We start from the raw sequence: 112,145 nt of genomic DNA, 5'->3' as shown, positions 1-112,145 counted from the left end.
TTCTGGGACATTGTCAACAACAAGCCCGTGCCGGAAGACTCGACCACCTGGGCGTTGGGACGCTATCGAGCCGGTCTGCTGGAGTTGTCTCTCAATGGATATCGCGCTACAGCATGGGAAACCCCACACTACCAGGGCTCGGCGCTGGCATCCAAGGCCAGTACGCAGGTCTTCCCCAAGACTTATCAACGCGTGGTGTACTACACCGCAGACAAGCCCAATTTCACTGCATCGGTGGAGAAGGATTTTGCCGTGGGCCAGATCTTCCCCTACCCCATCCAGACCGACTACTACGGGCAGAAAGTGCTGCCGGAAAGCCTGGGGAACATCGAATACGACATCCACCTGATCGATCCGACCTCCTCCTTCAACTACACATGGCAGGACATTCTCACCAATGCCCAGTATGTGAAGACGGTGCGTGACGGCTATGCCTCGTTCTTCTTCCACCCGTTCTGGCTGGAGCCGCAGGTTGGAACCCCTGGCCTGGCGGACTTCAAGAGCCTTGTCAGCGGCATCTCCAATCTGGGCTTCACCTGGACGGTTCCGAGTCAGCTGCCATGAAAGAAAAGCGCTTTCTCCGAAAGGAGAAAGCGGCTCGATCCATAGATATGACGATGGAACAATGCACCAGACGCGAGGCGCTGGGCCTGGCCTGGGCGCTGAGCTGCAGCCTGCCCGAGGCACAGGCCAAGCCCAGCCTGCGTCTGCCCGGCATGGTCTGGCAGCCCAGTGCCGACACTCTACGGCCCCATGGATCATGGCAGCGTCTGGGCATCCGCCGCCTGCTGGTGCAATGGACGGCTGTGGACAATCTGAGCCTGGTGCCCGGCACTTACCTGCCCTCCATGAGCCGCAACCTCCCGGACTGGGAGCGCATCGCGGCCGAGCCCTGGGCGCAGGAGCTGATTCTCGGCCTGGCCGGCATGCATGACGAGGCCAAGGCCCGCGCCGGTCTCGCGGATCTGGCCATGCAGTCCTATGCCTTGAAAGCGGCTATCACGGCACTGCCACTGCGGGTTGCCGGCTGGTACTTCCCGGTCGAAGTCGATCCGACCTGGGCTGCGCCCAGTCTTCTCACCGAGGTTCTCAACAAACTGCCACGTCCGCTGTGGATCAGCGCCTATGACAATGCCAATATGGGTCCCCAGGCGCTGGTTGACTGGATCATGCGCTGGATACCCGAAGATGTGGGCGTGTTTTTCCAGGATGGAGTCGGCGTACACGCGCGCACTCCCAGCGTGGCACGCGAATACCTGCAGATGCTGACCGCCCATCTGGGCCAGGCGCGTGTTCGCGTGATTGCCGAGGCCTTCCGGCCTGCGCCGGGCGGCGGATTTCGCAGCGCCATGGCAGAAGAATTCCTGCCACAGTTGGCGGCCTACCAAGGCTGGACGGTCTTTGCCTTCGACGGCCCGCATTATCTGAACCCGCCTCTGGTCGATGCATTGGCGGATGCCCTGGGCACCAAATCCCGATGAGTCGCCGTCCGCCCTGCCTCTACAGCTGCGGCCCATGGAGCCGTCAACAGGGCTGGGCAGGCTGAAGGCCAACAGGTCTGCGCACAAGGACAGGCCCAGGCTCGGGGTGACATCACCCCGCCCCGTTCAAAGCCTCAAAAGCATTCGAAGGTTTGCGCCGCCTTCCAGCGCTGGTCGGGTCCAAGAGCCACAGGTGCATCAATGGCCGCAGCCTCCACGCACAGCATCTGCTGCCAGCTGTCGGCCTCCATGTCCTTGAGTGTGGCGCACAGAGCAGGGCCTGGATTCCAGACCACGGTTTCGCTCCAGGACGCATCCTGGGCAAGCTGCAGCCAGGGCCGGCCCGAGCTTTGCAGTTGCAGGGCTGCAGCCGCACGTGGATAGACGCGATCGGTCTCCGCACCGAAGCTGACGCAGCCTTGCTGCGTGACATGGGTATCCGGTTGAGCCGCAGCAGCATCCCAATAGCTCAAACCTTCGAGACCGTGCAAGCTGGCCTGCTCGACCTGCGCAACGCGAAGATAGCCGTGCAAGGCCGCGGTAAAAGACAGGTCCTGCCGGCCGCGGTTATGCACGGCCAGTTCCACACGCAACACGCCGGGCCTGAGCTCAATCGTGAGCACTGCCTCAAAGACATGCGGCCAGACGGCGCGCGATGCTTCGCTGTCCGTCAGGCGCAAGGAGATCTGCGCACCATCCTCGCCCGGTGGCCTCGCAGCATCGGCCTGCCAGTGGCTGAGGCGCGCAAAGCCATGCTTGACCAAGGGTCCACGCTGATTGAACTGGGGAAAGCAGACCGGAATGCCGCCGCGAATGGCGCTCTGGCCGTCATGGGCTGCCCTGGGACTGAGGAACAGGCGTTCCTGCCCCAGGCCGACCCAGGACAGTACCTGGGCGCCCTGCAGGCAGATCAGCACCGAATCCCCCTGACCCAGCTTCACAGCAATGGCAGGAAGCCCTTTCCAGTCAACGGCCTGGGCCTGAAAGGTCAAATCACTCACCCGTGAGCTCGTCCGCACGCTCCTGGCCGGCGGCGAAGTCCAGATCGCCGGTATAGATGGCGCGGCCGCAGATAACGCCTTCCACGCCTTCATCCTGCACCTTGCACAGCGCTTCGATGTCGGCCATGCCGGCCAGACCGCCCGAGGCGATGACCGGAATCTTCAGCGACTGGGCCAGCTTGACGGTGGCGTCGATGTTGATGCCGCTGAGCATGCCGTCACGACCGATGTCGGTGTAGATGATGGATTCCACGCCCCAGTCCTCGAAGCGTTTGGCGGTTTCGATCACATCCTGGCCGGTGAGCTTGCTCCAGCCGTCGATCGCCACCTTGCCGTCCTTGGCGTCCAGGCCCACGATGATGTGTCCGGGAAAGGCGCTGCAGGCATCCTGCAGGAAACCGGGGTTCTTCACGGCAGCGGTGCCGATGATCAGGTACTCGATGCCCAGATCGATGTAGCGCTCGATGGTGTCCAGATCACGGATGCCGCCGCCCAGCTGCACGGGAATCTCGCCATCGACCTCCTTGAGGATGCTCTTGATGACCGACAGGTTCTTGGGCTGGCCCGCAAAGGCGCCGTTCAGGTCCACCAGGTGCAGGCGACGGGCGCCCGCATCCAGCCATTTGGCGGCCATGGCTGCGGGGTCTTCACCGAAAGTGGTGGACTGGTCCATATCACCCTGAATCAGGCGAACGCAGTGGCCGTCCTTGAGGTCGATAGCGGGGATGAGCAACATGATGGTGATCTGCTAGCAAGTTTGGCCGTCAGAAATGGCCGGTTGAAGAAACTCGGGTTGACAGTGAACAAGCCCTGCGATGCAGCGCGCACTGGATTGGGATGGGCTGCGAGGCGCAAACCACAGCCGGGCTGATCGCCCGGCGAGGATTTGCAACGCTGCAGACCGCCCAAGCCAGGGATGCGATGCGCGCAAAGACTTGTTCAATGTTGACCCTAGGGCTTCCAGCCCAGGAAGTTGCGGAACAGCGCCAGCCCCTGGTCCGAGCTTTTCTCGGGGTGGAACTGGGTAGCGAAAATATTATCGCGTGCGACGGCACATGCAAAGAGGCCGCCGTAGTCGGTCTCGGCCGCGCAATGCGCGCTTTGTTGCACCAGCGCATAAAAGCTGTGCACAAAGTAGTAGAAGCTGCCGTCGGGAATTCCGGCCCACAGCGCATGGGGCTTGCCGCCCTGCTGCGTCTGCTGCACCTGGTTCCAGCCCATCTGCGGCACCTTGAAACGGCTGCCGTCGGCTTGCGTCCTGCCTTCGAGATCGAACTTGCGCACATTGCCGGGGATCAGCCCCAGGCCCGGCACATCGCCTTCGTCGCTGTGGTCGAGCAGCATCTGCATGCCCACGCAGACACCGAACAGAGGCTTGTTGACAGCCGCATCGAGCACGGCCTGCTGCAGGCCCGATTCGCGCAGCTCGCGCATGCAGTCAGGCATGGCCCCCTGACCGGGCAGGACCACGCGGTTGGCGGCATGGACCACATCGGGATCGGCCGTGACGACCACGTCCCAGCCGGTATCGGCTGCGGCCGTGCGCACCGCCTGCGAGACCGAACGCAGATTGCCCATGCCGTAATCGACCACGGCCACGGTGTTGTTCTTCAAACTCATAGCAGCTACCGCTTATGGAGATTGGTTTTTAAAGACAAACAGCTTTTAAATGCAGTGTAAATAGGCGCAAGTCGCTCCTGATTACAGAGCACCCTTGGTCGAGGGAATCACGCCCGCCATGCGCTCATCATGCTCCAGTGCAAAGCGCATGGCGCGCGCAAAGGCCTTGAAGATGGTTTCGCACTGGTGGTGGGCGTTGAAGCCCTTCAGGTTGTCGATGTGCAGGGTCACGCCGGCGTGGTTGACAAAGCCCTGGAAGAATTCGAAGACCAGCTGCGTGTCGAGCTGGCCGATGCTGCCGGCCGTGAACTTCACATCCATGTGCAGACCGGGACGGCCCGAGAAGTCGATGACGACGCGGCTCAGGGCTTCGTCCAGCGGCACATAGGCATGACCGTAGCGGCGAATGCCTTTCTTGTCGCCGATGGCCTTGGCGAAGGCCTGGCCCAAGGTGATGCCGATGTCTTCGACCGTGTGGTGGCCGTCGATGTGCAGATCGCCCGCGCATTCGATGTCCATGTCGATCAGGCCGTGGCGCGCGATCTGGTCCAGCATGTGATCGAGAAAGCCGATACCGGAGTTCAGGCTGGCCTTGCCCGTGCCGTCGAGGTTGACGCGCACGGCGACGCGGGTCTCGGCCGTGTTGCGCTGCACTTCGGCAATGCGCGGCAGGTTCTGGGCGATGGAGGGGACGATATTGCTCATAGGCTTTCTTTCAGTGCCGCCAGCATCTGGGCGTTTTCTTCGCGGGTACCCACGGTCAGGCGCAGGCAGTTGTGCAGCAAGGGGTGCATGGCCGATACGTTCTTGACCAGCACGCCGCGCTGCTTCATCTCGATCTGGGCCTTGCCGGCGTCGCGCACGCGCAGCAGCACCATATTGGCTTCGGAGGGCCAGACTTTTTGCACGCCGTCCAGCTGGGCCAGGGCATCGATCAGCGGCTGGCGTTCGGCGCGGATGGCGGCGGCCTGTTCGGCATACAGGGACTCGTGCTGCAGCGCAAAAATCGCCGTCTCGCAGTTGAGCACGCTGATGTTGTAGGGAGGGCGCACCTTGTCGATCTCGTTGACGATGGCCGATGGGCCGATCAGATAGCCCAGGCGCGCACCGGCCAGACCGAACTTGGACAGCGTGCGCATCAGCAGCACATGAGCGTTGCGCGCGGGGTCTGCCTTCATGCGGGTGATCCAGCTGCGGCTGGCGAAGGGCTGGTAGGCCTCGTCCATCACGACCAGACCGCCAACCTCGGCCACGGCGTCGATCACGGCCTGAACCTTGTCCTCGGCCCACAGCGTGGCAGTGGGATTGTTGGGATAGGCGATATAGGTGATGGCAGGCTGGTGCTCGGCGATGGCGGCCTGCATGGCCGGCACATCGAGGTCGAAGTCGCTCGTCAGATTCACGCCCACGAAATCCAGGCCCTGCAGCTTGGCAGACAGCGGATACATCACAAAACCCGGCATGGGCGCCAGCATCTTGGCGCGGGCATTGTTGCAGGGCTGGGCCGTGGCCAGCGCCAGCAGGGTGATGATCTCGTCCGAGCCATTGCCCAGCAGCACCGATGTGCCGGCCGGAGCACCGGCGTAGTCGGCCAGCATCTGCTTGAGCACTTCCTGGCGCTCGCCGGGGTAGCGGTTGATTTCCAGACCGCCCAGATGCTCGCCCAACTTTTTCTGCAGCTCGGGCGGCAGACGGTAGGGGTTCTCCATCGTGTCCATCTTGAGCAGGCCTTGCGCGGGCTGCACATGGTAGCCCTGCATGGCGCGTACATCGGCGCGAATGCGTTGCAGGGCTTTGGTCTGGATGTCTTGAGCAGTCATGGGTTCACTCCTTCACACAAGGCTTGCGTTGGCCAATGCAGTCGATACCGATCGCTGCGATTCTGGCGCTCAAGCCTCAAGATTCTGCGTGGCGGCTTGCTCCAGCGGGTGCACCACGGTTACGCCGCCAAACTCTGCCCCATGGGGCAGATGCAGGCTCAGCATCTGGTTGCAGCCGCTGTGCTGGGCGCAGGCCACGGCCAGGCAGTCGCCAAAGTCCAGCGCATGGCGGGCCTGCACCGCCCAGGCCGTCTCCAGCGTGGCGGCGTCGGTCTTCCAGGGCGTCCAGGTCTGGTAGCGGCGGATGGCTGCGCGGGCATCGCCCTGAGGCAGGGGCAGGACTGCGGTGGTGGCCTGGTCATAGAACTCCACCAGCGCCTGATTGCTGGTGCGGCCGCTACGGCTGCGCCACAGCAGATCCAGCCATTCCAGCGTGGCCGCATACAGCGCACCGCCAGCCGCATCTTCCGCAGCAATCAGCACCGAGGTATCGACAAATACGGGGTTCACCTGGCCACCTCGGTTTCGGCATTGCTGTGCGCAGCAGCACGCTTGCTGCTGGCACTGCGCGCCAGGGATTTGGCAGACTGGCCGGCAGCTTGCCAGGTGCGCTCATCGGTGCGCCAGGCCAGATAGGCACGCTCGTAGGCATCCTCGCGCTGCATCAGCTCGGCCATGAAGTCACCCAGCATGCGCGAGACGCTGCTGCCGCGCCTGGCCGCTTCAATGCGCGCCCAGTCAAGCACGCTGTCTTCGACGGTGATGGTGACGTTCTTCATGGCCCGCATAGTACACGAATTTCGTGCAACACGAAATTCGTGTCAAATTTCAAATTGCCAGAATGGCCTGCAGGAATCCATACTGCGGAGCAAAAAACAGTTCGCCAGAACCTTGCCCCTCTGCAAGCGCAGACCCACCAACCGGGAGGAGAAATCATGAGCCAGCCATCCAAGACTGCATGGACCAGACGCCAGATACTCGATCGCACCGTCCGCGCCGGAGCCGGCCTGGGCATCGCGGCCGGCTCCGGGCTGGCTCTGGCGGGCTGCGGCGGAGACGATGCACCAGCAAAAGGCCTGAGCGCCGCGGAGGCGGCCCGGCGGCTGCCCGAGCTGGCCGCGACGCTGCGCCGCGTCAGCGGTGTTCCGGGCATGGCCTGGGCTGTGGTCCAGGGCGCGCAAACGCTTGCCGCCCAAGGCCTGGGGCTTTGCGAGACCGGCGGCAGTGCGGCCGTGAATGCCGACACCGTGTTCCAGCTGGCCTCGGTCTCCAAATCCCTGGCTGCCACCGTGGTGGCGCGCCAGGTCGGCCTGGGACGGGTCTCCTGGGACAGCCGCATGAAGGACTTGCTGCCCTGGTTTGCGCTGCGCAATCCGGGCAGCAGCGCGGTGCTGACCGTGGGCGATCTGTTTGCCCACCGCAGCGGCCTGCCCGACCATGCGGGCGACAAGCTCGAGGAGCTGGGCAACGGCCAGCAGGTGGTGCTGGAGCGGCTGCGCCTGCTGCCCGTCAAGCCGCTGCGCAGCGAATACGCCTACACCAATGCCGGGTTGACCGCCGCCGCCGTGGGCGTCGCAGGCGCTGCCAATACCGACTGGGCGAGTCTGTCACGCCAGACCCTGTATGCGCCTCTGGGCATGACGCGAACCACATCGGTCTATGCCGAATTCATGCAGCAGGCCAACCGTGCCAGCCCCCATGTACGCGCCGATGACGGCAGCTGGCAGCGCGGCACGCCGCGCAATGCCGACCCCCAGTCCCCGGCCGGCGGCGCCAGCTCCAGCGTCAACGACATGGCGCGCTGGCTGTCTCTGCTGCTGGCGCAGGGGCGCTGGCAGGGACAGCAGCTGGTCGCCCCTGCAGCCCTGCAAGCCGCCTGGCAGGCCCAGGCGCCGGGAGGACACTACGGCTTCGGCTTCAATGTCGCAGCAACCGATGGCGGGCTGAAGTTCCTCAGCCATTCGGGCGCCTTCATGCTGGGCGCGGCCACCTGCTTCATGCTCATTCCCTCGCTGGACGCTGCCGTCATCGTGCTCACCAACGGCATTCCCATCGGCGTTCCCGAAACCCTGTGCCGCCAGTTCGTGGACCTGATGGAAACCGGCCGCCTCACGCAGGACTGGTGGTCGCTGTACAGAGAAAAGATCGCTCCGCTGATGGCGCCCACGGGATCCCTGCTGGGCCAGCAGCCCCCGTCTGCGCCCCAGCCTCCGGGCGCGCTGCAGCGCTATGCGGGAAGCTATGACAACGCCTACCATGGCCCGGTGCAGGTCAGCCTCGTCGACAACCGACTGCAGCTGAGCATAGGCCCGCAAGCCCAGACCTATGTGCTGCAGCACTGGAGCGGCAGCCAGTTCTGCTTCATTCCTGGCAACGAAAGCGCGGCTCCGCACAGCATTTCGCTGGCGGTCTTCGAGGCAGGTGACGCAGCGCCGGCCCAAAGCCTCTGGCTGGAGTTCTATGACGACGACGGACTGGGCCAGTTCAGCAGGCGAATCTGACAGGCGCTGCGGCCGCAGGCGGCAGCGCCACAGCCCTCAGCGCCGGTACTGCGGCGGCGGGGCATATCTGCCGTCGGCGGGAAAAGCCGCAGGCTCGGCCGCGCCGCGGCGCTCTGGCGCAGGCTGGGCGGCATCGCGCCCCTGCAGCCGGACTTCGAACAGTGCCGCCCCGATCACGCCCACGTTGCGCGCGTCGCCAGCCGGGGTATTGCCGGCATAGGCGCGCTCCTTGCCAGCAAAACGAAAGGCCGCCACTTCACGCTGACTCTTGCGAAAACCCTCGATGCGCAGGGTCTCGCCGGGACGCAGCAGATAGCCGGCGCTGTGCACGCTGCCGGCCTGGCCGGTGAGCACATCCAGGCCGTCCACCGTGGCAACGACCTCATAGTGACGCTGGCTGCGGTTGCTGTAGACCAGCTCGTAACGCTCGCCCTGACGGCCGGCCAGCTGATAGTCCCGAGCTCCGCGCATGGTGTAGATGGGCAGCGGCCGGCCTTGCCCGTCCTGCACCACCCACTCCACATCGCCGTCGGCCAGCTGCACGCTGAGCTGCTGATCGATGCTGCGCCCCAGGGCGCGGCGGATGCTGGCCTCATCGGAGTAGCGCAGCTGTGCAACGGTGCGCGGGCGCTCGGGGTCCAGGCGCGCAGCTTCCACGGTCCGAGTGACCGACTCTCGCCCTTCCCCCCATTGCGTGCCCAGTGTGGACTCGACCCTGGGCGTGCGCGGCGCTGCCGATCCGCCCTCAGCGACCTGCAAGGCATCCTGCGCCGAAGGCGGTGCACCGCAGGCGGCCAGCCCCGCGACCAGCAGCAGTCCGCCCAGCAGCCGCCAGCCGCGTTGCGGCCAGGAACTCATGACCTGATTCATCTTCACGCTCCCTTGTTGTGATTGGCTATGGAATGCTGCGCTGCCACGCAGCCCGCCGAGTGTCACCGCAAACCCGCGCTTTCCTGCACCATGAAACATCTGGAGATCAATTGCCCCGAGACGGAGGGCATGTGGACCTGCCCGAAAATGAAAAAAGCCGTGGACGGGCCACGGCTGATGGGCAAGCACCGGCGGATTTACTTCAGGCGCATTTCGGCAGCCCTGGCATGGCCCTGCAGGCCTTCGCCATAGGCCAGCACGGCTGCGGTCTTGCCCAGGATCTGGGCACCGGCCTCGCTGACTTCGATGATGGAGCTGCGCTTCTGGAAGTCGTACACCCCCAGCGGCGAGGAAAAGCGCGCCGTGCCGCTGGTCGGCAGCACGTGATTCGGGCCGGCGCAGTAGTCGCCCAGGCTCTCGGAGGTATAGGCGCCCAGGAAGATGGCACCGGCGTGCCTGAGCAAAGGCTCCCAGCGGTGCGGGTCGCGGCTGGAGACTTCCAGGTGCTCGGGCGCGATGCGATTGCTGATCGCGCAAGCCTCTTCCATGTCCTTGGTCAGAATCAGTGCACCGCGGTCGCTCAGGCTCTTGGCGATGATGGCCTTGCGCGGCATCTCGGGCAGCAGGCGGTCGATCGCGGCCTGGACGGCATCGATATAGGCTGCATCGGGACACAGCAGGATGGACTGGGCCAGCTCGTCGTGTTCGGCCTGGCTGAACAGATCCATGGCCACCCAGTCGGGCGGGGTCGTTCCGTCGGCCAGCACCAAGATTTCAGAAGGACCGGCAATCATGTCGATGCCCACGATGCCGAACACACGCTTCTTGGCGCTGGCCACATAGGCATTGCCGGGGCCGGTGATCTTGTCCACCTTGGGCACGGTGGCCGTTCCGTAGGCCAGGGCAGCCACGGCCTGGGCGCCACCGATGGTGAAGGCGCGGTGCACGCCCGCCACATAAGCAGCGGCCAACACCAGCGGGTTCTTCTGACCCTGGGGCGTGGGCACGACCATGATGATGTCCTGCACACCGGCCACATGGGCGGGAATGGCGTTCATCAGCACGCTGGACGGATAGGCGGCCTTGCCGCCCGGCACGTAGATGCCCACGCGGTCCAGCGGCGTGACCTTCTGGCCCAGCAGCGTGCCGTCTTCGTCGCGGTAGCTCCAGCTCTCGCCATTGGCCTTTTTCTGCGCCTCGTGATAGCTGCGCACACGGCGTGCCGCCGACTCCAGCGCTTCGCGCTCGGCGGCTGGCAGGCTGTCGAAGGCGTCTTTCAGCTCCTGCTTGGTCAGCTCCAGCGCCGCCATGGAATCGGCCTGCAGGCCGTCAAAGCGTGCCGTGTACTCCAGCACGGCGGCGTCGCCGCGCTGCTGTACATCGGCCAGGATGTCGGCCACCCGCTGCTCGATGGCTGCATCCGTGTCCGCCGACCAATGCAGACGCTGCGCAAAATCATGCTCGAACTGGGCATCAGCGGTTGACAGACGGGCGGGGGCAGCTACGAATTCCATAGTATTTACCAGTAGGGAAAATCAGTTGTTCTTGGCGGCAACAGCCTGCGCAAACGCATCGATGATGTGGCGCAACGGAGCCTGCTTGAGCTTGAGCGAAGCCTGGTTGACGACCAGACGCGAGCTGATGTCCATGATGGGCTCGACCTCGACCAGATCGTTGGCCTTGAGCGTGTTGCCGGTGGACACCAGATCGACGATGGCATCGGCCATGCCGGTCAGCGGCGCCAGCTCCATGGAGCCGTAGAGCTTGACCATGTCCACGTGCACGCCCTTCTTGGCAAAGAAGTTGCGGGCAATCTCGGGGTACTTGGTGGCAATGCGCAGACGCGCGCCCTGCTTGACGGCCAGCTGATAGTCGAAGCCGTTGCGCACGGCCACGCTGACGCGGCACTTGGCAATCTGCAGGTCCAGCGGCTGGTACAGGCCCTGGCCGCCATGCTCGATCAGCGAGTCCAGGCCCGAGACGCCCAGGTCCGCGCCGCCATATTGCACGTACACGGGCACGTCCGAAGCACGCACCAGCACCACGCGCACATCGGGACGGTTGGTGTCGAAAATCAGCTTGCGCGACTTTTCCACATCCTCGGTCACCGCTATGCCCGCGGCGGCCAGCAGGGGCACGGTTTCTTCAAAAATGCGGCCCTTGGACAGGGCTATGGTCACAGGCGTTGCGGTGCTCATGCGGAAATTCTCTCGATATCGGCGCCCAGGGCGCGCAGCTTGTCTTCCATGCGGTCGTAGCCACGATCCAGGTGGTAGATGCGATCGACGATGGTCTCGCCCTCGGCCACCAGACCGGCAATCACCAGGCTGGCCGAAGCCCGCAGGTCGGTCGCCATCACGGTGGCACCGGACAGGCGCTTGCCGCCTTCGATGGTCGCCACGCGGCCGTCGGTGGTGATGCGCGCGCCCAGGCGAACCATCTCGTTGACATGCATGAAGCGGTTCTCGAAGATGGTCTCGGTCACCATGCTGGTGCCTTCGGCCACCAGGTTCAGCGCCATGAACTGGGCCTGCATATCGGTGGGAAAGCCCGGATATTCGGTGGTGCGAAAGCCCTGGGCCTTGAGCTTGCCCGAGGAGGCCACCTTCAGACCGCCATCCACGCAGTCCACGCTCACGCCCGCATCCTTGAGCTTGTCGATCACGGCGCCCAGATGGTCGGCACGCGCGTGGTGCAGCAAGGCTTCACCGCTGGTGGCCGCCACGGCGCAGAGGAAGGTGCCGGCCTCGATACGGTCGGCCACCACCTGATGCTCGCAGCCATGCAGCTTGTCCACGCCCTGAATCACGATGTGGCTGGTGCCGTGACCCGTGATCCTGGCCCCCATCTTGATCAGCATCTCGGCCAGATCGGTGATTTCGGGTTCCATGGCGGCGTTTTCCAGCACCGTCTCGCCTTCGGCCAGCGCCGCGGCCATCAGGAAGTTCTCGGTGCCAGTCACGGTCACCATGTCGGTGGTGATGCGTGCGCCCTTCAGACGCTTCCAGCCTTCGGGCAGGCTGGCATGCATATAGCCGTTTTCCACGGTGATGATGGCGCCCATGGCCTGCAGGCCCTTGATGTGCTGATCCACGGGGCGCGAGCCGATCGCGCAGCCGCCGGGCAGCGACACCTTGGCGTGGCCGAAGCGGGCCAGCAGCGGACCCAGGGCCAGCACCGAGGCACGCATGGTCTTGACCAGCTCGTAAGGCGCTTCGGGCACTAGGCTGTTGGGTGCCACAAAGCTCATGCCGCCACGTTCGCCATGGGTTTCGGTCTGCACACCCATATTGGCCAGCAGCTTGCGCATGGTGGCAACATCGTGCAGACGTGGCACATTGTGCAGATGCACGGGCTCGGCCGTGAGCAGTGCGGCACACATTTCAGGCAGAGCGGCGTTTTTGGCACCGGAAATGATTACTTCGCCCTTGAGGGGACGACCACCGTGGATCTTGAGTTTGTCCATGGCTTCAAGCCTTGAATGTTTATATATAAAAAATGCACTCAGCGCTTATTTAGCAAGTGCTGACAGCTATCAATCTTGCGTCTCGACTCGCATCAAGCCTGGGCAGCAGCCCATTCTGCCGGGGTGTAGGTCTTCATGGACAGGGCATGGACTTCATCGGTGGCCATGCGGTTGCCCAGCGTGGCATATACGAGGCGCTGGCGGCCCAGCAGACGCTGGCCTTCAAACTGTGCAGACACAATGGTGGCAAACCAATGTCGGCCATCGCCTTCCAGCGCAATATGCTCGCAGGGCAGGCCGGCGGCGATCAGGTCTTTGAGTTGGTCTGCAGTCATGGGGAACCTTTAAGCACAAAAGCTGGCGAAACCGGTCATTGTCTCGCAAGCAGCCCTGCGTCAATTCTAAAAATCAGTTACGAATCTTGTAGCCGATACGCAGCAGGTGCACGGCCAGCGCGCTCACGGCCAGCCAGGCAGCGCCCACGATGGCGAAGCTGAGCCATGGCGAGACATCGCTCTGGCCGAAGAAGCCGTACCGGAAGCCGTCGATCATGTAGAAGAACGGGTTGACATGGCTGACCGCCTGCCAGAAGCCGGGCAGCGAGTGCACGGAATAGAACACGCCGGACAGAAAGGTCAGAGGCATGATCAAAAAGTTCTGGAAGGCCGCCATCTGGTCGAACTTCTCGGCCCAGAGGCCGGCGATCAGGCCCAGCGTACCCATCAGGGCGCAGCCCAGAAAGCCGAACACCAGAATCCACAGCGGCGCGGCAAAATCGAGCACGGCAAAGAACAAGGTGACAACAAACACGCCCAGACCCACCAGCAGGCCGCGCAGAATGGCCGCTCCCACATAGGCGCTGAACCAGGCCCAGTGCGACAGCGGCGTGAGCAGCACGAACACCAGCGAGCCCATGATCTTGCTCTGCACCAGGCTGGACGAGCTGTTGGCAAACGCGTTTTGCAACATGCTCATCATCACCAGGCCGGGAATCAGAAACGCGGTGTAGGGGATGCGGTCGTAGACCATGACCCGGCCTTCGAGCACATGGCCGAAAACCAGCAGATACAGCACGGCCGTGAGCACCGGTGCGGCCACGGTCTGAAAGCTCACCTTCCAGAAGCGCAGCACTTCCTTCTTGAGCAGGGTCTGCCAGCCGTTCATTGGACACCTCCTGCAGGAGCCTGTGTCCTGGAGCCTTCATTCATGATGTGGATGAACACATCCTCCAGATCCGCGCGGCGGATTTCCACATCCTCGGGGGTCACCCCCGCCTCGCGCAAAGCGGCCAGCAGTTGCTCCACATCGACTGCATGGGCGGCGGGAATCTGCACGATTCGACCGGTGACACGCGCTCTGTCGGCCACGGCCTTGGGCAGGGCGCTATCGGTCTTGAACTGCAACACATTGCTGGAAGCCGACTTGAGCAGCTCGCTCATGGGCGAGAGCTTGATGATCTCGCCGCGCTTGAGCATGGCCACGCGGCTGCAAAGGGCCTCGGCCTCTTCGAGATAGTGAGTGGTCAGCAGCACCGTATGGCCCTGCTTGTTGAGTTTGGCAATGAAATGCCACAGCGTCTGGCGCAGCTCCACGTCGACGCCGGCCGTGGGCTCGTCCAGCACGATGATGGGCGGCTTGTGCACCAGGGCCTGAGCCACCAGCACGCGGCGCTTCATGCCGCCCGAGAGCTGGCGCATATTGTTGTGGGCCTTGTCCGTCAGGCCCAGGCTGTCGAGCAGCTCGTCGATCCAGTCGTCGTTGTTCTTGACGCCGAAATATCCGGACTGGAACTTCAAGGCCTCGCGCACATTGAAGAAGGGGTCGAACACCAGCTCCTGCGGCACGATGCCCAGCTTGCGGCGTGCATCGGCGTAGTTCGCCTGTACATCGCTGCCCTGCACCAGCACGCGCCCGCCCGTGGCTTGAGCCAGTCCGGCGAGGATGCTGATCATCGTGGTCTTGCCGGCGCCGTTAGGGCCGAGCAGACCGAAGAATTCACCTTCCTCGATATCCAGGCTCACCGATTTGAGGGCCTGAAAATCCCCCTTGGGGGTGCGGTAGGTCTTGGAGACGGATTGGAATGAGACTGCAGACATGGAGCCCATGATTCTAGGGCTTGCCCACAGCCTCTGCCTTGGCGGGGCTTAGCCGGACACAGTGATTCGTCAGCCTAGCCCTGCTGAGCGGTGGCGGCCGCATCGGGCACGGGAGCGGGCATCAGCAAGCCGTCCACGCCATACAGCGCGGCCATGGACTGCAGGCCCTTGGGCAGACCTTCGACAATGAGCTGCTTGCCCACCTCCTGGGCTGCGCGCCGGCAGGCCAGCAGCACGGCCAGAGCCGCCGAGTCAAAAACCTTAACGGCGCTGGCATCCAGCACCACCCGGGCATCCGCATGGCCCGTGACCAGCGGACGCAGACGCAGCAGACAGTCACGCCCCTGACGATAGGTCAGTTCCTTGGGCAGTTGCAGAGGGTTGCTAGCTGAGCGGGCCATGACGTCTGAAGCGCTTTGCTTACTTGGTCGCCGTGGCCGGCATGGAGCTGCGCGAGGCCAGGGTCTTGATCAGGCCGTCAATGCCGTTGGCATTGATTTCCTGCGCAAACTGGTTGCGATAGGTTTCCACCAGCCACACACCGAGCACATTGAAGTTGTAGAGCTTCCAGCCCGTGGCCTGCTTTTCCAGACGGAAATCCAGTTGCACGGGGTCGCCACGGCCGTTGACCTGGGTACGCACCAGCACGTCGGTGTCGCCGGCTGCCATGCGCACAGGCTTGACGGTAATGGTCTGATCGCCGACCTGGGACAGGGCCCCCGCATAGGTGCGAATCAGCAGGGCCTTGAACTCATCCTGCAGCTTCTGGCGCTGCTCGGGCGTGGCCTGACGCCAGGCCGGACCGACAGCGGCCGATGTCATGCGGCGAAAGTCCACATAGGGCATGACCTTCTCGTTGACCAGTGCATTGATCTTGCTGGAATCGCCGTTGCGCAGCGAGGCATCCTTCTTGATGGTCTCCAGCACATCGGCAGAAACGCGCTTGACCAGTGCATCGGGCGCTTCCTCAGCAGCCTGGGCTGCGGGCAGACCCAGATTCAGAGCGAGCACGGCACCTGCTGCCATGCCCCACATGCGACGAGTAATCTTCATTGCGTTTTTTCTCCTAGGCCCGCAAGTGTCACCGCACTCGCGCAGCCTGTGCATCATGTTTGTAACCAAGCTCTACCGGCTCACTGGCCTTCGGGGGGCAGCTTGCCGGCGTTGTCGTCATCATAGTTTTCGAGGCGACCATCGCCGCCGGACGCCGCGCCGCCAATGCGTGAGCGCAGATAGACATCACGCACCAGGCTGTATTTGTCGAGCGCAACAGAGTCCAGCACATCGCCGGCCTTGAGCAGATTGGCACGGTTGTTGACCATGCGCAGACCGAACAGGCTGTTGCGCCAGCGCACATCATCCATGGTGTTGGCAGGATAGCCGAAGGCATCGACCACCAGGCCGGCCGAATCCCGCACCGTGGAAGGACCCCAGAAAGGCAGCACCAGATACGGCCCCGTGGGCATGCCCCAGCGACCCAGAGTCTGGCCAAAGTCCTGCTTCTGGCGCTCGATGCCGGCCTCGCTGGCGATGTCGAACAGACCGCCTATGCCCAGCACCGTGTTCACGCTAAAGCGCACCATGGAGTTGTAGGCACCCTGGCCCTGACCCTGCAGCACATTGTTGACGAAGGACCAAGCATCGCCGAGGTTGTCGAAGAAGTTGGTCACGCCCTGGCGCGCCACGCGCGGCGTCACGTTCTGATAGGCCGTGGCCACGGGCTTGAAGATCGCCTCGTCCACGCCTTCGTTGAAGGAATAGATGCTGCGGTTCATGGACTCCAGCGGGTCGGCTGGGTTGGCAGGGCCTGTGGTTGTGGCGCAGCCGGACAGCAATGCGGCCACGGAAACGCTGGCTGCCAGCGCAACGCGCCTGAGCGCCTGGTTCTCGTCTGACGTCAATTTCGTCTGTGGGCTTGTTGTAGTCATCATTCTTTCGCTCCCCCGTTGGCTGCGGCACCACCGGAATCACCACCCTGCTCCGCCTTGCTGTAGAGAAACTGACCGATCAGATTCTCGAGCACCACGGCAGACTGGGTGGCCGTCACACGGTCGCCTGCCTTGAGGTTCTCTTCGCTGGCGCCCGCTTCAATACCAATGTACTGATCACCCAGCAGGCCGCTTGTCAGAATTTTCAGCGAGCTGTCCTTGGGGAAGGCGTAACGGGTTTCCATGCTCATGGCCACGTCGGCCTGGAAGGTCTGGTCGTTGAAGGCAATGGATTCGATACGACCCACGACCACGCCGGCGCTCTTGACCGCCGCCTTGGGCTTGAGTCCGCCGATATTGTCAAAACGCGCCGTGATCGCATAGGTCTTCTGGAAATTCAGACTCAGCAGATTGGCCGACTGCAAGGCCAGGAACACCAGGGCCAGAGCACCGATCAGCACAAACAGGCCGACCCAGACATCACTTTTCTTTTGCTGCATGATTTTTTACCTCTATCTGCTGAGCAGCCTCAAATGCTGAACATGGTTGCGGTGAGCAGGAAGTCCAGGCCCAGAACCGCTAGCGAAGCCACGACCACGGTGCGGGTGGTGGCACGGGAAACTCCTTCAGGCGTGGGCTTGGCCGCATAGCCTTCGAGCAGGGCCACAAAGGTCACGGCCAGGCCGAAGACAAAGCTCTTGAGCACGCCATTGCCCAGATCGCTCCACCAGTCCACGCCCTGCTGCATCTGGCCCCAGAAAGCACCGCTGTCGACGCCGATCATCACCACGCCCACCAGCCAGCCGCCCAGCACACCCACGGCGCTGAAGACTGCAGCCAGCAAAGGCATGGTGATCAGCCCGGCCCAGAAGCGCGGCGCCAGAATGCGTTTGACGGGGTCCACCGCCATCATCTCCATTGCAGACAGCTGTTCACCGGCCTTCATCAGGCCGATTTCGGCCGTCAGGGCCGTGCCGGCACGACCCGCGAACAGCAGGGCCGTGACCACAGGCCCCAGCTCGCGCAGCAGGCTCAGGGCCACCATCATGCCCAGCGCCTCGGCCGAGCCATAGCGCTGCAGGATGTAATAGCCCTGCAGACCCAGCACAAAGCCCACGAACAGACCGGAGACGCCGATGATGGCCAGCGAATAATTGCCCAGAAAGTGAATCTGGTCGCCGATCAGGCGCGGGCGCCTGAGCGCCGGCCCCATCAAACCCAGCAGGCGCCACAGCAGGCGTGCGCCAATCCCTATGTTGACCAGCTGGCAGCGCACTGCCAGGCCAATGCGTGCGAGAAAGTTCATGCACGCCTCCTGCTGCCAAAGTCCTCGTCGGCGCTGACGCCCGGATAGTGAAACGGCACAGGCCCCGTGGGTCTGGCATGGATGAATTGCTGCACCAGCGGGTCGGTGCTGGCGCGCACCTCCTCCGGTGTGCCCTGGGCGGCAACGCTGCCGGCTCCCAGAATCACCACATGGTCGGCCACGCGGAAAGTTTCTTCCAGATCGTGGGAGACCAGAATCGAGGTCAGGCCCATGGCATCGTTGAGCTGGCGGATCAGCTGTGCCGAGGTACCCAGCGAAATAGGGTCCAGGCCCGCAAAAGGCTCGTCGTACATGATGAGCTCGGGGTCCAGCGCAATCGCGCGGGCCAGTGCCACGCGGCGGGCCATCCCGCCCGAGACCTGGGAAGGCATCAGATCGCGCGCGCCGCGCAGGCCCACGGCATGCAGCTTCATGAGCACGATGTCGCGAATCAGCTCTTCGGGCAGATCGGTGTGCTCGCGCAGCGGAAAGGCCACATTGTCGAACACGCTCATGTCGGTGAACAGCGCACCGAACTGAAACAGCATGCCCATGCGGCGACGCGCGGCGTAGAGCTGCTGCGCATCCATGGTGGTCACGTCCTGGCCGTCAAACAGCACCTGGCCCTGCTGGGCGTGGTTCTGCCCGCCGATCAGACGCAGCACCGTGGTCTTGCCACCGCCCGATGCGCCCATCAGCGCCGTGACCTTGCCGCGCGGCACTTGCAGGGACAGATCGCGCAGGATGACGCGGTCACCATAGCCAAAGGTGACATTGCGCAGTTCCACAAAGGGTGCGTTGGGTGACATGCGTGAATAGCCGCTCAAGAGAAAGCAAACTGGTATTGTGCCGACAAGCTCGGCAAAAAGCTCGGGTTAGCCCCAAGTAAACATACATTCGCGAATGTTTCTTGAAGGTCTGGCTTGAATTGCAGAGCATTCACTCCTTTTTCAGGAGCATTAAGTGCTTACTGTTTATGCGCAAACTGCTGTTTTTGCGATATGAAACCGCATCAGCAGCTGCGACTTATTTACAACATATTCTGCAGAAACGCCTTGGTACGCTCGTGCTGAGGTGCCACAAAGAATGCTTCGGACGGGCCTTGCTCGACGATGTAGCCACCGTCCATGAAGATGACGCGGTTGGCCACCTCTCGCGCAAAACCCATCTCGTGGGTCACGACCAGCATGGTCATGTGCTCCTCGGCCAGTTCGCGCATGGTGCGCAGCACCTCGCCGGTCAGCTCGGGATCCAGCGCCGAGGTGGGCTCGTCGAACAACAGAATGTCCGGCTCCATGGCCAGCGCACGGGCAATCGCCACGCGCTGCTTCTGACCGCCGGAGAGATGGTTGGGGTAGGCATCGCGCTTGGCCGCCAGACCCACCTTGGCAAGCAGAGCCTCGGCCTTGGGAATGATGTCTTCGCGCTTCATGCCCTTGACGATGACGGGCGCCTCGATGATGTTTTCCAGCACCGTGAGATGGGGAAACAGATTGAAGGACTGAAACACCATGCCCATCTTGCGGCCGATCTTGCGGATTTCGGCATCGCTCACATACTGAGCCCTGGCCTCGCCCTCGGAGCGCGCCAACACCTCGCCTTCGATGCTGATGGTGCCGCGGTCAATCGTCTCCAGGTGGTTGAGGCAGCGCAAAAAGGTGCTCTTGCCCGAGCCGGACGGGCCGATCACGGCCACCACCTCGCCGCGCAGCAGCTCCAGAGAGACGCCGCGCAGCACTTCGTTGCTGCCAAAGGCCTTGTGGATGCCCTGGGCGGAAATCATCACATCAGGCGTCGTACTTGGCATATTTTTTCTCAAGATATTGGAAGCCCCAGGTCAGCACCAGGGTCATGATGAGATAGAAGGCCGCAGCTACGATGAAGGGCGTGAAGCTGAAGTCGCGCTGCACCACGCCGCGCGCCACGCGCAGCAGATCGTTGAGTGCCAGCACATAGATCAGCGAGGTGTCCTTGACCAGGGTGATGGTCTCGTTGCTGACGGGCGGCAGGATGCGGGCCCACATCTGGGGCAGCACGATGCGGCGCATGGTCTGGGCATAGGTCATGCCCAGCACCTTGGCGCCCTCGTACTGGCCGCGGTCCACGGACTTGATGCCGGCGCGGAAGATCTCCGCAAAGTAGGCCGCATAGTTCAGCGCAAACGCCACCACGGCGGCAGGAAAGTCGGGCAGGCGCACACCGATGTAGGGCACAAAGGGCAGCGCGAAGTACACGAACAGCAGCTGCAGCATCAGCGGCGTGCCACGCATCAGCCAGATATAGGCGCCCACGGCGCTGCTCAGCGGCTTGATGCTGGAGATGCGCATCAGCGCCAGCGCCAGACCCATGGGAATGGACAGCGCCAGCGTGATGAAAAACAGCTTGAGTGTGACAAGGGCACCAGCCGACATGGGCCCCAGGAGCGAGATTACATAGTCCATCAAATGGCCTTCAGTGTGGCGCTGCAGCTATCGAAAGCCCGCCACAGGCACGGGCGTGCGCAGGAGGAAGTGTTTGCACGCATTGTCGTCGCAAAAAAAACCGGCAATGCCAGGCATTGCCGGTGCAGTACGTCAAAAAGGGATTAGTGCTTGATGACGTCGGCGCCGAACCACTTCTGGGCGATTTCAGCAGCCTTGCCGTCCTTCTTCATTTCGGTCAGCACATCGTTGACCTTGTTGCGAGTGGCTTCGTCGTCCTTGCGGAAACCCACACCGTAGTCTTCGGTGCCGAAGTCCTCGGCCAGCACCACGTAGTTGTCGGGCTTCTTGTTGACGTAGTAGCGACCCACCACTTCATCCACCACCACCACGTCCAGACGGCCGGCTTCCAGGTCCATCATGGCAGCGATGTTGTCACCGAAAAGCTTGGTTTCCTTGAACTTGTCCGACAGTTCCTTGTCCTTGGTCAGGGCGGTCACGGCGCTGGAGCCTTCCTGGGCGCCCACGATCTTGCCGACCATGTCAGCCTTGCCCTTGATGGGAGAGCCGGCCTTCACGATGATGATCTGCTTGTTCACCATATAGGGGTCGGAGAACAGGATCTTTTCCTTGCGCTCTTCCAGAATGGTCAGGCCGTTCCACAGAGCGTCCACGCGCTTGCCCAGCAGCTCGGCTTCCTTGGCGTTCCAGTCGATGGGCTTGAACTCCACTTCGATATTCGCGCGCTTGGCGACTTCACGGGCCATGTCGATGTCGAAACCGACCAGCTCGTTCTTTTCGTCACGGAAACCCATGGGCGGGAAGTTGTCGTCCAGGCCCACCACCAGCTTGGCGGCGGCTGCTGCGGGAGCGGGCGCAGGAGCTGCAGCGGTGTTGCTTGCGGGCTCGTTCTTGCCGCAGGCAGCCAAAATTGCAGTCAGGGCCACCGAGGCCAGCAGGGTACGTTTTTTCATGGCGTCAAAATTTGAAGTGGAAAAAGCGGAGGCAGGGGCTTTGTCTCCCGTCCGGGGCCACCGCAGCCGCCCCGAAGCCGGGCTGCCGCCAGCGCCGAATCCGCTATTGTCGCGCAGACGGGACAGAACGTCACTCGCCGGTCGCAAAACCATCACGACTTAGGCAAAACAGGTTCAGGCAAGACGGCTTCCTCAGGGGGCAGACCGTTGTTGCATTCTTGTTTGCACAAGTCCACACCATGTGCAAGCTTGCCAAACTCCAAACCATGTCACCACCGTCACCAGACACCAGCCAGCTCCCGCCTGCCTTGCAGCAGGCCTATCGCGATGCGCTCTACCGGGTCGATGCAGCCCAGGGCGCTGTCGCACAGACGCTACGCGTGGGCGAGCGCAATGACTGGCTCGGGCAACAACTGGGACGGCAGCTCGTCCAGGCCGCCTGCTATCTCACTGCCTGCAATCCCTTGGGACAGATCCTGGAACCTGCGGAGAACGCCCGCCGCATGCGCGCCCTGCGCCAGGAGCTGGACAGCGAGGGCTGGCAGTACCTGGGCGGCTCGGGCCAGGACCCGCTCGGCCATTGGCCTGCGGAGGACAGCGTGATGATCTGGGGCATGGATGCCGACACGGCCATGCAATGGGGCCGGCACTGGCAGCAGAATGCCGTGCTGTGGAGCGATGCCGACGCCCGCCCTCGGCTTCTGTGGCTACGCTGACTTTTTCTAATAGCAACTTACGCTTTACAGCAATCAAAAACCCACTGAAATCTCTCTGAATTCCATTTAAGGAAAGCGCTTGAAGCTATCAAAAACAAAAGGCATTCCGGGGAATGCCTTTTGTTTGATGACCCGCCGTGAATGATCAGCGAGGCAGTTCGCTGGCGCCCATCAGGAACTCGTCCACGGCACGTGCGGCCTGGCGGCCTTCACGAATGGCCCACACGACCAGCGACTGGCCACGGCGGATGTCGCCGGCAGCGAACACCTTGGACACGCTGGTGGCATAGCCGCCGATGAAATCGGTGCTGGCCTTGGCGTTGCCGCGCGCATCCTTGTCGACGCCAAAGGCTTCGAGCACGGTGGCGACGGGGTTCACAAAGCCCATGGCCAGCAGCACCAGATCCGCAGGCCAGACCTTTTCCGTGCCGGGCACTTCGCTCAGCTTGCCATCCTTGAACTCGACCTGCACGGTGGTCAGGCTCTTGACCTTGCCCTTTTCGCCGCCGAATTCCTTGGTGGAGATGGCGAACTCGCGCACCACGCCTTCATCGTGGCTGGACGAGGTACGCAGCTTGATCGGCCAGTAAGGCCAGACCAGGGGCTTGTTCTCCTGCTCGGGCGGCATGGGCATGACCTCGAACTGGGTCACGCTCTTGGCGCCGTGGCGGTTGGAGGTGCCCACGCAGTCGGAGCCGGTGTCGCCACCGCCGATGACGATGACATGCTTGCCGTCGGCACGGATCTGGCCCTTGAGCTTGTCGCCCGCGTTGACCTTGTTCTGCTGGGGCAGGAACTCCATCGCGAAGTGCACGCCTTCCAGATCTCGGCCGGGCACGGGCAGATCACGCGACTGCTCGGAGCCGCCAGTCAGCAGCACGGCATCGAACTCGGCGTTGAGCTGCTCGGGGCTGATGGTTTCCTTGGCCCAGTTGGTGACCTTGGAGTCCTTGCCCAAGCCGTCCTTGCCGGCAATCAGCACGCCGGTGCGGATCTTCAGGCCTTCGGCCACCATCTGCTCGACACGGCGATCGATCAGGCCCTTGTCCAGCTTGAAGTCGGGGATGCCGTAGCGCAGCAGGCCGCCCACGCGGTCGTTCTTCTCGAACAGGGTCACGTCGTGGCCGGCGCGCACCAATTGCTGGGCTGCCGCCATGCCTGCAGGGCCGGCACCGACCACGGCCACCTTCTTGCCGGTCTTGTGCTTGGGCAGCAGGGGCTTGACCCAGCCTTCGCTCCAGGCACGGTCGATGATGGAGTGTTCGATGGACTTGATGCCGATGGCGTCGCCATTGATATTGGCCACGCAGGCAGCTTCGCAGGGTGCGGGGCAGATGCGGCCCGTGAACTCGGGGAAGTTGTTGGTGCTGTGCAGCGTGGTGATGGCGTTCTTCCAGTCACCCTGGTACACGAGGTCGTTGAAGTCCGGAATGATGTTGTTGACCGGGCAGCCGTTGTTGCAGAACGGCGTGCCGCAGTCCATGCAGCGTGCAGCCTGCACCTTGGCCTGATCGGTGGTCAGGCCGATGACGAATTCCTTGTAGTGCTTGAGACGTTCCGCAACGGGGGCATAGCCCTCTTCGATGCGCTCGTATTCCATGAAGCCGGTGGTCTTTCCCATGATCTTTAATCCTTGAAATCTGTGTTCGCTTGCAGTGCGGTGGCCGCCTGGCCGCCACCGCTTGGAGCCGTGTTTACTTGGCGGCTACTGCTTCTTTCTGAGGAGCTGCTGGCGCTTTCGCAGCTTGCTTTTCCTTCTGTTTGCGTTCAAAGATCTCGCCGAGTGCACGCTGGTACTCGGTCGGGAACACCTTGACAAACTTGGCACGCGCTGCGGCCCAGTTGTCCAGCAGATCACGGGCACGCTTGGAACCCGTCCAGCGGCTGTGAGCCTCCACCATATTGCGCAGTTGCTGATCGTCGCTCTGGCCGCGGTGCCAGATGCCGGGATCGACACGCGAGACAAACTCGTCGTGCGGCAGCACCTTCTCCAGCTTCACCGAAGCGGTGTTGCAACGCTCGGCAAACTTGCCGTCCTCGTCGTAGACATAGGCTACGCCGCCGCTCATGCCGGCCGCGAAGTTGCGGCCGGTCTTGCCCAGCACGACCACGGTACCGCCGGTCATGTATTCGCAGCCGTGGTCACCCACGCCTTCGACCACGGCCGTGGCGCCGGACAGACGCACGGCAAAGCGCTCGCCGGCCACGCCGCTGAAGAAGGCCTCACCGCTGGTGGCGCCGAACATCACGGTGTTGCCCACGATGGTGTTGGTGGTGGTGGAGCCACGGAACTCATGGCTGGGATGCACCACCACACGGCCGCCGGACAGGCCCTTGCCGGTGTAGTCGTTGGCTTCGCCGCTGAGGTTCAGCGTGATGCCGTTGCACAGGAAGGCACCGAAGGACTGGCCGCCCGTACCTTCGAAGTGGATGCGGATGGTGTCGTCTGGCAGGCCTTCGGCGTGATGCTTGGTCACCGCGCCAGAGAGCATGGCACCGACGGAGCGGTTGACGTTGCGCGCCACTTCCATGATGCGCACCTTCTCGCCGTTGTCGATGGCGGGCTTGCAGCGCTCGATGAGCTTGACGTCCAGCGCCTTGTCCAGCAGGTGATCCTGGCTTTCCACGTGATAGCGGGCCACGTCGGCAGGCACTTCGGGCTGGGCGAACAGACGGCTGAAGTCCAGGCCCTGAGCCTTCCAGTGTTCGATGCCCTTGCGGGTGTCGAGCAGGTCGGAGCGGCCGATCAGGTCGTCGAACTTGGCGATACCCAGCTGGGCCATGATCTGGCGCACTTCTTCGGCGATGAAGAAGAAATAGTTCACCACATGCTCGGGTTTGCCGGTGAACTTGGCACGCAGCACGGGATCTTGCGTGGCTACGCCCACGGGGCAGGTGTTGAGGTGGCACTTGCGCATCATGATGCAGCCTTCCACCACCAGCGGAGCCGTGGCGAAGCCGAACTCGTCGGCACCCAGCAGAGCACCGATGACCACGTCGCGGCCGGTCTTCATCTGGCCGTCGGCCTGCACACGCACACGGCCGCGCAGACGGTTCAGCACCAGGGTCTGCTGGGTCTCGGCCAGGCCGATTTCCCAGGGGCCGCCCGCATGCTTGATGGAGGACCAGGGCGAGGCGCCGGTGCCGCCGTCGTGCCCTGCGATCACCAGGTGATCGCTCTTGCACTTGGTCACGCCTGCGGCAATCGTGCCCACACCGACTTCGGACACCAGCTTGGTGCTGATGCTGGCGTGCGGAGCCACGTTCTTCAGATCGTGGATCAGCTGCGCCAGGTCTTCGATCGAGTAGATGTCATGGTGTGGAGGAGGCGAGATCAGGCCCACACCGGGCACCGAGTGACGCAGTGCGCCGATGTAGTCGGAGACCTTGCCGCCGGGCAGCTGACCGCCTTCACCGGGCTTGGCGCCCTGAGCCATCTTGATCTGGATCTGGTCCGAAGAGGCCAGATATTCGGCAGTCACGCCGAAACGACCGGACGCGACCTGCTTGATCTTGGAGCGCAGCGAGTCGCCGGCCTGCAGTTCGATATCGGACTCGACCTTGTCCTTGCCGATGATGGAGGCCAGGGTTTCGCCCTTGCTGATGGGGATGCCCTTGAGCTCGTTGCGATAGCGCTTGGGATCTTCGCCGCCTTCGCCGGTGTTGCTCTTGCCGCCGATGCGGTTCATGGCCACGGCCAGCGTGGCATGGGCTTCGGTGGAGATGGAGCCCAGGGACATGGCACCCGTGGCAAAGCGCTTCACGATTTCCTTGGCCGACTCGACCTGGTCCACGGGAATCGCCTTGGCGGGATCGAACTTGAACTCGAACAGGCCGCGCAGCGTCATGTGGCGCTTGGTCTGGTCGTTGATCAGCTGGGCGTATTCCTTGTAGGTGCTGAAGTTGTTGGCACGTGTGGAGTGCTGCAGCTTGGCGATCACGTCAGGCGTCCACATATGCTCTTCGCCACGGGCGCGCCAGGCGTACTCGCCGCCGGCATCCAGCATGGTTTCGAGCACGGGGTCGTCGCTGAAGGCAGCTTCGTGGTTGCGGATGGTTTCCTCGGCGATCTCGAAGACGCCGATGCCTTCCACACGGCTGGCCGTGCCCGTGAAGTACTTGTCCACGGTCTCGCTGTTCAGGCCCACGGCTTCGAACAGCTGGGCGCCGCAGTAGGACATATAGGTGGACACGCCCATCTTGGACATGATCTTGGACAGGCCCTTGCCGATGGCCTTCACATAGTGATAGATGGCCTTGTCGGCAGTGATGGGCGCAGCTTCGCGGCTGAAGATGTCGACCAGGGTCTCCATCGCCAGATAGGGATGCACGGCTTCCGCACCGTAGCCGGCCAGCACGGCGAAGTGGTGCACTTCGCGGGCCGTGCCGGTTTCCACCACCAGACCGGCGGTGGTGCGCAGGCCTTCACGCACCAGATGCTGGTGGATGGCGGACAGAGCCAGCAGCGCAGGGATGGCCACTTGCGTGGCGCTCATGTTGCGGTCGCTGATGATCAGGATGTTGGCACCGCCCTTGATCTCGTCCACGGCGTGGGCGCACAGCGAGGCCAGCTTGGCTTCCACACCCTGCTTGCCCCAGGACAGCGGGTAGGTAATGTCGATCGTCGAGCTCTTGAACTTGCCGTTGGTGCGCTTCTCGATATCACGCAGCCTGGCCATGCCTTCGAAGTCGAGCACGGGCTGCTGCAGCTCCAGGCGCATGGGCGGGTTGACCTGGTTGATGTCCAGCAGGTTGGGCTTGGGGCCCACGAACGACACCAGCGACATCACGATCGCTTCGCGGATCGGGTCGATGGGGGGGTTCGTCACCTGGGCGAACATCTGACGGAAGTAGTTGTACAGCGGCTTGTTCTTGTCGGACAGCACGGCCAGCGGGCTGTCGTTGCCCATGGAGCCAATGCCTTCCTCGCCCTTTTCGGCCATCGGGGTCAACAGGAACTTGATGTCTTCCTGCGTGAAGCCGAAAGCTTGCTGGCGGTCCAGCAGGGACAGCTCGGTCTTGGCTGCGGGTACCTTGAAGTCGGCGGGGATTTCCACCTCGTCGAGCTTGATGCGCAGGTTCTCGATCCACTGCTTGTAGGGCTTGGTGTTGACGACGTTGGCCTTGAGTTCTTCGTCTTCGATCATGCGACCCTGCTCCAGGTCGATCAGCAGCATCTTGCCGGGCTGCAGGCGCCACTTGCGCACGATCTTGCTATCGGGCACGGGCAGCACGCCGGCTTCGGAAGCCAGGATCACCATATCGTCGTCGGTGATGCAGTAGCGCGAGGGGCGCAGACCGTTGCGGTCCAGCGTGGCGCCGATCTGGCGACCATCGGTAAACACGATGGAGGCGGGGCCGTCCCAGGGCTCGATCATCGCAGCGTGGTATTCATAGAAGGCGCGGCGACGCTCGTCCATGGCTTCGTGCTGCTCCCAGGGCTCGGGAATCATCATCATCACGGCCTGGCTGATGGGGTAGCCGGCCATGGTCAGCAGTTCCAGGCAGTTGTCGAAGGTGGCAGTGTCGGACTGGCCGGCAAAGCTGATGGGATAGAGCTTTTGCAGGTCTTCGCCCAGCACGGGAGAGGCCATCACGCCTTCGCGCGCCAGCATCCAGTTGTAGTTGCCGCGCACGGTGTTGATTTCACCGTTGTGGGCCACATAGCGGTAGGGGTGAGCCAGAGGCCACTCGGGGAAGGTGTTGGTGGAGAAACGCTGGTGCACCAGGCCGATGGCCGAGACGCAGCGCTCGTCGGCCAGATCACGGTAGTACACGCCCACCTGATCGGCCAGCAGCAGGCCCTTGTAGACCACGGTGCGGCTGCTCATGCTGGGAACGTAGTATTCCTTGCTGTGCTTGAGGCCCAGGTTCTGGATGGCGGCCGAGGCCGTCTTGCGGATCACGTACAGCTTGCGCTCCAGCGCGTCCTGCACGATGACGTCGGCGCCACGGCCGATGAAGACCTGGCGCAGGATGGGCTCCTTTTCCTGCACGGTGGGCGACATGGGCATGTCGCGGTTCACCGGCACATCGCGCCAGCCCAGCAGCACCTGGCCTTCGGCCTTGATGGCGCGCTCCATTTCCTGCTGGCAGGCCAGGCGCGAGGCATGTTCCTTGGGCAGGAAGATCATGCCCACGCCATATTCGCCGGCGGGAGGCAGTGCCACGCCCTGCTTGGCCATTTCTTCGCGGTAGAGCTGATCGGGGATCTGGATCAGGATACCGGCGCCGTCACCCATCAGAGGGTCCGCACCCACTGCACCGCGATGGTCGATGTTCTCGAGGATCTTCAGTGCCCCCAGCACGATGTCATGGCGCTTCTGGCCCTTGATATGGGCCACAAAGCCCAGACCGCAGGCATCGTGTTCGTTGCTCTTGGAGTACAGACCGTGGTCCTGGAGATACTTGATCTCGGCAGCAGTCGTCATGGGGAATCCTCTTATATCAATCGCGGGGAACGCAAGATTACGACAGGACATGAAGTTATGCAATAAGTTTTAATTAGGGTCAGATTCCAATTAATTCCCAACTTTTTTTATTTGCATTTAATTAGGGACATATAAAAATAGAGTGAAGCAATCCAATAAAAACAAAGGGTTGGAAGAACCGCCTAGTCTTCGTGCACCGAAGCTGTGCGTGCTGCAGGCCTGCCGGCCTTCTGCCGCTTCACGCGTCGCTCGGTTTTCTGTTGCAAATTTTCAATGAAATCGGGCTCACCCAAAGCCCAGCCACGCAGTGCGGCATGGCTGATCTGCGCCTGGGTATCGGCATCCAGACCGGCCTCCACGGCTCTGACATAAGCGGCATCTCTGGCAAACGGCGTGTTGCCCAGAGCCCAGAAAAGCGCATGCGGGCTGATGAGCGCATCGCTTTGCAGGCCTGCGTTGTGCGCATAGCTGGACCAGGGCCAGTCCACCGCGCGCTGCACCAGCCCGTCGCGCACGGGGTTGAGATCCATGGAGACCATGGTGGCCATCAGCCATTGCTCGGCCTGCAGCACGGTGCAGCGATAGCGCCCCTCCCACAGCGTACCGGTGCGTCCGTGGCGGTTGTTGAAGTAGCGCACATAGCTGCGCCCCACGGCCTGCATGAACTGGGGCACGCCCTGCTCCGTTCTGGGCGTCAGCAGCAGATGGAAGTGATTGGGCATGAGCACATAGGCATGCACATCGACCTCGAAGCGCCGCGCCATCTCGCGCATCAGATCCAGCATGACCAGGCGATCCTGCGCGTCCACAAAGATCTCGCCGCTGTTGTTGCCACGCTGGATGATGTGGTGCGGCATGTTTGCCAGCGTGAGACGGGGAAGACGGGCCATGGAGCGGACTTGAGCAGGGGCGACAGAGAAGGCGTTTCGGTCATTATGAAGCGTCGCGCCAGGGCCGACGCGTCCTCAGGCGCCAGACATCACAGATGCATGCGACCCGAAGCACTCAGCAACTGACTGATGTGGCGCGTAGCGGCCAGCAACTGCGGCAGCAACCGCTCGCGCATCATCTGCTCGCTGGTGCGGTTGGCCTGACCACTGATGTTGAGCGCCGCCACGGTCTGGCCGCGCGCATTGCGTATGGGGGCGGCAATCGAGATCAGGCCCTCCTCCAGCTCCTGGTTGAGCAGGGCCCAGCCCTGCTCGCGCACGCGGGCAATCTCGGCATGCAGCTCGTCGTCGCCGGTCAGCGTGTGGCGCGTGAAGGCGCGCTGCTCGCGCCGGGCCATCAGCGCCCGCAGCTCATCGGGGGGCAGAGCCGCCAGCAGCACCCGGCCCATGGATGTCCAGAAGGCAGGCAGTCGCGAGCCCACGCCCAGATTGGTACTCATGATCTTGTGCGTGTGCACGCGCAGAACATAGACCACGTCCAGGCCCTCGAGCACCGCGGCCGAGCATGACTCCTTGACCTCGTCCACCAGCGCCTCCATCGCAGGCTCGGCCAGATTCCACAGCGGCGTGGAGCTCAGATAGGCAAAGCCCAGATCCAGGATGCGCGGCGTAAGTGCGTAGTACTTGCCATCGCTGCGCACATAGCCCAGCGTCTGCAGCGTCAGCAGGATGCGCCTTGCACCGGCACGCGTCAGACCCGTGGCGGCAGCCACCTCGCTGAGCGTCTGCTCGGGCGCCCTGGCGCTGAACGAACGTATGACTTCCAGCCCCCTGGCAAAGGACTGCACATAGCTGTCACCGGGCTTGAGCGAGACCGCTTCGCCCTCGACCTGGGTTTTCCCTGATGTGGTTTTTACAGTCTCCATTTTCATCATCCTTTTCTACAATTCTTTTAGCGAACAAATGTTCTATATGCGAACATTTTAGCGCCAATGGCGCAGATCTTTGTGTAGAAAATTGGAGACACCCATGATCAACAAGATCGCCGACTCGGTCGCTCAGGCCCTGTCCGGCATTCAAAACGGCTCCACCGTGCTCATCGGCGGCTTCGGCACCTCGGGCATCCCCGGCGAGCTGATCGACGGCCTGATCGCCCAGGGTGCACGCGAGCTCACCGTGGTCAACAACAATGCCGGCAATGGCGACACCGGCCTGGCCGCCCTGCTCAAGACCGGCCAGGTGCGCAAGATCATCTGCAGCTTCCCGCGCCAGGTGGACAGCTGGGTCTTCGACGAGCTGTACCGCAGCGGCAAGATCGAGCTCGAACTGGTGGCCCAGGGCAATCTGGCCGAGCGCATGCGCGCTGCCGCCGCAGGCATAGGCGCTTTCTTCTGCCCCACGGCCTACGGCACCGAACTCGCAAAAGGCAAGGAAACGCGCGAGATCAACGGCAAGCACTATGTGCTGGAGTACCCCATCCATGGCGATGTGGCCTTGATCAAGGCAGAAAAAGGCGACCGCTGGGGCAATCTGACCTACCGCATGTCGGCGCGCAACTTCGGCCCCGTGATGGCTTCGGCCGCCAGGTTCACCGTGGCCACCGTGCATGAGATCGTGGAACTCGGCCAGCTTGACCCCGAAACCGTGGTCACCCCGGGCATCTATGTGAGCCAGGTGGTGAAGATCGAGCGCGTGGCCACCCAGGCCGGCGGCTTCAAGAAGGCGGCCTGAGCCCGCCAAGGTCCAGCAAGGAGATACAAGCGTGAGCTATCAAAAACGAAGCAAGGACGAACTGGCCCTGCGCGTGGCCCAGGATATTCATGACGGTGCCTATGTGAATCTGGGCATAGGCCAGCCCACCCTGGTGGCCAACCACATCCCCGCAGGACGCGAGATCGTGCTGCAAAGCGAGAACGGCATTCTGGGCATGGGCCCGGCACCGGCGGCCGGCTCCGAAGATTACGACCTGACCAATGCCGGCAAGCAGCCCGTGACCCTGCTGCCCGGCGGCAGCTATTTCCACCACGCCGACAGCTTCGCCATGATGCGCGGCGGTCACCTGGACATCTGCGTACTCGGAGCCTTCCAGGTTTCGGCCACGGGCGATCTGGCCAACTGGAGCACCGGCGAGCCCGGCGCCATCCCCGCCGTGGGCGGAGCCATGGACCTGGCCATTGGCGCCAAGCAGACCTGGGTGATGATGGATCTGCTCACCAAAAAGGGCGAGAGCAAGGTCGTGGCCCAGTGCAGCTACCCGCTGACCGGCCTGGGCTGCGTCAAGCGCATCTACACCGATCTGTGCACCCTGGCCTGCACACCCGAGGGGCTGCGCCTGATCGACAAGGTCGAAGGCCTGGAGCACGCCGAACTCGAACGCATCGTGGGCCTTCCCATCGCGGCCTGAACGGCCCTCAAGCCAATCCGACCTAGACCCCAAGCTCAATTTTTATAACGGAGACATGTCATGAGCAACCAAAACCAAGCCTTTATCTGCGACGCCATCCGCACCCCCTTCGGTCGCTACGGCGGCGCGCTGTCCAGCGTGCGCACCGATGATCTGGGCGCACTGCCCATCAAGGCGCTGATGCAGCGCAACCCCGACGTGGACTGGACCGCCGTGGCCGATGTGCTCTATGGCTGCGCCAACCAGGCTGGCGAGGACAACCGCAACGTGGCCCGCATGTCGGCGCTGCTGGCCGGCCTGCCCATCGACGTGCCCGGAGCCACCATCAACCGCCTGTGCGGCTCGGGCCTTGACGCTGTCGGCACCGCCGCGCGTGCCATCAAGTCCGGCGAAGCCCGCCTGATGATTGCCGGCGGCGTGGAAAGCATGAGCCGCGCCCCCTTCGTCATGCCCAAGGCCGAGTCCGCCTTCAGCCGCAGCAATGCTGTCTACGACACCACCATCGGCTGGCGCTTTGTCAACAAGCTGATGAAAGCCCAGTTCGGCGTGGACTCCATGCCCGAGACCGCCGAAAACGTGGCCGACGATTTCGGGATCGAACGCGAAGCCCAGGACCGCATGGCCCTGGCCAGCCAGGAAAAGGCAGCGGCCGCAATTGCCGCCGGCCATCTGGCGCGCGAGATCGTGCCCGTGTCCATCGCCCAGAAAAAGGGCGACCCCATTGTCGTGAGCCAGGACGAACACCCCCGAGCCACCACCATCGAGGCACTGGCCAAGCTCAAGGGCGTGGTACGCCCTGACGGCACGGTCACGGCCGGCAACGCCAGCGGCGTCAACGACGGTGCCTGCGCACTGCTGCTGGCCAACGAGGAGGCAGCCAAACAGTACGGCCTGGTGCCGCGCGCCCGTGTGGTCGGCATGGCCGTGGCCGGTGTCGCGCCGCGCATCATGGGCTTCGGCCCCGCTCCCGCCGTGCGCAAGGTGCTGGCCCAGACAGGACTGACTCTTGAGCAAATGGACGTCATCGAGCTCAACGAAGCCTTTGCTGCACAGGGCCTGGCCGTGCTGCGCGACCTGGGCATTGCCGACGACGACCGCCGTGTCAACCAGTGGGGCGGCGCCATCGCCCTGGGTCACCCCCTGGGCGCATCGGGCGCCCGCCTGGCCACCACGGCCGTGAACCAGTTGCATGCCTTTGGCGGGCGCTATGCGCTGTGCACCATGTGCATCGGCGTGGGCCAGGGCATTGCCGTGGTGCTCGAACGCGTCTGATTCCGACTGCGGCAGGGCCGGATCAGTCCGGCCTGCTGCCGCCCCCTGCCTCTTACACCCAAACAACGACCGCTGGCGTGCACCTTCTCTCGCAGGTGTGCCACCGCGGCAGCCCGCGCCCCGGCCACTGGCCGGCGGTGTCTTGCCTTTTTCCGGAGACCTCAATGTCCAATTCCCTTTCCCTGTCTCGCCGCCGCAGCCTGCAGACCCTGGCAGCAACCGCCCTGTTCGCTCTGGGCGCTGCTCCCGCCATGGCCCAGACGCCCTATCCCAGCAAGCCCATCACCATGATCGTGCCCTTCTCGGCCGGCGGTACGACCGACATCCTGGCGCGCGTGGTGGGCCAGGCCCTGAGCACCGAACTGGGCCAGAGCATCATCATCGACAACCGCCCCGGCGCGGGCGGCAATATCGGCGGCCAGGCCGCGGCCCGCGCAGCCGGTGACGGCTACACCCTGTTCATGGGGACGGTGGGCACGCACGCCATCAACGAAGCCCTGTACAAAAAGATGCCCTTCGACCCGGTCAAGGACTTCGCTCCGCTGACCCGCGTCGCCAATGTGCCCAATCTGCTGGTGGCCCACCCCAGCCAGCCCTTCAAGACGGTCAAGGAAATGATGGCCTACGCCAAGGCCAATCCCGGCAAGCTGAATTTCGGCTCCTCGGGCTCGGGCAGCTCCATCCACCTGTCTGGCGAGCTGTTCAAGTCCATGACCCATCTGGACATGGTGCATGTGCCCTACAAGGGCAGCGCGCCGGCCATCACCGATCTGCTGGGCAACCAGATCGCCATCATGTTCGACAACATGCCCTCGGCCATCCAGCATGTGCGCTCGGGCAAGCTGCGCCCCATCGCCGTGACCACGGCCAAGCGCTCGCCCGAACTGCCCGATGTGCCCACCGTGGCCGAAGCCGGCGTGCCCGGCTATGAAGCCACTTCCTGGTTCGGTCTCTTCGTACCTGTCAAGACACCGGCCGACATCCAGCAAAAGCTGCATGCCGCCATTGCCAAGGTGCTCAAGGATCCCGCCGTGATCAAGAAGATCAACGACCAGGGCGGCGAAGTCGTGATCGACACCCAGGACGGCTTTGCCAAGTTCATCGATGCCGAAGCCAAGAAGTGGGGCAAGGTCGTCAAGGACTCCGGCGCCAGCGTTTGAGATCAGACACCCCCCCTGAGCCGCTGCGCGGCTTCCCCCTCTCCTTCGGGAGGGGGACGACAGCCTCGCTGCGGGACGGCCCTTGCTCGCTGTCCCTAGCTTGATCCACGCCAGTTTCATGCGCTGCTACGCGCTCTACTTCACTCATCGTCTGCGAGTCTGTATGACCACCTCCCTGCTCTCCACTGCCAGCGGTGATTTCCGCATTGATCTGCAAGGCCCTGCCGACGCCCCCGTGCTGGTGCTGTCCAACTCCCTGGGCACCACGCTGGAGATGTGGGATGCACAGGTAGCTGCCCTGCGCAGCGAATTTCGCGTGCTTCGCTACGACACGCGCGGCCATGGCGCCAGCGTCTGCAACGACGGCCCCTACAGCTTTGACCAGTTGGGCCGCGATGTGCTGGCCATCCTCGACGCGCTGCAGGTACAGCAGGCGCATTTCTGCGGCATCTCCATGGGCGGCCTGACCGGCCTGTGGCTGGGTGTCAATGCCGGCCAGCGCCTGCGCAGTCTCACCGTGACCAACAGCGCCGCCAGAATCGGCGTGGAGTCGGCCTGGCTGGAGCGTGCCGCCCAGGTGCGCGCCAACGGCGCAGCCGGCATGCAGGCCTTGGCCGAATCGTCGCCGGGCCGCTGGTTCACGCCCGGTTTTGCAGCTGCCCAGCCGGCCGTGGTGCAACGCGCCCAGGCCTGGATCGCCAGCATCGCCCCCGAAGGCTATGCCAGCTGCTGTGAAGCACTGGCCCGCGAGGACCTGCGCGCAGCGATTGCCGCCATCGCCACGCCCACGCTGCTGGTGGCCGGCGCGCATGACCCCGTGACCACGGTGGCCGATGCCCAGGCCATGCAGGCCGCCATCGCCGGCTCGCAGCTGGTCGAGCTGCAGGCCTCGCACCTGTCCAATCTGGAGGCGCCCGAGGCCTTCGAACAAGCCCTGGCCGGCTTTGCACGCCAGCACTGACCGACGCCGCGACGACCGGCTGCCCTTCTGTGGCAGCGGCCGCCACGGCCTGTGACACGGAGACCGCCATGCCCACACTCTCCCGCCGCTGGAGACACCGCCCCGAAGGCTCGACCTGGGGCGATTTCGGTGAAGACGACCAGCTCGGCCGCCTGAACCTGCTGACCCCCGAAAAAGTCCGCCAAGGCGTGGCCGAAGTGCAGACCGGCCAGCGCTTTGCGCTGAGCCTGCCGCTGGACTACCCGGGCGGCAGCGCCCTCAATCCCAACCGCAAGCCCCCGGTGCTGCGTCCGCTGCAGCGCAAGGGCCGCGTCAATTTCAACTGCCTGCTGCAGGAGCTGGAGCCAGGCCGCACCGATGTGCTCTCGGACGATATGGTCATCCTGTCGCTGCAGTACTCCACGCAGTGGGACGGCCTGGCCCATGTGGGCGCCCTGTTCGATGCCAACGGCGACGGTCTGCCCGAGCCGCTGTACTACAACGGCTTTGCTGCGGGTATCGACATCGTGGGCCCCGCCGAACTGAGCGGCACCGGCATTCCCGCGCACCTGGACGACAACGCCAGCACCAGCTGTGCCAAGGCCCTGGGCATTGAAGGCATGGCCCGCAACGGGGTGCAGGGCCGCGGGGTGATGGTGGACCTGCGCGCCCACTTCGGCGACGCCCGCACCGTGGTCGGCTACGAGCAGCTGATGCAGGCCATCGCCGCCGACGGCGTGCAGATCGAGCCCGGCGACATGCTGTGCCTGCACACAGGCTTTGCCCAGCGGGTGCTGGACATGCACAAAAACCCCGACCCCGAGGTGCTGGAACACGCCTGCGCCGTGCTCGACGGGCGCGATGCGCGCCTGCTGCAGTGGATCACCGACAGCCAGATCGCCGTCATCGCCACCGACAACTACGCGGTCGAGGCCTTCCCCGCGCGCCCCGGCGCTGCCTGCTGCGCGGCCCTGCCGCTGCACGAGCATTGCCTGTTCAAGCTGGGCGTACACCTGGGCGAATTGTGGCACCTGACGCCGCTGGCGCACTGGCTGCGCGAGCGCGGCCGCCACCGCTTCCTGCTCACGGCACCGCCGCTGAACCTGCCGGGCGCCATCGCCTCGCCGGTCACGCCCGTCGCCACGGTCTGAGCCCAACACCGGAGCCTTTATGCCCTTCATCATCGAAACCTTCGACAAGCCCGGTCACCAGGCCGTGCGCCAGGCCCATCGCCCCGCGCACCTGGGCTTTCTGGACACCCACAAGCACCTGCTGCTGGCCTGCGGCGCCAAGCTGGCCGACGACGGCAGCGACCTCGGTGGCGGCCTGTACGTGGTGGAACTGGACACGCGCGAAGCAGCCCAGTCCTTCATAGAGTCCGACCCCTTCTTCGCTGCCGGCCTGTTCGAGCGCGTGTCCATCACCCGCTGGCGCAAAGCCTATGTGGCCGGCGCCAGCCACCTGCCTGCGGCGGCCTAGCGCAAGTCCGCCAGCCCAGCCCTTTCCTCGCATTCCGTCCGAAAGTATTGCCATGTCTTCCCAGAACGCTTCCCTTCCGCTCCGCCCCCGTGTACTGATCACCGGCGGCGGAGCCGGCATCGGCGCCGCCGCTGCACAGCGCTGCCGCGCCGACGGCTACGAACCCATCATCATCGACCGTGTGGTCGACCATGTGCCCGGCGGCATCCAGGCCGACCTCAGCAATACCGAGGACACGGCGCGCGCCCTGCGTCAGGCTCTGGAAGGCGGCCCCATCACACGCCTGGTCAACAACGTTGGCGTGGTCGTGCCCAATGACGCCGCGTCCCAGACCCTGGCCGAGTTCGACCTGGCCGTCTCGCTGAACCTGCGCTGCGCCTTCCAGTGCATGCAGGCTCTGCTGCCCGGCATGAAGGAGGCGGGCTTCGGGCGCATCGTCAACATGTCCTCGCGCGCCGCGCTGGGCAAGGACTTGCGCACCGCCTACGCTGCCACCAAGGCTGGCCTGATCGGCATGACGCGCGTCTGGGCGCTGGAGCTGGGACAGTGGGGCATCACGGCCAACGCCATAGGCCCCGGCCCCATCCGCACCGAGCTGTTCGACAAGGCCAACCCGCCCGATGCACCGCGCACGCAGAAGATCATCCAGTCCGTCCCCGTCAAGCGGGTGGGCACTCCCGAGGATGTGGCCCATGCCGTGTCCTACATGCTCGACGAGCGCAGTGGCTTTGTGACCGGACAGGTGCTCTATGTCTGCGGCGGGATGACCGTCGGCGTGGCGTCCGTATGAACGCCTCCTGAGCCGCGCTGCGGCTTGCCTGCATGCACGGCGCCCTCTCTCGATGCGCGGGAGGGGACGACGCCCACGCTGCGGGACGGCCCTGGCTCGGCGTCTCTGACGCGAGCCCTGCCAGCCACTTCCGCAAAGCCACGTTCCAGCCCTGCGCCCCCGCGGCGCAGGCGCCTTCTTCTCCCCATAAATCATTCCAACCCCGGAGACCGGCACCCATGTCGAAAATCACCGCCTTCTTCACCGAGCTGATGCGCAAGTATCTGCCCGACCCCTTCGTCTTTGCCATCTTGCTGACCCTGTTGACCATGGTCCTGGCCTTTGCCGTGGAAAGCCGGCCCGTCAACCTCGTGGTCGAGGACTGGGGCAAGGGCTTCTGGAGCCTGCTGGCCTTCACCACCCAGATGGCCGTGATCCTGGTCATGGGCTATGTGCTGGCGGCCGCGCCCCTGGTCAACCGTTTCCTGGACCGCATCGCCAGCCACGTGCACACACCACGCCAGGCCATCATCGTGGCCACCATCGTGGGCTGCGTGGGCAGCTACCTGAACTGGGGCTTCGGCCTGGTGATCGGCGGCATCATGGCGCGCAAGCTGGCGCTCAAGGTCAAGGGCGTTCACTATCCGCTGATCATCGCCTCGGCCTATACCGGCTTCACCATGTACAGCCTGGGCTTCTCGGCCACGATTCCGGTGCTGATCTCGACCAAGGGCCACACCTTCGAGAGCAGCATGGGCCTGATCCCTCTGACGCAGACCATCTTCTCCGCCCCCATGCTGCTGACCAGTCTGGCCGTGCTCATTGCCCTGCCGCTGCTCAATGCCGCCATGCACCCCAAGGCCGGCGAGAAGATCGTGGAGCTGGACCCCGCCGTGGCCGCCGAAGAAGGCAAGAGCGCAGCGGGTCACGACCTGCTGGGCGACCAGAAGACCCTGGCCTACCGCCTGAACAACAGCCGCGTGCTCAATCTGCTGATCGGCCTGTGCGGCATGGCCTATGTGGTGCTGCATTTCGTCAAGGGCGGCAACCTCGACCTGAACATGATCAACTTCTTCATCCTGTTCCTGGGCGTGCTGCTCCTCAAGACGCCCATGCTCTATGTGGAAAAGGTCAATGAGGGCGTCAAGACCATCGGCGGCATCATCCTGCAGTTCCCCTTCTACGCGGGCATCATGGCCATCATGCATGGCTCTGGCCTGGTGGAGTCCATCGCCCACATCTTCGTGAGCATCGCCAGCGAGCACACGCTGCCGCTGTGGGGCCTGGTCAGCTCCTTCGTGATCAACTTCTTCGCGCCCTCGGGCGGCGGCCACTGGGTGCTGCAGGGCCCGTTCATGATTGACGCGGCCAAGACTCTGGGGGCCTCGCAGGCCCAGACCGCCATGTCGGTGATGCTGGGCAATGGCTGGAACGACCTGGTCCAGCCATTCTGGATCCTGCCGGCCCTGGCGCTGTCCAAGCTCAAGCTCAAGGACATCATGGGCTATACCGTGGTTTCCATGATGCTGGTCGGCGTCATCTACGCGACCACCATGCTGATCTGGCCTCATCTGTAACAGAGCGCCAGCGTACTTTTTCCGTTCACTTCCTCACCTAGGAGAACCCCATGCTGTACATGGTCGAAATGATTGTCCAGATCCCCCACTCGCTGGACCCCGCACTGGTCGCGCAGATCAAGCAGGACGAGAAGGAATACTCGCAAAAGCTGCAGCGCGAAGGCAAGTGGCGCCATATCTGGCGCGTGGTGGGCGAATACGCCAACGTCAGCATCTTCGACGTCCAGAGCAATGACGAACTGCACAGCCTGCTCAGCGGCCTGCCGCTGTTCCCCTATATGCAGATCAAGGTAAAGCCCCTGGCCAACCACCCCTCCTCCATCGTGCAGGAGTAAGCACGACAACGGCGGGCAAGCGCCCGCCCGCAACAAAGCCCATGCAGGTTTTGCCCGCATGGGCTTTTTTGATAGCTGTTACCGTCTATTCACAAAGGATTTCAATATGTTTTGCATCTAAAATCATTATCAATCAAGCGATAGAAGCTCCTATAAAAAGAGCAAAAAAGAGCACTCGCGCCTTCGCTGCTGCCCGCCCCAGGCCGCGTCTTTGCGGGCTTTCAGGTATAGCGTTTGGCGCGCAGATTGTTCTTCATCTGCTCCAGCGCCGGCTGCAGCGCAGGCCCGATGCGCAGTGCTACGCAGGTCGCCAGCACGTCGATGATGAGCAGGTGCAGCAACCGCGAGACCATGGGACTGTAGCGGTCGTAGCCTTCGGGGTGATCGGCAGCCAGATGCACCTGGCAAGCGGAGGCAAGAGGCGAGCCGCTGGCCGTGATGGCGATGGTGGTGGCCCCGTTCTTGCGAGCGATATCCGCCGCATCCATCAGATCTCGCGTGCGCCCGGAGTTCGAGATGATGACCACGCAGTCGCCCGGACCCAGCAAGGTCGCGCTCATGACCTGCATATGACCATCGCTGGTGGCCAGACTGGTCACACCGAGGCGGAAAAACTTGTGCTGGGCATCCAGCGCCACGATGCCCGAGTTCCCGGCGCCGTAAAACTCGATACGCTTGCCGGTCTGCCAGGTCGCGGCAATCGCCTGTGCAGCCTGCTCTATGGCCGCCGTGCTGGCCGCATTGCGGTACTGCAGAAAAGCGGCAACCGCGTTGTCCACCACCTTGACCATGACATCGCTGGTCTTGTCATCGCTGTCCACACTGCGATGGATGAAGGGCACGCCTTCGCTGACGCTGCCCGCGAGCTTGAGCTTGAAGTCCGCCAGGCCGTCATAGCCCATGCTGCGGCAAAAGCGCACCACCGTGGGTTTGCTGACATGTGCCCGCACTGCCAGCTCTCGCACCGGCAGATGCGCGAAGGCCCGCGGATCGGCCAGTACCAGGCGTGCAACACGCTGCTCTGCAGGCGCCAGGGACGGAAGGGAGGCAGTAATCCGATCAAGCATATTGGCGCAGATGAGGTGGAGGCAATGAATGAGTGCAGAAAAAAGCGAGCATAAGACCGAAGCGCCTCATGCCTCGCAAAATGGCAGCAAAACTTGAATATTTCCGCAAATAAATAGGCGAGCGCGCATATTCAGCAGGGTTTGCCTTGATGCATCCTCAAACGGAGTATCTGCAAGCTCATTCTCAATCAGGGATTCACGCTCTACACTTGCTGGTTAGTTTGAAACACAGCAAAGGATGGACATGAATCAGTTGGAGGCGCTCAAGCAATTCACGACCGTGGTCGCGGACACCGGTGATTTTCATCAACTGGCGCAGTTTCAACCGCAAGATGCCACCACCAATCCATCCCTGATTCTCAAAGCGGTTCAAAAGACCGAATATGCACCGCTGATGCGCGCCACCGTGGCGCAATTCAAAGACCGGGGGCTGGACGAAATCATGGACCGGACGCTGGTGCGCTTCGGCTGCGAAATTCTGAACACCATACCCGGCCGTGTTTCCACCGAAGTCGATGCCCGCCTGTCTTTCGACACCGTGGCCACGGTCACGCGCGCCGAGCGACTGATCGAGCTGTATCAGGCCGCAGGCATCCACACCGAGCGTGTGCTCATCAAGATCGCCGCCACCTGGGAAGGGATTGAAGCGGCCCGCATTCTCGAGCAGCGCGGCATTCACACCAATCTGACGCTGCTGTTCTCCTTCTGCCAGGCCGTTGCCTGCGGCCAGGCCAAGGTCCAACTGATCTCGCCCTTTGTGGGCCGCATCTACGACTGGTACAAAAAGCAGGCCGGCGTGCAGTGGGATGAAGCCACCATGGCCGGCGCCAATGATCCGGGCGTGCGCTCCGTACAGAAGATCTACGACTATTACAAGCACTTCGATGTTTCCACCGAGGTCATGGGTGCAAGCTTTCGTAATACCGGCCAGATTCTGGCTCTGGCGGGCTGCGATCTGCTTACCATTGCACCTGAGCTGCTGGCCCAGCTCCGCGCACAGCAGGACGACGCCATGCCTTTGACTCGCGCCCTGGACCCGGACAAGGCCAGAGCCCAGCCGCAGGAACGCGTTCTGTATGACCAGGCCTCGTTTCGCTTTGCGCTGAACGAAGATGCCATGGCCACCGAAAAGCTGGCCGAGGGCATTCGCGCTTTCACCGCGGACACCCTGAAGCTGGAAGCATTGATGCAGCAAGCGGCTGCAGATTGACGGAAATTTCCTTTGACGCCTCTTTGTCACGAACTGCCTGCCTGGCAGGCTTTGCAAACCCATTACCGGTCGCAGATCCAGCATCTGGATTTGCGCCAGGCTTTTGCACAAGACCCGCAACGTCTTGACGCCCTGAGCATGCAGGCGCCGCATGTCTTCGCCGATCTGTCGAAGAACCTCTGGACTGGCGAGACCCAGGCCTTGCTGAGGCAGCTTGCAACCGAGAGCCAGCTCTCGAGCAAGCGCGACGCCATGCTGGCCGGCGCAGCCATCAATACCAGCGAGCAGCGCAGCGCGATGCACTGGCTGCTGCGCACTCCTGCAGACGGCGGGCAGCTCGCCCAGTCACCCGTGCTTCGGTCCTGGCCCCAGGACATGCATTCGGCGCTGCGTGAGGTTCACGACACACTGGATCGAATGCTCGCCCTGGCCGATCAGATCAGGGGCAGCCAACAGATCACCGATATCGTCAATATCGGCATCGGCGGCTCGCACCTGGGTCCGGAAGTCGTGGTCAATGCCCTTGAGGACTGGATAGACCAGGACAAGAACTTTCACTTTGTCTCCAATGTGGACGGCCACGAACTGGGACATGTGCTGCGCCGGGTCAAACCGGAAAGCACGCTGTTTCTAATTGCCTCGAAATCCTTCACCACGGCCGAGACCATGCTGAATGCTCGCTCGGCCAGGCAGTGGTTTCTCGATCATGGCGGCAGCGAAGATCCGCAGGCCCCATGCTCGATCGACCGACACTTCGTGGCCCTCACCACCAATACACAGGCGGCTGCAGAGTTCGGCATACAGCGCACGCTGGGTTTCTGGGATTGGGTAGGCGGACGCTTTTCGCTGTGGTCCGCCATCGGCTTGCCTATCGCCATCGCCATAGGCTCGGCGCAATTCTGGGCGCTACTGGGCGGCGCGCACGCGATGGACGCCCACTTTTTCACAGCCCCTCTGGAGAGCAATCTCCCGGTGCGCCTGGGACTACTGGACATCTGGTATCGCAATTTCTGCCAGTTTTCCAGCCGCTGCATTGCACCTTACAGCCATGGACTGCGCCGCCTGACGGCCTATCTGCAGCAACTGGAGATGGAGAGCAATGGCAAAAGCATCAACAAGAATGGCGTTCGGCTCACAGCTCCCACGGCACCGGTGATCTGGGGCGAGCCCGGCACCAATGGGCAGCATGCTTTTTTCCAGATGCTGCACCAGGGGCAGGATGTCATACCGGTCGAATTCATTGCCCTGCGCGACGGGGGCAAATACCTGGGCGAGCACCATCAAAGCCTGGTAGTCAACGCGATTGCCCAGGCCCAGGCGCTGATGGTGGGGCGCTGCGGCGAAGGTCTGGAAAAAGACTGCCCCGGCAATCGCCCCAGCAGTTTCTTGATGCTTGAAAGACTGGATCCAGCCTCTCTGGGCGCCTTGATTGCGCTGTATGAACATCGCATTTTTGTCTCTGGCGCCATCTGGGACATCAACAGCTTCGACCAGTGGGGTGTGGAACTGGGCAAGAAGCTGGCAAAGCAGCTTCATGCCCGCCAGAACCACAATGACTGGGAAGGAGTGGACGCGTCAACGCAGGAGCTGATGAAGCGCCTGATGGAGAGTCACTGAGCATCACAAGCAGCGGGCCCGGCAGAGCTCATGCTTCAAGCCTGCTCAGGCCGCGCTGGTTTGCTGCAAATGGGGATAGCGCACGCCAGCCAGGCCTTCCAGTCCAAACTCAGCGAGCAGCTGACGCAGGCGTTGCGCCGCACTGCGCTTTTTCTGTCCCGTATAACGGGCCACAATCAATTCGTTTTTCATGCTGTGCTCCCAGCCCACCAGCTCGGTGACCGTGACCTGGTAGCCGCAAGCCTCCAGATACAGACAGCGCAGCACATTGGTAATCTGACTGCCCATCTCGCGAGTGTGGATCGGGTGACGCCACAACTCGGCCAGCGGAGTGCGCGCCAGGCTCATGGCCTTGGTCTGGCGCAGACATGCAGCCACCTCGGCCTGGCAGCAAGGCACCAGCACCATGGCCTTGGCCTGCTTTTCCAGCCCGAAGGCGATCGCATCATCGGTCGCCGTATCGCAGGCGTGCAAGGCCGTGACCACGTCAAACTGCGAAGGCATGAAGTCTGCTCGCGTGGACTCGGCCACCGACATATTGAGAAACTCCATGCGCTCGAAGCCAAGTTCAGTCGCCAGCTTCTGGGATGCCTCGACCAAAGGCGCACGCGTCTCGATACCGAAAATCCGACCCTGAGCCAAGGCCTTGAAATACAGGTCGTAAAGAATGAACCCCAGATAGGACTTGCCCGCACCATGGTCAGCCAATGTCACGGCATGCCCATCCGTGGACAGCTCGGCAAGCAAAGGCTCGATGAACTGATAGAGGTGATAGACCTGCTTGAGCTTGCGGCGCGAATCCTGATTGAGCTTTCCCTCTCGCGTCAGAATATGCAGGGCCTTGAGCAACTCAAGGCTCTGGCCGGGCTTGAGCCCCAGTTGCTCGGCGATATCAATTGCCCCTGCTTTGGCGGGCTTTTGCAGGCTCTGCTTTTTATCGGTCTTGCCCATCACTTCTCTGCCTTCGTCTGACCATGGCCGGTCACGGGGCAGCGAGCCCCGACATCCAGGTCCAGCCAGCCTTCGATGCCGATCTTTTCCAGCGTTTCCATATTGCGCTCGTATATCGTTTCGGCTTCCGGAAACACCTCCACAGCCTTGTCGATGCTGTCTTCGCGCAACAAGTGCAATATGGGATAGGGAGCACGATTGGTGCAGTTGGTAACGTCGTCCACATCCGTGCCCTCAAACTGAAATTGAGGATGGAACGAGGCCACCTGCAAGATGCCGCCCAGATCCAGCTCCTCGATCATGGCATCCGCCACTTCAAGAAAGTCATTGAAGTCCAGAAAATCCTGCAGGGCATGGGGCAGTATCAGCAGTGTGGTGTCGCGTTTTTCTGCGTTGGCTTCGGCCAGGGCCTCAAGCTCGCGATGCAGAGCCTCGGCAACAGCCTCCGCATCGGTCGCATCGCTGACGGCGTAGTGGATCTGAGCCTTGACATGCACGCCTTTGGCGAAAGGGCATAGGTTGAGACCTATCACGGCCTTTTCCAGCCAGCGCACGGTATCCGCAATCACAAGCTCCGGCGGGAAAGCCTGATCGGCGATGGTTGAAGTTTCGGTCATGACAGGGCCCTCCAAAATGCAAACGGGGGCCATCGCCCCCAAAGAATGCGCACTGGGCGGGAAATATTCCGGCTCTAGATACACAGAACCGCTATTTTAGCGATCCGGCCTGTGCCATGCTCGCCACTGGCAGCAAGACCGTTGAGGAGCTTCCTTCAGGCCTCGCCCAGCAGCCTAAGCCCGGTGATGCGCTCATGCTCGCGCGCTGCATAACGATCCGTCATACCCGCAATAAAGTCTGCCACCACTCGCGCACGTTCATGCAGGGTAGTGACGATATGGGCACGCTGAACAAAGCGCGGCTTCATGCGTTCAGGCTCCACCATATAAGCAGCAAACAGCTCTTTCACAACTTGCTGGGCACTGTTCATGGTCTGCATGACTTGAGGATGCCGATAGAGCTGCCTGAACAAGAACTGCTTTAGCACCAGAGACTGCGCTTTCATCTCTTCGCTGAAACCGATCAGCGTCCGGCCGTGCTGACGAACCTCCTGCACCGAGCGCACAGCCGCCTGCTCAATACCGGCCTGTGAGTGATGGATGACGTCATAGACCTGGTCACTGAGCATGCGGCGAATGCTCTCATAGAGCAGCTTGCGCTGAGCATCCGGCAGAGCCAGATCGGGCCAATCCGCCAATGTCGAGGCGTAGTAGCGGGCAAACAAAGGCACTGCTTCACGCAGCTGGGCCATGGTGATCAGACCCGATCGAACGCCGTCGTCCACATCGTGGGCGTTATAGGCAATCGCATCCGCCAGATTGCATAGCTGTGCCTCCAGAGAAGGCTGAGTGCCATCCAGAAAACGCTGAGCCACGCCGCCGGGCTCACGTGCATTCAGCAATTGCGCATTGCTGAGCGAGCAATGCTTGAGAATTCCCTCGCGCGTTTCAAAAGTCAGGTTCAGACCGTCAAAGGCGGGATAACGCTCCTCCAACCTGTCCACTACACGCAGACTTTGCAGATTGTGCTCAAAACCGCCATGGGGCTTCATGCACTCATTGAGCGCGTCTTGCCCCGCATGTCCAAAAGGTGTGTGCCCCAGATCATGCGCCAGACAGATGGCTTCAACCAGGTCTTCATCCAGCCGCAAAGAACGCGCGATGGAGCGCCCCAGTTGTGCCACTTCCAGAGAATGCGTGAGCCGGGTTCGGAACAGATCGCCCTCATGGTTCACAAAGACCTGGGTCTTGTAAACCAGTCGCCTGAAGGCCGAGGAGTGAACAATGCGATCCCGATCGCGCTGAAAGTCGCTGCGCGTGGGAGCCGGGGGCTCAGCAAAGCGACGCCCGCGGCTTTGCTGGGGATGGCAGGCGTAGGAAGCCAGAGCGGTCATGCAAATCGCCTCAACAACTCGATGCAATGACTCTAACAGCTATGGGCTCGCTTCCCCCAGGGTCTGCTCACATAGCGCCATCCATCAAGCGCAGCAACTCTCGATCACTTCACGCACCAGAGCGTCAGGTGCCGACCTCATCACCGCCTTGCCGGGACCATCGATCAGCACAAAGCGGATTTCACCGGCTTCGGATTTCTTGTCGACCCGCATCAGCTCCAGATAGCGACCAGCATTGTCCTGGACATCGATGACCGCTGCGCGCACCGGCAAGCCCGCTCGCTCAATCAGCTTGCGCAGACGCGAGACAAAGCTCGCCTCCACCAGGCCAAGACGTTGGGACAGCTCCGCCGCCATCACCATGCCTGCCGCCACACCTTCACCGTGCAGCCAGTTGCCGTAGCCCATGCCGGCCTCGATCGCATGACCGAAGGTATGACCAAAATTGAGAATCGCGCGCAGACCTGCTTCCTTCTCGTCCTGCCCCACGACCCAGGCCTTGATCTCCACACTACGCTTGACGGCATGGACAAGCATGTCGCGATCGCGGCGCAGCAGGCCATCCATGTTCTGCTCAAGCCAGTCGAAGAACTGCATATCGGCAATAGGGCCGTATTTGATGATTTCCCCCAGACCTGCGCTCAACTCGCGCTCGGGCAGGGTATCCAGCGTAGCAAGATCGCAGAGCACCAGCTGCGGCTGGTAGAAGGCCCCAATCATGTTCTTGCCCAGCGGGTGGTTGATGGCAGTCTTGCCCCCCACCGAAGAATCGACCTGGGACAGCAGCGTGGTCGGCACCTGCACAAAAGGCACGCCACGCATATAGCTGGCGGCAGCAAAGCCCGTCATATCCCCCACAACACCGCCACCCAGTGCAAACAGCACCGTCTTGCGGTCACAACCATGCTGCAGCAGGGCATCAAAAATCAGGTTCAGAGTCTGCCAGTCTTTATGCGCTTCGCCATCGGGCAACACCACCTCGTGAACCTGAGCGTATTGGCCGCTCAAGGCCTGCTTGAGCGTAGACAGATAAAGCGGGGCCACGACATCATTCGTCACGACCAGAGCCGCCGCCGCCTTGGGCAATGCCTGCCAAGTGGAGCTCTGGGCTAGCAAGCCCTCTGCAATCACGATGGGATAGCTGCGCTCTCCCAGATCAATATGCACCGTTTCCACGTTCAACCTCTCTCAAAATACATAGCAGGAACCACACGCAGTGTATTGACCAACAAGCTTTTCAGCGCAATCCGGAATGCTGACCGAGTTCAATCTGCATGGCAACTCGCTGAGCCACCTGCGTGGCGGACAGGCCGCTGCCCGCCACCACAAAATCTGCAACCTCCTTGTAGAGCGGATCTCTGATGGCATGCAAATCCAGCAAGCGCTGCAAAGGATTGTCCACTTGCAGCAAGGGACGCTGAGTATCCCGCTGCAGGCGCTTGGCAATCTCATGCGGTGATGCACTCAGATAGACCACCTGTGCATGCTCGGCCAGCTCTTGCCGGTTTTCAGCCTTCAGCACGGCACCGCCACCTGTGGCAACCACCGTTTTCTCAGGTCGCGCCAGCAGCGCTGCCAGCACCTCTTGCTCTACATCCCTGAATCTGGACTCGCCTTCCTTGGCAAAAAAATCGCGAATCGTGCAGCCGATATGCTCTTCGATGGCCACATCCACATCCACAAAAGGCATAGACCAACGCTTGGCCAAATAGCGTCCGATGGTGGATTTGCCAGAGCCTGGCAAACCCACAAGGGCAATATGAAATTTCTTTAGAACAGTCATCGCGTTACCGTCATCCGCCAATCTGGCCAGCCCATGATTCTCGCAGCCCGCAGATATTACAAATGAAAAGGCCCGCATCAACTCGTGCGGGCCCTATGTAAAAACTGATAACAGTTATTTGCTGGTGCTGCGCGCCTGGCTCAGCATCTTGGGAGTGATGAAAACCAGCATTTCACGCTTGCTCGAAGCCTTGGTGTTGCTACGGAACAAATGCCCCAACACAGGCAGATCTCCGAACAGCGGTACCTTGTTGAGCTGGTTGGTTTCCTCCAGTTCAAAGATACCGCCAATCACGACCGTGCCGCCATTCTCGACCAGCACCTGGGTCTTGACATGTTTGGTATCAATGGCGACGCCCTGAGTCGTGGTCTCACCGCGACTGTCCTTGTTCACATCCAGATCCAGAATGATGTCGCCTTCAGGGGTAATTTGCGGAGTCACTTCCAGCTTCAGCACGGCCTTCTTGAACGAGATGGTCGTGGCGCCATTCGGCGCAGTCACGGAGTATGGGTATTCCGTGCCTTGCTCGATCAATGCCTTGTTCTGGTCTGCCGTCACCAGACGGGGGTTGGAGATGATCTTGCCGTCGCCTTCTGCTTCCAAAGCGGACAGCTCCAGGGACAGGAAACGTGTCATCGAGCTATTGAAGACAGAGAATGCGACCTGACCCACAGTGTTGATTCCCGAAACACTGGCGGGCAAATTGACAAAATTGCCACTGGGGAACTTGGAGCTTGATCCCGAGCTGCTATCAGGCAGGAACTGAGACGATGTCATGGAGGCATTGCTGCCAACAGCCCCTCCGCCAAACTTCACACCCAGCGAACGGCCAAAGGTATCGCGTGCCTCCACAATGCGGGCCTCGATCATGACCTGGCGCACCGGCACATCCAGCGTTGCCAGCAAAGCCTTCATTTCTTCCAGCTTGGTCGGCGTATCCGTCACAAACAGCTGATTGGTGCGTGGCTCGGAAATGGCGGAGCCTCTCGACGACAGAAAGCGCGTGCTGGACCCTGTACCGCCTGCACCGCCGCCGCCTGTCGAAGTCGTGATCTGCTGCAGAATGTCCGCCGCCTTCGCATAGTTGAGCTGGAAGCCTTGCGTGCGCAAAGGCTCCAGCTTCTGGATTTCCATGGCCGCTTCGTAGTCACGCTTGGTCCGCGCGTCAATCTCGTCCTTGGGAGCGATCCAGAGCACGGAGCCGGACTTGCGCATGCCCAGCCCCTTGGCATCCATGATGATCTGAAGAGCCTGGTCCCAAGGCACATCCTTCAGACGCAGAGTCAAGGCACCTGTCACCGTATCCGAGGTGACGATATTGAAGTTGGTGAAGTCCGCGATGACCTGCAGCAAAGAGCGCACTTCAATATTCTGGAAATTGAGCGACAGCTTTTCGCCGCTGTAGCCCGGGCCTTGCGTCAACTTGCTGGTGTCGACCTTTTTCTGGCGCACTTCCACCACGAACTGATTGTCGCTCTGGTATGCGCTGTGCTCCCAGTCACCCACAGGGTCAATGCGCATCCGAACACGATCGCCTTGCTGAGTGGTCGAGATCGTTTGCACAGGCGTACCGAAATCTCCCACATCGAGCTTCTTGCGCAAATTTTCAGGCAGGGCTGTACGCAGGAAGTCCACCGTCAGGCCCTTGCCCTCCTGCCTCAGATCCACCCCCACTTGGCTGCTGCCAAGGCTGACTACAACCCGGCCGGAGCCATCGCTACCACGGCGAAAGTCGATACCGCGAATCGGAGCTGCATCAGAGGCTGCCGTCTTGTTCTCGAACACCGGAGCCATGACAGGAGCCGCAGCTGCAGCGGTTGTCGCGGCACCTGCGGGATCGAGCAAGATCAGCAAAGATTTGCCCTGGCGCTGCAAGCGATAGGTCGTAGCCGTCTTCAGATTCAATACCAGGCGTGAGCGACCCGATGCTTCCACCAGATTTGCCGAGCGCAGATTGCCCTGATTGAATTCAAGCAACGACTTGCCCGAGCCATTGCTCACACCCGGAAAATCCAGAGCGATACGCGCCGGAGACTGAACCACGAATCCGGTCGGGTCTGCAGCCAGCGGTTCGGACAGCTCGACACGGACGACCTCGGAGCCTGACTGCAAAGCGCCTGTAACAGCCTCAATACGGGCTTGCGCCCAAGCTGCCGAAGAAAGCAAAAGGCCGCTCAGGGTCAGACCCCAACGGGCCTTCGCCATAGTGCTGCGATTAATACCCATCATTTGCCGACCTCCTGCAACTCCAAAGTGCTTGTTCTTTCAATCCAGTCACCACCGCCATCCTGGACAATTTCTCTTAGCTGGATGGAGTTTTCCGTAATCTTGGTGATCTTTCCGTAGTTCTGCCCCAGATAGTTGCCGACACGTACCTGATAGAGCAGGCCGCCGACTTTGACCAAGGCCGTGGGCACGTTCTTTTTGTCGAGACTGCCCACCATGGTCATGGTGTCCAGCGGCTCGGCCTCCAGCGGCTCCTTGCGGCGACTCAGCTCTGGCGTGAGCAACGCCGTGCTGATGTTGGATTGTGCAGACTCCTTGCGCAGCACCTGGATCAGCTTGAGCGGATTAAAGGGATCCATGCCATCAGCCCCTGTATAGGCCTGGGGCTTGAAAGGCTTGGGCTCCTCCAGAGGAGTCACGCGAGGCTTGGCATTGGCACGCTCCTGGGCCATCCACTCACGCAGTTGCTCCTCCTCGGAGGAGGTGCAGCCCGCCAGCAAAGCACTGCTCATCAGGACCAGCCAGACAGGGCTCAAGAATGCTCTGCTCATTTCTTCCCCTTGGCCGCGTCACGCTGCGCCTTGACTTCGTCCGCATCCAGATATCGGAAGGTCCGTGCCGTGGCATCCATGGACAGCACATCCGTGTCCTTGCCGCCCGGGGCGATGGACAGGTTGTTCAAGGTCACGATACGGGACAGGAAAGCGATATCCGAGGCAAAAGCACCGATGTCGTGATAGCGCCCCGTCACCTTCAGGGTGATTGGCAGCTCGGCGTAGTACTCCTTGGTCACCATGGCGCCAGGGCGGAATACTTCAAACTGCAGACTACGTCCCAAGCCGGCCTGGTTGATATCGGAAAGCAGAGCAGCCATCTCCGCCTTGCTGGGCAGTTGCTTTTCCAGCTGCGTCACATACTGCTGCACCTGCTCGCGCTGCTTCTTCAAGCCCTCCAGGCTCACTGCCTTGACCATTTTCTTGGAATAGTCTTCGCGCAGAGTCACCTCGGTCGCACGCTCGGCGTCGAGCTCTGCTTCGTAATCCTTCAGAACGACGAACCACAGCAAGGCAGCGACAGCGACTGCAACGGCCACATACAGCAGTGCCTTTGGCAAGGCTGGCCAGACCGAAGGGTCATTGGGATCCAGATTCCGGAATTGGCGCTGAATTCTCTCTTGCAGCGCAGCGAAGTCGATATCCAGAGATTTCTTCTTTTTTGCCATTACTGCGCCTTCACAGAAGAGCTTGCAGCAAGCAGATTTTTCTCCGCATCGCTAGCCCTGGTCAGATTGAAGCGCAATGTGAATGCAGCTGCACGGCGCTTATCCTTGGCAGTCACATCAACAGTCTTGGCCACAATTTCCATCAGCTCCGGCTTGGAGAACCAGGGCGAGCCATCCGTAAGATTGCGCAGCATCTCGGAAATACGCTCGTTCGACTGTGCAGTTCCCTGCATGGTCACCGACAGGCCTTCTTGCTTGATGCTGCTGATGTAGACACCGTCCGGCAGCTGCTTGACCAGCTCATTGAGCATGTATACCGGCAGATTGCGGTCGGACTGCAGATCCTCGACGGCCTTCTGGCGTGCCCGCAGAGCAGTAATTTCAGCCTCCAGGCCTTCGATTTCCTTGATCTGTGTCTCCAGGACCTTGATTTCGGAGCGCAGCAGATTGTTCTTGTTCTGCTGGCCCTCGATCATCATCTGGAAGTACCAGTAAATCAGTGCTGCGATCAGCAGTCCACCCAGTGCGCCCAGCACCATATTGACCTGAAACGCCTCTTTACGGCGTTTCTTGGCCGCCTCGCGGTGCGGTAAAAGGTTAATCAGTATCACTCTTGAAACCTCCGCATGGCCAAACCGCAAGAGGTCAGATAGGACGGCGCTTCACGCGCCATCTTCTTCAGACGCACGCCGCTGCCAATTTCCATGCCTTCAAAGGGATTGGCAAGACTGCAGGCACATCCCGTCTGCTGGCTGACGGCATCCACCAGCCCCGGCAAGGACGACGATCCACCTGCCAGCAAAACATGATCGACGCGGTTATAGGGAGTACTCGTGAAAAAGAACTGCAACGCTCGCGCCACTTCCTGGGTCAGGCTTTGCACAAAGGGCTTGAGCACACCAGCCGCGTAGTCGTCCGGCAATTCGCCGCTGCGCTTCTTGGCCTCCGCCTCTTCCGGAGAAAAACCGTACTGGCGTGCAATCAACTGGGTAAGCTGTGCGCCGCCAAAGGCCTGATCACGCTCATACAGCACCTCGTCATTGCGAAGCACCTGCATGCTGGTGGTCATTGCTCCCACCTCGAACAGCGCCACAACGGCGTCACGCCCGGCATTGGGCAAACGCGACACCAGACGCGTTGCCGCCATTCGGGCAGCGTAGGGCTCGATATCGATCACCATGGGCTTGAGACCGGCTGCCTCGGCCAGGCCCTGGCGGTCCTGCACTTTTTCCTTGCGCGATGCAGCGATCAGCACATCCACATCGCCAGGCGACACCAGCGACGGACCTATGACACAGAAATCCAGGCTCACCTCATCGAGCGAGAACGGAATGTATTGATTGGCTTCGGACTCGACCTGAACTTCCATTTCCAGCTCGGTCAAGCCGGCTGGCAAGGTGATCTTCTTGGTAATCACCGCAGCGGCAGGCAGTGCCATGGCCACTTGCTTTGTACGCGTTCCGCTTTTCTTGACCAGGCGGCGCACAGCCTCCGCCACCTCATCAAATTTCTCAATATTGCCGTCGGTGATCCAGCCTTTTTCAAGAGGCTCAATCGCACAACGCTCCAGTTGCCACTCGCCGGATTTGCTTTTGGCCAGCTCGACCAGCTTCACGCTGGAGGAGCTGACATCAATGCCAAGCAAAGGTGCAGGCTGACGGCTGAATAAAGAACTCAGAGCAATCAACATGCCCCCCCAGGTTTGTAAGAATGGAAACAAAAGCCAGCAATACCCCGGAATCCTAGCAGCAAGCTATAGCAGCACATGCTTTGCTGCAGCGCTTTTCACCGTATTTCGTGGTCAAAAAAAGACAAACTTGTGTAACGTCAAACCGCAAGAACCTCAGCCCTTGCGCATACTGGTGCTTACCCTGTGATTTAGGATTCAATCAAAGCGCGGCACCCACCCGGCCGCCACGATGCTTTTCCGGGCGGCATTTCTATAATGCCCTACCCCTTGCCAATACTGCGAAATGCCGCCATCAGAACATTCTGCTCACCAGGCACCTGCGCCTGGGTCTCAAACTTCCAAAAAACGCATGCACTGGCTGCCGCGTTCCATTTTCTGGCTGATCGGACTTGCCGTCGCCGCCGCCCTGGCCGTGTTGCTGGCCGTGGCCGTGGCGCTGGCCATGGCTTACCCCAATCTTCCAGACGTCTCCGAACTTGCAGACTACCGCCCCAAGCTACCGCTGCGGGTCTACTCCAGCGAAGGCGCTCTGCTGGGCGAATTTGGGGAGGAGCGTCGCACCCTGACGCCCATCAACGAGATCCCCAAGGTCATGACGGATGCCGTGCTGGCCATCGAAGACACCCGCTTCTTCGAGCATGGCGGCGTGGACTACAAGGGCATGCTGCGTGCTGCGCTGGCCAACCTGGGCAAGGTCAAGAGCCAGGGCGCCTCGACCATCACCATGCAGGTCGCACGCAATGTCTACCTCTCCTCCGAGAAGACCTATACCCGCAAGATCTACGAAATCCTGCTGACCTTCAAGCTTGAGCACTTGCTCACCAAGGAGCAGATCCTCGAGATCTACATGAACCAGATTTTCCTTGGCAACCGTGCCTATGGCTTTGCAGCAGCCTGTGAAGCCTATTTCGGCCATCCGCTCAAGGACATCACGGTGGCCGAAGCCGCCATGCTGGCAGGCCTGCCCAAGGCTCCATCGGCCTACAACCCGATCAGCAACCCCAAGCGCGCCCGCATCCGCCAGCTCTACATCATCGAGCGCATGGAGGAAAACGGCTTCATCACTGCAGATCAGGCCAAGCAGGCCCGCGAAGAGCCGCTCAAGCTGCGTACTGCCGCCAATTCGACCCGTGTACATGCAGAGTACGTGGCTGAAATGGCCCGTCAACTGATCTTTGCCCAATACGGCAGCGACGCCTATACCCGCGGCCTGAACGTCTACACCACTCTCAATGCTGGTGAACAAGAGGCTGCCTACAAGGCTTTGCGCGAAGGCATCATGAACTACGAACGCCGCCAGAAGTACCGCGGCCCCGAGAAGTTCATCACTCTGCCAGCCAACGCTCAGGAGCTGGAAGACGCCATCGACGATGCCCTGGCCAACCATCCCGACAACGGCGATGTGGTTGCGGCCGTGGTGCTGGAAGCCTCGCCGCGCAAGATTGTCGCGGCCCGTGCGGACGGTACCCATTTCGAGATCACGGGCGACAACCTCAAGCCCGCCGAATCCGGCCTCAGCCCCAAGGCACCGCCCAATATCAAGATCCGCCCCGGTGCCGTGATCCGCGCCATCAAGAACGCCAAGGGTGCCTGGGAAATCACCCAGCTACCCGAAGTCGAGGGTGCTTTTGTGGCCATGTCCACGCAAACCGGCGCCATCCGCGCGCTGATCGGTGGTTTCGACTTCGAAAAGAACAAGTTCAACCACGTGACCCAGGCCTGGCGCCAGCCCGGCTCCAGCTTCAAGCCCTTCATCTACTCGGCGGCGCTGGAGCACGGCTTCTCGCCTTCCACCATGATCAACGACGCACCGATCTTCTTCAGTGCAGCAACCACCGGTGGGCAGCCCTGGGAGCCCAAGAACTACGACGGCCGCTACGACGGCCCCATGACCATGCGTACGGGCTTGAACAAGTCCAAGAACATGATCTCCATCCGGTTGCTGCAGGCCATCGGTCCCAAGACTGGACAGGAATGGGCGACGCGCTTTGGCTTTGACGCCGCCAAGCAGCCCGCTTACCTGACCATGGCTTTGGGCGCCGGTTCCGTCACGCCGCTGCAGATGGCGGGAGCCTATTCGGTGTTTGCCAACGGCGGCCACCGCATCAACCCCTGGCTGATTGCCCGCGTGACAGACCACAAGGGTCGCATCCTCTCCGAGTTCACGCCGCCAGCGGTGAAGGAGCTGCCCCAGGCCATCCCCGAGCGCAATGCCTTCCTCACCGGTACCCTGCTCAATGATGTGGCACGCGTGGGCACGGCTGCACGTGCCCAGGCCACACTCAAGCGCCCCGACCTGTATGGCAAGACCGGCACCACCAATGACTCGGTGGACGCCTGGTTTGCCGGCTACCAGCCCAGCATTGCCGCAGTCTCCTGGATTGGCTACGACACTCCGCGCAACCTGGGTTCGCGCGAAACCGGTGGCGGCCTGAGCCTGCCCATCTGGATCAATTTCATGCAGCACGCACTCAAGGGTGTGCCGGTGGCCGAAGTGCAGACCCCGCCCGGCGTGGTCAATATGGGCGGCGACTGGTATTACGAAGAAAACGCCCGCAACGGCGGCGTCTCCAGCCTCGGTATGGAAGGCGCCTCCGATCCTGGCAACGCAGGCCCGGGTGCCACCCAGCCGCCTGCCGCAGAGGAGCGCAGCCGCATTCTGGACCTGTTCAGAAACTAAGCCCTCGCAAAGCAAAAAGCCTGCCTCTCGTCGAGGCAGGCTTTTTTTATTCCAGCGCCCTGAAGACTCAGGCCAGGGCCTTGAACTCCAGAGCCATGCCCGACTGCTCGCTTGCATATTGCGTCAGATTGGCAAAGAACTCGCCAGCACCCTTGGTGTCCAGCCAGACTTTCTTGTCCTCGTCAAAGCGATAGTGAAAGCCACCTGCCTTGGCCGCCAGCCAGATTTCATGCAGGGGTTTTTGCTGGTTGATGACAATCTGGCTGCGATTGGCAAACACCAAAGTCACCATGCCGCCCACACGCTGGGCATCAAGGTCGGCATCGGTTTCGTCATTGATGCGATCACAGCATTGCTCCACAGCCAGCAGAAGTTGGTCGGCGCGATCCAGATATTCAAGGTCAGTCATTACAATTTGCCCATGTTGAAAGCCAACCAAATTTTAGTCAGGAGCATTGCCCTTGCGGCTTGTGCGGCGTCCCTGGCAGCACTTTCCGCCTGCGGGCAAAAAGGCCCGCTCTATCTGCCTACAGATCCTGCGGCGCAGGGTCGCGCCACGCTGCCCGAAACGCTTGGCATTTCCCCCAAGCCTTCCAGCGCAGCAACACCCGCAACGAAAGCCACGCCGATAGAGGCTGAAGAGATTCCCCAGATCGATGCCAAGCCCTAAGGCTTGATGCACATCAACATGGCGCCCGGACTTACTCTCTAGAGTGATGGCATCTTGTCCTTTGACAAACTGCCATGTCCATTGAGCTCTATCGCGACAAAAACCACGTCTGCCTGATGTTCACCGACCTCATCGAAGAGGACGGTCAGGCCATTCAGGCCAACCAGTTCCTGATCGTGGACAACGGCACGGGCGCCATCATTGATCCCGGTGGCAACCTGGCTTTCAACGAGCTGTTCATGGGCATGTCGCGGCATTTCCCGCCGCAAAAGCTCGCCTATCTGATTGCCTCGCATGCCGACCCGGACATCATCGCCTCGCTGGATCGCTGGATGAGCAGCACGCGCGCACAACTGGTCATCTCGCGCATCTGGGAGCGCTTTGCACCGCACTTTACCAAGGTGGGCAAGACGGAAAACCGCGTCATCGGCGTACCTGACTCGGGCGGACGCCTGCCTCTGGGCCATAGCGAGCTGGTGCTGCTGCCCGCGCATTTTCTCCATGCAGAGGGGAACTTTCACTTCTACGACCCCATCAGCAAGATTCTGTTCACGGGCGACCTCGGCGTTTCTCTGACCACCGGCGCAGAAGCGCAGAAGCCCGTCACCGACCTCGCTCCCCATATCTCGCGCATGGAAGGCTTTCACCGCCGCTACATGGTCTCCAACAAGATTCTGAGGCTATGGGTGCAGATGGCACGGCAGTTGCCCATAGACATGATCGTGCCCCAGCATGGCGCGCCCATCATGGGCAAACAGGCGATTGGCGACCTGTTCAACTGGCTCGAAGGCCTGCAATGCGGAATCGACCTGTTCGACCAGCGCGCTTACCAGCTGCCTTCAGCCGAGATCGACCCGATCTCGCGTCAGGTACGTCCGCCGCTGCGCGCCGTGGCCGGTTGATTGCTTCTGAGTGCACGCAGCACTCGCCAGCCAAGCAAGCTACCGAGAATGGCCGCATAGACGGCCACCTCGGCAAAATTGTTCTTGCCGGCGCGCATCCAGAAAAAATGCAGCAAGGCCAGAGGCACCGCCACATAGACGGCACGGTGCAGCCATTGCCAGCGCTTGCCGCCCAGAGTCCTGAGCATGAACTTTGGCGAGGTGACGGCCAGCACCAGCAGCAGCAGCCAGGTGCTGAAACCTACCAAGATGAACGGGCGCTTGGGAATATCGGCCACGATATCGCCCCAGTCCAGCCCCATGTCGAACCAGGCATAGCAAAGCAGGTGCAGACAGGCGTAGAAGAACACGTACAGGCCCAGCATGCGCCGGTAACGCACCAGCAGATTCCAGCCGCTGATCTGGCGCAGCGGCGTCACCGCCAGCACTATGCAGAGAAAACGCAGAGTCCAGTCGCCCGTGCTGCGCAGCAGGGCTTCGGCCGGATTGGCCCCCAGCCCGTCGGTGAACGCCGCATAGAACAGCCATGCACAAGGCAGCAGGCACAGCATGAAGAGCAGTGGCTTGGCCCAGGGCCTGAGCAACCAGGCCTGCATCAGTAGAACTTCTTCAGGTCCATGCCCGCATACAGCGACGCCACCTGATCGCCATAGCCGTTGAACAGCAGTGTCTTGCGGCGCTTGGCGAACAGCCCGCCCTCGCCGATGCGCCGCTCGGTGGCCTGGCTCCAGCGCGGATGATCGACCTCGGGATTCACATTCGAATAAAAGCCGTACTCGTTGCGTGCCGCCTTGTTCCAGGCGGTGCCTGGCTCCTTGTCGGTCAGGCGGATCGCCACCAGTGACTTGGCGCTCTTGAAACCATATTTCCAGGGCACGACCAGACGCAGCGGCGCACCATTCTGGTTGGGCAGTACCTCGCCATACATGCCGAAGGCCAGCAGCGTCAGCGGGTGCATGGCCTCATCCAGCCGCAAGCCTTCGGTATAGGGCCAGTCCAGCACGCCGCTTCTGAGCCCTGGCATCTGGGCCTTGTCGGCCAGGGTGACGAATTCCACATACCTGGCGCCGGAGAGCGGCTGCACTTTCTTCAGCAACTCGGACAGCGAGTAGCCGACCCAGGGGATGACCATGGACCAGCCCTCCACGCAGCGCAGGCGGTAGATGCGCTCTTCCATGGGCGCGAGCTTGAGCAGGCTTTCGATATCCAGGGTCTGCGGCTTGTGCACCAGACCTTCTATGCGCACCGTCCAGGGCCGGGTCTTGAGCGTGTGCGCATTGCGTGCAGGCTCGTCCTTGTCCAGACCGAACTCGTAGTAGTTGTTGTAGCCCGTGGCGTCCTTGTAGGCCGTGGCGGCTTCCACCGTCATGGCCCCGGCAAGCTTGCTGGGCTGGCCCTTGAGAGGCGGCAGGCTGCCGCGTTCGGTCGCCGCCCATGCATCACGGCCGGCCCAGCCGGCCAAGGTGGCGCCCGCCGCCCCCATGGCCAGGGTCTGCAGAAAGTCCCGGCGCTGCATGTATTGGGTCTGAGGCGTGATCTCGCTGCCCAGCGGATGCTCGAAGCCTTGGTTGCTGTGACGAATCAGCATAGGAATGCTCCCAAACGACAATCAAGAGTAGTGCGATTTGGAAGTCCTCTGCGTCAGCAAAGTTCCCCCGAAGTGCTTAATAAAAAAGGAGCTGCTTGCGCTTGACGATCAATGGTTTCAGATTGTTTTCAACCTGAAATCCTTATTCAATCAGCGCAAGCAGCTCCTGTTTTTTGGAGTGCTTGTTACGCGGCCTACAGTTCGCCGTAGCTGTGCAGGCCCGACAGGAACATGTTCACGCCCAGGAAGGCAAAGGTGGTGACGGCCAGACCCGCCAGCGCCCACCAGGCGGACACCGTGCCGCGCAGGCCCTTCATCAGGCGCATGTGCAGCCAGGCTGCATAGTTGAGCCAGACGATCAGCGCCCAGGTTTCCTTGGGGTCCCAGCTCCAGTAGCCGCCCCAGGCCTCGGCCGCCCACAGAGCGCCGAGCACGGTGGCGATGGTGAAAAAGGCAAAGCCCACGGCGATGGCCTTGTACATCACGTCATCCAGAATCTCGAACGAAGGCAGGCGGGCCGCAATGCGCTTGCGCGAGAGCAGGATGCCGGCCACGATCAGGGCCGAGATGCCGAAGTACACCATCCAGTAGCTGCCGCCGTTCTCGGTCGCGCCCTTGCGAAAGACGATGGGCTCGAAGCACAGCACCACGCCCAGCAGCCACAGCGGCGCAAGCTTGTACCACTTGGTCTCGGTGGCCTGCTGCTTGATCAGATAGGCAAACGCCACCATGGCCGACAGCGCGAACGTGCCGTAGCCTATGAAGTTGGCGGGCACATGCAGCTTCATCCACCAGCTCTTGAGAGCCGGCACCAGGGGCTGAATCTCATGGGCCTGGCGCACCAGCGTGTACCAGAGCAGAAAGCCCACGGCCGCGCTGACCACCAGCATCACAAAGCCGCCCAGGGCACGCGTGTCGTAATGCTGCTCGTAGTACAGATAGAAGATGGCCGTCATCCAGCAGAACATGACGAACACTTCGTAGAGATTGCTGACGGGGATATGGCCGATGTCCGGACCCAGCAGATAGCTCTCGTACCAGCGCACCATGGTGCCAATCAGCGCCATGGCCACGGCCAGCCACGCCAGGCGAGAGCCCAGCAGCGACATCACCGAGCGCTCGCCCTTGGCAAACACGCCTATCCAGTAGAAGGCCGTGCTGATGAAGAACACCATGCTCATCCACAGGATGGCGGACTGGCTGGAGAGGAAGTACTTCAGGCCGAAGACGGTCTCCGACCGTGCCAGTTCGCCGCCATCTCCTCCCTGGTACAGACCGATGGCCATCAGCGAGAAGCCGGCCACGGTCAGCATCAGCACCGCCAGCGGGCGCCAGAACCAGCCCATCCAGATCATGGCCGGGATGGTCGCCAGCAAAATGCCCTTCTCATACACATCCATATAGGCGGCGTAGCTCTGCAGCGCATAGCCCAGGCCCACGGCCACCACGACCGCGAACAACCAGTCAAACCAGTTGCGGCGGGCGAAATAGCCTTCATTCAGAGTCAATGTCGTGGTTGCGGTGTTCATACAGAACCTCCGGGAGTCTTCTTTTGTAAGGGCTTGGCCCCGATCAGCTTGTCGGCCAGCATGACGAATTCGCGGTCGCCATCCATGGTCTTGCGGTTGGTGGACAAGGCCATGTTCGCATGGCTGCCACCATTCGCAGGGGTCAGCCAGATCCAGATGCGGCGGTCACGCACGTACAGCATGGCAAAAACGCCGATGATCAGGAAGAGGCAACCCAGGTAAACAATGTTTTTACCGGGAGCTCGCGCTACCTGGAACACGCTGGCCTGAACCTGCTTGAAGTCCTGCAGCATGAAGACCACGGGCGCTGGGTAGAACTGCGCGTCGCTGAGCGAGAACACCGATTGCGTCATGAAGGCCTGGGTCTTCTCGTCGTTCTCGAAAGGCTTGAGCCCCGCCTGCTGGCGCACCTGCTGGGCCAGCTCGAACAGCACGCCATTGAGAATCCGCACCAGCACCTCGCCGGCGCGCTCGCGCTCTGCCTCGGGCACATTGCTGTCCATGAAGTCCGATATCGCCTGCAAACCACCCAGCTGGCGGCCGTCAGGACCCTTGAGCTTGGCGTCCTGACCGGCAAACAGCTCCAGCGCCTTGAGCGCGGACTGCGTCAGCGGCTCGGCCAGCTCGGGCTTGGAGACATCGACCGCACGCTGCACATAGGCGCGCGCCGCCTTCTCGGCCTGGGCCTTGTTCTGCATGGCCTGGCGCAGCTGCATGAAGGTGTTCATCGTGCCTTCAGGATCGGCAGGCACGCGCAGATAGCGCATCTGGTCGGCCTGATTCTCACGCACGCCAAGCAGGAAGACGGGCTGGCCCTCGCCCGTGTCCACGGGCAGCATATAGTTCTGGAACTCGCGCGCCTGACCCGAGGCATCGCGCAATTTGTAGCCCACGCTGGGGCCGATATTGCGCAAATCCTTTTTGTCCGTGGTCTTGTGGGCAGCGCCCAGACGCTCGTCGATGGCCTGCTTCAGGTCGACCTTGCGCACATCGGTGCCGGCCTTGTCCTGGCCGCCGAAGTTCTCCACATTGATGGTGCGCAGCGCCGTGTACTCCAGAGTCACCTTGTCCTGCTGGCCATCGGCCAGCTTGCGCACGAACTCGGTGGAGTTGCCGATCACGCCCTCCACGTCGAAGGGCTGGGAGACGCCGTCCATGGGCACGGCATGCAGCTTGACGCTGGAGCCGCCGTCATCGAAGCTGCTCTGGTAGATCTCTATGCCCTTGTAGCTGGCAGGATGGTTCACTTCCACGCGCTTTTCCAGCTTCTCGCCGGTGGTGCGGTCATGAATCACTATATCGCTGGCAAACAGCTTGGGCATGCCGGTGGAGTAGTACTCCACGATGAATTTCTTGAGTTCCACCGAAAATGGCAGATCTTGCAGCAAGATGCCATCCGATTGATTCAGGATGGCAGTACCGGACTGCGTGCCTTCGGACACCATGAGGTTACCGCGAAAGGTCGGATTCTTGATCGACAGACGATGCTCGGGCGCCACGTCCGAGATCATGCCGCCGCCGGTATAAGGCGTTTTGCCGCCCAGCAGCATCTGGGCCCGCACGATGAGATCGCCGTCAAACAGCCCGCCAATGCAGATCAGCACGATCGCGCAATGCGCGGCGATATAGCCCAGCTTGTTGGCCGCCCCGGCCTTGGCTGCCAGCATCCAGCCGGTACCGGGCCCGGCCGCCGTGTCGCGCTGCTGCATCTTGACCTTCCAGCCGCCAGACACCAGTTGCTGGCCGATGCGCTTGGCCGCCTCTTCGGTGCTGCCAGCCACATCCGCCTCGGCGCGATGATGGAAAGCCTTGAGGCTTTGCTCGCGGAGATTCTCCTTGTAGTTGCGGATGTCGGCCAGATATTTGGGAGCATGGCGGCTCACGCACAGCGAGGTGCTGATGACCAGGAAGGCCAGAATCAGCAGAAACCACCAGGCGCTGTAGACCGCATTGAGCTTCAGCGCCAGAAACAGCTGCGCCCAGAAGGGACCAAACTGGTTGACATAGTTGACCAGCGGTTCATGTTGCTTGAGCACCGTGCCGATGACCGATGCGATGCAGATCACCGTGAGCAGTGAAATCGCAAAGCGCATGGAGGCCAGCAACTCCAGAGTCGCGCGCACTGCCTGTGAGCGAGAGGAGTCACGATCGCGAAGTGGAAGGTCTGACATGAGGATGAGATAGAGCCGAACGCAAAAAGGCGGGCCATCTGCTGAACTAGCCGATGGGCCCGCCTGACTTGGGGGGTGCCAGATGCCTGAAAGTTCCCGGAGTCACCCGCGCATCTGGTGAAAAGGATTTTTAACGCAAGCCAGCTATATAGTCTGCCACGGCCTTGATTTCGCGATCATTAAGCTTGGCAGCAACCTGGGCCATGGGAATGCTATTGCTGCGCTTGCCGTCGCGGAAGTCTGTCAACGACTTCACGGTGTATTCCGCATGCTGACCCGACAGACGCGGGTACTGGGCCGGAATGCCGGAGCCGTTGGGGCTGTGGCAGCTCGCGCAGGCGGCAATCTGGCGATCCTGAATGCCGCCGCGATAAATGCGTTCACCCAGGGCGATGGAGTCCTTGTCCTTGGAGAAGCCGTTCTTGGGTGCCTGGGTATGCAGCCAGGCCGCAATGTTCTGCATGTCGCCATCGCTGAGCGTGGCGGCGAAGCCCTTCATCACCGGGTCATTGCGCTTGCCATCCTTGAACTCGCGCAGCTGCTTGACCAGATACTCGGGGTGCTGGCCTGCCAGCTTGGGCTGCAGGGGAATGGTGGAATTGCCGTCTGCGGCGTGACAGGCGGCGCAAACCGCCCCATAACTGGCTTGCCCTTTGGCAGCATCCGCCTTCACAGGTGTTTCTCCCGCCGAAAATGCGGGGAAGGCAGGTGCTGCGAAAATGGCAGCAGTCAGCAAAGAGGCAAGCAACTTCATATCAAGGGGCTGGGTCTATTGTTGAGAGCGCGAATCCGTCAAATTCTACAATGGGCCTCCCTGAAATAGTTACCGTCATGACCCATGCTTCCCCGGATACCACTGCCGGAAAAACACTTTCTTTGATCGACAGCAAGCTTGCGATGGGCTGGATGCACACCGCGCGCTTTTTCACGACCGCGGCCCAGCTCAACCAGCTGCCCAAGGTCGACGTTCCCGAGATTGCCTTCGTTGGCCGCTCCAACGCCGGCAAGTCCACCGCCATCAATACGCTGACCCAGCAAAAGCAGCTGGCTTTCGCTTCCAAGAAGCCCGGCCGTACCCAGCACATCAACCTGTTTGCGCTGGGCAAGCAGGGCGTGACCGATGCCGTGCTGGCCGACCTGCCCGGCTACGGCTACGCTGCCGTCTCGCGCACCGACAAGGAGCGCTGGCAGCGCGTCATGCTCAACTATCTGATGAGCCGCGAAAGCCTCTCTGCCGTGGTGCTGCTGTGCGACCCGCGCCTGGGCCTGACCGAACTCGACGAAGCCCTGCTGGATGCCATCCGTCCGCGCGTGGAGCAAGGTCTGAAGTTCCTCATCGTGCTGACCAAGGCCGACAAGCTGACCCGCGCCGAGCAGGCCAAGATCCTGTCCATCACCAAGCTCAATGCGGGCGGTGGCGAGGTGCGCCTGTTCTCCGCCCTCAAAAAGCAGGGCGTGGACGACGTAGCCCAGCTGCTGTGGCACTGGTGCCACCCCGAGGGGTTGCCCCAGGCGGGGACGCCCCAGGCGGGAATGCCCCAGGCGGCTCCCGTCACCCAAGCGACGCCCGCAGACGAGACACCTGCGCAAAATCAGCCATAGGCGCTTATCTTGCAAGCGCCAGAAGCTACAAAAAGGAGAGCTTCATGGTCATGACTTGCACGCATACCCTGTCCACAGGGGTTGAACTGGAATGCCGCACCAGCGGCGAGCCGGGTCAGCCCCTGTTGCTGTTTCTGCACGGTTTCCCCGAAGGCGCTTTCATCTGGGATGGGCTGCTTGAGCAATTCGGCAGCCGCTACCGCTGCGTGGCGCCCAATCTGCGCGGCTATGGCCGCTCCAGCCAACCCACGTCCATCAGCGACTACCGTGCCAAATACCTGGTGGAGGATCTTGCCGCCTTGATTGCGCTGGAAAGCCCTGCCAAGCGCGCTGCCTGCGTGATTGCCCATGATTGGGGCGGTGCCGTGGCCTGGGGCCTGGCCAACCGCTATCCCCAGCAGCTTGAGCGGCTGCTCATACTCAACTCCCCGCATCCCGGCAGCTTCTTGCGGGAGCTGCAGTCCAATCCCGTGCAGCAGTCCGCCAGCCAGTACATGCATTTTCTGCGCCGGCCTGATGCCCCCGAGCTGCTGGCCGAAAACGGCTGGCAGCGCATGCTCGGATTCTTTCAGAACCCCGACGGCAGCATGCCCGCATGGCTGACGCCCGAGCGTCAGCAGCAATACCGCGAGCATTGGGATCTGGGCGTGCACGGCGCCTGTATGTTCTACGCGGCCAGCCCGCTGGTGCCGCCCCGACCCGGCGGCAGCGCCGATGAGCTGCAGGACATTCGCGAGCTCAGCCTGCCCGATGAAATGCTGCACATCCCTGTGCCGGTGCGCATTCTCTGGGGCGATAGCGACCTGGCACTGCAGCCCGCCTTGTTGCATGGGCTGGAGCAATGGGTGCCGCAGCTTGCGATAGAGCATCTGCAAGGCTGCAGTCACTGGGTGGTCCACGAGAGGCCGGAGGCCGTGCAGCGCGCTCTGGCGGAGTTTCTTTCAGCGCCAGCTCGCTCCTGAAAAGGAAGCCTCTGGCGCCCATGCCATCAGGCATGGAAACGATTTGACGCCTATTTCCCGGAGTACAGCGATGGCTCGCCATCGGGGCGCGTCTTGAAGCGCTTGTGCACCCAGTAATACTGCGGAACCATGGTCATGATGGCGGCCTGCAGCTCGCGGTTCATGCGGGCGGTGTCGGCCACATGGTCGTCGGTCGGGAAGTTCTCCCAGGCCGGCGTCAGCTCGGCCACATAGCCTTCAGGCGTCATGCGGTTGTAGAGCGCCACCACCTTGGCCTTGCCCAGACGCGCAAAGCGCGAAAGCGAGGGAATCGTGGCCGTGTTTTCCACCGCAAAAAAGGGCACGAACACCGAATCGTTCTTGCCATAGTCCATATCGGGCAGCAGATACAGCAGCCCGCCCTTGCGCAGGCACTGGATGATGGGCTTGACGCCATCGGCACGATTGAGCATCTTCACATTGCCGAAGCGCTGGCGGCCATTCATGAACCAGGCATCCAGGTCCGGGTCGGGATTGGTGGCAAAGATGGAGGTGAACTCGCGCTCGGTATTGAGCGGCAGGGCCAGGCCACCGGCATCCATGCTGTAGAAATGCGGCGCGAAGACGATGGTGGGTGTATCGCCTTCCAGCTCATGCGTGGCTCCGACCAGCTTGACACGGCTGCGCACCAGCTCCTCAGAGCCGAACCACAGCCAGCTTCTGTCGAGAAAAGTCTGGCAAAAGACCTCAAAAGACTCTTTCGCCCAGGCTTTGCGCTGCGCCTCAGGCACATCGGGAAAGCACAGCTCGAAATTGCGCAGCGCGATGCGCCGGCGCTGGCCCGCCACCACAAACAGCACACGCCCCACAAACTTGCCCAGGCCACGCAGCACGGGCAGCGGCAGCTTGGCCAGCACATGCATGCAGCCGATAGCGATCTTGCTGGCGCTCATGCCTTCTCCCCCGCGAGTTGCTTGTCTTCACGCGGCTGCTTGTAGCGGCCATAGCCCCACAGGTATTGCTGCGGAGACTGGCGGATGGTGGTTTCCATGGCGTGATTGATCAGCGCCACGGTGGCTTCCAGCGATTGAGATTCGGGCACAGGCAATTCCTCTAGATACAGCGTGTAGCCCCGCCCCCAGGACTTGCGCTCGCACCGCGCCACGATGACCGTGGCCCCGGTTTGCAGCACCAGGCGTGCCGCCAATGTCATCGTATACGCATCACGGCCGAAAAAAGGCGACCAGATGCCCAGGCCGTTGGGCGGCACCTGATCGGGCAGCAGCCCCACGGCCGCACCTTGGCGCAGCGCCTTGATCATCTGGCGCACACCCGCGAGAGTGGTGGGAACGGCCTGAACGCCAGGACGATTGCGCGCGGTTTCCAGAATTTCGGCCAGCCAGCCCTGGCGTGCGGGGCGGTAGAGCACGGTGATTGCGCCATGCCGGTCCGACCAGCGCCGCGCTGCGGCCTGCACGGACATCTCGAAGCAGCCCAGATGTGGCGTGAGAAACACAATGCCCTTGCCACGCGCATAGGCCTGCTCGGCCACGGCTCCATTGACGATATCGCAATCCGGCAACTGGCCCAGCCAGATGCGCGGCATCTCGAACACCATGCGACCCGCATGTCCCACCGCAGCCCTGACCTGCGCAAATGCATAGCCAGCCTGCGCCGCATTGGCTGCAAATCGGCGCCGATAGGTGGGAGATAGCGCCCAGGTCACCCACCCCATGGCAGCACCAAGGCCATGCAATAGCCATAAAGGCAGTGCAGCAAACAGTCGAAACAGGGAAGGCATTAGAATAGCGGGGTCGCTGAGTTAAAGAGCAACTTGCAGGGCGACGTAAAAACAAAACTGCTAAAGCGTTCGCCAGACTTCGAAGCTCGGGCAACGCAATTGCCCAAGCTACAAGGAGTTATATCAATGGCGAACAGCGATTTTCTGTTTACCTCGGAATCGGTTTCTGAAGGCCACCCCGACAAGGTCGCCGACCAGATCTCTGACGCGATTCTGGACGCTATTTTCACCCAAGACCCGCACAGCCGCGTGGCTGCCGAGACACTGACCAACACCGGTCTGGTGGTATTGGCCGGTGAAATCACCACTGGTGCGAATGTGGACTACATCCAGGTTGCACGAGACACCATCAAGCGCATCGGCTACGACAACACCGAATACGGCATCGACTACAAGGGTTGCTCGGTACTCGTCGCCTACGACAAGCAAAGCCAGGACATCGCCCAGGGCGTGGACAAGGCCAGCGATGACGAGCTGAACACCGGCGCTGGCGACCAGGGCCTGATGTTCGGCTATGCCTGCGACGAAACGCCCGAGCTGATGCCCGCGCCCATCTATTACGCACACCGCCTGATGGAACGCCAGGCCCAGTTGCGCAAGGATGGACGTCTGCCTTTCCTGCGCCCCGACGCCAAGAGCCAGGTGACCCTGCGCTATGTGGACGGCAAGCCCCACAGCATCGACACCGTGGTGCTGTCCACCCAGCACAGCCCCGATCAGTCGGAAACGGCAACCAAGATGAAGGCTTCGTTCACCGAAGCCATCATCGAAGAGATCATCAAGCCCGTGCTGCCCTCCGAGTGGCTGCAAGAGACCAAGTACCTGATCAACCCCACCGGTCGCTTCGTCGTGGGCGGCCCTCAGGGTGACTGCGGCCTGACCGGCCGCAAGATCATCGTGGACACCTACGGCGGTGCCTGCCCCCATGGCGGCGGTGCCTTCTCCGGCAAGGATCCAACCAAGGTGGACCGCTCGGCCGCCTACGCCGCCCGCTATGTGGCCAAGAACGTGGTGGCCGCCGGTCTGGCGCGCCAGTGCCAGGTGCAGGTCGCTTACGCCATCGGCGTGGCCCGCCCCATGAACATCACCGTGTACACCGAAGGCACGGGCGTGATTCCCGATGCGGAAATCGCCAAGCTGGTGGCCGCGCATTTCGACCTGCGCCCCAAGGGCATCATCCAGATGCTGGATCTGCTGCGCCCCATCTACAGCAAGACCGCAGCTTATGGTCACTTCGGTCGCGAAGAGCCCGAGTTCACCTGGGAACGCACCGACAAGGCGGCTTTGCTGCGCGCCGCTGCCGGTCTGAAGTGATTCGGACACCCGCAAAAGCGGGCCTGAGGATATGAGGGCTTGAGCCCTCAAGCCTCGTCAATAAGCCATCGCGAACCATCGCGGTGGCTTTTTTGTTGTCGGATCAAGCCGACAAGGATTTTCCCCAAATGAGCACCATGGGTCCGCGCCTGGCGACTTAGTCTCGAAGCATCGCTTCAGACAAAGGAGTTCCGATGCTCAAGTGGGCCATTATTTTTGCCATCATCTCCCTGGTGGCCGGTGTTTTCGGCTTTACCGGCGTAGCCGCGGGCGCAGCCGGCATAGCCAAGATCTTGTTCTTTATTTTCATTGCCGTTGCCGTGATCTTCGTGGTTCTTGCCCTGCTGGGCATTGGCGCAGTCAGCTAGTCGACGCAGCCGGCCCCCGAAACACCAACCCAAATGCCTGCCTTGTGCAGGCATTTTTCATGCAGGCTGGCCTCAAAGTCCCCGGGCAGTCAGCGCCAGCGTCTGGCTGAAGCCGGGCTTGGCCCGGTAAAGCTGGGCGGGTCGGTGCGCCCCGCCACCTTGCATAGCCCCTGGCACGGCTTCCAGCCAGTCCATCTCGTCCATCTTGCGCCTGAAGCTGACCTTGTTCAGCGGCTCCCCCAGAATGTTTTCATAGACCTGCTGCAGTTGCGGCAGCGTGAAGGTTTCGCCGCACAGATGCACGGGCAAGGAGGAATACAGGCTTTTGCTGCGCACGCGCTCCAAGGCTGCGTCCAGAATGGCACGGTGATCGAACGGCAGCTGCGGCAGAGCCGAGAGCGGCACCACGCTGATATCGAAGCGATCGGGGGGCAGGTTCTGCACGGGCAGCAAAGCGCAATAGGCGATTGCCACCGACCAGCCGCGCGGATCGCGTGCCGGGCCGCTGAAAGTGGCCAGTTGCTCCAGATACGCACCTTCTATGCCCACCTTGGTTCTGAGCACGCGCGCCGCACTGGCCTTGGCGTCCGCATCCTCATCGGTATGAATAAAGCCGCCGGGCAAGGCCCACACCCCGGCAAAAGGCGCCGCCTGACGACGCAGCAGCACGGCATGCAGCTGCTGCTCCACCAGGGTCAGCAGCACCACATCCACACTGACCTGCACCGCTTCCCTGCGCTCATCGCTTTGATTCATTTTTTTACCAACTTAGTTTTTCTTGCCTGATTATTTCACAGCAATCTAAAAATACTTAGTTGCAAAAATATTTTAAGTGTTTTAGACTGCAGACATTGCATCTAGCATGAAAGCTGAACACCATGAGTCATCCACAAGCCCAGCTGCTCATCATTGACCCGCAAAACGACTTCTGCGACCTGCCTGCCGACTGGTGCCCCCACTCACCAGACACTCATCAGCTGATAGCACCCAGCCTTGCGGTGGCGGGCGCTCATGCCGATATGCAGCGCCTGAGCAGCTGGATGGCAGCCCAGGGAGACAAGCTGGGCCAGATCACCATCACTCTGGACTCGCACCAGGCTTATGACATTGCCCATCCCGCCTTCTGGCAGCAGCGCGATGGCCGTGCCGTCCTGCCATTCACCCCGATCACGGCAGCGCAGGTCCGTGCCGGCGACTATGCACCGCGCAACGCTGCCGAACGGGAACGCACGCTGCAATACCTGGATCAGCTGGAGGCCCAAGGCAGCTACACCCTGATGGTCTGGCCGCTGCACTGCGAGATCGGCAGCTGGGGCCATGGCGTGCATGCCAGCGTGCTCGCGGCCTGCCGCCAGTGGCAGGAGCTGCAGCACCGTGCCACCCGCAATGTCTTCAAGGGCATGAACCCCTGGACCGAGCACTACAGCGCCGTTCGTGCCGAGGTTCCCGACCCGCAGGATGATGAGACCGGCTTGAACACCGCCTTGCTGACCCAGTTGCGCCAGAGCAGCACCCTGGTGATCGCTGGCGAGGCCAGCAGCCACTGCGTGCGCGCCACCACCGAGCACATCGTGGAGCACTGGGGCAGCAACGACTACTCGCGCATCGTGCTGCTGACGGACTGCATGAGCCCGGTCGCCGGATTCGAGGCCGCGCACCAGGACTTCCTGCAGCGCATGCGCGCAACCGGTGTACGCTGCGAAACCAGTGCCAGCTTTGGCTTATGAGACAAATCAGCCTCTAGCTCCCATGGATAAAGCGCTAGCAGCTCATATTTTTGAAAAGAAGAACGGCATGAAGCCCATCATCACCAGCCTGCTGGACACCGACCTCTACAAATTCACGATGTGGCAGGCCATGCTGCACCGCCACCCCCAGACCGAGGCCGAGTACGAATTTGTCTGCCGCACGCCCACGGCCTTCCCGCTGGCCGAGCTGCTGCCCGAGGTGGAACGCGAGCTGGACGCCCTGTGCAGCCTGCGCTTTGACCAGGGCGAGCTGGACTATCTGGCCGGCCTGCGTTTCATGAAGAGCGACTTCATCGACTTTCTGCGCATCTTCCAGTTCCAGCGCGCCTTCATCCGTGCCTGGGCCGAGGGCGACCGGCTCCATATCGTGGCCAAGGGCCCGCAAGTCCATGTGATGGGCTTCGAGATCTATGTGCTGGCCATCGTCAACGAGCTGTACTTCCGCCGCTTCGATGCCGGGGCTGCCCTGGTCGAAGGCCGCAAGCGCCTGCAGGTCAAGCTGGCCCAGCTCAAGCATCTGGCTGTCGAGGCCAGGCTGCACAACCCCTTCGAGCTGTTTGACTTCGGCGTGCGCCGCCGCTTCTCGGGAGCCTGGCAACGCGAGGTGGTGCAGGCTTTTGCCCAGGAGACCGCGCAGTGGTTCAAGGGCACGTCCAACGTGCTGCTGGCTCGTGATCTGAACCTGGTGCCCATTGGCACCATGGCCCATGAGTATCTGCAGACCTATCAGGCCCTGGGCGTGCGCCTGCGCGACTTCCAGGTCGCCGCCCTTGAGGACTGGGTGCAGGAATACCGCGGCGACCTCGGTATCGCCCTGACCGATACCGTGGGCATGGACGCCTTTCTGGCCGACTTCGACATGTACTTTGCCAAGCTCTTCGACGGCCTGCGCCATGACTCCGGCGATCCCTTCGAGTGGGGCGAGAAGGCCATTGCCCACTATGAAAAGCTGCGCATTGCGCCGCAGAGCAAGCGCCTGGTGTTCTCGGACGGACTCGATCTGGACACGGCACTGGCGCTCTACCACCGCTTTGCCGATCGCATCCAGTGCGGCTTCGGCATAGGCACGCGATTGACCAACGACATGGGACTGACCACGATCAATATCGTGATGAAGCTGACCCATGCCAACGGCCAGCCCGTGGCCAAGATTTCGGACTCGCCCGGCAAGACGCTGTGCAACGACGAGACCTATCTGGCCTACCTGCGCCAGGTCTTCAACATCCCTGAGCCTGCCAAGGCAGCCTGAATCTTCGGAGGCAATCATGCTGAAAGTCACCATCGCCCAGCTCAACTACATGGTGGGCGACATCAGCGGCAACATCCGCCGCATGAGAGAAGCCGCGACCAGGGCGGCGGCCGAACAGGCCGATCTGGTGGTGTTTTCCGAGCTGTCGCTGTGCGGCTACTACCCCGGCGACCTGCTGGACGAGCCCAGCTTTCTGCAAAGACTCGATGCAGGTCTGCAGGAGCTGCTGCAGGCCACATGCCAGTTTCCCGATCTGCACTGGGTCGTGGGCGCACCCACACGCCACAATGGCCCCGGCAAACCGCTGCACAACAGCCTATTGGTGCTCAAGAACGGACAGATCCGCCTGCAGTACGACAAGCAACTGCTGCCCACCTACAACATCTTTGACGAGCGCCGCCACTTCGAGCCCGGGGCCGACACGGCCAAGGTGCTGCGCGTGGGCAACTGCCAGGTGGGCTTTCTGGTCTGCGAGGACGGCTGGAACGACCAGGGCGCCGACTACGCCACCAACCCCTTTGTACGCATGGGCGATGCGGCCCCCGATCTGGTCATCAGCATCAACGCCAGCCCCAGCCACCTGGGCAAGCGCGAGCAGCGCCATGAGGTCTTCACCCAGGCGGCGGCGCGCCACAAGCTGGCCATCCTCTACATCAACCAGATCGGCGGCCAGGACCAGATCGTGTTCGACGGCGCATCGTTTGCCGTCGAGCCCGAGGCGGGACTGGTTTTTGAAGCCAGGCGCTTCGAAGAAGATGTCTGCACGCTGGAGCTGAATGCGCAGGGCCGGTTTCAGGCCTGTGATGGCACTGCCTTGCCTGCCGTGCCGACGCAAGGCCTGCCCACCATGGAGTTCTACCGCCAGCAGATCGTGCTGGGCCTGCGCGACTATGCGCGCCGCTGCGGCTTCAAGCAGGTGGTGGTGGGCAGCTCGGGCGGCATCGATTCGGCATTGACGCTGACCCTGGCCGTCGATGCCCTGGGGGCGGACAACGTGGTTGGCATCACCATGCCGTCGAGCTACTCCTCGGCGGGCTCGGTCGACGACTCCGTGCTGCTGTGCCGCAATCTGGGCATCAGACTCTACGAGCATCCGATCAAGGAGCTGGTCACCACCTATGCACGCCAGTTCGAGGCCAGCTTTGGCGAACCGCTCAAGGGTCTGGCGCTGGAGAATCTGCAGGCCCGCGCACGCGGCACCACGCTGATGGAGTTCTCCAATGCCTTCGGTCATCTGCTGCTGACCACGGGCAACAAGTCCGAAGTCTCTGTGGGCTATTGCACCCTCTATGGCGACACCAACGGCGGTCTGGGTCTGCTCGGCGATCTGTACAAGACCGAGGTCTTCGAGCTGTCACGCCATATCAACCGCCATGCGGGCCGCGAGCTGATCCCGCAGGCCATCATCGACAAGCCGCCCTCGGCCGAACTGGCTCCCGGCCAGAAGGACGAGGACAGCCTGCCGCCCTATGCCGTGCTCGACGAGATTCTCAAATGGCATATCGAGGGCCAGCATCTGTCGAACAAGGAATATGCGCATGCAGCAGCCTTTGTGGCCAAGCTGCGCACCCAGGCCGGCGGGCCCGAGACCATTGCCCGCGTGCAGAAGCTGGTGTTCCGCAGCGAATACAAGCGCCGCCAGGCTCCGCCCATGCTCAGAGTACGCCCACGGGCCTTTGGCACGGGCCGGCAGATGCCGATTGCGGCACACTACGAATAGCAATGCCCGGCATCTGCTTGAGACAAGCTGGCAAAGCCTTGCAGCACCTTGGGTGTCGCCGAGCGCCTGGCAGCCTGTCTCGAATGCCGACTTTGGCCGTGCCGGGCCTGGTTAAACGTTTAAAAATGTGAGCTACTCTCGCTTACCCAGTAAGCGTTTAGCGCGTTTTCACCAATATTTGCCCTTGCGGGCGCCGATTTCTGTACGGGTTTCGCTCTCATGCCTCAAGCCAGTCCCAACACCTCCAGCAAGCGTGTCATCGCCGCAGCACCCGAGATCCTGCCCACCTCCGTGCCCCTGCATACCGCCGTGCTGATCGGCCGCTTTCAGCCACTGCACAACGGCCATATGGCCTTGCTGCATGCCGCACTGAAGCGGGCTCGCCAGGTCGTGGTGGTACTGGGTAGCGCCTGGCAGGCACCCAACCCCAAAAACCCGTTCAGCTGGCAGGAGCGCGCGCAGATGCTGCGCAATGCGCTATCGAAAGAAGATGCCGAGCGCGTGCGCTGCGTTCCCGTGCGCGACTATTACAACGAGCCGCTGTGGGTGCATGCCGTGCGCGAAGCCGTGCAGGCCCATGTGCCCGAAGGCGCGAGCGTGGCCCTGGTCGGGCATTTCAAGGACTCCAGCAGCAGCTATCTGGCCCGCTTTCCGGGCTGGGAGCTGATCAGCCTGCCGCGCCTGGGCCAGTTCGACGCCACGCCGCTGCGCGAAATCTTCTTTGGCGAAGGCGGCGCCTCGCCCGAGACCATGGATGCTGCTCTGGCCAGGCTTTCCTCCCAGATGCCCGAGAGCACGCTGGACTTTCTGCGCCGCTGGGCCCAGACACCGCTGTATCTGCGCCTGCAAAAAGAATGGCATATGCTGCAGGACTACAAGCGGGCCTGGGCCAAGGCGCCTTATGCACCGGTGTTCGTCACCGTGGATGCGCTGCTGCGCTGCCGTGCCAAGGGCCAGGACCAGGTGCTGCTGATCCAGCGCGGCCATGCGCCGGGCCAGGGCCTCTGGGCGCTGCCCGGCGGCTTTCTGGAGCAACGTGACAGCCTCTGGCAATCCTGCATGCGCGAGCTGCGTGAAGAGACTTGCTCCTCCATCAGCGAGGCCGATCTGCTGGCGGCCCTGCAGGCCGTGCAGGTCTTCGATCACCCGGACCGCAGCCTGCGCGGGCGTACCATCACCCATGTGCACTATCTGGATCTGGGCGTGCAGCCCAGCCTGCCCCCGGTACAGGGCGCGGACGACGCCGCCCTGGCCCGCTGGGTGCCGATTGCCGATCTGCCTCGCATGGAGGCCGAGTTCTTCGAGGACCATTTCCAGATCCTGTGCCAGTTCCTGCCCGTGACTCTGGCTCAGAGCGAGCCCGAGCTCGAGGTCGCCTGATAGAAAACCATAGCTGAAAGCGATTGACCATCAAGCGCTTGAGCTACTTTTCCCCGTTATTCCATGAGCCAGCTCCATATCCGCCCCGCCACCGAGCAAGACATCGACCTGATCCTGCACTTCGTACGTGAACTCGCCATCTATGAAAAGGCCGAGCATGAGGTCAAGGCCACGCCCGACCATGTGCGTCGCACGCTGTTCTGCGCCAACCCTTCTGTCTTTGGACTGATCTGCGAGATCGAGGGCAAGGCCGTGGGCTTTGCCGTGTATTTCTTCAACTATTCCACCTGGCAGGGCCAGCATGGCCTGTATCTGGAAGATCTGTACATCACTCCCGACGCCCGCGGCCACGGCGCCGGCAAGGCCCTGCTCCAGCATCTGGCCCGGATCGCCATGGAGAAGGACTGCGGCCGCTTTGAATGGAGTTGCCTGGACTGGAACACGCCCTCCATCAAGTTCTATGACAGCCTGGGCGCTCTGCCACAGACCGAGTGGATCCGCTATCGCATGACGGGCTCGGCCCTGCAGGCCATGGCCACGGGTGACAAACAGGCTTGAGCCCCAGACCGGATCATCCAGAGTGATGTGTGCAGCCCTTCGAAGTGATGTGCGCCCCTTTGCAGATTGAGTGTACGCAACATCAACAATGCGGCGCGTTCGCGCTTGCGCCAAAATGAATGGTTTTGCAAAACAATAACAAAGGCGGCAATCAGTGCTGACCTTTCACACTATCTCTGGAATCCAGAATGCCAAGCTATCAAGAACTCATCGCTCAGAAAAATGCGCTGGACAAGCGCATCGAAGAAGCGCGCAGCACCGAAGCCAAGGAAGCCCTGGCCACCGTCAAGCAACTGATCGCCACCTTCGGCTTTACCTCTCAGCAGGTTTTCCCCTGGAAGCCTGAAGAAAAGAAAAAGGTCGAAGCCAGGTACTACGACCCCGAAAGTGGTGCGACCTGGACCGGCCGCGGCAAGCCCCCGAAGTGGATCGAAGGCAAGGATCGCGGCCAGTACGAGATCAAGACCACGCCTACCGTGGACTTCAGCGCGCCGCGCGACGAAAAAAACCCGTTCCCGGTTCAGTAAGCGCCCCTGCCCGTTCAGCCCCCAGCAGCCTGCTCCGCCGGCAGCGGTGCCTTGAGCATGCGCACCAGGGCCGTCACGTTCAGGCATTGGATGAGCAGATCTCCGTCATTGGCACGGATCAAGCGGTCCACAAGCTGATCTGCCGCACCCGCCATTGCAGGAGCCAGTCGCAACTGCCCGCTCTCGAAGCGCACCACGCCTTCGAGATCACTGACCAGCACGCCCAGCTTGAGCCCCTGGAGCTCCAGCACGATCACCTGGCTTTGCGCCGTCCTGATGACAGGTTTGCCAAAGAGCAGGGCTCCCAGATCGAAGACCCATACATAGCCGGCCACGACTCCCTGGCTGCGCCGCGCCAGCGTGCCTACGCAATGCGGCAAGCGACCGGCAGAAACAGGAGCGATGGCCGAGGCACTCTGGGCCTCGAGCACGCAGGCAGCATCCACGGCGAGCACGCTGCGCCCCACAAAAAAGGTCGCCATCTCCATGCCGGCTGCACTGCCCTGGCTGGCCGCCGCCAGGCTTTGCACCCTGGTGTTGCGGCGAGAGACGGCCGCCAGCGCATCGTCCTGCACGGCACCAAACGCCTGCACGGACAAGGCCAGTACCTCTTCGCGATAGCCATCGCTGCGCTTGAACTCCCGGTAACCGCTGCCCGCCGTGATCGCCACCACACAATACCGGCCCTGATACACCATGGCACGGGCCATGCTCTGTCCAGGTGCCAGGGCCAGCATCTGTGGCGGCAGATCCAGCTGCATGCCCGGCTGCAGCTGCACATCCGAGGAGGACATGACCAGGCCCGAGCGGTTCAGGTAAGCCACCTGTCTGCTGGTTGCGCCTCCTGCCTGCACGCCGGTCACGCCTTCCAGCATGGCCTTGAATTCACGCTGTGCATGGAACACCAGGCCAATCCCGCCCAGCACCACGCCATCGGCATTGCGTATGGCCGCGTGATAGACATAGGTCGCGCCGTCATCCTCGTGCTGCACACAGGGGCGCCATGGCGAGACGTGATAGGCCTGGGTCCCGCCCAGCGCCAGAACCTGGTGCAGGCTGTCCATCTCTATATAAGTGCCCAGCAGCCCACGGACCGCGGCATCCGGGCGGCCTCGCTGGCTGACGGCCACGACCCTGCCGCGAACGTCATAGACCATGATTTGCTGGTAGACCGTATACAGGTCGTGAATGGCGGTGAGCAGCGCACAGGCCTCGCTCACCTGATCCGGGGCCGTCTCGCCCAGGGCCTGGTCCTCGAGCAATTCGGACAGCTGCGGCGTCAAGGCCCACCAGCGGCAGTCGTTGGCACGCTCGTAGAGATTGCGATCGAGCAGATCCACCAGCAGACTGGTCAACAGGCTGTTGTCTCTCAGTGCGGTATTGAGCACCGTGCCGTAGAGCGCATCGATGGACTGGGAGAAGACCTCGTTGGTCCTTGCCCCGGTCTCGCCAATCTGCTCCAGCACGGCCTGCAGCCGCGTGTTGTCCATCTGCTTGCCTGCCGTCATGACGCGGCCGTTCCAGACCACACGACGTATGGTGTCCGCTGCGCTGCGTATGGCGTGCAGGGGTGGGCAGAAGCGATGTGCATGTGCCAGCAGGCCCTGGGCCACCGCGGCATCCAGCCCATCCAGACCCGCTTGCGATTGAAGACCGAAGGCCAGCTCCAGCGGCGTCATGATCTGCGCCCGCCAGCCCTGGGGGCCCATATAGCCTTGATAGCCTGCCGAGGCCGCCGATTGCACCAGATAGGTGCGTCCGCCATGTACATACAGCGAATCCGCACCATCACGGTGAGGCCGCACGTTCGCACCCACGCCAATCCAGTGCGGATCGCTGCTGGCCAGCACCAGTCCCCGATCATCGAGCAACAGGGCGATGCTGGTCTGCGCCTCTGGTGCGCCACTGCCGTCGACCTGGTCGCGGCCGCTCCAGATGCCTTGCATCTCGCCATCAAAGTCAAAACACAGGCACAGCACGCCAATAGGCTGGCGGTTGCCGGCGTGCAGCATGCGATGCGCATAGATCAACGCGCTGCCGTGCCCCGGCAGCAGGTCGGTGGCGCCGAAACTCTGCACAAAGCCCTGGCTTTGCAGAGCGCGGGCAATCAATGCATCCCGGCATGACTGATCTGCGGCCTGACTCCTCTCGCGCGCACTCGCTCGCACCTGGCCTTCGGCATCCAGCAGCAGAATGTCCGCGTAGACCGTGTACTTGCTGCGGTAGGCACGCAGACGCTGGGTGATGGCCGCCTCGTCGCCATCCGCTGCGGCCATGAACTGGCACAGCATGGCGTCGGTCGCCAGAAACCCCACGTCGGCCGTGCGCTCGTAGAGATTACGCACCAGGGTATCGATCAGATGCTGTGCCTGACTGGCCAGCCCCGCCGTCACCCCCGTCACAGCCTGCATCACCATGGACTGCACCAGGTCCTGCTCCAGGCGCTCGAAGCCGCCGCGCGTGGCGGCCATCATGGGCAGCAAGGCCTGCGCTTCCTGTGGGCAGTTCATCTTGGCGGAGGACTCTATGAGCCGCCACATCAGATTCAGCTCCCTGAGCGAACTCTCGCAGCGCCCGACCTGGCGCATATGGGGAATGAAGACATCTGTCTGCAACAGGTCTTGGGCGCGCTGCGCCGGGGCAGTCATGGTTTCTGGAGGCATGTTTTGGCAGAGCAAAAGCCAGGCCTATTTGTAAAAACACGTTACACATGACTAAGAACAAACCCTGTTTCCTCGCAGATTTGTCCTGCGACCGACGGGGGAGAGGTCTTGAAAGCTCAGGAATTTGCCTTATTATTAGCACTCAATGGGGTTGAGTGCTAACAGCTTGACCCTAGATATTCCGAATGTCGGCCAGGATGGCTGGCAAGTCTTGTTTCAACTTTGTTGATGTATTTAGGAGTTGGTATGAACCTGCGTCCCCTGCACGATCGCGTGATCGTCAAGCGCCTCGAAAACGAAACCAAGACAGCCTCGGGCATCGTGCTCCCTGATGCTGCCACCGAGAAGCCTGACCAGGGCGAAGTGCTGGCTGTGGGTCCCGGCAAGCGCAATGACAAGGGCGAGCTGATCGCTCTGAACGTGAAGGTCGGCGACCGCGTTCTGTTCGGCAAGTACTCTGGCCAAACCGTGAAGATCCACGGCGACGAGCTGCTGGTGATGAAGGAAGACGACCTGTTCGCAGTCGTCGAGAAGTAATCCTTCCCGAACACATTCTCCTCTTCATGGCTGTCGGCGACTGATTGACAAGCGCTGGCAGCCCAATTGAACCTCATTCTTTAGGAGCCAAAAATGGCAGCAAAAGACGTAGTTTTCGGCGGTGAAGCACGTGCACGCATGGTTGAAGGCGTGAACATCCTGGCTAACGCAGTCAAGGTTACCTTGGGCCCCAAGGGTCGCAACGTGGTTCTGGAGCGCTCCTTCGGCGCCCCCACCGTGACCAAGGACGGCGTGTCCGTGGCCAAGGAAATCGAACTCAAGGACAAGCTGCAGAACATGGGCGCCCAGCTCGTGAAGGAAGTGGCCTCCAAGACCAACGACATCGCTGGTGACGGCACGACCACCGCTACCGTGCTGGCCCAAGCCATCGTGCGCGAAGGCTCCAAGTACGTGGCCGCCGGCCTGAACCCCATGGACCTGAAGCGCGGCATCGACAAGGCTGTCGCCGCCCTGGTGGAAGAGCTGAAGAAGCAATCCAAGGCCACCACCACTTCCAAGGAAATCGCTCAAGTGGGCACGATCTCCGCCAACTCCGACTCCGACGTGGGCGAAATCATCGCTCAAGCCATGGACAAGGTCGGCAAGGAAGGCGTGATCACGGTTGAAGAAGGCAAGAGCCTGGCCAACGAACTGGATGTCGTCGAAGGCATGCAATTCGACCGCGGCTACCTGTCGCCCTACTTCATCAACAACCCCGAAAAGCAAGCCGCGATTCTGGACAACCCCTTCGTGCTGCTGTTCGACAAGAAGATCAGCAACATCCGCGACCTGCTGCCCACGCTGGAAGCTGTGGCCAAGGCCGGCCGTCCCCTGCTGATCATTGCCGAAGACGTCGAAGGCGAAGCCCTGGCGACTCTGGTGGTGAACACCATCCGCGGCATCCTGAAGGTTGTGGCTGTGAAGGCTCCCGGCTTCGGCGACCGTCGCAAGGCCATGCTGGAAGACATCGCCATCCTGACTGGCGGCAAGGTCATCGCTGAAGAAGTGGGCCTGTCGCTGGACAAGGTGACTCTGGAAGATCTGGGCCAGGCTGCTCGCGTCGAAATCGGCAAGGAAAACACCACCATCATCGACGGTGCTGGCGCTGCTGACGAAATCGAAGCCCGCGTGAAGCAAATCCGCATCCAGATCGAAGAAGCCACTTCCGACTACGACCGTGAAAAGCTGCAAGAGCGCGTGGCCAAGCTGGCCGGCGGTGTTGCCGTGATCAAGGTTGGCGCTGCCACCGAAGTCGAAATGAAGGAAAAGAAGGCCCGCGTGGAAGACGCCCTGCACGCTACCCGCGCTGCTGTGGAAGAAGGCATCGTGGCCGGCGGTGGCGTGGCCCTGCTGCGCGCCAAGCAAGCCGTTGGCGCCCTGGCTACCGGCAATGCCGAACAGGACGCCGGCATCAAGCTGGTTCTGAAGGCCATTGAAGCACCTCTGCGCGAAATCGTGGCCAACGCCGGTGGCGAGCCCTCGGTGGTTGTGAACGCCGTGCTGAACGGTTCCGGCAACTACGGCTTCAACGCTGCCAACGACACCTACGGCGACATGCTGGAAATGGGTATCCTGGATCCCACCAAGGTGACTCGCACTGCTCTGCAGAACGCCGCTTCCGTGGCTTCCCTGCTGCTGACCACCGAGTGCATGATCGCCGAAGCCCCCAAGGCTGACGCAGCTCCTGCCATGCCCGACATGGGCGGCATGGGCGGCATGGGCGGCATGGGCATGTAATTGCTCTGCTGCTGACCGGGTGGTTTGCTCCACCTGGTTTGCCCACAACAAAAAGGCCGCATTTGCGGCCTTTTTCTTTTGCGCCGAGCTTCACGAGCTGCTCCGAGCATAAAAAAGCCAGCCGATATCGGGCTGGCTTTTTTATGCAGAGATTCGCCTTAGAAACGATGACGCAGACCGATGGTGATACCGGTACGCTTTTTCGCACCATTGGAGTCGAGCATCACGCCCGCACCGCCCTTGGTCTTGGTGTGATCCACCGCGAAATAGGCGTCCGTGCGCTTGGAGAAGGCATAGTCAGCCACGGCAACGATAAAGTCGGCCTTGCCATTGAAGGCGCCAGTCGCCGATCCCGATTGCTTGGCATGGTAGTAATGCAGACCTGCATTGAGCTGCGGCGTGACCTGGTAGCCAAAGCCAACCTTGAACATCTCACGCTTGTTAGCAAAATTTCCGGGCGCATTACCCGCGATAAAGCCACCATTGGAAGAGCCTGTCCAATATGCATTGAGCAGGCCGGCGTCAAAAATGGCACCAGCCCCCGCAGCACCGAGACTATCCTTGACCTTGTTCTGGCCGTAACCAGCCATCAGATACAGAGGCCCGGTGCGATAGGAGCCGCCCAGTGTCCAGGCATCCACATCGGTGCCGGCCGGCAAGGTGGAGCGCTGGAAAGCACCACCCACAGAAATTCCGTCGGCAGAATAGCGCAGATAGCCGCCTGCGGTTTTCAATGCCAGACCACCTGGCGTCATATCAATACTGCCGCCCTTCTTGGCAAAGGTATTTCCTTCGTCAAAAGAATACTGCAGCCCTGCACGAACCGGCCCGAACTCGGCAACGTACTTGAGCATATTGTTTGCACGCGCGCCCAGAGACATGCCGATTTCAGGCTTGTAGGCATCCATATAAGGGGAATATGGGAACGATGCATAGGTAGAGGTCACCAGATCAAACAGCACGTTGTATTGGCGCCCCATGGTTACCTGACCAAAGCTGGTGCTGCGCAAGCCCACCCAGGACTGCGCAAAGTAAGGCTGAGCGGTGCTGGGCGTGCCCGAATCCGTCCAGAAACGATTTTCCAGGTTGGCAATCGCCGACAAGCCACCACCCAGATCTTCCTTGATATTGATACCCCAGCGGCTCTCCGACATGCCGCCACCGATCATTTTGGTCAGACCGCTTTTATTCGGCCCCTCATTAGTCGTGTGACGAATCGCTGCATCCACAATGCCATACAGTTGCACGCTGCTTTGTGCATAAGCCATTGTTCCCAGAGAACCCAGCACAGCCAAAGCCAATGTTTTTTTCACAAATGAAGATGTCATTGTGTTGCCTCTCTCTTAATTCACTAACAGTTGGTGGAAATTTCATTCTAGAAATGCTTTCTCCGGCAACGAGAGCTTTGGCACAAGCACAACACAGGCCTTTCCCTCTGGGGACAAACCTCTCAGCAAACACCCTTTCAGGTTTAACCCCAGAAATAAAAAAGGCCTGTCTTTCGACAGGCCTTTTAGCTTTTAAGCAATTACTGGCTTATGCCAGCAATTGATTAGAAAGCGTGGCGGATACCCACTTGCACGCCAGCTTGGTTGCGGCCGGAACCGTCAGCCTTCAGGCCCACGGTGTCGCTCACACCCTTGGCAGCCAGGGCCATTGCAGAACCGTCTTGGTTCTTCAGGTAAGCCACAGTGCCGTACAGGGCAGTGCGCTTGGACAGGTTGTGCACATAGCCCAGGGACAGCTGGTGAGCCTTGGCAGGACCTTCTTGGTCGTAGTAGGCGTATTGAGCCTTCACTTCGCCCACGCCACCCACGGGAGCGGACACGCCCAGCAGGTAGTTACGGAACTTGGCGCTGGAGCCAGCATCGGGCTTGTACTTGATTTGCTGGATGTTACCCACAACCTTGGCCACGCCAAAGTTGTAAGAAGCGCCGATGGACATTTCGTCACGATCGCCAGCAGTACCCTTCAGGTTGCCGTAGGCAGCGGTCACGCTCAGGGGACCGTTGTCATAGCCAACGTTACCACCAGCGTAGCGGCCAGCCTTGGTACCAGCAACAGTCTTCTCGTCGAAAGCGTAGCTGATGTTGCCGGTGAAGCCGTTGAAGTTAGGCGAAGAGTAGGACACCATGTTGTTGGCACGGATGGTGTTTGTGTCGCCAGAAGCGGCGAAACCACCAAGAGTAGACCAACGGCTGTAGCCCATGTTTTGGCCGATACCGGTAGCACCGAACAGGTCATACTTCAGACCGGCACGGAAAGTGGGAGTGGTTTCACGACCCAGGCGAACTTCACCGAAGTTGCCGGACAGACGCACTGTGGATTCGCGCTTGAAGTCGAAGCCGTTAGCGTTGCCGGTGTCGCCGAAGATTTCGCCTTCCAGCCAGAAGCCAGCCTTCAGACCGCCACCCAGGTCTTCGGTACCGCGCAGGCCCAGACGGCTGGTCGCGTTACCGCTGCTGTGCACGCCGTACTTGGCGTCGTTGCCCACAGCGTTGTCCACGTAGGAAACGCCAGTGTCAACGATACCGAACAGAGTCACGGAAGATTGAGCCATTGCGGCGCCGGAAGCGGCCAGCACTGCCAGGGCGATCAGAGATTTTTTCATTACGAGTTACTCCAAGGTTTAGAAGGGCGCCGGTTCTATGGGAGAGAGACTTGAGCCTCGAGCTCCACCGGTTTCCCGCGCCAACCTCCTGGTGGGGAAGTTGGGTCTATTGCACCAGACCACCGAGCCCAGCGCAAAGGAATTCACCCAAAACTGCTCGATTCGGCGCGTTTTCGTTGCACCACCGCAACAAACACCAAGCCGCACTAGCGGGCACACCCTTAGGGGTTTCGGCCTAGGATTGCCCCAGCGCAAGTTGCGGATGAGCCACTCTGGTGTACCTTATGTGCATTGACGCCAGACAGGCGCCGCACTGAGTTCTTTTTAGCCATGGACAAGTTTCTGACCGCTGCCGATGCAGCTCTTCGCACTTTGTTTGCCGACCCGGTGGCCGCAGAGCGCTCGCCTGCCGCAGGGATCGCCGAAGCCGACCTGAGCGATGAACAGCGCAGGCTCTCCGCAGCCTTGATGCGCGTCAATCATGTGGGCGAGGTCTGTGCGCAGGCCCTGTACAACGCCCAGGCCATGGTGACCAAGGACATGGAGTTGCGCGAGCATCTGCTGCATGCCGCTCGCGAGGAAATGGACCACCTGGCCTGGACCCGCGAGCGCCTGCATGCCCTGGGTGACAGACCCTCGTTGCTGAACCCGCTGTGGTTTGCTGGCGCTTTTGCCATTGGCACGATTGCTGCCAAATTCAGCGATGCCGCCAGCCTGGGTTTTGTGGTCGAAACAGAAAACCAGGTCTCCGCCCACCTGGCAAGCCATCTGGGCCGCCTGCCCGAGGAGGACGAGGCTTCGCGTGCCGTGGTCGAGCGCATGAAGGATGACGAAGAGCGTCATGCTGCAGCAGCGATCGACGAAGGAGCGATGCAACTGCCCCCGATTGCCCAGGGGCTGATGCGTGTGGCAGCCAAAGTCATGACGATTACGGCGCATCGCATCTGATCAGCGCCTGTTCAACAAAAACGGGCCGTTGAGGCCCGTTTTTCGATCGAACGTCCAGTTCAGGCTTCGACGATGTCGAAACCCGTCGTGATTTCTGCCGTCTTTCCCAGCATGATGGTGGCCGAGCAGTATTTGTCGTGGCTCATGGCGATGGCACGTTCGACGGCACCGGCCGGCAGGTTCTTGCCGCTGACCGTGAACTGCATGTGGATCTTGGTGAACACCTTGGGGTCGGTCTCTGCGCGCTCGGAAGTCAGCTGCACGCTGCAGCCCTTCACATCGTGGCGACCGCGCTTGAGGATGAGCACCACGTCGTAGGCCGTGCAGCCGCCGGCGCCGGCCAGCAGCATCTCCATGGGGCGTGGTGCCTGGTTGCGACCGCCGTTGGCCGGGTTCTTCTCGTCCGGTGCGCCGTCCATATTGACCACATGGCCGCTGCCGGTCTCTGCCACAAAGCCCATGCCCGAGCGCGTTCCGGTGGCCGCGCCTGTCCAACTAACCGTGCATTCCATTGTTTTTCCTCTCAAAACTGTTGCAATTTTGCATCAAATACATAAAAACCCGAATCTTTTGATGCACAGAAAACACAAGCCTCATACAATACAACCCAAGCGTTACCTGTGAGGTCAAACCCGCAGGCAAACTGCAGATTGCTGGTTAATACCGATCTGTATCGCACCCTTTGTCTCCTCCACCTCCTCTAATGGTGGATTCAGCCCCTAGCTCCTGAGCTAGGGGCTCTTTTTCGTGCCTGCTCATCCTGCTTCTCAGAGCAGCAGCATGCACCTCTTGAGCGAGTACTGCAGCGCAGCAAGCAAGGGCCTATCATGATCGGCTTCCATGCACCCGGCAGGCTGATTGCCCTGGCTCTGGTGCTCTGCTTTCGATTTGCACCATGACTCAAGCCCTGACCCCTGCCGATTATCTGACTCGCATCCTCAATGCACGCGTCTATGACGTTGCCGTGGAGTCGGACCTGGACATTGCCAAGAACCTCAGCCGCCGCCTGCACAACAAAGTGCTTCTGAAGCGCGAGGACCAGCAGCCCGTGTTCAGCTTCAAGTTGCGCGGCGCCTATAACAAGATGGCCAATCTGACGGCCGAGCAGCTGCAAAAGGGCGTGATCTGCGCCAGCGCGGGCAACCATGCCCAGGGTACGGCGATGAGCGCCAAGAAGCTGGGCTGCCGCGCCGTGATCGTGATGCCCACCACCACGCCCCAGGTGAAGATCGATGCCGTGATCGCCCTGGGCGGCGAGGCGGTGCTGGCCGGAGAAAGTTACTCCGATGCCTACAAACACGCCGTCAAGCTGCAAAAGTCCGAGGGTCTGACCTTTGTCCACCCCTTTGACGACCCCGATGTGATTGCCGGCCAGGGCACCATCGCCATGGAGCTGCTGCGCCAGCTGCAAAAACTGGGCAGCCAGCGCCTGGACGCCATCTTCGTGCCCATCGGCGGCGGCGGCCTGATTGCCGGCATTGCCAACTACATCAAGGCCGTGCGCCCCGAGGTGAAGGTGATCGGCGTGCACACCAAGGACTCGAACGCCATGATGCAGTCCGTGCAGGCGGGCGAGCGCGTGGAACTGGCCGATGTGGGCCTGTTCGCCGACGGCACCGCCGTGAAGCTGGTGGGAGCGGAAACCTTCCGCGTCACCCAGGGCCTGGTGGATGACTATGTGACCGTGGACACCGATGCCGTCTGCGCCGCCATCAAGGACATCTTCACCGACACCCGCTCCATCGTCGAGCCCTCGGGCGCCCTGGGCGTGGCAGCCATCAAGCAGTACGTGGCCAGGCACAAGACCAAGGGTGAGACCTACGCCGCCATACTGAGCGGCGCCAATATGAACTTCGACCGCCTGCGCTTTGTGGCCGAGCGCGCCGAGGTCGGCGAGGAGCGCGAAGCCCTGTTCGCCGTCACCATCCCCGAAGAGCGCGGCAGCTTCAAGCATTTTTGCGAGGTGGTGGGCAAGCTGCCCGGCGGCCCGCGCAACGTGACCGAGTTCAACTACCGCATCAGCCACGACAGCAAGGCCCATGTGTTCGTGGGTCTGACCACGCCGACCCGGGGCGAGTCCGAGAAGATCTGCAAGAACTTCCAGAAGAACGGCTTTGAGGCGCTGGACCTGACCTTTGACGAGATGGCCAAGGAACATCTGCGCCATATGGTGGGCGGCCACTCGCCACTGGCACAGGACGAGCGCCTGCTGCGCTTTGTCTTCCCCGAGCGCCCCGGCGCGCTGTTCAAGTTCCTGAGCCTGATGGCGCCGACCTGGAATATCTCCCTGTTCCACTACCGCAACCAGGGCGCCGACTACGGCCGCATCCTGGTCGGCATGCAGGTGCCTGCCAGGGACCACAAGAAGTTCGACAGCTTCCTCAAGAACCTCGGCTATCCCTGGGTGGAGGAAACCAGCAATCCTGCTTATCAGTTGTTCCTGAAGTAAAAATAAAAAAGGAGCTGCAACCACCCTTCCTGCAATGCTTTCAGATAGAAAAGACTCTGAAACATAGGAATACCAAGCGGGACCAGCTCCTTTTTTATTCGCAACACCATGCAAGCCCTGCGCCACTATCTGCTGGCCGTCCAGTTCTTCAGCCGCATCCCCGTGGCTGGACGTCTGGCCGCCTGGGTGGGCTGGAGCCCCGAAATGCAGCGTGCCAGCGCCGCGCATCTGCCGGGCGTGGGCTGGCTGGTGGGCCTGTGGGCCGCGCTGCTGCTAGCAGCCCTGCTCTGGCTGCTGCCGGCAAGCCCCTGGTCGCCGCTGGCGGCTGCTCTCATCAGCACCGCCGGCACCTTGTGGCTGACCGGCGGTTTTCATGAGGACGGCCTGGCCGACGTCGCCGACGGGCTGGGCGGCCTGGTCCCGCCCGAGCGCGCACTGGAGATCATGAAGGACTCGCGCATCGGCGCCTATGGCGTGATGGCACTGCTCATGGCCCTGCTGACCAAGGTCGTGCTAATCGCCCTTCTGCTGTCCGTCATGCAGCCGTTCTGGGGACCGGTGCCGGTGCTCATCCTCGTGTGCTGCATTCATGTGCTGTCGCGCTTTGCGCCGCTGGTGCTGATGCGCAGCCTGCCCCACGTCGGCCTGGCCGCGAGCAGCAAGACCCTGCATATCGCGGGCAGGCAGCTGGGCTGGCAAGGACTGCTGACAGGCAGCCTCTGGTGCCTGCCGGCACTGGGCCTGCTGGGCTGGCTCGGCGTCTGGAGCTTTGTGCCCAGCCTGCTGGCGGCCATGCTGCTCACCACCTGGCTGCTGCAGCGCTGGTTGTTGCAGCGCCTTGGCGGCATGACGGGTGACTGCCTGGGTGCCTGCCAGCAGCTCAATGAACTGGCTCTGCTACTGGCCAGTTGCATCTATCTGCGCCAACTGCTATAGAACAGCCATGAAGACTCTATGGCTGGCGCGCCACGCACGCCCCTTGATCGATACAGAGCGCTGTTACGGCCGCCTCGATATCGCCGCCGATGCACAAGCCACCCGGCAAGCCGCTCAGGCCCTGCAGCAATCTCTGCAGCCCCTGCATGGCAGGCTGCAGATCCGGCACTCGCCGCTACAAAGATGCAGGCAGTTGGCGTTGGATCTGCAGGTACTGGAGCCGGATTTCATCTCCACCCCCGACGGCAGACTGCTGGAGATGGACTTCGGGCATTGGGAAGGCCTGCGCTGGAACGACATCGGCGAAGCTGCCATCGGTGCCTGGGCGCAGGATCTGGCGCGGCACGCACCTGGCGAGGGCGAATCACTGGCACAGATGCTGCAGCGCGTCCACGAGGCACTGCAGGACGCGCTCAGCAGCGACAGCGAGCATATGGTGTGGATCTGCCATGCCGGTGTGGCACGCTGTGCGCAGTGGCTGCTGCAACATGGCCGCCGGCTGCCGCAAAGCCATGAATGGACCTTGCCGGCGCCCGCCTATGGACAGTGGCTGCAGCTCGAACTCAGTTGAAGCTGGCCATGGGCGGCCTGGGCAATTGCAGCACCGTGCTGGCCGGCCCGTTGGCAGGGCCCAGTCGCGCTTCGCGCGCCGCCAGCGATTGCAGAATCACGCCATCCTCCACGGCCTCGCCCACACGCACGGCCTTGCTGCCCTTGCCTTCCACTGCGATCACTGCGGCACCGCCACCTGTTTCGTGCCCTGCCAGCACCCCCAGCAGGGCATAGCGGCTGGCCACTGGCGCGGCCACGGCGGCAACAGGCGCGGCAACCGCCCCCAAAGCCTTGGCCATGGCCTGGGCATTGGCCTGTACCGGCTGAGCAGGTACAACCGAAGGTAACTGCTCACTGCCACTGCCGACGAACCGGAGTGTCCAGAACACCACCACCGCAGCGGCAATCGCCCACAGCAGCAGGGTCGTGAGTTTGACCGGCATGGAAAGGCCCTGACCGGTATTGAAAGATTGCAGTCGCATTCGACGATTATGATGGTGCAATACTGCATTTTTCCTACAGTTTCCAATGAGCACCAACTGCCGTCATCCGATGTCTGCTATTCGCCACGCCGCATCGCGCGGCTTTACCCTGATCGAATTGATGGTGGTGCTGGTCATCATTGGCGTGCTGGCAGCTCTTATCGTGCCCAATGTGCTGGACCGCGCCGACGATGCCCGCGTGACCGCAGCCAAGACCGATATCGCCAATATCAACCAGGCGCTCAAGCTCTACCGCCTCGACAACCAGCGCTATCCAACGGCCGAACAGGGCCTGCAGGCGCTGGTGGTCAAACCCACCACAGGCCCCGCTCCGCAGAACTGGAAGCCCTACCTGGAAAAGCTGCCCAATGACCCCTGGGGCAATCCTTATCAATACCTGAACCCAGGCGTGAAGGGCCCCATTGACATCATGTCCCTGGGCGCTGACGGCAAGGCCGGCGGCGAAGGCAAGGATGCGGATATTGGCTCCTGGCAATAGCAATGAGCCCCCACGCTCCCTCACTGCGTGTGGTCGCTGCCCCCCGAGGGGGCCCTGACCGGCTGGCGCCGGGGTTTGCCTTGGGGTGGCCCGGCGGCAACCCCGAACGCATCAAATGCCTGTAGAACGGGTGCGCTCTGTCACAGGGACAGCCAGCAAGGGCCGCCCCGCAGCACAGGCTGTCGTCCCCCGGGGGGGAAGGCGCGCAGCGCTTCAGGGGGGATTCACACTCTTGGAGTTGCTGGTGGTGATTTCCATCATGGCACTGGCGACGGCGGGTGTGAGCCTGGCCATACGCGACAGCGGCGAGCAACAGCTCGAGCGCGAAGCCCAGCGTCTGGCCACGCTGCTGGAGTCGGCACGCGCCCAGGCCCGTACCAATGGCGCCCTGGTGGTCTGGCGCCCGCTGCCGCAGGGCTTCCGGTTTGAAGGCCTGCCACCCAACGTCAAGATGCCCACTCAATGGCTGCAGACTCCTGTGCTGGTGCAGCCCAATACACCCGTGGTGCTGGGGCCGGAGCCGCTGATTCCAAGACAGAGCATTACCTTGTCGCTGCCCGGCAGCAACTCGGCACCACTGCGGCTGGCCACCGACGGGCTGCGCCCGTTCAGCATTCAAAGCCTGCAGGTGACGCCATGAAGCCCGTCCTGCTGCAGCGCGGATTCACGCTGATCGAGGTACTGGTCGCGGTCGGCATTGTCGGCGTCACCCTGCTGGCTGGACTTCAGGCCAGCAGCGCCCTGACGCGCAACGCCCAACGCCAGTCCGACGTCATCCTGGCCCAGCTCTGCGCGCAGAACGAACTGGTGCGACTGCGCCTGTTCAATCAGATGCCTGCCGTCGGCGACACCACCATCCAGTGCCAGCAGGCCGGCAGACAGATGCAGGTACAGCTCAGCGTGCGCCCCACGCCCAACCCCAGTTTCAGGCGCGTGGATGCCCAGGTGTTTTCCGAGGCTGCTGCGGTGCTGCGCGTCTCCACCATCGTCGGTCGCTACTGAATCATGAGCAGCATGCGCAACAGAAACCAAGGTTTCACGCTGATCGAGCTGCTGGTCGCCCTGGCCGCCATGGCCCTGCTGGCCATCATGAGCTGGCGCGGCATCGACGGCATGCTGAGGGCTCAGGAAGTGACACGCGAGCAAGGTGAGCAACACGCCGTCATGCAGACCGTGCTGGCCCAGTGGAATGCCGACCTCAACGCGCTGATGCCGCTGCAGGGCCGCCAGGTGCTGGACTGGGACGGCCAGGTGCTGCGCCTGACGCGCAAGACCAGTGCAGCCGTCGACAACGGGGCGCTCATCGTGGCCTGGAGCCGTCGCAATGTCGATGGCCGCTTCCAATGGGTGCGCTGGCAATCGCTGCCCGCGCGCACGGTCAGCGAATGGAACGATGCCTGGAACCAGGCGGCCCAATGGGGCCGCAATCCTTCCAGCGACCAGATGCGCCGCGAGACCGTGCTGATCCCGCTTGATCTGTGGCGCGTCTACTACTACCGCAGCAACGCCTGGACCAATCCGCAGTCCAGCGATCAGGGCAGCGATGACGGCAGCAGCGTCGGCAGCGACGGCAACCCCGTGCTGCCCGTCGTGCCCGACGGCATACGCATAGAACTGACACTGCCCCCAGGCCGCGCGCTCAATGGAGTGATGACGGTGGACTGGGTCAACCCGCTGCGCTCGAACTCCAGATCATGAAATCCCCCCTGAGCCGCTGCGCGCCTTCCCCTCAAGGGGGCAACCCCATCGCTGCGAGGCTGCCCATGCTCGGGGTTTCCGGCTTGGGACGCGCCAGTTTCAGGCGCACGCGCCAGCGCGGTGCAGCACTGCTGGCGGCCATGCTGACGGTGGTGCTGGTTGCCACCCTGGCCTCGGCCGCGCTCTGGCAGCAATGGCGCGATGTGGAAATCGAGACCGCCGAACGTAATCGCGTGCAGGCCAACTGGTTGCTGCTGGGCGCGCTGGACTGGTCGCGCGTGGTGCTGCAGGAGGACTCGCGCGCCAACCGCAGCAACCCGGTCGATCATCTGGGCGAGCCCTGGGCGGTGCCGCTGAAGGAGGCTCGCCTGTCCACATTTCTGGCAGCCAAGAACAATGTCAGCCAGGTCGATGACGGTCTTGCCGACATGCAGGACGCTTTTCTCTCGGGCGAGATCGTGGATCTGCAGTCGCGCCTGAATCTGCGCAATCTGCTCAGCGGGGCCGATTCGAGCGTGAAGGAGGAGAACCTCAAGCCTTTTCTGCGCCTGTTCGAGCGCCTGGGTCTGCCCGGCAGCTCCGTCATGCAGATCGCCACGGCCTTGCAGCAGGCCCTGCGCGGCAAGAGCCAGGCTGCGCCGCTGATGCCGCGCACCGTCGGGCAACTGGGCTGGCTGGGCGTCGATCCGCGCATCATCGCGCGCATCGAGCCCTATGTCTCGCTGTTGCCCGAGCGCACCATGGTCAATCTCAATACGGCCAGCGCCGAGGTCATCTGGGCCAGCACCGAGGACCTGGACTGGGCCCGCGCCAACCAGTTGGTGCAGTTGCGCGACGCCTCGCCTTTCAAGTCCCTGAATGCAGCGGCTGCGGCCATAGGCCTGAGCGGCGTCTTCAACAGTGCCATGCACTCCGTGACCACCAGCTATTTCGAAGCCCGCGGTCGCCTGCGCCTCGGGGACAACGTCTTGAGCCAGCGTTCACTGATTCAGCGCAAGGACATGAGCGTGACTACCCTGTGGCAGGAGCATGCCGACTGGGGTATGCCCGCGGTTGCCAGACCCTGACACCCTGATGTCACACTGCCCCCATAGAATGCTGCATCTTCCCTCATGAGCACATTGCTAATACAGCTGTCGGCGAAGCACGCCAACTCCGCCACGGAATATCTTTACGTCCTCAGCGACGATGGCCAAAGCATTCAGCGCAGCGGCCAGGCTGCGGCGTCCCTGCTGCCGGCTGCGGGCCGCACGGCCCAGATCACCGCCGTCATCCCCGCAGCTCAGTTGTCCTGGCATGCCGTCACCCTGCCTTTGGGGCTAAATGTGCAAAGCCGGCGCCAGCAGCGTCTGCGCGCCGTGCTTGAGGGTTTGCTGGAAGAAAAGCTGCTCGATGAGCCGTCCGCCATGCACCTGGCACTGGACACTGGCTCGGCGGCGGGTCAGACCTGCTGGGTGGCTGCCTGCGACAAGGGCTGGCTGCAATCCCATCTGCAGGCCCTGGAGCAGCATGGTCATGCCGCCAGCCGCCTGGTGCCCGAACAATGGCCCAGCAGCATGGCCCAGCTGCTTCTGTCGGGCGACAGCACCCTGCCCCAGCTGAGTGCCACCGGACTGGATGCACAGGCCTGCCTCGTCGTCCTGCCCCTGCATGCCGATGCCGGCCTGTTGCAGCCACTGCTGGCTCGCCTGCCCGAGGATCTGCCGGTGCTGGCCGAACCCCATCTGGCACACAGCGCGGAGACACTGCAGCGCCCGGTCAGCATCTTCACCGCCGCCCAGCGGCTGCTGCAAAGCCATGGCTACGCCGGCGACCTGGCCCAGTTCGATCTGGACCTGGGCGGCAGCACCCGCGCCAAGCGCCGCCTGCTCGATGCCTGGCATGGTTTTGCCAAGGCCCCGCAATGGCGTGCTGCGCGCTGGGCAGCAGGCATTGCCGTCGTCGCCCAGCTGGCCGGACTCAACGCCTGGGCCTTCAGGGAAAACCGTGCCATCGAACTGCGCCAGCAGCAGGCCAAGCAGGTACTTCAGACCACCTTCCCTCACGTGCCCGTCATCATCGATGCTCCGGTACAGATGCAACGCGAACTGGATCTGCTGCGCAGCAACTCCGGCGCACTGTCCGCCGGCGACCTTGAAGCCCTGCTGGCCGCTAGCGCTGGCATTCAGGGCGTGCAGAATGCCAAGAGCCTGCAATACCAGGACAAGCAGCTGCGTATCTCGGGTCTGGACCTGAGTCCCGAAGCACTGGGCGACGCACAGCAAAGCCTGCAGGCCAATGGCTATATGCTGCAACGCGAAGGAACAGATCTGGTGCTCAGTGCAAAGGCTAGGCCATGAAGCAGAAGAACGCTTTGAAAACCGCATTGGCTCCGCTGCGCCAGCGCTGGAGCGCCCTGGCCCAGCGCGAACAGAATCTGTTGCTGATCGCCGCCAGTGTCGTGCTGCTGGCCCTGCTCTGGTGGGTGGCGCTGGCACCGGCCCTGCACAGCCTGCGCACGGCCCCCGCACGCCATGCGGCAGCGGAGCGCGAGCTGCAGAACATGCTGCAGATGCAGGCCCAGGCCGAGCTGCTGCGCCAGCAGCCGCAGGGCAATAGCGTCGATGCACGCGCGCAGCTGGAGCAGTCGCTCAAGACCGAACTCGGCAACAGCGCACAGTTGCAGTGGCTGGGCAACCGTGCCCAGGTCAGCCTGAGCAATGCCGCCGCCCCCGCCCTCGCCCGCTGGCTGGCACAGGTGCGTGATAACAGCCATGCCTCGGTGGCCGAGATGAAGCTCAACCGCATCCTCGGCGAAAGCGTCGACGGCGCTGCCGTTACACGCTGGAGCGGCAATCTGCTGCTCGATTTGCCCGACAACGCGGGCGGGCAGAACTGAGCCCAGGCCATGAAACTGTCCCGATCACGCCCCGCCAGCCAAGCCCTGCGCAGACAGCGCGATGCGGGCGATCCGCGTTCGCCGCGCCGCTGGGCAGTGGGCGGTGCCTTGCTGGGTGCTCTGCTGACGGTGCTGGTCCAGGCTCCGGCGGCCTGGCTGGCCGCAGGCGTGCAATCGATCACAGCCGACCAGGTACAGCTGCAGGAGCCGCGCGGCACGCTCTGGCGTGGCTCGGCCAGGCTGGTGCTCACGGGCGGCAAGGACAGCCAGGACCAGAGCAGCCTGCCCACGCGCCTGAACTGGACACTGCGACCCGGCCTGAGCGGCGCCAGCATCAGCCTGCAAAGCGATTGCTGCACCAGTACCCCGATGCTGGCGCAGCTGCAGCCGGGCTGGAACGCCATGACGGTGCGCTTCAAGGACGGCATGCTGCAACTGCCCGCCGACATGCTGGCCGGCCTGGGCACGCCCTGGAACACCGTGGCCCTGCAGGGCCAGTTGCGCCTGTCCACCGTCGGGCTGATGCTGCAATATCGCGCCGGCCGGGCCACCAGCCAGGGCCTGACGCGGCTCGAAGCCCTGGCCGTATCGTCCAGACTGTCGTCGCTCAAGCCCCTGGGCAGCTACCGCCTCGATATACAGGGCGGAGACAATGCCCAGCTGAATCTGACCACGCTGGGCGGCGACCTGCAGCTCAGCGGTCAGGGCCAATGGGTGGGCTCGCGCCTGCATTTCAGTGGCGAAGCCTCTGCCAGCCCCGAGCGCGAAGCCGCTCTGTCAAATTTGCTCAATATCTTGGGGCGCCGCCAGGGTGCGCGCTCCATCATCACCTTTGGTTGACACATGACTCAGCATTCACGCACCGCCTGGCAAAACACACTGCATTCGATAGCTGTTGCCTCGCTTGCCGTCTGCATTTCAGCACCTATTCATGCTCAAACCCAGAGCGGACAAGCGAATGCCACTCCCAGTTTGCGACCTGGCGAGCCGGTCACGCTGAACTTCACCAATGCCGATATCGAGGCCGTGTCGCGCGCCATGGCAGCCATCACCAATCGCAACGTGGTGGTGGATCCGCGCGTCAAGGGCCAGATCACGCTGCTGACCGACAAGGCCGTCTCGCCTGCCACTGCCTATCAGCAGTACCTGGCGGCACTGCGCATGCAGGGCTTCACGGTGACGGAGTCGGCAGGTCTGTTCAAGGTGATTCCCGAAGCCGATGCCAAGCTGCAGTCCAGCGAGGTCTCCGTCGGCCAGGGCGGACGCGGCAGTCAGGCTGGCGGCGGACAGATCGTCACGCAGATCTTCAAGCTCAACTACGAGAACGCCAACAATCTGGTGCCCGTGCTGCGGCCGCTGATCAGCCCCAACAACACCATCAACGTCAACCCCGGCAACAACTCGCTGATCATCACCGACTACGCGGACAACCTGCAGCGCATCTCGCGCATCATCGCCAGCACCGATGTATCCAACGCCACCGATGTGGAAGTCATCTCGCTGCGCCATGCCGTGGCCGCCGACATGGTGGCCCTGGTCAATCGCCTCATGGAAGGCGGCTCTGCCACCGCAGGCGGCGTGATCCAGGCCGGAGCCGGCGCGGCAGCAGGCCAGGCGGACACCAGCTTCCGCACCTCCATACTGGCCGAGCCGCGCAGCAACTCGGTGCTGATCCGAGCGGCCAACCCGGCCAAGCTGTCGCTGATCCGCTCGCTGATCGCGCGTCTGGACCAGCCGGCCATGACGGGCAACGGTGATGACGGCAACATCCATGTGGTGTATCTCAAGAACGCCGACGCGGTGTCCCTGGCCGCCACGCTGCGTGCCGCCATCAACGCCCAGACCAGCGCCAGCACCGCCCTGGGCGGCCAGCCGGGCATGACGGCAGCCGCCGGCTCGACCACGAATGCAGCAAGCTCCCAGCCCGTCATTTCACGCGGCACGGACGGCAGCGCCACCGTAGGCCTGGGCGGCGGCAACAGCGGCCCCAGCTCGCGCTTCGGCACGGCCCAGCAACCCTCCACGGGCGGCATGATCCAGGCCGACCCCACGACCAACTCGCTGATCATCACCGCCCCCGGCCCGCTGTACCGTCAGTTGCGCACCGTCATCGACAAGCTCGACGGCCGCCGCGCCCAGGTGCTGATCGAAGCACTGATTGTCGAAGTCTCCGCCGACAAGGCGGCCCAGCTCGGCGTGCAATGGAGTTCGGTGATCCGCAACAACGGCCGCGTGCTGGGCGTGCTCGGCAACGGCACTTCCATCAGCGGCATCTCGAACATCTTCGGCCTGTCGGGTGCCGTGGGCAATCTGGTCAACGGCACGCCCCTCACCGACAGCCAGGCATCGGCGATCGGCGGCATGAAGGGCATGAACCTGGGCTTCACCCAGAACGTCAACGGCAACACCAGCCTGGGCGCCCTGGTCAACCTGATGCAGGGCGACGGCGACACCAACATTCTCTCCACGCCCAATCTGATGACGCTGGACAACGAGGAGGCCAGCATCATGGTGGGCGAGAACGTGCCCTTTCCCACAGGCTCCTATACCAACACCGCCGGCACCTCGGGCTCGGTCAATCCCTTCACCACCTATGAGCGCAAGGACGTGGGTACGCTGCTCAAGATTCGTCCGCAGATCAACGAGAACGGCACCATCAAGATGGCCGTCTACCAGGAGAACTCGGCAGTCAAGCAGGGCACCGCCAACGCCCAGTCCGGTGCCACCACCACCAAACGCTCCATCGAGTCGAATGTGCTGGTCGAGGACGGAGCCATCGTGGTGCTGGGCGGCCTGATTGCCGACGAATACAGCCAGAGCCAGGAGCGCGTGCCGCTGCTGGGCGACATTCCCTTGCTGGGCAATCTGTTCCGCAACACCAGCCGCGAGCGCAAGAAAACCAATCTGATGGTGTTTCTGCGCCCCACGGTGTTGCGTGACGCCAACTCCACCAGCCAGCTTTCGCAGGACCGCTATGAGTCCATTCGCGGCATGCAGCAAACCGTGCAGCCCGACCCCAATCTGCTGATGCGCAATGTCAATGCCGCGCCCTTGCTGCCCGCATCCAGCGGTGCTGCACCGGCGAGCGTGCCCAATGTGGCCATCATTCCCGGGGCCAAGCCCGAGATCGTGGACTTCACGCGCCCGGGCCAGCCCACGGTGAACGGCCAGCCAGTGACCGTGACGCCTGCGACGCCCGCCACCCTGCCTCCGGGCACTCTGTAAGCGAAGGCCACGCATGCGCTACCCCCTGCCCTATGGCTTTGCCCGCAGCAGCCAGCTGCTGATCGAGGATGACGGCCAGGAGCCCGTGCTCTGGCATGGCCCTCAGCCCGACTGGTCGGCCATCTCCGAAGTGCAGCGCAAGCATGCAGTGCAACGCTGGCAGTTGCTGGACAGCGGCGCGCTGGCCCACCGCATCAGCGCGGCCTATGCGCAAAGCGACTCCAGCGCAGCCATGGTGGTCAGCGAGGTCGAGTCCGATGCCGATCTGACACGCATGATGCAGGACCTGCCAGCCGTGGAGGACTTGCTGGAAACCGCCGATGACGCCCCCATCATCCGCATGCTCAACGCCCTGCTCACGCAGGCGGCGCGCGACGGTGCTTCGGACATCCATATCGAGCCCTACGAGCGCCATTCCAGCGTGCGCTTTCGCGTGGACGGCGATCTGCGCGAAGTGGTGCAGCCCAATCGCGCCCTGCACGCCGCCCTGATCAGCCGCCTGAAGATCATGGCCGATCTGGACATTGCCGAGAAACGTCTGCCCCAGGACGGGCGCATCAGCCTGCGCCTGGGCACGCGAGCCATTGACGTGCGCGTCTCCACCCTGCCCAGCGCCCACGGCGAGCGTGCCGTGCTGCGCCTGCTGGACAAGAGCGAGAGCAAGCTCAGCCTGGAAGCCGTGGGCATGGGCGGCGAGACGCTCAGGCGCTTTACCCATCTCACGGCGCAGCCGCACGGCATCGTGCTGGTCACCGGCCCCACGGGCTCGGGCAAGACCACCACGCTCTACGCCGCGCTGCAGCGCATGGATGCCAGCCACAGCAACATCATGACGGTGGAAGACCCCATCGAATATGAGCTGGCCGGCGTGGGCCAGACCCAGGTCAACGCCAAGATCGAGCTGACCTTTGCCAAGGCCTTGCGCGCCCTGCTGCGCCAGGACCCGGACGTGATCATGATCGGCGAAATCCGCGACTTCGAAACCGCGCAGATCGCCATCCAGGCTTCGCTCACCGGCCACTTGGTACTGGCCACGCTGCACACCAACGACGCACCCAGCGCCGTCACCCGCCTGATCGACATGGGGGTCGAGCCCTTTTTGCTGTCCTCATCGCTGCTGGGGGTGCTGGCGCAGCGCCTGGTACGCAAGGTCGACCAAAGCGAGCCCAGCGGCTACCGGGGCCGCACCGGCATCTTCGAGCTGCTGGCGGTGGACGATGCGATTCGCGCCCAGATCCATCGCGGTGCCAGCGAGGCCGAGATCCGCGAGACTGCCATGGCTGCAGGCATGCAGTTGATGCGCGAGGATGGCGAACGCCTGATTCGCGAAGGCATCACTACCCAGGCCGAGGTGATGCGCGTCACGCGCGACTGAGGGTCCGAGACTCACTCGCGCCAGCGCAGCATGGCAGGCCCCGTGAGCAGCACGCGCACGAAATCAGCCTGCCGCCCCACACCGACCTTGACCGCTGCCGATTTGAATTGCGAACGCGCGGTATGGATGGACAGGCCCTGTCTCTCGGCGAACTCCTGCAGGGTCCAGCCATTGATCAGCGCCTGGGCCAGTTGAGCCTCTGCCAGCGTGAGCCGATAGAGATTGCGCAGCAAATCCTGCAGCGAAGGAATGCTCAGCGCCGGATCGCTGATAAGCAGCATGGCGGCACTGCGCTCGCCATAGGGGCTGCTGTGTACGGGCAAGGGCGACACCATGACCTGCAACTGCTGTCCGGCCAGCCCTGTGAAGCGGCTGGCCCGCCCGTGGTGCAGCGCCTTGCCCAGTCCCGTGGCAACACAGTCCCGCATGGCTTTCTGCAGCCAGCGCTGGTCTGCGGCATTGGTGGCCTGCAGGCTCTCGTCGGCCGCGCGATACATCAGCTGGCTTTGCTCCATCAGGCGCAAGGCCCGGCTGCTGGCATGCATCACGGCCGCACGCTCGTCCAGAAGAACCACGCCTACCGGCAGATCCTCCAGTACGGCCAGCGATGCATTCAGCAATGCCTGGGTACGGTACAGGCGTCGGTGAATTGCAAATGCGCTCTGCAGATGCGGCATGAGCTGCTGCACAAGGCCCAGCTCTTCGGCGCTGTAGGCACCCACGGCATGCGGCCTGACAACGGTGATGTTGAAAGATCGGTCATGCTGATTGTCGACCACGGCCGCGCAGGAATAGAACAGGTCCTGAGGCCGCAACCAGTCGCCATACCACTCGGTACCCGGCAGGCTGCGGTCGGGAAACAGGGTGGAGGAATTCACCACCGTGCCCGGTCTATGCAGACTCTGGTCCTGCAGCCAGACATTGCACTGACAGTAGTGGGCGGCAAAGCTTTCCAGTTCAGCGGCGGCAAAGCCCTGGCTGGCGCCGAAAGTGCCGAAGCCCCCGTCCAGATCCACCGTCCGCTGTGCGAAGTCGTTGGCCCAGATCACGCTGGCCGGTGAACGCAGGGCCGCGCCTAACAAGGCCAGAAAGCCCTGCCAGCGCGCCGGCTCCAGTGCCGACTCGTAGATGGCCGCAATCAATGCGGGCAACCGTTCCTGCAACATCAAAGGCAGATGCGCTACCGCCATAGAGCCTCCTTCCAAGGCTCGCCACAGCAAGCACCTCATGGAGCTTCGCTGGGGATTCATTTCATTTACTCACACTTTGAAATAGCTGCAAACCCTTCACCCATTCTGGTGATGTTTTCGCGACAACAAGTGCTTACAAACAAGGCAGCCACTCTCTCAACCAAAGGCTGCCATGTCACAAGCACCCACCACCACACCATTCATCCGCCGCTCGGTATCCCTGGGCACCCTGGTCCTGATTGCCTCCATTTCCGGCTGCGGCGGCGGCAGCGACAGCGCTTCTACTGCTCCGTCGCCCGCCCCGGCTCCGGCCACAAGATCGATCTCCACCACCGTGATCGACGGCGCCTTGCAGAACGTCAAGGTCTGCCTGGACAGAAATGACAACGGCAGCTGCGACACAGGGGAGCCCAGTGCCGTCACCAATGCAGCCGGTCAAGCCAGCCTGGAAGTGCCAGAGGCCGATGTGGGCAAGTTCCCGATTCTGGCCCTGGTCACCAAGGACTCCGTCGATGCCGACACCGGCGCCGTTCCCGTGGCCTTCATGCTGCGAGCGCCCGCCGATCAGCCTGGCGTCGTCAGCCCGCTGAGCACCCTGGTCCATGCGCACAGCCAGGCCACGGGCAGCAGCACCAGCGATGCGGCAGCAGCCATCCAGAGCCAGCTGGGCCTGGGCACTTCGGCGCTGGCGGATTTCACCCAGGACGGCAGCGACGCCGGCAAGCTGGCCGCAACCATGGCGCGCCTGATCGTGGTGACCACCCAGACCCAGCTCAGCAACACGGCAGGCGCCACTGGCGTCGACGGCGCACCGCTGAGCTCGGTGCAGCTCAATGCCGCCATCAACAGCGTGCTGCTGCAGCAGTTGCAAACCCTGGCCACGGCCGTGCTGGACAACCCCGCCCTCAGCGACACCAGCAGCTCCATGAAGGACAAGCAATCAGCCATGGAAACCGCCGCCCAGCAGGTGGCCAGTGCCTCGGGCGTCACGGCCGGCAATGTGGGCCTGATCGCAGCCATGCAGTCGCAATCCAGCAGCCCCGAGGCCGGCGGCCCCGCGGCTAGCACTCAGCTGCGCTGGCTCAGCTTTACCGACACCAGCAACTACTACATCCGGGCCTTCGAAGCCACGGCCGAGCAGAACACGCCCGATGCCAACGGCAAACGCTATTTCACGGAATTCCGCGAGCGCGTGGTCGGCGGCCAGGAACAGCCCTGGACCCGGCCGCAGGTCTATTGGACCGGCAGCGAATGGTTTGCCTGTCCCACCGATTTCGTGCAGCAGGTCACCAGCCTTGCCAGCGGCGAGACCGAATCCCTGTACTGCAAGAGCCTGGCCAGCAGAGCCAGGCAAAGCATGCGCAATATCACCGGCCTGAAGATGCGCGACATCGTCACCGAGATCCGCTCCGCGCCGTGGCAGGACGCGGCCGACGGCAGCTTTGCCAGCTGGGGCCCCAGGCCCGATCAGGTTCCCGCCGAAACGACCTTCCCCAGCGGCTCCACGCTCAGCTATCGCACCGTCACCGATCTGGGCGGCAGCGACTACTACCTGAGCAACAACGCCAACCGCGCCACCATTGCTCGTGCCGACGCCCCCAACAACCCTGACACCAGCACCTGGCGCAGCGCCACGCTTGCGGAATTCATCGCGTGGAACGCCGGCGACTTCGCGCCCAATGTCTCGGCCGCCGATGTGCACGGCAACAACTCGCGCGTGCTGGTCGGCCGCCGCGACTATCTCAAGCCCGATGGCAGTGCTGCCTACAAGCGCTATATGGTGGGTTTCGAGAACGGCGGCGAGCAGCGCGCGCGCTTTTATGAATGCGAGGGCGATATGAGCACCTTGCCCAACAACCGGACCCTGTTCATCAACGGAGTGTCCACCTGCAAGACGATCCTGGTCAGCAACTACAGCATCGCCACCCAGGCAGATGCCAAGGTGCTGCGCTTCACGCAGGAGCCCACCCAGCTCAATGTCAGCAACTTCCAGAACTACCGCCTGTTCGTCGAACGGGGCGGCATCACCTATATAGGCTATCGGGACAAGCAGATGATCAGCAATCAGCAGCGGCTCAATGGCACTGCAGCCGATGCGCTGCTTGCCGCCCTCGGCCTGAACTGACTCCCCGCCTCGCTGCACAGCCCACCTCACGGTGGGCTTTTTTCATGCATGGCCTCAGCCAGCAGCGGTCATTGAGCTTTGCCAGAATCGTTGCCATGCTTGAAAACCTTCGCACTTCCGTCCAGCCCTATGGCGGCGATCTGTTTCTGCTGCTGATCGCCCTGGCTGTCATCAGCCTCGCCGTGCTGTTCAACCTCAAGGCCCGCCTGCCCGTGGACCAGTTGCGCCGCGTGATCCGCATGGCGGCGCTGGTGGCCTTGCTGGGCTCGGTATTCGCCATGCAAGCCGGCAGCACCTACTACGCCATGGCCGCCGTGCTGCTGGCCTGGGGTGTGCTGGTCGGCATTGTTTTTGGACGTGAGATCGGCCGCAAGCGCTGACCCCAAAAACGCTGCAAGCTATCAAACCATAGAGATCAATCGCCATGAAATCCCTGAACAACGTCAAGCTGTCCATGCTGGACCTGGTCGCCGTGCGCGAAGGCGGAACGGTGGCCGATGCTCTGCAGATTGCCGTGCGCACCGCGCAGCAGGCTGAAAAGCTGGGCTTCACCCGCTACTGGCTGGCCGAGCACCACAATATGCCGGGCATTGCGAGTTCGGCCACGGCCGTGCTGATCGGCCACATCGCAGGTGCCACGCAGAAGATTCGTGTGGGCTCGGGCGGCATCATGCTGCCCAACCATGCACCGCTGGTGGTCGCCGAGGCCTTCGGCACGCTGGCCGAGCTCTACCCGGGCCGCATCGACCTGGGTCTGGGCCGCGCGCCGGGCACCGACGCAGCGACCATGCGCGCCCTGCGCCGCGACCGCGTGGAGACCGAGGAGGATTTCCCACGCGACGTGCAGGAGCTGCAGCGCCTGCTGGGCGATCAGCAGGATGGAGCACGCATCATCGCCATGCCGGGCGCGGGCACCCACGTGCCCATCTGGCTGCTGGGCTCCAGCCTGTTCTCTGCCCAGCTGGCTGCACACATGGGCCTGCCCTACGCCTTTGCCTCGCACTTTGCGCCACGCATGCTGCACCAGGCCCTGGCCCTGTACCGCCAGATGTTCAAGCCCAGTGCCACACTGGCCAAGCCTTACGCGATTGTCGGCGTGCCCGTGATTGCAGCCCCCAGCGATGAAGAGGCGCGGTTTCTGGCCAGCAGCACCTATCAGCGCGTGCTCGGCATTCTGACCGGAAACCGCACCCGCCTCATGCCCCCGATACCGGACTTCTGGGAGCAGCTGGATGGGCGCGCCCAGGCGGCGATTGCCGATTTTCTGGCCGTGGGCGTCATCGGCGGCCCGGATACCGTGCGCCAGGGACTGCAGAATCTGGCCGACGAGACCCAGGCCGATGAATTCATGATCGTCAGCGATGTCTATGACGCCGAGCTGCGCCTGCGCAGCCTGGAGATCACGGCTGGCGCCATGAACTCCGCCTGAGCGGTCCTGGCAGCTCCCTCCTCTCACGCTGCGCGGTAGGAGGGATTGCAGAGAGAACGACAAACCAGCGTCCCGGCATGAGAGCGTGCCAAACTCCTGCGTCGTTCACCTCCGAGATTTCTTTCATGAGCCGCTCCGCCCGTCTGCTGCAATTGCTGGATACGCTGCGCCGCGCCCGTCAGCCGCAGACCGGGCCCGAACTGGCCCAGGCACTGGGCATCAGCCTGCGCACGCTGTACCGCGACATCGCCACCTTGCGCACCCAGGGCGCCGACATCCTGGGCGACCCCGGCATAGGTTTCGAGATGCGGCCCGGCTTTCTGCTGCCGCCGCTGATGTTCAACGCCGACGAGCTGGAGGCCCTGCTGCTGGGCGCGCGCTGGGCCAGCCTGCAGGCTGATCCGCAACTGGCCCAGGCCGCCACCGCCGCCATGGACCGCATACGCACAGCACTGCCGCTGGAGCTGCGCATTGCCGTCGACACCAGCGGCCTGCTGGTTCCCAATATGCAGACAGATCCGCCGGCCGAGCCCTGGCAGGCCGCGCTGCGCCGCGCCATCCGTGCCGAACACAAGGTCGTGCTGCACTACCGCGACCAGCATGGCGTGCCGAGCCAGCGCCGCATCTGGCCGTTTGCCATGGCCTACTTCGAGCGCAGCCGCGTGGTCTCGGCCTGGTGCGAGTTGCGCCAGGCCTTTCGTCACTTTCGCGCCGACCGCGTGGACGCGCTGGAGGATCTGGGCGAACGCTATCCGCAGCGGCGCCAGGCACTGATACAGCGCTGGCTGGACGAAACCGGCTACACGCTGGATTGAGCGGCGCTGCTGACAGAAACTGTCAGCCCCCGCTCCTACATTGGCTGCATGGCGTTTTTGCCATGTCACAACAGCCCGTCAAGGAGAGCCGCAATGTCCACATCTCACCAGCCCAAGCTGCGCTTTTTCAGCAACCCCAGATCACGCGCCCGCATGGTGCGCTGGATGCTGGAGGAATGCGGTGCCGACTATGAAACCGTTGAGCTGGAATTCGGACCCGAGATGAAGTCGCCCGAGTACCTGTCCATCAACTCCATGGGCAAGGTACCGGCGCTGCAGCATGGCGATGCCGTGGTCACCGAGACCGGAGCCATCCTCGCCTATCTGGCCGAGCTTTTCCCCGAGAAACAACTGGCCCCGGTGATGGGCAGCCCGGAACGGGCCAGCTACTTTCGCTGGCTGTTCTTTGTCGCCGGGCCTGTGGAGGCCGTCACAACCGCCCGCAACGAAGGCTGGCTGCAATCGCAAACTCATCAGCAGGCCATGAGCGCAGGCTTTGGCCGCTTTGACGATGTGCTGAACACCTTGCTGCATGCGGTGGCCGGAAAACGCTATGTCTGCGGCGACCACTTCACGGCCGCCGATCTGTATCTGGCCAGCTATATCGGATGGAGCATGATGGACGGCAGCTTGCCCAAGCGGCCCGAATTCGAGGCCTATGCCACGCCGCTGCTGCAGCGTGCGGCCTCGGTGCGCGCCGACGAGATCGACGGCGATATGCAAGCCGCAGCCATGGCGCCAGTCGTTTAAGGTTTTCGCCCTTAGCGGCTGCCAGTCAAGCGCAGGGCAATCAAAACCTATAACAAACCGCTGCAAACCACTCAGCGCGCCAAGTAACCGCCGTCGACCGGGTAATAAGCGCCCGTCACAAACGACGCACGGTCGCTGGCCAGCCAGGCCACCAGCTCGGCGATCTCCTCGGGCTGGCCCAGGCGTCCCATGGGGTGGGCCGCCACCAGCGCCGCATGCGTAGCCGGGTCCTGCTCCAGACCGCTGATCATGGGAGTGTGGATAAAGCCCGGCCCCACGGCATTGACGCGCACGCCCCTGGCCGAATACTCGAGCGCCGCCGCCTTGGTCAGGCCCAGCACGCCATGCTTGGCGGCCGTATAGGCTGCAGAGTTGGCAAAGCCCACGGCGCCGAGTATGGACGCCATATTGATGATGGAGCCGCCACCGCCCTGCAGCATGGCGGCGATCTGGTATTTGCAGGCATAGAAGACACCCGAGAGATTGACGCGCAGCACCTGCTCCCAGGCATCGAGTGGATAGTCGGCGGTTGGCGCGCTGGCTCCGCCGATGCCGGCGTTGTTGCAGGCCACGTCCAGCCTGCCGAAGTGGCGCATGGTCAGGGCCACCAGCGCTTCATGATCCGCCGCGCTGCCGGCGTCGGCGCGCAGATACAGTGCCTCGGCACCCAGCTCGCGCACCAAGGCCGCGCTCTCCTGGCCCTGCTCCTCGTTGAGGTCGGCCAGCACCACCCGCGCGCCTTCCCTGGCCCATGTCAGTGCCACACAGCGGCCTATGCCGGATGCAGCCCCCGTCACCAATGCAACCTTGTCCTTGAGCATCGAAACCTCGCATTCTTGAATCGGCAGACCATTGTGCCGACCTCGCCCGCGGCAGTCCTGACCTGCGTCAAGCCGGGCTCGCTCTCTCAAACGCCGAAGTGCTGACATCATTAGTCGCTACCATCTGCACTAACCCCTCACCCGTCAGATCGATTCGCGCATGCCCGCCTTTACCTTTGAAGCCCTGGATGCCCAGGGCCAGACCCGCAAGGGCACCCTGGAAGCCGACAACGCCCGTGCCGCGCGCAGCCAGCTGCGCAGCCAGGCCCTGGTGCCGCTGCAGGTCGAGCCCGTCGCCGCTGGCAAGGGCCAAGGCCGCACCGGCGCTTCCGGATGGTTCACGCGCCCGGTCTTCAACTCCACCAGCCTCGCGGTATGGACCCGCCAGCTCTCGGGCCTGGTCAGCTCCGGCCTGCCCATAGAACGCGCACTGGCCGCGCTGTCCGAGGAAGCCGAGGACGAACGCCAGCATCAGCTGGTCGCAGCGCTGAGGGCCGAGGTCAATGCCGGCTCCAGCTTTGCCAGGGCGCTGGAACAGCATCCACGCGAGTTTTCCGATATCTTTTGCGCCGTGATCGGCGCCGGCGAATCCAGCGGCAGCCTGGGTCCGGTGCTGGAAAACCTGGCCGACGACCTGGAGGCGCGCCAGGCCTTGCAGTCCAAGCTCATCGGCGCCTCGCTGTATCCGGCCATCGTGACGCTGGTGGCCATCGTCATCGTGATCTTTCTGGTCAGCTATGTGGTGCCGCAGGTGGCCGGCGTGTTTGCCGGCACCAAGCGTGCGCTGCCGTTTCTCACCGTGGTCATGCTCGGCATCAGCGACTTTGTGCGCCACTACGGCTGGCTCATGCTGGCCGTGCTGCTGCTGGCTGCCGTGGGCTTTCGGCTGGCGCTCAGGAACGAGGCGTTTCGCGAGCGCTTCGATGCCCAGTGGCTGCGTCTGCCGCTCATAGGCCGGCTCTCGCGCAGCTATAACGCGGCGCGCTTTGCCGGCACTCTGGCCATGCTGGCCGGAGCGGGCGTACCCATTCTCAAGGCCTTGCAGGCCGCGGCCGAGACGCTGAACAACCGCGCCCTGCGCGCCGATGCCATGGATGCGCTGGTGCTGGTGCGCGAAGGCGCGCCACTGGCCTCGGCCCTGGCTCAGAAGAAGCGCTTTCCGGGCCTGGTCGCCATGTTCGCCCGGCTGGGCGAGCAGACGGGCCAGCTGCCGCTGATGCTGCAGCGTGCCGCCACCCAGCTGTCCACCGAGGTCCAGCGCCGCGCCATGCACCTGGCCACGATCCTCGAGCCGCTGCTCATCGTCGTCATGGGACTGGTGGTCATGCTCATCGTGCTGGCCGTGCTCATGCCCATCATCCAGCTCAACCAGTTCGTCAAATAGGCCGGCCGCGTCCGCAGCGGTGCGGAAGCGCCCACTCCAGCTTGGCGCAATTCTTGCTTTCTTTTAGTGCATTGCGGGTATTTCCCTCAATTTCGCACCAATAAATAGCAAATTTCAGCTGGAGCGTTTTCATGCAAGCACTAAAACAGGGCGCGGATGCCCTGTTCATTCTGATGGGCGCCGTCATGGTCCTGGCCATGCACGCCGGTTTCGCCTTCCTGGAACTGGGCACCGTGCGCCGCAAGAACCAGGTCAATGCCCTGGTCAAGATCCTGGTCGACTTCTCGGTCTCCACCGTGGTCTATTTCGCTCTCGGCTATGGCGTGGCCTACGGCACGCACTTTTTCGTGGGCGCCGAGCAGCTCGCTGCGCTCAACGGCTACGGCCTGGTCAAGTTCTTCTTTCTGCTGACCTTTGCCGCCGCCATTCCCGCCATCATCTCGGGCGGCATCGCCGAGCGCGCCAAGTTCTGGCCCCAGCTGATCGCCACGGCCATGATCGTGGGCCTGATCTATCCCTTCTTCGAGGGCATTGCCTGGAACCAGCATTTCGGCGTCCAGGCCTGGATCAAGGCGCTGACCGGTGCCGAGTTCCATGACTTTGCCGGCAGCGTGGTGGTCCACGCCGTGGGCGGCTGGATCGCCCTGGGAGCCGTGCTGCTGCTGGGCCCGCGCCGCAATCGCTACCGCCAGGGCGGAGCGATTGCGGCCACACCGCCCTCCAGCATTCCCTTTCTGGCGCTGGGCGCCTGGATTCTGATCGTGGGCTGGTTCGGCTTCAATGTGATGAGTGCCCAGAGTCTGGACAAGATCTCCGGTCTGGTCGCAGTGAACTCGCTGATGGCCATGGTGGGCGGCACGCTGGCCGCCCTGGCCGTGGGCAAAAACGACCCGGGTTTTGTGCACAACGGCCCGCTGGCCGGCCTGGTTGCCGTCTGTGCGGGCTCGGATCTGATGCATCCTCTGGGGGCACTGGTCGTGGGGGCTGCCGCCGGCGCCATCTTTGTCTTCATGTTCACGCTGACGCAGAACAAATGGAAGATCGACGATGTGCTGGGCGTGTGGCCGCTGCACGGTCTGTGCGGCGCCTGGGGCGGCATTGCGGCCGGCATCTTCGGCACGCAGGCACTGGGCGGGCTTGGCGGCGTGCATCCGCTGGCCCAGCTCATAGGCACGCTGATGGGCGTGGCCTGGGCAGCGCTCGGCGGCCTGCTGGTCTATGGCCTGCTCAAGAAAACCATGGGGCTGCGCCTGAGCCAGGAGCAGGAGTTCGACGGTGCCGATCTGTCCATACACCATATCAGTGCCACGCCCGAGCGCGAAGCCAACTGGTGAGGGCGCGGCGGCCTGCGTATCATCGAAGCCTGTCTGCACATCCGCCCAAAGCCGTACCGCCATGGCCATGACCCTGAACGACAAGCTCGTCGTCGCCATCTCCTCGCGAGCCCTGTTCGATTTCGAGGAGGAAAACCGCCTCTTCGAGGACAGCGACCCGGCGAGCTATCTGCGCTTGCAGCGCGAGCGGCTGAACGTGCCTGCCGCGCCCGGCGTGGCCTTCTCGCTGGTCAAGAAGCTGCTGGCCTTCAACACCGAGGCACAGCAGCATGTGGAAGTGGTGCTGCTCTCGCGCAACGACCCCGTCAGCGGCATGCGCGTCTTCCGCTCGGCCCAGGCCCACGGCCTGCACTCCATACAGCGCGGCGTATTCACCCAGGGGCGCGACCCCTTCGGCTATCTGCGTCCGCTGGGAGCCCAGCTGTTTCTCTCGGCGAATGCCGATGACGTGACCCAGGCACTGCAGCTGGGCTACCCGGCCGCCCATGTGTTCACCGACTCCATGCGCGCCAGCAGCAGCCATCCGCGCGAAGTGCGCATCGCTTTCGACGGCGATGCCGTGCTGTTTTCCGACGAGGCCGAGCGCATCTTCCAGGCCCAGGGCCTGGAGGCTTTCCAGCAGCATGAGCTGGAGAAAGCCGCCCAGCCGCTGCCTGAGGGCCCTTTCAAGCCGCTGCTGGCCGCCCTGCACCGCCTGCAGCAGGCCGATGTGGCCGGCATGCGCGTGCGCACGGCCCTGGTCACGGCGCGCAGCGCCCCGGCCCATGAGCGTGCGCTCAATACGCTGATGGACTGGAAGATCGATGTCGATGAAGCCATGTTCCTCGGCGGACTGGCCAAGGGCGGGTTTCTGCGCGAGTTCGAGCCCGATTTCTTCTTCGACGACCAGACCGGCCATGTGCGCAATGCAGCCGGGCATGTTCCCTCGGGCCATGTGCGCAGCGGCATTGCCCACGACAAGGCGGCGCTGCCTACGTAAAGCTTGGCAAAGTCCGGCAAGCGAATGCAAAACTTTGAAAGTGCGGCGGGACGGTGCTTGAGAATGCCGTCATGGCCCTCATCTGTACCGCTATGTCAAAAGCCAAGAACCACCCCATCGTCGCGCGCAGCAGCTCGGTCATGAAGACCGCCATGGGCGTGCTGCTGACCAGCGCCGTGCTGCTGCTACCCACGGTGCGCGCCGAGGAAATCGCCAGCGACAAGGTGGCGGAAAGACAGGGAACTCAGCTCTCCAAGGGCGAGATCAAGGCCCAGCAGCAGTTCAAGATGCTGGACTTCAATCAGGATGGCAAGCTCAGCCGCAAGGAAGTGGCCATCATCCCCAAGCTGGCCGCCGCCTTTGACGAAACCGACACCAACAAGGACGGCTTTGTCACCTATGAGGAAGTGCGCGCCTTTGCCGTCAAATACCGGGCAGCGCGTGAAAAGGCCAAGGCCGCGGAAGCCGTGGCAGCTGCACCGGCCAAGGACGATGCTCACAAATCAGAAGCTGACAGCGCTGATCCTGAAAGCAAATAAGATATAAAAATAGCTGAAGCGCTTGAATATCAAGCGCAATCAGCTCTCAAAAAAGCAATCACTTACTTGGCGTTGCCGCTGCGCTTTATCCGGGGCTCGGAATAAGTCAGCGGCTCATTGCGCGCCTGCTGCTTGCTCTGCAGCAGATCTTCCGACTTGCTGGTTTCCTGCGCCTGCTCCACCGCCTGGGCGCTGGCGCGCCACATGGACTGGATGAACTCGATCAGTTGCTTGGAGATCGGCTCCTTGGGCGGCTCCTCGACCTCCTCCTTTTGCTTGACCTCCTCGGCCAGCGTCCAGTCGCGGTTCTCGGTATCGGGAGCCGAGGGCTTCTCGGGCTCACGCACCGTGCGGCCCTCGCCGATCTTGTCCACCGACTCCGTCGCATTCACCGCATTCACGGGGCGCACCGGCGCGGCGCCAGAGGCGCCTGTGGAATACAAATCCGCACCCTGGGTACGCCAGGGCGTCTGTGTCCGGTCTAGAGGTGGAATTTGCATGGCTTGGCCCTCGGCAGTAAAAAGGTGCAGGCGGAAAATCAGCTATCTCGCCCTGTTATCGGCCACGCTTGAGAAAACTGTAGGATTATTTTCAATCCTATTTTGATAGCTATTAGCCTATATATATCAAGCGCCACTGCGCAATTTGATACAAAAAAGGGCCTCGCGATTATGCGAGGCCCTTGAAATAGTCGCGCTGCGCGGCTTACAGAAAGCGCTCCAGCAGCTTGCGCGAATGCCGGTCCAGCTTGCTGCTGTCGGGAATCCGATATTGCACGCCATCCTGGCCCGTGATCTGCAGTCGGGTGCGCCCGGCCAGCTTGCGAATGTCTTCCTCGGCCTTGAGCATCATCTGCGTCAGGCCGCGGTCCGTCTGCAGATCCCAGGTACTGGGGGTGGAAAAACTCGAGACCTTGAGAATGCGCTCTATGGTCGGCACAAACTCCCGCACTGCCAGGTCCTGCTCGATCAGCTGACGATGCTCGGGCTGCAGGTCGGCCATGCGGGCCACCCACAGCGCTTCCTTGCCATCGGCGGCGATCAGCGACAGCCCTTCGGCAGGCGCGGCAATCGGAAATGCACGCACGGGAACGACGGCTTCGTAGACCAGGCCGTTGCCCAGGGTCAGCACCAGACGGCCATGGGCGTTGCGCTCCAGCTGCATACCGCTCAGATTGGATTGGGGAGCTTCGATCATTGTGTTTCCTTGGTCTGCAGCTTGAGGCCGGCCGCTTGCGCATCCTCTTCGGCACGGCGTGCCTGGGCGTCGTACAGGCGGAAGTAATGGCCCTTGAGATCCATCAGCTCGTCGTGCGGGCCGACTTCGACGATTTCGCCGCGATCCATGACCACCAGACGGTCGGCCTTGCGCAAGGTGGACAGGCGGTGGGCAATGGCGATCGTGGTGCGCCCCTGGACCAGATTGTCCAGCGCCTTCTGGATCTCCTTTTCGGTCTCGGTATCCACGGCCGAGGTGGCTTCGTCGAGGATAAGGATGCGCGGATCGATCAGCAGCGCACGCGCGATGGAGATACGCTGGCGCTCGCCACCCGACAGGCCCTGGCCGCGCTCGCCGACCAGGGAGTCATAGCCGTGGGGCAGGCGCAGGATGAACTCGTGGGCATGGGCGGCACGCGCCGCGGCCACGATTTCCTCGCGCGTGGCATCGGGCTTGCCGTAGGCGATGTTCTCGGCAATCGTACCGAAGAACAGGAAGGGCTCCTGCAGCACCAGGCCGATATTGCTGCGGTAGTCGGACACGGACATGCGGCGCACGTCCACGCCGTCGAGCTGGATGGAGCCCTCGGAGACGTCGTAGAAACGGCAGATCAGATTGACCAGGGTGCTCTTGCCCGAGCCGCTGTGGCCGACCAGTCCGATCATCTCGCCGGGCTTGATCTCCAGGTTCAGATGCTTGATGACGGCACGGCTGCCGTAGCGAAAGCCCACATCCTCCATGGTGATGGCACCCTTGGCCTTGCCGGGCAGCTTCACGGGGTTGCTGGGCTCGGGCACATTGCTGACATGGTCGAGGATGTCGAAGATGCGCTTGGCACCGGCAGCAGCCTTCTGCGTGACCGAGACAATGCGGCTCATCGAATCCAGGCGGGTATAGAAACGGCCGATATAGGCGATGAAGGCGGTCAGCACACCGACCGTGATGGAGCCGCCGGCCACCAGATAGATGCCGAAGCCCCAGACCACCAGAATGCCGACCTCGGTCAGCAGCGTCACCGTGGGGGTGAACAGCGACCAGGTCTTGTTGACC

The 112,145-nt window shown here is 62.4% G+C and carries 112 protein-coding genes (2 of these 112 only partly in view); 55 read left to right on the top strand and 57 right to left on the bottom strand.

The window, feature by feature from the left end; genetic code table 11:
• Together FSY45_RS12220 and FSY45_RS12215 are read left to right on the top strand one after the other, a co-directional pair.
• Positions 1-564 carry the end of a DUF2334 domain-containing protein gene (locus tag FSY45_RS12220; RefSeq protein ID WP_003062120.1) on the top strand. It extends 1,071 nt beyond the left edge of the window, so only the last 564 of its 1,635 coding nucleotides appear in the window; its start codon lies off the left edge, out of view; it ends in the stop codon at positions 562-564.
• A gap of 47 nt (positions 565-611) precedes the next feature.
• Positions 612-1,481 carry a hypothetical protein gene (locus tag FSY45_RS12215; RefSeq protein ID WP_003062118.1) on the top strand — a complete coding sequence of 290 codons (870 nt, stop codon included), beginning with the start codon at positions 612-614 and terminating at the stop codon, positions 1,479-1,481.
• Between the two features lie 134 nt (positions 1,482-1,615).
• Here the strand turns inward: FSY45_RS12215 and FSY45_RS12210 are convergent, their stop codons facing one another.
• From FSY45_RS12210 to FSY45_RS28245, 7 genes are all read right to left on the bottom strand, one after another.
• Positions 1,616-2,482: a D-hexose-6-phosphate mutarotase gene (locus tag FSY45_RS12210; protein WP_046461072.1), complete on the bottom strand. Its 867-nt coding sequence runs from the start codon at positions 2,480-2,482 to the stop codon at positions 1,616-1,618.
• A complete protein-coding gene (gene hisA / locus FSY45_RS12205; protein ID WP_046461071.1) occupies positions 2,475-3,218 on the bottom strand; it encodes a 1-(5-phosphoribosyl)-5-[(5-phosphoribosylamino)methylideneamino]imidazole-4-carboxamide isomerase in 744 nt (247 codons plus the stop codon). Before hisA ends, FSY45_RS12210 begins: the two co-directional genes overlap by 8 nt.
• 215 nt (positions 3,219-3,433) lie before the next feature.
• Positions 3,434-4,102 carry an imidazole glycerol phosphate synthase subunit HisH gene (hisH, locus tag FSY45_RS12200; protein WP_046461070.1) on the bottom strand — a complete coding sequence of 223 codons (669 nt, stop codon included), beginning with the start codon at positions 4,100-4,102 and terminating at the stop codon, positions 3,434-3,436.
• A gap of 81 nt (positions 4,103-4,183) precedes the next feature.
• Positions 4,184-4,807, bottom strand: a complete 624-nt coding sequence (gene hisB / locus FSY45_RS12195; protein WP_003058637.1) for an imidazoleglycerol-phosphate dehydratase HisB — start codon at positions 4,805-4,807, stop codon at positions 4,184-4,186.
• On the bottom strand, positions 4,804-5,922 hold the full coding sequence (gene hisC / locus FSY45_RS12190; RefSeq protein WP_012837074.1) for a histidinol-phosphate transaminase: 1,119 nt from the start codon (positions 5,920-5,922) through the stop codon (positions 4,804-4,806). Before hisC ends, hisB begins: the two co-directional genes overlap by 4 nt.
• 69 nt (positions 5,923-5,991) lie before the next feature.
• Positions 5,992-6,432, bottom strand: coding sequence for a PIN domain-containing protein (locus FSY45_RS28250; protein ID WP_034361336.1), 441 nt, complete (start codon positions 6,430-6,432; stop codon positions 5,992-5,994).
• Entirely contained in the window at positions 6,429-6,701 is a 273-nt protein-coding gene (locus FSY45_RS28245) for a hypothetical protein (protein WP_012837072.1), read from the bottom strand. Before FSY45_RS28245 ends, FSY45_RS28250 begins: the two co-directional genes overlap by 4 nt.
• A 156-nt stretch (positions 6,702-6,857) precedes the next feature.
• On the opposite strand from FSY45_RS28245, the gene FSY45_RS12180 reads away from it, so the two are divergent.
• Positions 6,858-8,423 carry a serine hydrolase gene (locus FSY45_RS12180; RefSeq protein WP_046461069.1) on the top strand — a complete coding sequence of 522 codons (1,566 nt, stop codon included), beginning with the start codon at positions 6,858-6,860 and terminating at the stop codon, positions 8,421-8,423.
• A gap of 36 nt (positions 8,424-8,459) precedes the next feature.
• On the opposite strand, the gene FSY45_RS12175 is transcribed toward FSY45_RS12180, so the two are convergent.
• The 16 genes from FSY45_RS12175 to FSY45_RS12100 form a co-directional block, all read right to left on the bottom strand.
• Positions 8,460-9,392, bottom strand: coding sequence for a hypothetical protein (locus FSY45_RS12175; RefSeq protein WP_046461068.1), 933 nt, complete (start codon positions 9,390-9,392; stop codon positions 8,460-8,462).
• A gap of 98 nt (positions 9,393-9,490) precedes the next feature.
• The gene (gene hisD, locus FSY45_RS12170) at positions 9,491-10,807 is read right to left on the bottom strand and encodes a histidinol dehydrogenase (protein WP_003062101.1); all 1,317 of its coding nucleotides are present in this window, start codon (positions 10,805-10,807) and stop codon (positions 9,491-9,493) included.
• Positions 10,808-10,828: 21 nt separating this feature from the next.
• Positions 10,829-11,491, bottom strand: a complete 663-nt coding sequence (gene hisG, locus FSY45_RS12165) for an ATP phosphoribosyltransferase (protein ID WP_003062096.1) — start codon at positions 11,489-11,491, stop codon at positions 10,829-10,831.
• Complete coding sequence (gene murA, locus FSY45_RS12160; protein WP_046461067.1) at positions 11,488-12,759, bottom strand: UDP-N-acetylglucosamine 1-carboxyvinyltransferase; 1,272 nt, start codon at positions 12,757-12,759, stop codon at positions 11,488-11,490. The genes hisG and murA overlap by 4 nt, the downstream gene beginning before the upstream one ends.
• 92 nt (positions 12,760-12,851) lie before the next feature.
• Positions 12,852-13,094: a BolA family protein gene (locus tag FSY45_RS12155; protein WP_003062090.1), complete on the bottom strand. Its 243-nt coding sequence runs from the start codon at positions 13,092-13,094 to the stop codon at positions 12,852-12,854.
• Positions 13,095-13,167: 73 nt separating this feature from the next.
• A complete protein-coding gene (locus FSY45_RS12150) occupies positions 13,168-13,923 on the bottom strand; it encodes an ABC transporter permease (RefSeq protein WP_046461066.1) in 756 nt (251 codons plus the stop codon).
• Positions 13,920-14,855, bottom strand: coding sequence for an ABC transporter ATP-binding protein (locus FSY45_RS12145; RefSeq protein ID WP_034348309.1), 936 nt, complete (start codon positions 14,853-14,855; stop codon positions 13,920-13,922). The genes FSY45_RS12150 and FSY45_RS12145 overlap by 4 nt, the downstream gene beginning before the upstream one ends.
• A 74-nt stretch (positions 14,856-14,929) precedes the next feature.
• Positions 14,930-15,256, bottom strand: a complete 327-nt coding sequence (locus FSY45_RS12140) for a lipid asymmetry maintenance protein MlaB (protein WP_012837066.1) — start codon at positions 15,254-15,256, stop codon at positions 14,930-14,932.
• A 19-nt stretch (positions 15,257-15,275) separates the two neighbouring features.
• Positions 15,276-15,908 (bottom strand): phospholipid-binding protein MlaC, encoded by a 633-nt coding sequence (locus tag FSY45_RS12135; RefSeq protein ID WP_034348276.1) that lies wholly within the window; start codon positions 15,906-15,908, stop codon positions 15,276-15,278.
• An 80-nt stretch (positions 15,909-15,988) separates the two neighbouring features.
• Positions 15,989-16,786, bottom strand: coding sequence for a VacJ family lipoprotein (locus tag FSY45_RS12130; protein ID WP_012837064.1), 798 nt, complete (start codon positions 16,784-16,786; stop codon positions 15,989-15,991).
• Entirely contained in the window at positions 16,783-17,283 is a 501-nt protein-coding gene (mlaD, locus tag FSY45_RS12125; protein ID WP_003062074.1) for an outer membrane lipid asymmetry maintenance protein MlaD, read from the bottom strand. The genes FSY45_RS12130 and mlaD overlap by 4 nt, the downstream gene beginning before the upstream one ends.
• 29 nt (positions 17,284-17,312) lie before the next feature.
• The gene (gene mlaE, locus FSY45_RS12120; protein ID WP_046461065.1) at positions 17,313-18,089 is read right to left on the bottom strand and encodes a lipid asymmetry maintenance ABC transporter permease subunit MlaE; all 777 of its coding nucleotides are present in this window, start codon (positions 18,087-18,089) and stop codon (positions 17,313-17,315) included.
• On the bottom strand, positions 18,086-18,898 hold the full coding sequence (locus FSY45_RS12115) for an ABC transporter ATP-binding protein (RefSeq protein ID WP_012837063.1): 813 nt from the start codon (positions 18,896-18,898) through the stop codon (positions 18,086-18,088). Before FSY45_RS12115 ends, mlaE begins: the two co-directional genes overlap by 4 nt.
• A 221-nt stretch (positions 18,899-19,119) precedes the next feature.
• Positions 19,120-19,896, bottom strand: a complete 777-nt coding sequence (locus FSY45_RS12110) for an amino acid ABC transporter ATP-binding protein (protein WP_003062063.1) — start codon at positions 19,894-19,896, stop codon at positions 19,120-19,122.
• Entirely contained in the window at positions 19,877-20,530 is a 654-nt protein-coding gene (locus tag FSY45_RS12105) for an amino acid ABC transporter permease (protein ID WP_003058677.1), read from the bottom strand. The genes FSY45_RS12110 and FSY45_RS12105 overlap by 20 nt, the downstream gene beginning before the upstream one ends.
• Positions 20,531-20,673: 143 nt before the next feature.
• On the bottom strand, positions 20,674-21,483 hold the full coding sequence (locus FSY45_RS12100) for an amino acid ABC transporter substrate-binding protein (protein WP_003062059.1): 810 nt from the start codon (positions 21,481-21,483) through the stop codon (positions 20,674-20,676).
• A gap of 266 nt (positions 21,484-21,749) precedes the next feature.
• Between FSY45_RS12100 and FSY45_RS12095 the strand changes: the two genes are divergently transcribed.
• Positions 21,750-22,199 carry a DUF3293 domain-containing protein gene (locus FSY45_RS12095; RefSeq protein ID WP_034361381.1) on the top strand — a complete coding sequence of 150 codons (450 nt, stop codon included), beginning with the start codon at positions 21,750-21,752 and terminating at the stop codon, positions 22,197-22,199.
• Between the two features lie 145 nt (positions 22,200-22,344).
• Here the strand turns inward: FSY45_RS12095 and FSY45_RS12090 are convergent, their stop codons facing one another.
• The 4 genes from FSY45_RS12090 to FSY45_RS12075 form a co-directional block, all read right to left on the bottom strand.
• Positions 22,345-23,820 carry a glutamate synthase subunit beta gene (locus tag FSY45_RS12090; protein WP_003062054.1) on the bottom strand — a complete coding sequence of 492 codons (1,476 nt, stop codon included), beginning with the start codon at positions 23,818-23,820 and terminating at the stop codon, positions 22,345-22,347.
• 73 nt (positions 23,821-23,893) lie between these two features.
• Entirely contained in the window at positions 23,894-28,630 is a 4,737-nt protein-coding gene (locus FSY45_RS12085) for a glutamate synthase-related protein (RefSeq protein ID WP_046461064.1), read from the bottom strand.
• 182 nt (positions 28,631-28,812) lie between these two features.
• Positions 28,813-29,520 carry a transposase gene (locus tag FSY45_RS12080; RefSeq protein ID WP_003062049.1) on the bottom strand — a complete coding sequence of 236 codons (708 nt, stop codon included), beginning with the start codon at positions 29,518-29,520 and terminating at the stop codon, positions 28,813-28,815.
• A gap of 89 nt (positions 29,521-29,609) precedes the next feature.
• Positions 29,610-30,446, bottom strand: a complete 837-nt coding sequence (locus FSY45_RS12075; protein WP_034361331.1) for an IclR family transcriptional regulator — start codon at positions 30,444-30,446, stop codon at positions 29,610-29,612.
• A 103-nt stretch (positions 30,447-30,549) separates the two neighbouring features.
• Here FSY45_RS12075 and FSY45_RS12070 point away from each other — a divergent pair, with 103 nt between their 5' ends.
• The 10 genes from FSY45_RS12070 to catC all read left to right on the top strand — a co-directional run bounded on the left by FSY45_RS12070 (position 30,550) and on the right by catC (position 39,456).
• Positions 30,550-31,251, top strand: coding sequence for a 3-oxoacid CoA-transferase subunit A (locus FSY45_RS12070; RefSeq protein WP_046461063.1), 702 nt, complete (start codon positions 30,550-30,552; stop codon positions 31,249-31,251).
• A gap of 31 nt (positions 31,252-31,282) precedes the next feature.
• The gene (locus FSY45_RS12065; protein ID WP_003058693.1) at positions 31,283-31,924 is read left to right on the top strand and encodes a 3-oxoacid CoA-transferase subunit B; all 642 of its coding nucleotides are present in this window, start codon (positions 31,283-31,285) and stop codon (positions 31,922-31,924) included.
• 60 nt (positions 31,925-31,984) lie between these two features.
• Complete coding sequence (pcaF, locus tag FSY45_RS12060) at positions 31,985-33,196, top strand: 3-oxoadipyl-CoA thiolase (RefSeq protein ID WP_114862829.1); 1,212 nt, start codon at positions 31,985-31,987, stop codon at positions 33,194-33,196.
• A 164-nt stretch (positions 33,197-33,360) separates the two neighbouring features.
• Positions 33,361-34,356 carry a tripartite tricarboxylate transporter substrate binding protein gene (locus FSY45_RS12055; RefSeq protein ID WP_046461061.1) on the top strand — a complete coding sequence of 332 codons (996 nt, stop codon included), beginning with the start codon at positions 33,361-33,363 and terminating at the stop codon, positions 34,354-34,356.
• A gap of 163 nt (positions 34,357-34,519) precedes the next feature.
• A complete protein-coding gene (gene pcaD / locus FSY45_RS12050; RefSeq protein ID WP_046461060.1) occupies positions 34,520-35,317 on the top strand; it encodes a 3-oxoadipate enol-lactonase in 798 nt (265 codons plus the stop codon).
• A gap of 68 nt (positions 35,318-35,385) precedes the next feature.
• Entirely contained in the window at positions 35,386-36,447 is a 1,062-nt protein-coding gene (locus FSY45_RS12045; RefSeq protein ID WP_046461126.1) for a cyclase family protein, read from the top strand.
• Between the two features lie 19 nt (positions 36,448-36,466).
• Entirely contained in the window at positions 36,467-36,775 is a 309-nt protein-coding gene (locus FSY45_RS12040; protein WP_003062026.1) for a YciI family protein, read from the top strand.
• 52 nt (positions 36,776-36,827) lie between these two features.
• Positions 36,828-37,565, top strand: a complete 738-nt coding sequence (locus FSY45_RS12035) for an SDR family oxidoreductase (protein ID WP_003062025.1) — start codon at positions 36,828-36,830, stop codon at positions 37,563-37,565.
• A 218-nt stretch (positions 37,566-37,783) separates the two neighbouring features.
• Entirely contained in the window at positions 37,784-39,121 is a 1,338-nt protein-coding gene (locus FSY45_RS12030; protein WP_003062023.1) for a short-chain fatty acid transporter, read from the top strand.
• A gap of 50 nt (positions 39,122-39,171) precedes the next feature.
• Complete coding sequence (gene catC / locus FSY45_RS12025; RefSeq protein ID WP_003062020.1) at positions 39,172-39,456, top strand: muconolactone Delta-isomerase; 285 nt, start codon at positions 39,172-39,174, stop codon at positions 39,454-39,456.
• Positions 39,457-39,677: 221 nt separating this feature from the next.
• Here the strand turns inward: catC and FSY45_RS12020 are convergent, their stop codons facing one another.
• Positions 39,678-40,523: an SIS domain-containing protein gene (locus FSY45_RS12020; protein WP_003058703.1), complete on the bottom strand. Its 846-nt coding sequence runs from the start codon at positions 40,521-40,523 to the stop codon at positions 39,678-39,680.
• Between the two features lie 244 nt (positions 40,524-40,767).
• Between FSY45_RS12020 and tal the strand changes: the two genes are divergently transcribed.
• Entirely contained in the window at positions 40,768-41,733 is a 966-nt protein-coding gene (gene tal / locus FSY45_RS12015; protein ID WP_046461125.1) for a transaldolase, read from the top strand.
• A 12-nt stretch (positions 41,734-41,745) separates the two neighbouring features.
• Positions 41,746-43,350: a glucose-6-phosphate isomerase gene (gene pgi / locus FSY45_RS12010; RefSeq protein ID WP_046461059.1), complete on the top strand. Its 1,605-nt coding sequence runs from the start codon at positions 41,746-41,748 to the stop codon at positions 43,348-43,350.
• Positions 43,351-43,395: 45 nt separating this feature from the next.
• Here pgi and FSY45_RS12005 read toward each other — a convergent pair whose 3' ends face one another.
• The 10 genes from FSY45_RS12005 to FSY45_RS11960 all read right to left on the bottom strand — a co-directional run bounded on the left by FSY45_RS12005 (position 43,396) and on the right by FSY45_RS11960 (position 53,173).
• A complete protein-coding gene (locus tag FSY45_RS12005) occupies positions 43,396-44,301 on the bottom strand; it encodes an SAM-dependent methyltransferase (protein ID WP_046461058.1) in 906 nt (301 codons plus the stop codon).
• Positions 44,301-44,918: a DUF1415 domain-containing protein gene (locus tag FSY45_RS12000; protein WP_003062011.1), complete on the bottom strand. Its 618-nt coding sequence runs from the start codon at positions 44,916-44,918 to the stop codon at positions 44,301-44,303. The genes FSY45_RS12005 and FSY45_RS12000 overlap by 1 nt, the downstream gene beginning before the upstream one ends.
• Before the next feature lie 155 nt (positions 44,919-45,073).
• Positions 45,074-46,252 carry a deoxyguanosinetriphosphate triphosphohydrolase gene (locus FSY45_RS11995; protein ID WP_003062008.1) on the bottom strand — a complete coding sequence of 393 codons (1,179 nt, stop codon included), beginning with the start codon at positions 46,250-46,252 and terminating at the stop codon, positions 45,074-45,076.
• An 84-nt stretch (positions 46,253-46,336) separates the two neighbouring features.
• A complete protein-coding gene (gene aroB / locus FSY45_RS11990) occupies positions 46,337-47,434 on the bottom strand; it encodes a 3-dehydroquinate synthase (RefSeq protein ID WP_046461057.1) in 1,098 nt (365 codons plus the stop codon).
• 55 nt (positions 47,435-47,489) lie between these two features.
• The gene (locus FSY45_RS11985) at positions 47,490-48,035 is read right to left on the bottom strand and encodes a shikimate kinase (protein ID WP_039049583.1); all 546 of its coding nucleotides are present in this window, start codon (positions 48,033-48,035) and stop codon (positions 47,490-47,492) included.
• A 114-nt stretch (positions 48,036-48,149) separates the two neighbouring features.
• Positions 48,150-50,264, bottom strand: a complete 2,115-nt coding sequence (pilQ, locus tag FSY45_RS11980) for a type IV pilus secretin PilQ (RefSeq protein WP_003061998.1) — start codon at positions 50,262-50,264, stop codon at positions 48,150-48,152.
• Positions 50,261-50,812 (bottom strand): pilus assembly protein PilP, encoded by a 552-nt coding sequence (locus tag FSY45_RS11975; RefSeq protein ID WP_034357416.1) that lies wholly within the window; start codon positions 50,810-50,812, stop codon positions 50,261-50,263. The genes pilQ and FSY45_RS11975 overlap by 4 nt, the downstream gene beginning before the upstream one ends.
• Positions 50,809-51,483 (bottom strand): type 4a pilus biogenesis protein PilO, encoded by a 675-nt coding sequence (locus FSY45_RS11970; protein ID WP_003061994.1) that lies wholly within the window; start codon positions 51,481-51,483, stop codon positions 50,809-50,811. Before FSY45_RS11970 ends, FSY45_RS11975 begins: the two co-directional genes overlap by 4 nt.
• Positions 51,483-52,094: a PilN domain-containing protein gene (locus tag FSY45_RS11965; protein WP_012837038.1), complete on the bottom strand. Its 612-nt coding sequence runs from the start codon at positions 52,092-52,094 to the stop codon at positions 51,483-51,485. Before FSY45_RS11965 ends, FSY45_RS11970 begins: the two co-directional genes overlap by 1 nt.
• On the bottom strand, positions 52,091-53,173 hold the full coding sequence (locus tag FSY45_RS11960; RefSeq protein WP_012837037.1) for a pilus assembly protein PilM: 1,083 nt from the start codon (positions 53,171-53,173) through the stop codon (positions 52,091-52,093). Before FSY45_RS11960 ends, FSY45_RS11965 begins: the two co-directional genes overlap by 4 nt.
• 349 nt (positions 53,174-53,522) lie before the next feature.
• Here FSY45_RS11960 and FSY45_RS11955 point away from each other — a divergent pair, with 349 nt between their 5' ends.
• Positions 53,523-55,853, top strand: a complete 2,331-nt coding sequence (locus FSY45_RS11955; RefSeq protein ID WP_046461056.1) for a penicillin-binding protein 1A — start codon at positions 53,523-53,525, stop codon at positions 55,851-55,853.
• Between the two features lie 67 nt (positions 55,854-55,920).
• Here the strand turns inward: FSY45_RS11955 and cyaY are convergent, their stop codons facing one another.
• Positions 55,921-56,262: an iron donor protein CyaY gene (gene cyaY / locus FSY45_RS11950; protein WP_003061987.1), complete on the bottom strand. Its 342-nt coding sequence runs from the start codon at positions 56,260-56,262 to the stop codon at positions 55,921-55,923.
• Between the two features lie 12 nt (positions 56,263-56,274).
• Between cyaY and FSY45_RS11945 the strand changes: the two genes are divergently transcribed.
• Complete coding sequence (locus FSY45_RS11945) at positions 56,275-56,523, top strand: lipoprotein (RefSeq protein ID WP_034361327.1); 249 nt, start codon at positions 56,275-56,277, stop codon at positions 56,521-56,523.
• 74 nt (positions 56,524-56,597) lie between these two features.
• Complete coding sequence (locus FSY45_RS11940) at positions 56,598-57,425, top strand: MBL fold metallo-hydrolase (protein ID WP_003061985.1); 828 nt, start codon at positions 56,598-56,600, stop codon at positions 57,423-57,425.
• Here the strand turns inward: FSY45_RS11940 and FSY45_RS11935 are convergent.
• From FSY45_RS11935 to FSY45_RS11915, 5 genes are all read right to left on the bottom strand, one after another.
• A complete protein-coding gene (locus FSY45_RS11935; protein WP_046461055.1) occupies positions 57,389-58,021 on the bottom strand; it encodes a sulfite oxidase heme-binding subunit YedZ in 633 nt (210 codons plus the stop codon). The two genes, FSY45_RS11940 and FSY45_RS11935, sit on opposite strands and share 37 nt — an antisense overlap.
• Positions 58,021-59,013: a protein-methionine-sulfoxide reductase catalytic subunit MsrP gene (gene msrP / locus FSY45_RS11930; protein WP_046461054.1), complete on the bottom strand. Its 993-nt coding sequence runs from the start codon at positions 59,011-59,013 to the stop codon at positions 58,021-58,023. Before msrP ends, FSY45_RS11935 begins: the two co-directional genes overlap by 1 nt.
• A gap of 194 nt (positions 59,014-59,207) precedes the next feature.
• Entirely contained in the window at positions 59,208-60,542 is a 1,335-nt protein-coding gene (gene ccsB / locus FSY45_RS11925; protein WP_046461053.1) for a c-type cytochrome biogenesis protein CcsB, read from the bottom strand.
• Positions 60,539-62,713, bottom strand: coding sequence for a cytochrome c biogenesis protein ResB (locus tag FSY45_RS11920; protein ID WP_046461052.1), 2,175 nt, complete (start codon positions 62,711-62,713; stop codon positions 60,539-60,541). The genes ccsB and FSY45_RS11920 overlap by 4 nt, the downstream gene beginning before the upstream one ends.
• Before the next feature lie 130 nt (positions 62,714-62,843).
• Positions 62,844-63,467 carry a c-type cytochrome gene (locus FSY45_RS11915; RefSeq protein ID WP_003061979.1) on the bottom strand — a complete coding sequence of 208 codons (624 nt, stop codon included), beginning with the start codon at positions 63,465-63,467 and terminating at the stop codon, positions 62,844-62,846.
• Between the two features lie 77 nt (positions 63,468-63,544).
• Here FSY45_RS11915 and yihA point away from each other — a divergent pair, with 77 nt between their 5' ends.
• Together yihA and FSY45_RS11905 are read left to right on the top strand one after the other, a co-directional pair.
• A complete protein-coding gene (yihA, locus tag FSY45_RS11910; RefSeq protein ID WP_034361323.1) occupies positions 63,545-64,315 on the top strand; it encodes a ribosome biogenesis GTP-binding protein YihA/YsxC in 771 nt (256 codons plus the stop codon).
• Positions 64,316-64,359: 44 nt separating this feature from the next.
• Positions 64,360-65,277, top strand: coding sequence for an alpha/beta fold hydrolase (locus FSY45_RS11905; protein WP_046461051.1), 918 nt, complete (start codon positions 64,360-64,362; stop codon positions 65,275-65,277).
• Between the two features lie 50 nt (positions 65,278-65,327).
• Here the strand turns inward: FSY45_RS11905 and FSY45_RS11900 are convergent, their stop codons facing one another.
• On the bottom strand, positions 65,328-66,209 hold the full coding sequence (locus FSY45_RS11900) for a lysophospholipid acyltransferase family protein (RefSeq protein WP_039049573.1): 882 nt from the start codon (positions 66,207-66,209) through the stop codon (positions 65,328-65,330).
• Positions 66,206-67,057 carry a lysophospholipid acyltransferase family protein gene (locus tag FSY45_RS11895; protein ID WP_046461050.1) on the bottom strand — a complete coding sequence of 284 codons (852 nt, stop codon included), beginning with the start codon at positions 67,055-67,057 and terminating at the stop codon, positions 66,206-66,208. The genes FSY45_RS11900 and FSY45_RS11895 overlap by 4 nt, the downstream gene beginning before the upstream one ends.
• A 126-nt stretch (positions 67,058-67,183) precedes the next feature.
• On the opposite strand from FSY45_RS11895, the gene metK reads away from it, so the two are divergent.
• Together metK and FSY45_RS11885 are read left to right on the top strand one after the other, a co-directional pair.
• Positions 67,184-68,371, top strand: coding sequence for a methionine adenosyltransferase (gene metK / locus FSY45_RS11890; RefSeq protein ID WP_039049572.1), 1,188 nt, complete (start codon positions 67,184-67,186; stop codon positions 68,369-68,371).
• A gap of 194 nt (positions 68,372-68,565) precedes the next feature.
• Positions 68,566-68,739, top strand: coding sequence for a DUF1328 domain-containing protein (locus tag FSY45_RS11885; RefSeq protein ID WP_003058756.1), 174 nt, complete (start codon positions 68,566-68,568; stop codon positions 68,737-68,739).
• 72 nt (positions 68,740-68,811) lie between these two features.
• Here the strand turns inward: FSY45_RS11885 and FSY45_RS11880 are convergent, their stop codons facing one another.
• Positions 68,812-69,495: an NUDIX domain-containing protein gene (locus tag FSY45_RS11880; RefSeq protein ID WP_046461049.1), complete on the bottom strand. Its 684-nt coding sequence runs from the start codon at positions 69,493-69,495 to the stop codon at positions 68,812-68,814.
• A 122-nt stretch (positions 69,496-69,617) separates the two neighbouring features.
• Between FSY45_RS11880 and FSY45_RS11875 the strand changes: the two genes are divergently transcribed.
• The 6 genes from FSY45_RS11875 (at position 69,618) to FSY45_RS11850 (ending at position 75,921) form a co-directional block, all read left to right on the top strand.
• On the top strand, positions 69,618-70,466 hold the full coding sequence (locus FSY45_RS11875) for a cysteine hydrolase (protein ID WP_046461048.1): 849 nt from the start codon (positions 69,618-69,620) through the stop codon (positions 70,464-70,466).
• 67 nt (positions 70,467-70,533) lie between these two features.
• Positions 70,534-71,736: a nicotinate phosphoribosyltransferase gene (gene pncB, locus FSY45_RS11870; RefSeq protein WP_003061964.1), complete on the top strand. Its 1,203-nt coding sequence runs from the start codon at positions 70,534-70,536 to the stop codon at positions 71,734-71,736.
• 16 nt (positions 71,737-71,752) lie between these two features.
• Positions 71,753-73,456 carry an NAD+ synthase gene (locus FSY45_RS11865; RefSeq protein ID WP_046461047.1) on the top strand — a complete coding sequence of 568 codons (1,704 nt, stop codon included), beginning with the start codon at positions 71,753-71,755 and terminating at the stop codon, positions 73,454-73,456.
• Between the two features lie 219 nt (positions 73,457-73,675).
• Positions 73,676-74,836, top strand: coding sequence for a bifunctional nicotinamide-nucleotide adenylyltransferase/Nudix hydroxylase (locus tag FSY45_RS11860; protein WP_080944427.1), 1,161 nt, complete (start codon positions 73,676-73,678; stop codon positions 74,834-74,836).
• Positions 74,837-74,899: 63 nt separating this feature from the next.
• On the top strand, positions 74,900-75,394 hold the full coding sequence (locus FSY45_RS11855) for a GNAT family N-acetyltransferase (protein WP_012837021.1): 495 nt from the start codon (positions 74,900-74,902) through the stop codon (positions 75,392-75,394).
• 188 nt (positions 75,395-75,582) lie between these two features.
• A complete protein-coding gene (locus FSY45_RS11850) occupies positions 75,583-75,921 on the top strand; it encodes an H-NS family nucleoid-associated regulatory protein (RefSeq protein ID WP_012837020.1) in 339 nt (112 codons plus the stop codon).
• Between the two features lie 14 nt (positions 75,922-75,935).
• Here FSY45_RS11850 and FSY45_RS11845 read toward each other — a convergent pair whose 3' ends face one another.
• Positions 75,936-78,569, bottom strand: a complete 2,634-nt coding sequence (locus tag FSY45_RS11845; RefSeq protein ID WP_046461046.1) for a chemotaxis protein CheW — start codon at positions 78,567-78,569, stop codon at positions 75,936-75,938.
• Between the two features lie 261 nt (positions 78,570-78,830).
• Between FSY45_RS11845 and groES the strand changes: the two genes are divergently transcribed.
• Both groES and groL read left to right on the top strand, forming a co-directional pair.
• Positions 78,831-79,121, top strand: coding sequence for a co-chaperone GroES (gene groES / locus FSY45_RS11840; protein ID WP_003058782.1), 291 nt, complete (start codon positions 78,831-78,833; stop codon positions 79,119-79,121).
• Positions 79,122-79,214: 93 nt separating this feature from the next.
• Positions 79,215-80,858: a chaperonin GroEL gene (gene groL / locus FSY45_RS11835; protein ID WP_003061955.1), complete on the top strand. Its 1,644-nt coding sequence runs from the start codon at positions 79,215-79,217 to the stop codon at positions 80,856-80,858.
• A 158-nt stretch (positions 80,859-81,016) separates the two neighbouring features.
• Here groL and FSY45_RS11830 read toward each other — a convergent pair whose 3' ends face one another.
• Positions 81,017-82,186 carry a porin gene (locus FSY45_RS11830; protein WP_046461045.1) on the bottom strand — a complete coding sequence of 390 codons (1,170 nt, stop codon included), beginning with the start codon at positions 82,184-82,186 and terminating at the stop codon, positions 81,017-81,019.
• On the opposite strand from FSY45_RS11830, the gene FSY45_RS27830 reads away from it, so the two are divergent.
• Positions 82,159-82,410: a hypothetical protein gene (locus tag FSY45_RS27830; protein ID WP_171832473.1), complete on the top strand. Its 252-nt coding sequence runs from the start codon at positions 82,159-82,161 to the stop codon at positions 82,408-82,410. The genes FSY45_RS11830 and FSY45_RS27830 overlap by 28 nt on opposite strands.
• Here the strand turns inward: FSY45_RS27830 and FSY45_RS11825 are convergent, their stop codons facing one another.
• Positions 82,411-83,469 (bottom strand): porin, encoded by a 1,059-nt coding sequence (locus FSY45_RS11825; RefSeq protein WP_046461044.1) that lies wholly within the window; start codon positions 83,467-83,469, stop codon positions 82,411-82,413.
• Positions 83,470-83,799: 330 nt separating this feature from the next.
• On the opposite strand from FSY45_RS11825, the gene coq7 reads away from it, so the two are divergent.
• A complete protein-coding gene (gene coq7, locus FSY45_RS11820) occupies positions 83,800-84,417 on the top strand; it encodes a 2-polyprenyl-3-methyl-6-methoxy-1,4-benzoquinone monooxygenase (RefSeq protein ID WP_046461043.1) in 618 nt (205 codons plus the stop codon).
• 59 nt (positions 84,418-84,476) lie between these two features.
• Here coq7 and FSY45_RS11815 read toward each other — a convergent pair whose 3' ends face one another.
• Positions 84,477-84,929 carry an OsmC family protein gene (locus tag FSY45_RS11815; RefSeq protein WP_012837016.1) on the bottom strand — a complete coding sequence of 151 codons (453 nt, stop codon included), beginning with the start codon at positions 84,927-84,929 and terminating at the stop codon, positions 84,477-84,479.
• A 383-nt stretch (positions 84,930-85,312) separates the two neighbouring features.
• Here FSY45_RS11815 and ilvA point away from each other — a divergent pair, with 383 nt between their 5' ends.
• From ilvA to FSY45_RS11800, 3 genes are all read left to right on the top strand, one after another.
• A complete protein-coding gene (ilvA, locus tag FSY45_RS11810; RefSeq protein ID WP_046461042.1) occupies positions 85,313-86,866 on the top strand; it encodes a threonine ammonia-lyase, biosynthetic in 1,554 nt (517 codons plus the stop codon).
• 108 nt (positions 86,867-86,974) lie between these two features.
• Positions 86,975-87,802, top strand: a complete 828-nt coding sequence (locus FSY45_RS11805) for an adenosylcobinamide-GDP ribazoletransferase (RefSeq protein ID WP_046461041.1) — start codon at positions 86,975-86,977, stop codon at positions 87,800-87,802.
• A gap of 7 nt (positions 87,803-87,809) precedes the next feature.
• Positions 87,810-88,373, top strand: a complete 564-nt coding sequence (locus FSY45_RS11800; protein ID WP_046461040.1) for a histidine phosphatase family protein — start codon at positions 87,810-87,812, stop codon at positions 88,371-88,373.
• Here the strand turns inward: FSY45_RS11800 and FSY45_RS11795 are convergent.
• On the bottom strand, positions 88,366-88,836 hold the full coding sequence (locus FSY45_RS11795) for a hypothetical protein (RefSeq protein WP_012837012.1): 471 nt from the start codon (positions 88,834-88,836) through the stop codon (positions 88,366-88,368). The genes FSY45_RS11800 and FSY45_RS11795 overlap by 8 nt on opposite strands.
• A 70-nt stretch (positions 88,837-88,906) precedes the next feature.
• Between FSY45_RS11795 and gspG the strand changes: the two genes are divergently transcribed.
• The 10 genes from gspG (at position 88,907) to FSY45_RS11740 (ending at position 98,511) form a co-directional block, all read left to right on the top strand.
• Positions 88,907-89,335, top strand: a complete 429-nt coding sequence (gspG, locus tag FSY45_RS11790; RefSeq protein WP_080554087.1) for a type II secretion system major pseudopilin GspG — start codon at positions 88,907-88,909, stop codon at positions 89,333-89,335.
• 232 nt (positions 89,336-89,567) lie between these two features.
• The gene (locus FSY45_RS11780; RefSeq protein WP_003061935.1) at positions 89,568-89,975 is read left to right on the top strand and encodes a type II secretion system protein GspH; all 408 of its coding nucleotides are present in this window, start codon (positions 89,568-89,570) and stop codon (positions 89,973-89,975) included.
• A complete protein-coding gene (gene gspI, locus FSY45_RS11775) occupies positions 89,972-90,337 on the top strand; it encodes a type II secretion system minor pseudopilin GspI (RefSeq protein ID WP_039049562.1) in 366 nt (121 codons plus the stop codon). Before FSY45_RS11780 ends, gspI begins: the two co-directional genes overlap by 4 nt.
• Before the next feature lie 3 nt (positions 90,338-90,340).
• Positions 90,341-91,033: a type II secretion system protein J gene (locus FSY45_RS11770; RefSeq protein ID WP_080944425.1), complete on the top strand. Its 693-nt coding sequence runs from the start codon at positions 90,341-90,343 to the stop codon at positions 91,031-91,033.
• Positions 91,034-91,098: 65 nt separating this feature from the next.
• On the top strand, positions 91,099-92,100 hold the full coding sequence (gspK, locus tag FSY45_RS11765) for a type II secretion system minor pseudopilin GspK (RefSeq protein WP_046461039.1): 1,002 nt from the start codon (positions 91,099-91,101) through the stop codon (positions 92,098-92,100).
• Between the two features lie 45 nt (positions 92,101-92,145).
• Positions 92,146-93,372: a type II secretion system protein GspL gene (gene gspL / locus FSY45_RS11760; RefSeq protein ID WP_046461038.1), complete on the top strand. Its 1,227-nt coding sequence runs from the start codon at positions 92,146-92,148 to the stop codon at positions 93,370-93,372.
• Positions 93,369-93,911, top strand: coding sequence for a type II secretion system protein GspM (gene gspM, locus FSY45_RS11755; RefSeq protein ID WP_003061925.1), 543 nt, complete (start codon positions 93,369-93,371; stop codon positions 93,909-93,911). The genes gspL and gspM overlap by 4 nt, the downstream gene beginning before the upstream one ends.
• Before the next feature lie 9 nt (positions 93,912-93,920).
• A complete protein-coding gene (gene gspN / locus FSY45_RS11750; RefSeq protein WP_046461037.1) occupies positions 93,921-94,751 on the top strand; it encodes a type II secretion system protein N in 831 nt (276 codons plus the stop codon).
• A gap of 3 nt (positions 94,752-94,754) precedes the next feature.
• Positions 94,755-97,136, top strand: coding sequence for a type II secretion system secretin GspD (gene gspD / locus FSY45_RS11745; protein WP_046461036.1), 2,382 nt, complete (start codon positions 94,755-94,757; stop codon positions 97,134-97,136).
• 13 nt (positions 97,137-97,149) lie between these two features.
• Positions 97,150-98,511, top strand: a complete 1,362-nt coding sequence (locus FSY45_RS11740; RefSeq protein WP_003061919.1) for a GspE/PulE family protein — start codon at positions 97,150-97,152, stop codon at positions 98,509-98,511.
• An 11-nt stretch (positions 98,512-98,522) separates the two neighbouring features.
• Here FSY45_RS11740 and FSY45_RS11735 read toward each other — a convergent pair whose 3' ends face one another.
• The gene (locus FSY45_RS11735; protein WP_046461035.1) at positions 98,523-99,701 is read right to left on the bottom strand and encodes a helix-turn-helix transcriptional regulator; all 1,179 of its coding nucleotides are present in this window, start codon (positions 99,699-99,701) and stop codon (positions 98,523-98,525) included.
• A gap of 172 nt (positions 99,702-99,873) precedes the next feature.
• Between FSY45_RS11735 and FSY45_RS11730 the strand changes: the two genes are divergently transcribed.
• The 5 genes from FSY45_RS11730 (at position 99,874) to FSY45_RS11710 (ending at position 104,820) form a co-directional block, all read left to right on the top strand.
• Positions 99,874-101,826 carry a hypothetical protein gene (locus FSY45_RS11730; protein ID WP_046461034.1) on the top strand — a complete coding sequence of 651 codons (1,953 nt, stop codon included), beginning with the start codon at positions 99,874-99,876 and terminating at the stop codon, positions 101,824-101,826.
• A gap of 95 nt (positions 101,827-101,921) precedes the next feature.
• Entirely contained in the window at positions 101,922-102,206 is a 285-nt protein-coding gene (locus tag FSY45_RS11725) for a hypothetical protein (protein ID WP_003058824.1), read from the top strand.
• A 44-nt stretch (positions 102,207-102,250) separates the two neighbouring features.
• Positions 102,251-103,255 (top strand): LLM class flavin-dependent oxidoreductase, encoded by a 1,005-nt coding sequence (locus FSY45_RS11720; RefSeq protein ID WP_046461033.1) that lies wholly within the window; start codon positions 102,251-102,253, stop codon positions 103,253-103,255.
• Positions 103,256-103,380: 125 nt separating this feature from the next.
• On the top strand, positions 103,381-104,070 hold the full coding sequence (locus tag FSY45_RS11715; RefSeq protein WP_046461032.1) for a YafY family protein: 690 nt from the start codon (positions 103,381-103,383) through the stop codon (positions 104,068-104,070).
• A gap of 93 nt (positions 104,071-104,163) precedes the next feature.
• Positions 104,164-104,820, top strand: coding sequence for a glutathione S-transferase family protein (locus tag FSY45_RS11710; protein WP_046461031.1), 657 nt, complete (start codon positions 104,164-104,166; stop codon positions 104,818-104,820).
• Positions 104,821-104,891: 71 nt separating this feature from the next.
• Here the strand turns inward: FSY45_RS11710 and FSY45_RS11705 are convergent, their stop codons facing one another.
• The gene (locus FSY45_RS11705; protein ID WP_003061901.1) at positions 104,892-105,641 is read right to left on the bottom strand and encodes an SDR family NAD(P)-dependent oxidoreductase; all 750 of its coding nucleotides are present in this window, start codon (positions 105,639-105,641) and stop codon (positions 104,892-104,894) included.
• A 160-nt stretch (positions 105,642-105,801) separates the two neighbouring features.
• Here FSY45_RS11705 and gspF point away from each other — a divergent pair, with 160 nt between their 5' ends.
• The 4 genes from gspF (at position 105,802) to FSY45_RS11685 (ending at position 109,877) form a co-directional block, all read left to right on the top strand.
• Positions 105,802-107,025, top strand: coding sequence for a type II secretion system inner membrane protein GspF (gene gspF / locus FSY45_RS11700; RefSeq protein WP_003061898.1), 1,224 nt, complete (start codon positions 105,802-105,804; stop codon positions 107,023-107,025).
• Between the two features lie 131 nt (positions 107,026-107,156).
• Complete coding sequence (locus FSY45_RS11695) at positions 107,157-108,359, top strand: ammonium transporter (RefSeq protein ID WP_003058831.1); 1,203 nt, start codon at positions 107,157-107,159, stop codon at positions 108,357-108,359.
• Positions 108,360-108,420: 61 nt separating this feature from the next.
• Entirely contained in the window at positions 108,421-109,338 is a 918-nt protein-coding gene (locus FSY45_RS11690; RefSeq protein ID WP_046461030.1) for a 5'-nucleotidase, read from the top strand.
• Positions 109,339-109,409: 71 nt separating this feature from the next.
• Positions 109,410-109,877: an EF-hand domain-containing protein gene (locus tag FSY45_RS11685; RefSeq protein WP_003061892.1), complete on the top strand. Its 468-nt coding sequence runs from the start codon at positions 109,410-109,412 to the stop codon at positions 109,875-109,877.
• 62 nt (positions 109,878-109,939) lie between these two features.
• On the opposite strand, the gene FSY45_RS11680 is transcribed toward FSY45_RS11685, so the two are convergent.
• The 3 genes from FSY45_RS11680 to FSY45_RS11670 all read right to left on the bottom strand — a co-directional run.
• Entirely contained in the window at positions 109,940-110,377 is a 438-nt protein-coding gene (locus tag FSY45_RS11680; protein WP_034361309.1) for a hypothetical protein, read from the bottom strand.
• Positions 110,378-110,582: 205 nt separating this feature from the next.
• On the bottom strand, positions 110,583-111,074 hold the full coding sequence (locus FSY45_RS11675) for a DUF1854 domain-containing protein (protein ID WP_046461029.1): 492 nt from the start codon (positions 111,072-111,074) through the stop codon (positions 110,583-110,585).
• Positions 111,071-112,145 carry the final stretch of an ABC transporter ATP-binding protein gene (locus FSY45_RS11670; protein WP_046461028.1) on the bottom strand. 1,223 nt of this gene lie beyond the right edge of the window, so the window shows 1,075 of its 2,298 coding nt (coding positions 1,224-2,298); its start codon lies off the right edge, out of view; the stop codon is at positions 111,071-111,073. Before FSY45_RS11670 ends, FSY45_RS11675 begins: the two co-directional genes overlap by 4 nt.

Source organism: Comamonas sp. Z1, from assembly GCF_008121555.1.
Classification (GTDB): Bacteria; Pseudomonadota; Gammaproteobacteria; order Burkholderiales; family Burkholderiaceae_C; genus Comamonas; species Comamonas thiooxydans.
Note: the sequence above shows the minus strand (reverse complement) of the source record. Positions and strands in the feature narration are given on the sequence as shown.

Excerpts from the sequence above, each read along its gene's own strand:
- FSY45_RS12215 (WP_003062118.1), top strand. The coding sequence starts at position 612 with ATGACGATGGAACAATGCACCAGACGCGAGGCGCTGGGCCTGGCCTGG.
- hisA (WP_046461071.1), bottom strand. The coding sequence starts at position 3,218 with ATGTTGCTCATCCCCGCTATCGACCTCAAGGACGGCCACTGCGTTCGC.
- hisH (WP_046461070.1), bottom strand. The coding sequence starts at position 4,102 with ATGAGTTTGAAGAACAACACCGTGGCCGTGGTCGATTACGGCATGGGC.
- hisB (WP_003058637.1), bottom strand. The coding sequence starts at position 4,807 with ATGAGCAATATCGTCCCCTCCATCGCCCAGAACCTGCCGCGCATTGCC.
- hisC (WP_012837074.1), bottom strand. The coding sequence starts at position 5,922 with ATGACTGCTCAAGACATCCAGACCAAAGCCCTGCAACGCATTCGCGCC.
- FSY45_RS28245 (WP_012837072.1), bottom strand. The coding sequence starts at position 6,701 with ATGAAGAACGTCACCATCACCGTCGAAGACAGCGTGCTTGACTGGGCG.
- FSY45_RS12180 (WP_046461069.1), top strand. The coding sequence starts at position 6,858 with ATGAGCCAGCCATCCAAGACTGCATGGACCAGACGCCAGATACTCGAT.
- FSY45_RS12175 (WP_046461068.1), bottom strand. The coding sequence starts at position 9,392 with ATGTTTCATGGTGCAGGAAAGCGCGGGTTTGCGGTGACACTCGGCGGG.
- hisD (WP_003062101.1), bottom strand. The coding sequence starts at position 10,807 with ATGGAATTCGTAGCTGCCCCCGCCCGTCTGTCAACCGCTGATGCCCAG.
- hisG (WP_003062096.1), bottom strand. The coding sequence starts at position 11,491 with ATGAGCACCGCAACGCCTGTGACCATAGCCCTGTCCAAGGGCCGCATT.
- murA (WP_046461067.1), bottom strand. The coding sequence starts at position 12,759 with ATGGACAAACTCAAGATCCACGGTGGTCGTCCCCTCAAGGGCGAAGTA.
- FSY45_RS12155 (WP_003062090.1), bottom strand. The coding sequence starts at position 13,094 with ATGACTGCAGACCAACTCAAAGACCTGATCGCCGCCGGCCTGCCCTGC.
- FSY45_RS12150 (WP_046461066.1), bottom strand. The coding sequence starts at position 13,923 with ATGAACGGCTGGCAGACCCTGCTCAAGAAGGAAGTGCTGCGCTTCTGG.
- FSY45_RS12145 (WP_034348309.1), bottom strand. The coding sequence starts at position 14,855 with ATGTCTGCAGTCTCATTCCAATCCGTCTCCAAGACCTACCGCACCCCC.
- FSY45_RS12140 (WP_012837066.1), bottom strand. The coding sequence starts at position 15,256 with ATGGCCCGCTCAGCTAGCAACCCTCTGCAACTGCCCAAGGAACTGACC.
- FSY45_RS12135 (WP_034348276.1), bottom strand. The coding sequence starts at position 15,908 with ATGAAGATTACTCGTCGCATGTGGGGCATGGCAGCAGGTGCCGTGCTC.
- FSY45_RS12130 (WP_012837064.1), bottom strand. The coding sequence starts at position 16,786 with ATGATGACTACAACAAGCCCACAGACGAAATTGACGTCAGACGAGAAC.
- mlaD (WP_003062074.1), bottom strand. The coding sequence starts at position 17,283 with ATGCAGCAAAAGAAAAGTGATGTCTGGGTCGGCCTGTTTGTGCTGATC.
- mlaE (WP_046461065.1), bottom strand. The coding sequence starts at position 18,089 with ATGAACTTTCTCGCACGCATTGGCCTGGCAGTGCGCTGCCAGCTGGTC.
- FSY45_RS12115 (WP_012837063.1), bottom strand. The coding sequence starts at position 18,898 with ATGTCACCCAACGCACCCTTTGTGGAACTGCGCAATGTCACCTTTGGC.
- FSY45_RS12110 (WP_003062063.1), bottom strand. The coding sequence starts at position 19,896 with ATGCCAAGTACGACGCCTGATGTGATGATTTCCGCCCAGGGCATCCAC.
- FSY45_RS12105 (WP_003058677.1), bottom strand. The coding sequence starts at position 20,530 with ATGGACTATGTAATCTCGCTCCTGGGGCCCATGTCGGCTGGTGCCCTT.
- FSY45_RS12100 (WP_003062059.1), bottom strand. The coding sequence starts at position 21,483 with ATGAAAAAACGTACCCTGCTGGCCTCGGTGGCCCTGACTGCAATTTTG.
- FSY45_RS12095 (WP_034361381.1), top strand. The coding sequence starts at position 21,750 with ATGTCACCACCGTCACCAGACACCAGCCAGCTCCCGCCTGCCTTGCAG.
- FSY45_RS12090 (WP_003062054.1), bottom strand. The coding sequence starts at position 23,820 with ATGGGAAAGACCACCGGCTTCATGGAATACGAGCGCATCGAAGAGGGC.
- FSY45_RS12085 (WP_046461064.1), bottom strand. The coding sequence starts at position 28,630 with ATGACGACTGCTGCCGAGATCAAGTATCTCCAGGACCACGGTCTGTAC.
- FSY45_RS12080 (WP_003062049.1), bottom strand. The coding sequence starts at position 29,520 with ATGGCCCGTCTTCCCCGTCTCACGCTGGCAAACATGCCGCACCACATC.
- FSY45_RS12075 (WP_034361331.1), bottom strand. The coding sequence starts at position 30,446 with ATGGAGACTGTAAAAACCACATCAGGGAAAACCCAGGTCGAGGGCGAA.
- FSY45_RS12070 (WP_046461063.1), top strand. The coding sequence starts at position 30,550 with ATGATCAACAAGATCGCCGACTCGGTCGCTCAGGCCCTGTCCGGCATT.
- pcaF (WP_114862829.1), top strand. The coding sequence starts at position 31,985 with ATGAGCAACCAAAACCAAGCCTTTATCTGCGACGCCATCCGCACCCCC.
- FSY45_RS12055 (WP_046461061.1), top strand. The coding sequence starts at position 33,361 with ATGTCCAATTCCCTTTCCCTGTCTCGCCGCCGCAGCCTGCAGACCCTG.
- pcaD (WP_046461060.1), top strand. The coding sequence starts at position 34,520 with ATGACCACCTCCCTGCTCTCCACTGCCAGCGGTGATTTCCGCATTGAT.
- FSY45_RS12045 (WP_046461126.1), top strand. The coding sequence starts at position 35,386 with ATGCCCACACTCTCCCGCCGCTGGAGACACCGCCCCGAAGGCTCGACC.
- FSY45_RS12040 (WP_003062026.1), top strand. The coding sequence starts at position 36,467 with ATGCCCTTCATCATCGAAACCTTCGACAAGCCCGGTCACCAGGCCGTG.
- FSY45_RS12035 (WP_003062025.1), top strand. The coding sequence starts at position 36,828 with ATGTCTTCCCAGAACGCTTCCCTTCCGCTCCGCCCCCGTGTACTGATC.
- FSY45_RS12030 (WP_003062023.1), top strand. The coding sequence starts at position 37,784 with ATGTCGAAAATCACCGCCTTCTTCACCGAGCTGATGCGCAAGTATCTG.
- catC (WP_003062020.1), top strand. The coding sequence starts at position 39,172 with ATGCTGTACATGGTCGAAATGATTGTCCAGATCCCCCACTCGCTGGAC.
- FSY45_RS12020 (WP_003058703.1), bottom strand. The coding sequence starts at position 40,523 with ATGCTTGATCGGATTACTGCCTCCCTTCCGTCCCTGGCGCCTGCAGAG.
- tal (WP_046461125.1), top strand. The coding sequence starts at position 40,768 with ATGAATCAGTTGGAGGCGCTCAAGCAATTCACGACCGTGGTCGCGGAC.
- FSY45_RS12005 (WP_046461058.1), bottom strand. The coding sequence starts at position 44,301 with ATGGGCAAGACCGATAAAAAGCAGAGCCTGCAAAAGCCCGCCAAAGCA.
- FSY45_RS12000 (WP_003062011.1), bottom strand. The coding sequence starts at position 44,918 with ATGACCGAAACTTCAACCATCGCCGATCAGGCTTTCCCGCCGGAGCTT.
- FSY45_RS11995 (WP_003062008.1), bottom strand. The coding sequence starts at position 46,252 with ATGACCGCTCTGGCTTCCTACGCCTGCCATCCCCAGCAAAGCCGCGGG.
- FSY45_RS11985 (WP_039049583.1), bottom strand. The coding sequence starts at position 48,035 with ATGACTGTTCTAAAGAAATTTCATATTGCCCTTGTGGGTTTGCCAGGC.
- pilQ (WP_003061998.1), bottom strand. The coding sequence starts at position 50,264 with ATGATGGGTATTAATCGCAGCACTATGGCGAAGGCCCGTTGGGGTCTG.
- FSY45_RS11975 (WP_034357416.1), bottom strand. The coding sequence starts at position 50,812 with ATGAGCAGAGCATTCTTGAGCCCTGTCTGGCTGGTCCTGATGAGCAGT.
- FSY45_RS11970 (WP_003061994.1), bottom strand. The coding sequence starts at position 51,483 with ATGGCAAAAAAGAAGAAATCTCTGGATATCGACTTCGCTGCGCTGCAA.
- FSY45_RS11960 (WP_012837037.1), bottom strand. The coding sequence starts at position 53,173 with ATGTTGATTGCTCTGAGTTCTTTATTCAGCCGTCAGCCTGCACCTTTG.
- FSY45_RS11955 (WP_046461056.1), top strand. The coding sequence starts at position 53,523 with ATGCACTGGCTGCCGCGTTCCATTTTCTGGCTGATCGGACTTGCCGTC.
- cyaY (WP_003061987.1), bottom strand. The coding sequence starts at position 56,262 with ATGACTGACCTTGAATATCTGGATCGCGCCGACCAACTTCTGCTGGCT.
- FSY45_RS11945 (WP_034361327.1), top strand. The coding sequence starts at position 56,275 with ATGTTGAAAGCCAACCAAATTTTAGTCAGGAGCATTGCCCTTGCGGCT.
- FSY45_RS11940 (WP_003061985.1), top strand. The coding sequence starts at position 56,598 with ATGTCCATTGAGCTCTATCGCGACAAAAACCACGTCTGCCTGATGTTC.
- FSY45_RS11935 (WP_046461055.1), bottom strand. The coding sequence starts at position 58,021 with ATGCAGGCCTGGTTGCTCAGGCCCTGGGCCAAGCCACTGCTCTTCATG.
- msrP (WP_046461054.1), bottom strand. The coding sequence starts at position 59,013 with ATGCTGATTCGTCACAGCAACCAAGGCTTCGAGCATCCGCTGGGCAGC.
- ccsB (WP_046461053.1), bottom strand. The coding sequence starts at position 60,542 with ATGAACACCGCAACCACGACATTGACTCTGAATGAAGGCTATTTCGCC.
- FSY45_RS11920 (WP_046461052.1), bottom strand. The coding sequence starts at position 62,713 with ATGTCAGACCTTCCACTTCGCGATCGTGACTCCTCTCGCTCACAGGCA.
- FSY45_RS11915 (WP_003061979.1), bottom strand. The coding sequence starts at position 63,467 with ATGAAGTTGCTTGCCTCTTTGCTGACTGCTGCCATTTTCGCAGCACCT.
- yihA (WP_034361323.1), top strand. The coding sequence starts at position 63,545 with ATGACCCATGCTTCCCCGGATACCACTGCCGGAAAAACACTTTCTTTG.
- FSY45_RS11905 (WP_046461051.1), top strand. The coding sequence starts at position 64,360 with ATGGTCATGACTTGCACGCATACCCTGTCCACAGGGGTTGAACTGGAA.
- FSY45_RS11900 (WP_039049573.1), bottom strand. The coding sequence starts at position 66,209 with ATGAGCGCCAGCAAGATCGCTATCGGCTGCATGCATGTGCTGGCCAAG.
- FSY45_RS11895 (WP_046461050.1), bottom strand. The coding sequence starts at position 67,057 with ATGCCTTCCCTGTTTCGACTGTTTGCTGCACTGCCTTTATGGCTATTG.
- metK (WP_039049572.1), top strand. The coding sequence starts at position 67,184 with ATGGCGAACAGCGATTTTCTGTTTACCTCGGAATCGGTTTCTGAAGGC.
- FSY45_RS11885 (WP_003058756.1), top strand. The coding sequence starts at position 68,566 with ATGCTCAAGTGGGCCATTATTTTTGCCATCATCTCCCTGGTGGCCGGT.
- FSY45_RS11880 (WP_046461049.1), bottom strand. The coding sequence starts at position 69,495 with ATGAATCAAAGCGATGAGCGCAGGGAAGCGGTGCAGGTCAGTGTGGAT.
- FSY45_RS11875 (WP_046461048.1), top strand. The coding sequence starts at position 69,618 with ATGAGTCATCCACAAGCCCAGCTGCTCATCATTGACCCGCAAAACGAC.
- pncB (WP_003061964.1), top strand. The coding sequence starts at position 70,534 with ATGAAGCCCATCATCACCAGCCTGCTGGACACCGACCTCTACAAATTC.
- FSY45_RS11865 (WP_046461047.1), top strand. The coding sequence starts at position 71,753 with ATGCTGAAAGTCACCATCGCCCAGCTCAACTACATGGTGGGCGACATC.
- FSY45_RS11860 (WP_080944427.1), top strand. The coding sequence starts at position 73,676 with ATGCCTCAAGCCAGTCCCAACACCTCCAGCAAGCGTGTCATCGCCGCA.
- FSY45_RS11855 (WP_012837021.1), top strand. The coding sequence starts at position 74,900 with ATGAGCCAGCTCCATATCCGCCCCGCCACCGAGCAAGACATCGACCTG.
- FSY45_RS11850 (WP_012837020.1), top strand. The coding sequence starts at position 75,583 with ATGCCAAGCTATCAAGAACTCATCGCTCAGAAAAATGCGCTGGACAAG.
- FSY45_RS11845 (WP_046461046.1), bottom strand. The coding sequence starts at position 78,569 with ATGACTGCCCCGGCGCAGCGCGCCCAAGACCTGTTGCAGACAGATGTC.
- groES (WP_003058782.1), top strand. The coding sequence starts at position 78,831 with ATGAACCTGCGTCCCCTGCACGATCGCGTGATCGTCAAGCGCCTCGAA.
- groL (WP_003061955.1), top strand. The coding sequence starts at position 79,215 with ATGGCAGCAAAAGACGTAGTTTTCGGCGGTGAAGCACGTGCACGCATG.
- FSY45_RS27830 (WP_171832473.1), top strand. The coding sequence starts at position 82,159 with ATGTTTTTTTCACAAATGAAGATGTCATTGTGTTGCCTCTCTCTTAAT.
- FSY45_RS11830 (WP_046461045.1), bottom strand. The coding sequence starts at position 82,186 with ATGACATCTTCATTTGTGAAAAAAACATTGGCTTTGGCTGTGCTGGGT.
- FSY45_RS11825 (WP_046461044.1), bottom strand. The coding sequence starts at position 83,469 with ATGAAAAAATCTCTGATCGCCCTGGCAGTGCTGGCCGCTTCCGGCGCC.
- coq7 (WP_046461043.1), top strand. The coding sequence starts at position 83,800 with ATGGACAAGTTTCTGACCGCTGCCGATGCAGCTCTTCGCACTTTGTTT.
- FSY45_RS11815 (WP_012837016.1), bottom strand. The coding sequence starts at position 84,929 with ATGGAATGCACGGTTAGTTGGACAGGCGCGGCCACCGGAACGCGCTCG.
- ilvA (WP_046461042.1), top strand. The coding sequence starts at position 85,313 with ATGACTCAAGCCCTGACCCCTGCCGATTATCTGACTCGCATCCTCAAT.
- FSY45_RS11805 (WP_046461041.1), top strand. The coding sequence starts at position 86,975 with ATGCAAGCCCTGCGCCACTATCTGCTGGCCGTCCAGTTCTTCAGCCGC.
- FSY45_RS11800 (WP_046461040.1), top strand. The coding sequence starts at position 87,810 with ATGAAGACTCTATGGCTGGCGCGCCACGCACGCCCCTTGATCGATACA.
- FSY45_RS11795 (WP_012837012.1), bottom strand. The coding sequence starts at position 88,836 with ATGCGACTGCAATCTTTCAATACCGGTCAGGGCCTTTCCATGCCGGTC.
- gspG (WP_080554087.1), top strand. The coding sequence starts at position 88,907 with ATGTCTGCTATTCGCCACGCCGCATCGCGCGGCTTTACCCTGATCGAA.
- gspI (WP_039049562.1), top strand. The coding sequence starts at position 89,972 with ATGAAGCCCGTCCTGCTGCAGCGCGGATTCACGCTGATCGAGGTACTG.
- FSY45_RS11770 (WP_080944425.1), top strand. The coding sequence starts at position 90,341 with ATGAGCAGCATGCGCAACAGAAACCAAGGTTTCACGCTGATCGAGCTG.
- gspK (WP_046461039.1), top strand. The coding sequence starts at position 91,099 with ATGCTCGGGGTTTCCGGCTTGGGACGCGCCAGTTTCAGGCGCACGCGC.
- gspL (WP_046461038.1), top strand. The coding sequence starts at position 92,146 with ATGAGCACATTGCTAATACAGCTGTCGGCGAAGCACGCCAACTCCGCC.
- gspM (WP_003061925.1), top strand. The coding sequence starts at position 93,369 with ATGAAGCAGAAGAACGCTTTGAAAACCGCATTGGCTCCGCTGCGCCAG.
- gspN (WP_046461037.1), top strand. The coding sequence starts at position 93,921 with ATGAAACTGTCCCGATCACGCCCCGCCAGCCAAGCCCTGCGCAGACAG.
- gspD (WP_046461036.1), top strand. The coding sequence starts at position 94,755 with ATGACTCAGCATTCACGCACCGCCTGGCAAAACACACTGCATTCGATA.
- FSY45_RS11740 (WP_003061919.1), top strand. The coding sequence starts at position 97,150 with ATGCGCTACCCCCTGCCCTATGGCTTTGCCCGCAGCAGCCAGCTGCTG.
- FSY45_RS11735 (WP_046461035.1), bottom strand. The coding sequence starts at position 99,701 with ATGGCGGTAGCGCATCTGCCTTTGATGTTGCAGGAACGGTTGCCCGCA.
- FSY45_RS11730 (WP_046461034.1), top strand. The coding sequence starts at position 99,874 with ATGTCACAAGCACCCACCACCACACCATTCATCCGCCGCTCGGTATCC.
- FSY45_RS11725 (WP_003058824.1), top strand. The coding sequence starts at position 101,922 with ATGCTTGAAAACCTTCGCACTTCCGTCCAGCCCTATGGCGGCGATCTG.
- FSY45_RS11720 (WP_046461033.1), top strand. The coding sequence starts at position 102,251 with ATGAAATCCCTGAACAACGTCAAGCTGTCCATGCTGGACCTGGTCGCC.
- FSY45_RS11715 (WP_046461032.1), top strand. The coding sequence starts at position 103,381 with ATGAGCCGCTCCGCCCGTCTGCTGCAATTGCTGGATACGCTGCGCCGC.
- FSY45_RS11710 (WP_046461031.1), top strand. The coding sequence starts at position 104,164 with ATGTCCACATCTCACCAGCCCAAGCTGCGCTTTTTCAGCAACCCCAGA.
- FSY45_RS11705 (WP_003061901.1), bottom strand. The coding sequence starts at position 105,641 with ATGCTCAAGGACAAGGTTGCATTGGTGACGGGGGCTGCATCCGGCATA.
- gspF (WP_003061898.1), top strand. The coding sequence starts at position 105,802 with ATGCCCGCCTTTACCTTTGAAGCCCTGGATGCCCAGGGCCAGACCCGC.
- FSY45_RS11695 (WP_003058831.1), top strand. The coding sequence starts at position 107,157 with ATGCAAGCACTAAAACAGGGCGCGGATGCCCTGTTCATTCTGATGGGC.
- FSY45_RS11690 (WP_046461030.1), top strand. The coding sequence starts at position 108,421 with ATGGCCATGACCCTGAACGACAAGCTCGTCGTCGCCATCTCCTCGCGA.
- FSY45_RS11685 (WP_003061892.1), top strand. The coding sequence starts at position 109,410 with ATGGCCCTCATCTGTACCGCTATGTCAAAAGCCAAGAACCACCCCATC.
- FSY45_RS11680 (WP_034361309.1), bottom strand. The coding sequence starts at position 110,377 with ATGCAAATTCCACCTCTAGACCGGACACAGACGCCCTGGCGTACCCAG.
- FSY45_RS11675 (WP_046461029.1), bottom strand. The coding sequence starts at position 111,074 with ATGATCGAAGCTCCCCAATCCAATCTGAGCGGTATGCAGCTGGAGCGC.